105 protein-coding genes and 4 tRNA genes (2 of these 109 running past the window's edge) are annotated in these 114,087 nt (G+C 65.3%); 34 read left to right on the top strand and 75 right to left on the bottom strand.

Translation table 11 applies throughout. The features are described from left to right. The 10 genes from AB4Y63_RS03110 to AB4Y63_RS03065 form a co-directional block, all read right to left on the bottom strand. Positions 1 to 550, bottom strand: partial view of an ABC transporter ATP-binding protein gene (locus tag AB4Y63_RS03110; protein WP_441789569.1) — the 5' portion only. 452 nt of this gene lie to the left of the window's left edge; the window shows 550 of its 1,002 coding nt (coding positions 1–550); the start codon lies at positions 548 to 550; the stop codon falls past the left edge of the window. Next, a complete protein-coding gene (locus AB4Y63_RS03105) occupies positions 547 to 1,566 on the bottom strand; it encodes an ABC transporter ATP-binding protein (protein WP_441789568.1) in 1,020 nt (339 codons plus the stop codon). Before AB4Y63_RS03105 ends, AB4Y63_RS03110 begins: the two co-directional genes overlap by 4 nt. Continuing rightward, a complete protein-coding gene (locus AB4Y63_RS03100) occupies positions 1,559 to 2,545 on the bottom strand; it encodes an ABC transporter permease (protein WP_441789567.1) in 987 nt (328 codons plus the stop codon). The genes AB4Y63_RS03105 and AB4Y63_RS03100 overlap by 8 nt, the downstream gene beginning before the upstream one ends. Further along, a complete protein-coding gene (locus tag AB4Y63_RS03095; RefSeq protein ID WP_441789566.1) occupies positions 2,542 to 3,393 on the bottom strand; it encodes an ABC transporter permease in 852 nt (283 codons plus the stop codon). Before AB4Y63_RS03095 ends, AB4Y63_RS03100 begins: the two co-directional genes overlap by 4 nt. Before the next feature lie 64 nt (positions 3,394 to 3,457). Continuing rightward, on the bottom strand, positions 3,458 to 5,164 hold the full coding sequence (locus AB4Y63_RS03090) for an ABC transporter substrate-binding protein (RefSeq protein ID WP_441789565.1): 1,707 nt from the start codon (positions 5,162 to 5,164) through the stop codon (positions 3,458 to 3,460). A gap of 316 nt (positions 5,165 to 5,480) precedes the next feature. Next, complete coding sequence (locus AB4Y63_RS03085; protein WP_441789564.1) at positions 5,481 to 6,719, bottom strand: peptidoglycan DD-metalloendopeptidase family protein; 1,239 nt, start codon at positions 6,717 to 6,719, stop codon at positions 5,481 to 5,483. A gap of 233 nt (positions 6,720 to 6,952) precedes the next feature. Further along, a complete protein-coding gene (locus AB4Y63_RS03080) occupies positions 6,953 to 7,786 on the bottom strand; it encodes an inositol monophosphatase family protein (protein WP_441789563.1) in 834 nt (277 codons plus the stop codon). Positions 7,787 to 7,993: 207 nt separating this feature from the next. After that, positions 7,994 to 8,611, bottom strand: coding sequence for a TetR family transcriptional regulator (locus tag AB4Y63_RS03075; RefSeq protein WP_441789562.1), 618 nt, complete (start codon positions 8,609 to 8,611; stop codon positions 7,994 to 7,996). 103 nt (positions 8,612 to 8,714) lie between these two features. Continuing rightward, positions 8,715 to 9,767 (bottom strand): threonine synthase, encoded by a 1,053-nt coding sequence (locus AB4Y63_RS03070; protein WP_441789561.1) that lies wholly within the window; start codon positions 9,765 to 9,767, stop codon positions 8,715 to 8,717. Between the two features lie 184 nt (positions 9,768 to 9,951). Further along, a tRNA-Tyr gene (locus AB4Y63_RS03065) sits at positions 9,952 to 10,036 on the bottom strand. A gap of 181 nt (positions 10,037 to 10,217) precedes the next feature. On the opposite strand from AB4Y63_RS03065, the gene AB4Y63_RS03060 reads away from it, so the two are divergent. Next, the gene (locus AB4Y63_RS03060) at positions 10,218 to 11,234 is read left to right on the top strand and encodes a LacI family DNA-binding transcriptional regulator (RefSeq protein WP_441789560.1); all 1,017 of its coding nucleotides are present in this window, start codon (positions 10,218 to 10,220) and stop codon (positions 11,232 to 11,234) included. A gap of 71 nt (positions 11,235 to 11,305) precedes the next feature. Beyond that, entirely contained in the window at positions 11,306 to 11,794 is a 489-nt protein-coding gene (locus AB4Y63_RS03055; protein WP_345067734.1) for a YajQ family cyclic di-GMP-binding protein, read from the top strand. A 210-nt stretch (positions 11,795 to 12,004) separates the two neighbouring features. On the opposite strand, the gene AB4Y63_RS03050 is transcribed toward AB4Y63_RS03055, so the two are convergent. The 16 genes from AB4Y63_RS03050 to AB4Y63_RS02975 all read right to left on the bottom strand — a co-directional run bounded on the left by AB4Y63_RS03050 (position 12,005) and on the right by AB4Y63_RS02975 (position 32,085). Then, the gene (locus AB4Y63_RS03050; RefSeq protein ID WP_441789559.1) at positions 12,005 to 12,937 is read right to left on the bottom strand and encodes a phosphate ABC transporter ATP-binding protein; all 933 of its coding nucleotides are present in this window, start codon (positions 12,935 to 12,937) and stop codon (positions 12,005 to 12,007) included. A 25-nt stretch (positions 12,938 to 12,962) separates the two neighbouring features. Next, positions 12,963 to 14,030: a sortase gene (locus AB4Y63_RS03045; RefSeq protein ID WP_441789558.1), complete on the bottom strand. Its 1,068-nt coding sequence runs from the start codon at positions 14,028 to 14,030 to the stop codon at positions 12,963 to 12,965. 5 nt (positions 14,031 to 14,035) lie between these two features. Next, a complete protein-coding gene (locus tag AB4Y63_RS03040) occupies positions 14,036 to 14,791 on the bottom strand; it encodes a hypothetical protein (protein ID WP_441789557.1) in 756 nt (251 codons plus the stop codon). After that, positions 14,788 to 15,867 (bottom strand): COG1470 family protein, encoded by a 1,080-nt coding sequence (locus tag AB4Y63_RS03035; protein WP_441789556.1) that lies wholly within the window; start codon positions 15,865 to 15,867, stop codon positions 14,788 to 14,790. The genes AB4Y63_RS03040 and AB4Y63_RS03035 overlap by 4 nt, the downstream gene beginning before the upstream one ends. A gap of 195 nt (positions 15,868 to 16,062) precedes the next feature. After that, positions 16,063 to 17,088, bottom strand: a complete 1,026-nt coding sequence (locus AB4Y63_RS03030) for a hypothetical protein (RefSeq protein WP_441789555.1) — start codon at positions 17,086 to 17,088, stop codon at positions 16,063 to 16,065. A gap of 39 nt (positions 17,089 to 17,127) precedes the next feature. Beyond that, positions 17,128 to 18,216 carry a hypothetical protein gene (locus AB4Y63_RS03025; RefSeq protein WP_441789554.1) on the bottom strand — a complete coding sequence of 363 codons (1,089 nt, stop codon included), beginning with the start codon at positions 18,214 to 18,216 and terminating at the stop codon, positions 17,128 to 17,130. A gap of 108 nt (positions 18,217 to 18,324) precedes the next feature. Beyond that, on the bottom strand, positions 18,325 to 20,859 hold the full coding sequence (locus AB4Y63_RS03020) for a hypothetical protein (protein WP_441789553.1): 2,535 nt from the start codon (positions 20,857 to 20,859) through the stop codon (positions 18,325 to 18,327). 139 nt (positions 20,860 to 20,998) lie between these two features. Continuing rightward, on the bottom strand, positions 20,999 to 22,480 hold the full coding sequence (gene pstS / locus AB4Y63_RS03015; protein ID WP_441789552.1) for a phosphate ABC transporter substrate-binding protein PstS: 1,482 nt from the start codon (positions 22,478 to 22,480) through the stop codon (positions 20,999 to 21,001). Further along, the gene (gene pstA / locus AB4Y63_RS03010) at positions 22,477 to 23,823 is read right to left on the bottom strand and encodes a phosphate ABC transporter permease PstA (protein WP_441789551.1); all 1,347 of its coding nucleotides are present in this window, start codon (positions 23,821 to 23,823) and stop codon (positions 22,477 to 22,479) included. The genes pstS and pstA overlap by 4 nt, the downstream gene beginning before the upstream one ends. After that, on the bottom strand, positions 23,823 to 24,869 hold the full coding sequence (gene pstC, locus AB4Y63_RS03005; RefSeq protein ID WP_441789550.1) for a phosphate ABC transporter permease subunit PstC: 1,047 nt from the start codon (positions 24,867 to 24,869) through the stop codon (positions 23,823 to 23,825). Before pstC ends, pstA begins: the two co-directional genes overlap by 1 nt. Positions 24,870 to 25,032: 163 nt before the next feature. Beyond that, positions 25,033 to 26,895 (bottom strand): protein kinase domain-containing protein, encoded by a 1,863-nt coding sequence (locus AB4Y63_RS03000; RefSeq protein WP_441789549.1) that lies wholly within the window; start codon positions 26,893 to 26,895, stop codon positions 25,033 to 25,035. Next, positions 26,876 to 27,508, bottom strand: a complete 633-nt coding sequence (locus AB4Y63_RS02995; protein WP_441789548.1) for a hypothetical protein — start codon at positions 27,506 to 27,508, stop codon at positions 26,876 to 26,878. The genes AB4Y63_RS03000 and AB4Y63_RS02995 overlap by 20 nt, the downstream gene beginning before the upstream one ends. A gap of 183 nt (positions 27,509 to 27,691) precedes the next feature. Continuing rightward, entirely contained in the window at positions 27,692 to 28,684 is a 993-nt protein-coding gene (locus AB4Y63_RS02990; protein ID WP_441789644.1) for an alpha/beta hydrolase, read from the bottom strand. Between the two features lie 136 nt (positions 28,685 to 28,820). Beyond that, positions 28,821 to 30,203: an FAD-dependent oxidoreductase gene (locus AB4Y63_RS02985; RefSeq protein ID WP_441789643.1), complete on the bottom strand. Its 1,383-nt coding sequence runs from the start codon at positions 30,201 to 30,203 to the stop codon at positions 28,821 to 28,823. A 79-nt stretch (positions 30,204 to 30,282) separates the two neighbouring features. Beyond that, entirely contained in the window at positions 30,283 to 31,365 is a 1,083-nt protein-coding gene (locus tag AB4Y63_RS02980; protein WP_441789547.1) for a polyprenyl synthetase family protein, read from the bottom strand. A gap of 30 nt (positions 31,366 to 31,395) precedes the next feature. Further along, positions 31,396 to 32,085: a class I SAM-dependent methyltransferase gene (locus AB4Y63_RS02975; RefSeq protein ID WP_441789642.1), complete on the bottom strand. Its 690-nt coding sequence runs from the start codon at positions 32,083 to 32,085 to the stop codon at positions 31,396 to 31,398. 117 nt (positions 32,086 to 32,202) lie between these two features. Here AB4Y63_RS02975 and AB4Y63_RS02970 point away from each other — a divergent pair, with 117 nt between their 5' ends. Continuing rightward, on the top strand, positions 32,203 to 33,435 hold the full coding sequence (locus AB4Y63_RS02970; protein WP_441789546.1) for an isochorismate synthase: 1,233 nt from the start codon (positions 32,203 to 32,205) through the stop codon (positions 33,433 to 33,435). A 73-nt stretch (positions 33,436 to 33,508) separates the two neighbouring features. Here AB4Y63_RS02970 and AB4Y63_RS02965 read toward each other — a convergent pair whose 3' ends face one another. The 4 genes from AB4Y63_RS02965 to AB4Y63_RS02950 all read right to left on the bottom strand — a co-directional run bounded on the left by AB4Y63_RS02965 (position 33,509) and on the right by AB4Y63_RS02950 (position 36,548). Further along, entirely contained in the window at positions 33,509 to 34,426 is a 918-nt protein-coding gene (locus tag AB4Y63_RS02965) for a hypothetical protein (RefSeq protein WP_441789545.1), read from the bottom strand. A 44-nt stretch (positions 34,427 to 34,470) separates the two neighbouring features. Further along, complete coding sequence (locus tag AB4Y63_RS02960; RefSeq protein WP_441789641.1) at positions 34,471 to 35,292, bottom strand: PPK2 family polyphosphate kinase; 822 nt, start codon at positions 35,290 to 35,292, stop codon at positions 34,471 to 34,473. Positions 35,293 to 35,509: 217 nt separating this feature from the next. Further along, positions 35,510 to 35,971 (bottom strand): pyrimidine dimer DNA glycosylase/endonuclease V, encoded by a 462-nt coding sequence (locus tag AB4Y63_RS02955; RefSeq protein WP_441789544.1) that lies wholly within the window; start codon positions 35,969 to 35,971, stop codon positions 35,510 to 35,512. A 19-nt stretch (positions 35,972 to 35,990) separates the two neighbouring features. Next, positions 35,991 to 36,548, bottom strand: a complete 558-nt coding sequence (locus AB4Y63_RS02950; protein ID WP_441789543.1) for a MarR family winged helix-turn-helix transcriptional regulator — start codon at positions 36,546 to 36,548, stop codon at positions 35,991 to 35,993. A 59-nt stretch (positions 36,549 to 36,607) separates the two neighbouring features. Here AB4Y63_RS02950 and idi point away from each other — a divergent pair, with 59 nt between their 5' ends. Genes idi through AB4Y63_RS02915 form a run of 7 tightly spaced genes read left to right on the top strand, consistent with a single transcriptional unit; the run spans position 36,608 to position 42,216 of the window. Continuing rightward, positions 36,608 to 37,147: an isopentenyl-diphosphate Delta-isomerase gene (gene idi, locus AB4Y63_RS02945; protein WP_441789542.1), complete on the top strand. Its 540-nt coding sequence runs from the start codon at positions 36,608 to 36,610 to the stop codon at positions 37,145 to 37,147. After that, a complete protein-coding gene (locus AB4Y63_RS02940) occupies positions 37,140 to 38,186 on the top strand; it encodes a polyprenyl synthetase family protein (protein WP_441789541.1) in 1,047 nt (348 codons plus the stop codon). The genes idi and AB4Y63_RS02940 overlap by 8 nt, the downstream gene beginning before the upstream one ends. After that, entirely contained in the window at positions 38,183 to 39,100 is a 918-nt protein-coding gene (locus tag AB4Y63_RS02935; RefSeq protein ID WP_441789540.1) for a phytoene/squalene synthase family protein, read from the top strand. Before AB4Y63_RS02940 ends, AB4Y63_RS02935 begins: the two co-directional genes overlap by 4 nt. After that, entirely contained in the window at positions 39,097 to 40,689 is a 1,593-nt protein-coding gene (gene crtI, locus AB4Y63_RS02930; protein ID WP_441789539.1) for a phytoene desaturase family protein, read from the top strand. Before AB4Y63_RS02935 ends, crtI begins: the two co-directional genes overlap by 4 nt. Continuing rightward, positions 40,686 to 41,009 (top strand): lycopene cyclase domain-containing protein, encoded by a 324-nt coding sequence (locus tag AB4Y63_RS02925; RefSeq protein WP_441789538.1) that lies wholly within the window; start codon positions 40,686 to 40,688, stop codon positions 41,007 to 41,009. Before crtI ends, AB4Y63_RS02925 begins: the two co-directional genes overlap by 4 nt. Then, entirely contained in the window at positions 41,006 to 41,320 is a 315-nt protein-coding gene (locus AB4Y63_RS02920) for a lycopene cyclase domain-containing protein (protein WP_441789537.1), read from the top strand. The genes AB4Y63_RS02925 and AB4Y63_RS02920 overlap by 4 nt, the downstream gene beginning before the upstream one ends. Then, positions 41,317 to 42,216: a prenyltransferase gene (locus AB4Y63_RS02915; protein ID WP_441789536.1), complete on the top strand. Its 900-nt coding sequence runs from the start codon at positions 41,317 to 41,319 to the stop codon at positions 42,214 to 42,216. Before AB4Y63_RS02920 ends, AB4Y63_RS02915 begins: the two co-directional genes overlap by 4 nt. 47 nt (positions 42,217 to 42,263) lie before the next feature. On the opposite strand, the gene menD is transcribed toward AB4Y63_RS02915, so the two are convergent. Continuing rightward, positions 42,264 to 44,099, bottom strand: coding sequence for a 2-succinyl-5-enolpyruvyl-6-hydroxy-3-cyclohexene-1-carboxylic-acid synthase (gene menD / locus AB4Y63_RS02910; protein ID WP_441789535.1), 1,836 nt, complete (start codon positions 44,097 to 44,099; stop codon positions 42,264 to 42,266). A gap of 6 nt (positions 44,100 to 44,105) precedes the next feature. After that, on the bottom strand, positions 44,106 to 44,564 hold the full coding sequence (locus AB4Y63_RS02905; RefSeq protein WP_441789534.1) for a PLD nuclease N-terminal domain-containing protein: 459 nt from the start codon (positions 44,562 to 44,564) through the stop codon (positions 44,106 to 44,108). Positions 44,565 to 44,636: 72 nt separating this feature from the next. Here AB4Y63_RS02905 and AB4Y63_RS02900 point away from each other — a divergent pair, with 72 nt between their 5' ends. After that, the gene (locus tag AB4Y63_RS02900; protein WP_441789533.1) at positions 44,637 to 44,960 is read left to right on the top strand and encodes a DUF4229 domain-containing protein; all 324 of its coding nucleotides are present in this window, start codon (positions 44,637 to 44,639) and stop codon (positions 44,958 to 44,960) included. Here the strand turns inward: AB4Y63_RS02900 and AB4Y63_RS02895 are convergent. The 3 genes from AB4Y63_RS02895 to AB4Y63_RS02885 all read right to left on the bottom strand — a co-directional run bounded on the left by AB4Y63_RS02895 (position 44,934) and on the right by AB4Y63_RS02885 (position 48,249). Further along, a complete protein-coding gene (locus AB4Y63_RS02895; RefSeq protein WP_441789532.1) occupies positions 44,934 to 45,938 on the bottom strand; it encodes a 1,4-dihydroxy-2-naphthoate polyprenyltransferase in 1,005 nt (334 codons plus the stop codon). The genes AB4Y63_RS02900 and AB4Y63_RS02895 overlap by 27 nt on opposite strands. 139 nt (positions 45,939 to 46,077) lie before the next feature. Next, on the bottom strand, positions 46,078 to 47,238 hold the full coding sequence (locus AB4Y63_RS02890; RefSeq protein ID WP_441789531.1) for an AMP-binding protein: 1,161 nt from the start codon (positions 47,236 to 47,238) through the stop codon (positions 46,078 to 46,080). A gap of 99 nt (positions 47,239 to 47,337) precedes the next feature. Then, a complete protein-coding gene (locus AB4Y63_RS02885) occupies positions 47,338 to 48,249 on the bottom strand; it encodes a 1,4-dihydroxy-2-naphthoyl-CoA synthase (RefSeq protein ID WP_441789530.1) in 912 nt (303 codons plus the stop codon). A 320-nt stretch (positions 48,250 to 48,569) separates the two neighbouring features. On the opposite strand from AB4Y63_RS02885, the gene AB4Y63_RS02880 reads away from it, so the two are divergent. The 3 genes from AB4Y63_RS02880 (at position 48,570) to AB4Y63_RS02870 (ending at position 51,189) form a co-directional block, all read left to right on the top strand. After that, positions 48,570 to 49,712 (top strand): sigma-70 family RNA polymerase sigma factor, encoded by a 1,143-nt coding sequence (locus AB4Y63_RS02880; RefSeq protein WP_441789529.1) that lies wholly within the window; start codon positions 48,570 to 48,572, stop codon positions 49,710 to 49,712. A 70-nt stretch (positions 49,713 to 49,782) separates the two neighbouring features. After that, positions 49,783 to 50,103 (top strand): DUF7882 family protein, encoded by a 321-nt coding sequence (locus AB4Y63_RS02875; protein ID WP_441789528.1) that lies wholly within the window; start codon positions 49,783 to 49,785, stop codon positions 50,101 to 50,103. A 105-nt stretch (positions 50,104 to 50,208) separates the two neighbouring features. Then, complete coding sequence (locus AB4Y63_RS02870; protein WP_441789527.1) at positions 50,209 to 51,189, top strand: o-succinylbenzoate synthase; 981 nt, start codon at positions 50,209 to 50,211, stop codon at positions 51,187 to 51,189. Between the two features lie 122 nt (positions 51,190 to 51,311). On the opposite strand, the gene ccsB is transcribed toward AB4Y63_RS02870, so the two are convergent. From ccsB to AB4Y63_RS02845, 5 genes are read right to left on the bottom strand one after another with little or no spacing between them, the layout of a single operon-like run. Further along, a complete protein-coding gene (gene ccsB / locus AB4Y63_RS02865) occupies positions 51,312 to 52,268 on the bottom strand; it encodes a c-type cytochrome biogenesis protein CcsB (RefSeq protein WP_441789640.1) in 957 nt (318 codons plus the stop codon). Between the two features lie 51 nt (positions 52,269 to 52,319). Then, the gene (resB, locus tag AB4Y63_RS02860) at positions 52,320 to 53,993 is read right to left on the bottom strand and encodes a cytochrome c biogenesis protein ResB (protein WP_441789526.1); all 1,674 of its coding nucleotides are present in this window, start codon (positions 53,991 to 53,993) and stop codon (positions 52,320 to 52,322) included. Further along, positions 53,977 to 54,738, bottom strand: coding sequence for a cytochrome c biogenesis CcdA family protein (locus AB4Y63_RS02855; protein ID WP_441789525.1), 762 nt, complete (start codon positions 54,736 to 54,738; stop codon positions 53,977 to 53,979). Before AB4Y63_RS02855 ends, resB begins: the two co-directional genes overlap by 17 nt. A 2-nt stretch (positions 54,739 to 54,740) precedes the next feature. Then, positions 54,741 to 55,358 carry a TlpA family protein disulfide reductase gene (locus AB4Y63_RS02850; protein ID WP_441789524.1) on the bottom strand — a complete coding sequence of 206 codons (618 nt, stop codon included), beginning with the start codon at positions 55,356 to 55,358 and terminating at the stop codon, positions 54,741 to 54,743. Next, positions 55,355 to 55,999: a histidine phosphatase family protein gene (locus tag AB4Y63_RS02845; protein ID WP_441789523.1), complete on the bottom strand. Its 645-nt coding sequence runs from the start codon at positions 55,997 to 55,999 to the stop codon at positions 55,355 to 55,357. Before AB4Y63_RS02845 ends, AB4Y63_RS02850 begins: the two co-directional genes overlap by 4 nt. Before the next feature lie 80 nt (positions 56,000 to 56,079). On the opposite strand from AB4Y63_RS02845, the gene aspS reads away from it, so the two are divergent. Then, on the top strand, positions 56,080 to 57,408 hold the full coding sequence (gene aspS / locus AB4Y63_RS02840; protein WP_441789522.1) for an aspartate--tRNA(Asn) ligase: 1,329 nt from the start codon (positions 56,080 to 56,082) through the stop codon (positions 57,406 to 57,408). 228 nt (positions 57,409 to 57,636) lie between these two features. On the opposite strand, the gene AB4Y63_RS02835 is transcribed toward aspS, so the two are convergent. Together AB4Y63_RS02835 and AB4Y63_RS02830 are read right to left on the bottom strand one after the other, a co-directional pair. Beyond that, entirely contained in the window at positions 57,637 to 57,936 is a 300-nt protein-coding gene (locus AB4Y63_RS02835; protein WP_441789521.1) for a Dabb family protein, read from the bottom strand. Further along, complete coding sequence (locus tag AB4Y63_RS02830) at positions 57,933 to 58,202, bottom strand: glutaredoxin family protein (RefSeq protein WP_441789520.1); 270 nt, start codon at positions 58,200 to 58,202, stop codon at positions 57,933 to 57,935. The genes AB4Y63_RS02835 and AB4Y63_RS02830 overlap by 4 nt, the downstream gene beginning before the upstream one ends. A gap of 51 nt (positions 58,203 to 58,253) precedes the next feature. Between AB4Y63_RS02830 and AB4Y63_RS02825 the strand changes: the two genes are divergently transcribed. Beyond that, the gene (locus AB4Y63_RS02825; RefSeq protein WP_441789519.1) at positions 58,254 to 59,060 is read left to right on the top strand and encodes an HAD family hydrolase; all 807 of its coding nucleotides are present in this window, start codon (positions 58,254 to 58,256) and stop codon (positions 59,058 to 59,060) included. A 44-nt stretch (positions 59,061 to 59,104) separates the two neighbouring features. On the opposite strand, the gene AB4Y63_RS02820 is transcribed toward AB4Y63_RS02825, so the two are convergent. The 3 genes from AB4Y63_RS02820 to AB4Y63_RS02810 form a co-directional block, all read right to left on the bottom strand. Next, entirely contained in the window at positions 59,105 to 59,203 is a 99-nt protein-coding gene (locus AB4Y63_RS02820; RefSeq protein ID WP_003792170.1) for a 30S ribosomal protein bS22, read from the bottom strand. 81 nt (positions 59,204 to 59,284) lie between these two features. Further along, on the bottom strand, positions 59,285 to 59,479 hold the full coding sequence (locus AB4Y63_RS02815; RefSeq protein WP_441789639.1) for a helix-turn-helix domain-containing protein: 195 nt from the start codon (positions 59,477 to 59,479) through the stop codon (positions 59,285 to 59,287). 91 nt (positions 59,480 to 59,570) lie between these two features. Continuing rightward, a complete protein-coding gene (locus tag AB4Y63_RS02810; protein WP_441789518.1) occupies positions 59,571 to 60,005 on the bottom strand; it encodes an ArsR/SmtB family transcription factor in 435 nt (144 codons plus the stop codon). Positions 60,006 to 60,113: 108 nt separating this feature from the next. On the opposite strand from AB4Y63_RS02810, the gene AB4Y63_RS02805 reads away from it, so the two are divergent. Next, positions 60,114 to 61,523, top strand: a complete 1,410-nt coding sequence (locus AB4Y63_RS02805; RefSeq protein WP_441789638.1) for a TrkH family potassium uptake protein — start codon at positions 60,114 to 60,116, stop codon at positions 61,521 to 61,523. Next, entirely contained in the window at positions 61,516 to 62,187 is a 672-nt protein-coding gene (locus tag AB4Y63_RS02800) for a potassium channel family protein (protein ID WP_441789517.1), read from the top strand. Before AB4Y63_RS02805 ends, AB4Y63_RS02800 begins: the two co-directional genes overlap by 8 nt. A gap of 27 nt (positions 62,188 to 62,214) precedes the next feature. Here the strand turns inward: AB4Y63_RS02800 and AB4Y63_RS02795 are convergent, their stop codons facing one another. After that, positions 62,215 to 62,757: a hypothetical protein gene (locus tag AB4Y63_RS02795; RefSeq protein WP_441789516.1), complete on the bottom strand. Its 543-nt coding sequence runs from the start codon at positions 62,755 to 62,757 to the stop codon at positions 62,215 to 62,217. 35 nt (positions 62,758 to 62,792) lie between these two features. Continuing rightward, on the bottom strand, positions 62,793 to 63,647 hold the full coding sequence (proC, locus tag AB4Y63_RS02790) for a pyrroline-5-carboxylate reductase (RefSeq protein ID WP_441789515.1): 855 nt from the start codon (positions 63,645 to 63,647) through the stop codon (positions 62,793 to 62,795). A 223-nt stretch (positions 63,648 to 63,870) separates the two neighbouring features. Between proC and AB4Y63_RS02785 the strand changes: the two genes are divergently transcribed. Further along, the gene (locus AB4Y63_RS02785; protein ID WP_441789514.1) at positions 63,871 to 64,833 is read left to right on the top strand and encodes a cation diffusion facilitator family transporter; all 963 of its coding nucleotides are present in this window, start codon (positions 63,871 to 63,873) and stop codon (positions 64,831 to 64,833) included. 46 nt (positions 64,834 to 64,879) lie between these two features. Here the strand turns inward: AB4Y63_RS02785 and tadA are convergent, their stop codons facing one another. Beyond that, positions 64,880 to 65,362, bottom strand: coding sequence for a tRNA adenosine(34) deaminase TadA (gene tadA, locus AB4Y63_RS02780; protein ID WP_441789513.1), 483 nt, complete (start codon positions 65,360 to 65,362; stop codon positions 64,880 to 64,882). 42 nt (positions 65,363 to 65,404) lie between these two features. Here tadA and upp point away from each other — a divergent pair, with 42 nt between their 5' ends. From upp to AB4Y63_RS02765, 3 genes are all read left to right on the top strand, one after another. Beyond that, positions 65,405 to 66,037, top strand: a complete 633-nt coding sequence (upp, locus tag AB4Y63_RS02775; RefSeq protein WP_441789512.1) for a uracil phosphoribosyltransferase — start codon at positions 65,405 to 65,407, stop codon at positions 66,035 to 66,037. 849 nt (positions 66,038 to 66,886) lie between these two features. Then, the gene (locus AB4Y63_RS02770; protein WP_441789511.1) at positions 66,887 to 67,615 is read left to right on the top strand and encodes a winged helix-turn-helix domain-containing protein; all 729 of its coding nucleotides are present in this window, start codon (positions 66,887 to 66,889) and stop codon (positions 67,613 to 67,615) included. A gap of 445 nt (positions 67,616 to 68,060) precedes the next feature. Beyond that, complete coding sequence (locus AB4Y63_RS02765) at positions 68,061 to 68,495, top strand: MarR family winged helix-turn-helix transcriptional regulator (protein WP_441789510.1); 435 nt, start codon at positions 68,061 to 68,063, stop codon at positions 68,493 to 68,495. A 98-nt stretch (positions 68,496 to 68,593) separates the two neighbouring features. Here AB4Y63_RS02765 and AB4Y63_RS02760 read toward each other — a convergent pair whose 3' ends face one another. From AB4Y63_RS02760 to AB4Y63_RS02730, 7 genes are all read right to left on the bottom strand, one after another. Then, positions 68,594 to 69,604, bottom strand: coding sequence for a hypothetical protein (locus tag AB4Y63_RS02760; protein WP_441789509.1), 1,011 nt, complete (start codon positions 69,602 to 69,604; stop codon positions 68,594 to 68,596). 178 nt (positions 69,605 to 69,782) lie between these two features. Next, positions 69,783 to 70,523 (bottom strand): gamma-glutamyl-gamma-aminobutyrate hydrolase family protein, encoded by a 741-nt coding sequence (locus tag AB4Y63_RS02755; RefSeq protein ID WP_441789508.1) that lies wholly within the window; start codon positions 70,521 to 70,523, stop codon positions 69,783 to 69,785. Continuing rightward, positions 70,516 to 71,298 (bottom strand): 3-oxoacyl-ACP reductase, encoded by a 783-nt coding sequence (locus AB4Y63_RS02750; RefSeq protein ID WP_441789507.1) that lies wholly within the window; start codon positions 71,296 to 71,298, stop codon positions 70,516 to 70,518. Before AB4Y63_RS02750 ends, AB4Y63_RS02755 begins: the two co-directional genes overlap by 8 nt. A gap of 67 nt (positions 71,299 to 71,365) precedes the next feature. Beyond that, on the bottom strand, positions 71,366 to 72,775 hold the full coding sequence (locus tag AB4Y63_RS02745) for an aldehyde dehydrogenase family protein (protein WP_441789506.1): 1,410 nt from the start codon (positions 72,773 to 72,775) through the stop codon (positions 71,366 to 71,368). A 5-nt stretch (positions 72,776 to 72,780) separates the two neighbouring features. Continuing rightward, positions 72,781 to 74,160, bottom strand: coding sequence for a glutamine synthetase family protein (locus AB4Y63_RS02740; RefSeq protein WP_441789505.1), 1,380 nt, complete (start codon positions 74,158 to 74,160; stop codon positions 72,781 to 72,783). 13 nt (positions 74,161 to 74,173) lie between these two features. Then, entirely contained in the window at positions 74,174 to 74,905 is a 732-nt protein-coding gene (locus tag AB4Y63_RS02735) for a FadR/GntR family transcriptional regulator (RefSeq protein WP_441789504.1), read from the bottom strand. 4 nt (positions 74,906 to 74,909) lie between these two features. Next, on the bottom strand, positions 74,910 to 76,457 hold the full coding sequence (locus AB4Y63_RS02730) for an amino acid permease (protein WP_441789503.1): 1,548 nt from the start codon (positions 76,455 to 76,457) through the stop codon (positions 74,910 to 74,912). A 255-nt stretch (positions 76,458 to 76,712) separates the two neighbouring features. Here AB4Y63_RS02730 and AB4Y63_RS02725 point away from each other — a divergent pair, with 255 nt between their 5' ends. Further along, positions 76,713 to 77,039 carry a DMT family transporter gene (locus AB4Y63_RS02725; RefSeq protein ID WP_441789502.1) on the top strand — a complete coding sequence of 109 codons (327 nt, stop codon included), beginning with the start codon at positions 76,713 to 76,715 and terminating at the stop codon, positions 77,037 to 77,039. Between the two features lie 153 nt (positions 77,040 to 77,192). On the opposite strand, the gene AB4Y63_RS02720 is transcribed toward AB4Y63_RS02725, so the two are convergent. Next, positions 77,193 to 77,903 (bottom strand): MgtC/SapB family protein, encoded by a 711-nt coding sequence (locus AB4Y63_RS02720; RefSeq protein WP_441789501.1) that lies wholly within the window; start codon positions 77,901 to 77,903, stop codon positions 77,193 to 77,195. A 236-nt stretch (positions 77,904 to 78,139) separates the two neighbouring features. Here AB4Y63_RS02720 and AB4Y63_RS02715 point away from each other — a divergent pair, with 236 nt between their 5' ends. The 6 genes from AB4Y63_RS02715 to AB4Y63_RS02690 all read left to right on the top strand — a co-directional run bounded on the left by AB4Y63_RS02715 (position 78,140) and on the right by AB4Y63_RS02690 (position 83,525). Further along, positions 78,140 to 79,273, top strand: coding sequence for an ABC transporter substrate-binding protein (locus tag AB4Y63_RS02715; RefSeq protein ID WP_441789500.1), 1,134 nt, complete (start codon positions 78,140 to 78,142; stop codon positions 79,271 to 79,273). 6 nt (positions 79,274 to 79,279) lie between these two features. Continuing rightward, entirely contained in the window at positions 79,280 to 80,221 is a 942-nt protein-coding gene (locus AB4Y63_RS02710) for an ABC transporter permease (protein ID WP_441789499.1), read from the top strand. Then, complete coding sequence (locus tag AB4Y63_RS02705; RefSeq protein WP_441789498.1) at positions 80,218 to 81,084, top strand: ABC transporter permease; 867 nt, start codon at positions 80,218 to 80,220, stop codon at positions 81,082 to 81,084. The genes AB4Y63_RS02710 and AB4Y63_RS02705 overlap by 4 nt, the downstream gene beginning before the upstream one ends. Beyond that, a complete protein-coding gene (locus AB4Y63_RS02700) occupies positions 81,081 to 82,148 on the top strand; it encodes an ABC transporter ATP-binding protein (RefSeq protein ID WP_441789497.1) in 1,068 nt (355 codons plus the stop codon). Before AB4Y63_RS02705 ends, AB4Y63_RS02700 begins: the two co-directional genes overlap by 4 nt. A 166-nt stretch (positions 82,149 to 82,314) precedes the next feature. Beyond that, a complete protein-coding gene (locus AB4Y63_RS02695) occupies positions 82,315 to 82,611 on the top strand; it encodes a DUF6412 domain-containing protein (RefSeq protein ID WP_441789496.1) in 297 nt (98 codons plus the stop codon). A gap of 125 nt (positions 82,612 to 82,736) precedes the next feature. Further along, positions 82,737 to 83,525 carry a YidC/Oxa1 family membrane protein insertase gene (locus tag AB4Y63_RS02690; protein ID WP_441789495.1) on the top strand — a complete coding sequence of 263 codons (789 nt, stop codon included), beginning with the start codon at positions 82,737 to 82,739 and terminating at the stop codon, positions 83,523 to 83,525. Between the two features lie 140 nt (positions 83,526 to 83,665). Here AB4Y63_RS02690 and AB4Y63_RS02685 read toward each other — a convergent pair whose 3' ends face one another. Continuing rightward, positions 83,666 to 84,322, bottom strand: a complete 657-nt coding sequence (locus tag AB4Y63_RS02685; RefSeq protein ID WP_441789494.1) for a histidine phosphatase family protein — start codon at positions 84,320 to 84,322, stop codon at positions 83,666 to 83,668. Positions 84,323 to 84,404: 82 nt separating this feature from the next. Between AB4Y63_RS02685 and AB4Y63_RS02680 the strand changes: the two genes are divergently transcribed. Beyond that, positions 84,405 to 84,575, top strand: coding sequence for a hypothetical protein (locus AB4Y63_RS02680; RefSeq protein ID WP_441789493.1), 171 nt, complete (start codon positions 84,405 to 84,407; stop codon positions 84,573 to 84,575). A gap of 38 nt (positions 84,576 to 84,613) precedes the next feature. Here the strand turns inward: AB4Y63_RS02680 and AB4Y63_RS02675 are convergent, their stop codons facing one another. The 6 genes from AB4Y63_RS02675 to AB4Y63_RS02650 all read right to left on the bottom strand — a co-directional run bounded on the left by AB4Y63_RS02675 (position 84,614) and on the right by AB4Y63_RS02650 (position 91,001). After that, positions 84,614 to 86,269: an MFS transporter gene (locus tag AB4Y63_RS02675; protein WP_441789492.1), complete on the bottom strand. Its 1,656-nt coding sequence runs from the start codon at positions 86,267 to 86,269 to the stop codon at positions 84,614 to 84,616. Between the two features lie 50 nt (positions 86,270 to 86,319). Beyond that, positions 86,320 to 86,970, bottom strand: coding sequence for a GNAT family N-acetyltransferase (locus tag AB4Y63_RS02670; protein ID WP_441789491.1), 651 nt, complete (start codon positions 86,968 to 86,970; stop codon positions 86,320 to 86,322). 153 nt (positions 86,971 to 87,123) lie between these two features. Beyond that, the gene (locus tag AB4Y63_RS02665; RefSeq protein WP_441789490.1) at positions 87,124 to 88,806 is read right to left on the bottom strand and encodes an MFS transporter; all 1,683 of its coding nucleotides are present in this window, start codon (positions 88,804 to 88,806) and stop codon (positions 87,124 to 87,126) included. Positions 88,807 to 89,080: 274 nt separating this feature from the next. Beyond that, a tRNA-Arg gene (locus AB4Y63_RS02660) sits at positions 89,081 to 89,153 on the bottom strand. Positions 89,154 to 89,205: 52 nt separating this feature from the next. Beyond that, positions 89,206 to 89,541: an MmcQ/YjbR family DNA-binding protein gene (locus tag AB4Y63_RS02655; RefSeq protein ID WP_441789489.1), complete on the bottom strand. Its 336-nt coding sequence runs from the start codon at positions 89,539 to 89,541 to the stop codon at positions 89,206 to 89,208. After that, positions 89,451 to 91,001: an MFS transporter gene (locus AB4Y63_RS02650; RefSeq protein WP_441789488.1), complete on the bottom strand. Its 1,551-nt coding sequence runs from the start codon at positions 90,999 to 91,001 to the stop codon at positions 89,451 to 89,453. The genes AB4Y63_RS02655 and AB4Y63_RS02650 overlap by 91 nt, the downstream gene beginning before the upstream one ends. 119 nt (positions 91,002 to 91,120) lie before the next feature. Between AB4Y63_RS02650 and AB4Y63_RS02645 the strand changes: the two genes are divergently transcribed. Next, positions 91,121 to 91,885: a flavodoxin family protein gene (locus AB4Y63_RS02645; protein ID WP_441789487.1), complete on the top strand. Its 765-nt coding sequence runs from the start codon at positions 91,121 to 91,123 to the stop codon at positions 91,883 to 91,885. A gap of 153 nt (positions 91,886 to 92,038) precedes the next feature. Next, complete coding sequence (locus tag AB4Y63_RS02640; RefSeq protein WP_441789486.1) at positions 92,039 to 93,622, top strand: carboxylesterase/lipase family protein; 1,584 nt, start codon at positions 92,039 to 92,041, stop codon at positions 93,620 to 93,622. Between the two features lie 239 nt (positions 93,623 to 93,861). Here the strand turns inward: AB4Y63_RS02640 and AB4Y63_RS02635 are convergent, their stop codons facing one another. The 5 genes from AB4Y63_RS02635 to AB4Y63_RS02615 form a co-directional block, all read right to left on the bottom strand. Continuing rightward, on the bottom strand, positions 93,862 to 94,257 hold the full coding sequence (locus AB4Y63_RS02635; RefSeq protein WP_441789485.1) for a RidA family protein: 396 nt from the start codon (positions 94,255 to 94,257) through the stop codon (positions 93,862 to 93,864). Between the two features lie 222 nt (positions 94,258 to 94,479). Beyond that, positions 94,480 to 95,109, bottom strand: coding sequence for a TetR/AcrR family transcriptional regulator C-terminal ligand-binding domain-containing protein (locus tag AB4Y63_RS02630; protein ID WP_441789484.1), 630 nt, complete (start codon positions 95,107 to 95,109; stop codon positions 94,480 to 94,482). Between the two features lie 82 nt (positions 95,110 to 95,191). Beyond that, positions 95,192 to 95,740 (bottom strand): cysteine hydrolase family protein, encoded by a 549-nt coding sequence (locus AB4Y63_RS02625; RefSeq protein WP_441789483.1) that lies wholly within the window; start codon positions 95,738 to 95,740, stop codon positions 95,192 to 95,194. Between the two features lie 51 nt (positions 95,741 to 95,791). Continuing rightward, the gene (locus tag AB4Y63_RS02620) at positions 95,792 to 96,121 is read right to left on the bottom strand and encodes a DUF1801 domain-containing protein (protein ID WP_441789482.1); all 330 of its coding nucleotides are present in this window, start codon (positions 96,119 to 96,121) and stop codon (positions 95,792 to 95,794) included. A gap of 180 nt (positions 96,122 to 96,301) precedes the next feature. Continuing rightward, the gene (locus AB4Y63_RS02615; RefSeq protein ID WP_441789481.1) at positions 96,302 to 103,183 is read right to left on the bottom strand and encodes a DUF7507 domain-containing protein; all 6,882 of its coding nucleotides are present in this window, start codon (positions 103,181 to 103,183) and stop codon (positions 96,302 to 96,304) included. A 264-nt stretch (positions 103,184 to 103,447) separates the two neighbouring features. Between AB4Y63_RS02615 and AB4Y63_RS02610 the strand changes: the two genes are divergently transcribed. Then, a complete protein-coding gene (locus AB4Y63_RS02610) occupies positions 103,448 to 106,066 on the top strand; it encodes a LuxR C-terminal-related transcriptional regulator (protein ID WP_441789480.1) in 2,619 nt (872 codons plus the stop codon). A 36-nt stretch (positions 106,067 to 106,102) separates the two neighbouring features. Here AB4Y63_RS02610 and AB4Y63_RS02605 read toward each other — a convergent pair whose 3' ends face one another. Beyond that, entirely contained in the window at positions 106,103 to 107,617 is a 1,515-nt protein-coding gene (locus tag AB4Y63_RS02605) for an MFS transporter (protein ID WP_441789479.1), read from the bottom strand. A 101-nt stretch (positions 107,618 to 107,718) separates the two neighbouring features. Between AB4Y63_RS02605 and AB4Y63_RS02600 the strand changes: the two genes are divergently transcribed. Beyond that, positions 107,719 to 108,399 (top strand): TetR/AcrR family transcriptional regulator, encoded by a 681-nt coding sequence (locus AB4Y63_RS02600; RefSeq protein ID WP_441789478.1) that lies wholly within the window; start codon positions 107,719 to 107,721, stop codon positions 108,397 to 108,399. A 21-nt stretch (positions 108,400 to 108,420) separates the two neighbouring features. On the opposite strand, the gene AB4Y63_RS02595 is transcribed toward AB4Y63_RS02600, so the two are convergent. The 6 genes from AB4Y63_RS02595 to AB4Y63_RS02570 all read right to left on the bottom strand — a co-directional run. After that, the gene (locus AB4Y63_RS02595; RefSeq protein ID WP_441789477.1) at positions 108,421 to 108,798 is read right to left on the bottom strand and encodes a VOC family protein; all 378 of its coding nucleotides are present in this window, start codon (positions 108,796 to 108,798) and stop codon (positions 108,421 to 108,423) included. Between the two features lie 1,478 nt (positions 108,799 to 110,276). Next, positions 110,277 to 110,367: transfer RNA gene (locus tag AB4Y63_RS02590), tRNA-Ser, on the bottom strand. Between the two features lie 102 nt (positions 110,368 to 110,469). Beyond that, entirely contained in the window at positions 110,470 to 111,759 is a 1,290-nt protein-coding gene (locus AB4Y63_RS02585; protein WP_441789476.1) for an LCP family protein, read from the bottom strand. Positions 111,760 to 111,801: 42 nt separating this feature from the next. Beyond that, positions 111,802 to 111,886 (bottom strand) — tRNA-Ser (locus tag AB4Y63_RS02580). Between the two features lie 104 nt (positions 111,887 to 111,990). Beyond that, positions 111,991 to 113,304: an LCP family protein gene (locus tag AB4Y63_RS02575; protein ID WP_441789475.1), complete on the bottom strand. Its 1,314-nt coding sequence runs from the start codon at positions 113,302 to 113,304 to the stop codon at positions 111,991 to 111,993. 68 nt (positions 113,305 to 113,372) lie between these two features. Further along, positions 113,373 to 114,087 carry the 3' portion of an HAD family hydrolase gene (locus AB4Y63_RS02570; RefSeq protein WP_441789474.1) on the bottom strand. It continues 134 nt past the right edge of the window, so only the last 715 of its 849 coding nucleotides appear in the window; its start codon lies beyond the right edge, outside the window; its stop codon occupies positions 113,373 to 113,375.

Genomic DNA, 114,087 nt, shown 5'->3' with positions numbered 1-114,087 from the left:
CGTCGAGTGCGGAGGTCGGTTCGTCGGCGATGATGAGCTTCGGCTTGAGCGCGATCGCTCGGGCAATGGCGATGCGCTGAAGCTGACCGCCCGAGGCCTCATGCGGGTAACGACGCAGGTAGTCGCGCGTCAAACCGACCGATTCGAGCAGAGCGACCAGCTCGGAGACGGAGACCGGCTCACCATGCGCACGAAAGACGTTCTCGAGAATCTGCCTCACGTTCTGCCGGGGGTTCAACGATGCCAACGGATCTTGGAAGACCATCGCAACCGTGCGACGAAGCGCCCGGAGTTCCCGATTCGACAGCCGGCTCACGTCCTGCCCGGCAGCGACGACCCGGCCGGAGGTCGGCCTCAGCAGTCCGTTCGCCAATCGGGCCAGGGTGGATTTTCCGGACCCCGACTCGCCAACCAGTCCTACTCCCTCGCCCCGCCCAACGTGCAGGCTCACCTCGTTGACGGCGTAGACGGAACTGCGCCGGGCAGTGAGTCCCGCGGCTCCCCCGAATCGCTTGGATACAGCGGTCATCTCCAAAATTGGATCGCTCATCGGGCGCCCTCCTTGACCGGCAAGTCGCTGAGATGGCATGCCGCTCGATGGGCGACGACCGGGTCGCTGCCCTCCCGAGGAACCGCGATCGGTGCCTCGTCGTGACAGCGATCTCCGACGAGTCCTTTAAACGAACAACGCGGCGCGAAAGAGCATCCGTCCGGGGCGTCGGGAAGCGAGGTGGGAACACCGGGGATCGCGACAAGACGCCGCCGGGGCGCACCGCGATCTAGGCGCGGCGTCGCGGCCCGAAGTCCGGCCGTGTACGGATGCGCCGGCTGTTCGAAAATGTCGCGAAGGCTGCCGGTTTCGACTTCTTCCCCTGCGTAAAGCACCAGAACTCGGTCCGCCGCCTTGGCCACGACGCCGAAGTCGTGGGTGATCAGCAACATCGCCATGCCCATCTCCTGCTGGAGCCGCCGCATCAGGTCGAGAATCTGCGCTTGGACTGTCACGTCGAGCGCCGTCGTCGGTTCATCGGCGATGAGCACCGCCGGCTCGTTGACCAGCGCCATCGCAATGACCGCACGCTGCCGCATCCCGCCGGAGAACTCGTGCGGATACTGTTTCGCCCGGTGACGAGGCTCCGGGATGCCGACCCTGTCAAGCATCTCAACGGCGCGCTCGAAAGCGCGGGCCTTGGACACCGTCGCGTCATGGAAGCGCACCGCCTGAATGATCTGCTCGCCGACGGTGAGATAGGGGCTCAGTGCCGAGAGAGAGTCTTGGAAGACCATGGCGATGTCGCTGCCACGAATCCGCCGCAGCGCCTGTTCGTCGGCGGCGAGCACATCTCGCCCGTTGACCAGGATGCGTCCCGTCGCGCGTGCCGTCGCCGGAAGCAATCGCATGGCAGCGCGACCGGTGATCGACTTTCCCGAACCGGACTCCCCGACCAATGCCAACGTCTGCCCGCTCGGAATCTCCAGCGACACGTCCCGCACGGCTTGAACGGTTCTGCCGGCGACGGAGAACGAGATGGAGAGTCGGTCAATGCTCAATGCGATATCAGGCACGTCGGATCCTCGGGTCGAGTAGCGGAAGCAGAAGATCGGCGACGAGGTTGCCGATGATGATCAAGAAGGCTGAGAACAGGGTGATCCCGACGACGAGGCCCAGATCAGACCCCGTCACTGCGGAGAGCAGCAGGTCGCCCAATCCGTGAATGCTGAAGACCTTCTCGGTAATGACCGCACCGCCCAGAAGCGCAGCAAGGTCGAGGGCGAACATGGTGACCACCGGGATGAGGACGGCCCGCATGGCGTGAGAGTGCACGCGTCGACGTGGCGCACCACGCGCCGTCATCGAGACCAGGTGGTCCGCCGATAGTTCGCCGAGCAGCTGATTCCGGGTGATTCGGATGTAGCTCGCGGACAGCATGATCGAGAGAACCATCCACGGCCCGATGAGATGCCAGGCCCAGAGCCCCGGAGACTCGGAGAAGGGAACGTAGCCAGAGTACGGCAGCATGTTGAGGTTGAATCCGAAGAACTGCACGACAAGCAGACCGATGAGGAATGTCGGCACCGAGAGCCCGAACAGCGCGAATCCGGTCGAAAACCTATCGATTGCCCCGCCGCGACGAATCGCCGCGAGTGCGCCCAAGCCGAGTCCCACAATGAGGCAAAGAATCGCTGCCCCGATCGTCATCGACAGGGTGACCGGCAGCCGTTCCCAGATCAGGGTTGTCGCATCCGTCTGATTGGGAAAGGAGTAGCCGAAGCACGGTGCGTTGCAGTTGACCTGTTGGGCGCCCTCGCCGTAAGTGCGACCGAGAACGAGGCCCTTCAGAAATTCGAGATATTGCCACAGGATGCCTTGATCGGTCTGCATGTAGGCGCGCACTTTGGCCAGGGAATCTGCGCTGCACGGTTTTCCGCACATGGCCCTGGCCGGATCCCGCGAGGCTCCGAAGAACAAAGCGATGGTGACGAAAGCGATCGACAGCAGCATGACAACCGCGGTGGCGATTCGGCGTAGAACATAGAGGATCATGAGTGCTCCTCCATCTGCACATCGAGAACATCACGCAGGGCATCGCCGGCCAGGGTCGCCCCCAGAACGATGCAGAAAATGACGGCGCCGGGAAAGAGCATGTACCAGACATCGGCGCCGCTGTAGATCCAGGGAAGGGAATCGGCAAGCAGCTTGCCGAGATCAGGCACGTCGCCGCGCAGTCCGACGCCGAGAAATGAAAGCCCGGCGACGGCGCTGACGTTCGCCGGCAGCGACATGACGAAGAGCACGACGATCAGGCTGAGCAAGTGCGGAAGCATCTCCCGGCGAATGATCTGCCAGGGCGGAGCACCAGACGCTCGGGCGGCCTCAAGGAAATCGCGCGCGTTGATCGCCGCAGCCTGGGCGCCGATGATTCGAGCTCCCACCGGCCAGCCGAAGAAGGCGAGCACCAGCACCAACAGGAGCTCGCGCGGAAATTCCGGCGGCACGAGCACCATGATGGCGATCACGAACATGAGTCCGGGAAAACCGAACATCAGGTCGATGACTCGGCCCATCGCAGACCTGAACCATCCGCCGAAGAAGCCCATCGCGGTTCCCAGCAACGCCGCGATCGCGATCGAGATCAGGCTCGCTCCGAATGCGATGAAGAGGGAGGAACGGATGCCGTAGACGATCTGGGAGAACAGGTCGTTGCCGGTGACCGGCACGACGCCCAGCCAGTGTTCGGGGCTGACACCGCCGAGCGCCCCGAGAGGTCGCCCGCCATCTGGATCAAGCGCGTCGGTATGAAAGGAATAGGGATCTTGGCCTTCAAGCGCCGCCAACAGCGGGGCGAGAAGCCCCGCCGCCAGCGGCACCGCGAGCAGAACCAGCCCGATCATCCCGGAGCGCTTCTCAGCGAATCTCCGCGCGATCGATCGGGACCGGACCTGCTCGCTCGCGGTGTCAGTGAGCGACACCGACAACCATTTCGTTGACGAACGGGGGGTACGCCGGAATGAAATGGTTGAGTATGTTCGACCCGGCAAGAGCTTGCGTGCGCTGCACGAGGATCGGAACGATCGGGGCGTCCTGCATGATCTGCTTGTCGATATCAGCCCACATCTTGTTCGCCTTGTCCAGTTCGGGCTCCGAGATGGCACGCTCCATGGCCGCATCGACCTCCGGGTTCGAGTACTGCGACGCGTTGCCACCGCCATTGCCGATCGCGCTGGTGGCGAAAAGCGGCTGGATATTGCTCATCCCGCTCGGGAAGTCAGCTCCCCAGCCCGACGTCGTCATGTCGTAGTCGCCGCCGACGGTCGAGACGAGTTCGAACCAGCTATCAGAGTCGAGGGCATTCAGCTCAACGGTGATCCCGACCTTGGCCAAAGAGTTCTTGATGCTCTTGGCTTCCTTCTCCTCAATCGCGCTGACGTCGGCTGGGTAAGCGAGCGAAAGGGTCAGCTCCGAGACACCGGCATCGGCGAGCAGTTGGGTGGCCTTCTTGACGTCTCCGCTGGGTCCACCGTCATACAGGTTGAAGGGGGTGTAGCCGGGGAGTCCGGGGGTCATGATCGTCGAGGTCAGTTCACCACCGAATTTCGGGCCGCCGTAGACGCTCTGAAGCTCCGACTTGTTGATGGCGTAGTTGATTGCTTGACGCACCCGAAGGTCTTGAAGTGCGGGTCTCGTGCTATTCAGCGCTATGTAGCGCAGGTAGCCGGACGGGCTGTTGGCGAGTCTCGAGGCGATGCTCGGGTCGGAGGAGATCCGTTGGAATTGCGAGGGCGAGATCAGGGCGTTGCTGATCGCATCTTTGTCGTCTCCCTTGTCGTCGACGAGGCGCTGCACGATCGTGTCGTTGTTGAGTCCCATGTCGATGATGATCTTGTCGGGGCCGCCGAACCGAGCCCGGTCGGTTTTCGGGTCCCAGTAATCGTTCCGCACCAGCACGGCCTGCGAGCCCTTTGCGAAGGATTCGATGCGGTAAGGGCCGCTCGCCACTGGATTCTCGGCATACTTTGCCGGGTTGGTGTCGGCCGATTGCGGTACCGGCGAGAACGCCGGCATGCTCACGATCCATGGCCAATTGCCGAACGGGCGAGTGAGGTGGAAAACGATCGTGTGGTCATCGACGACCTCGATCGAGTCGAGGCTCTGGCCGTCATACGGTCCCTCGTAGCTGTCACCGCCGACGAGCAGTGTCTTGTGGTAGCCGAGACCGCCCTGGAACATCGGGGCGAACGACCGCTCGATCCCGTACTTCAGGTCTTGGGCAGTGATCACCGTGCCATCTGAGTACTTCAGCCCGTCTTGAATCACGTACGTCCACGTCTGTCCTCCGTCCGAGGTCGTCCCTGTGTCGGTGGCCAGGTCGGGCACGAGTTCCGTGTCTTGATCGGGGAACGTCTTCCATGACGTGAGGCCCCGGTGCACCCAGTGGATGCGGCTGGTCGCGACCATCTGCGCACTGGCCGTCTCAAAGCTCTCGTTGGCTCGGCGAGACAGGTAGTGAAGGGTTCCGCCCTCCGGAACAGAGTCCATGGCGGTGTGATTGTTCTGCGGTGCAACCTCGGTTGCATCCGTGGTATTCGCGTTGCACCCGGCGAGAGCGACAATTGTGGCCAAGGCCAGGGCTCCGCACAACAGCTTCCGTGAACGATTCGGCATGTGATCGCACTTTCTGTCAGTTCTGGTCACGACGGAGAAAACCCCGCGAGTTGGTATCAGGACTGCCAGTTTGTTCGGCACAGCTGCTCAGCGTCCATCGAGCCTTTCTGCACATGACTGTGAAGAAAATCTAAACGAACGGGAGGATCGCACTAGCGACTCTATGCCACCAGAGGCCGGAACGAAAACGCAGGCTGAATTGCGCACTGCCCCTCTGCACTGCGATCGAAACGTCAACGATGAGTGCGAGTCAGCCTCAGCGTCGAACACAAAAGGCCCGCACAGGGCGGGCCGGGAGCAGTCAGAGCGGGTGCGGCTAGTTGGTGTTCTCGCGCAGCCAGACCAGCGGGTCTGTCTTGGTTCCGTTGATGCCGCCGAGACGGATTTCGAAGTGCAGGTGGGGACCGGTCGACATACCGGTGTTGCCGGTCTTGCCGATTACCTGACCGACCTTGACGACGTCACCGGTGTTGAACAGCATCGAGCCGTGGATCATGTGCGCGTAGACGCTGGTGACCGTCTTACCGTCGATGACGTGGTCGATCATCATGTGCACGCCGAGGCTGCCTTCGCCGTCTTCGGCAAGGCTCACAACGCCGTCGGCGATGGCCTGGATCGGAGCGCCGATTCCCGGGTTGAAGTCCTGTCCACCGTGATTCGACGAGCAGCCGGCGCAGTCGCGGAAGCCGAAATGGTCGCCGACGTGCACACCGACAGCGAACGGCCACTGAATCGTGCCGTTCGGGTTGTTGGTGAAGGTTGCTTCCAAGCGGATGCCGCTGGCGGCTGCGACCTCGGCGATCGACTTCGACTCGTAGCCGTCACGCTGCACGGTGATCGTGCCGGCGCCAGCGGCGACATTGATCTTCTGGCCCTCGACTGACGTCGGCGCCTTCATTGCGAGGGCCGCGGTCTGCACGTCGGCCGACGATAACAGCGCTTCAGCCGGAAGCGAGGTGGAGACGGTCATTAAGGCGACGACGGCGAGCACAGCCATGCTGGCGCCCTTGGCGGCCAGTCCTTTGACACGCCCAGCGGTTGAGCGCGGCGGCCGGGAGGCCGGGGCGATCGAACGAGTGGGGGTCCAGGCCGGTGCGGCGGGGCGAGCAGACTCGGCCCGTGCGGAGGTGGAGTGGGAGGTGCGGTGCGCTCGTCGTGACGAGCCGGGCGCCGCGGCGGCGGCGCGGGTCGGCTTGCCGGCGGTCTTGCTTGCCGGCTTGCTGGTCGGCTGAGCCGTTGCGGCTCGGCGTGCGGAACGTCGCTCAGAGACGCGCTCTTCCGGCACCGATTCCGACCGGGGGGCCAGTCGTTCGGTCGTCGGGAGCGTCGACGCAACCGGAAGCAGAATCTCGGTCGTGTGAGTGTTTGCCGAACTGTCGATCACGGCGATCACGGCCGTCGACGTCGTCAGCTCGGCGGTCTCGGGCTGAAGCACGGGAAGCATCTGACGTTCGCGCTCGCGAAGCTCGCGGCGAGTCAGGGGAGGATTCTCTGCTGTTTTGAGGTCATCCAGGGCCGACACGAGGGTGTCTGGCTCAGTGGAATGACGTGTCAAAACGGGGAATCTCTCAGAGTTGGTTGACGTATGAAGCGCGTCTTCTGGCCAACGCCAAAAGTAACGAAAAATAACGGAACCTGACGAGGCTATCCCGCGAAACCTGAGAATTCCAACCGAGCGGCACCAAATCACCCCGGAAGAGGGGGTACGGGCCAGTCGGATTCGTCCCGCGTTCGAGGGGCACCCCACGGCTCGCCCCGGAATCCCGGGGCCGACGACGGGTGCAGAAACTAACTCAGGCTCTCATCCATAAATTCTGTGAAAAGTTGCGACAGGCGGGGTTCGAAGCGAGCGTAGAGGTCGGGGGCCGCCGCGATCACGAGATCGTTGCCCTCCCGATCCTCGCCGAAGGCACCGACCCGCGCTCCCGCTTCGCGCGCCACCAACGCTCCAGCGGCGTGGTCCCACGGGCTGAGTCCACGTTCGTAATAAACATCCAGCCGCGAGGCGGCCACCGAGCACAGATCGAGGGCCGCCGCCCCCATCCGACGGATGTCCCGCACCTCGCCGATCAGTCCGGCCACGACCTGCGCCTGCCGCACGCGACGGGGCGCCGAATACCCGAACCCGGTGCCCACCAGGGCCAGCGGCAGCTCGACTCCCGCTCTGACCTGCAACGCACGTTCACCCAGGAACGATCCGCCGCCGGCCGAGGCGGTGAACAGTTCGCCGGTGGCCGGGTTGAGCACGGCGCCGGCGAGCGTGGTCCAGGTCGCCGGGTCGGCGTCTCCCTCGACGACGGCAATGCTCACCGCATAGGAAGGAATGCCGTAGAGGTAATTGACCGTGCCGTCGATCGGGTCGACGACCCAGGTCAGACCGCTCGAGCCCGCCGTGGCATCCGATTCCTCGCCGAAGAAACCATCGTTCGGTCGCGCCTTAGCCAGCAACCGGCGGATGAGCACCTCGCTCTCCCGGTCGGCATTGGTGACGATGTCTTCCGGCGACGATTTCGAGGCGGCGATGTCAACGCCTTCGGCACGCCGGGTGCGCACGAGATCTCCTGCCGCGAGGGCGGTGTCACGGGCGAGGTTCAGAAGCGCTGCTGCTGGAGGTGTCGTCATCCACCCACGCTAGCGCGCAATGATGCGAGCCGGCCAAGCCGGGAGCAGCCGGGATCCGATCGACCCTGGCGCACCATCCGGTGCTCGGGGACGGCGCAAGCGGCCCCCCGGCCGCTGCGCCGAATTCGATGCTTCCCCCACATCGAACCCCTTAGTACGACCGTACTACACGGGGTGGGTAATGCGAGAATCGTGCAGAGTCCGGCGTCACACGCGGCGGTCTAGGTACTTGTCGACGTCGGCAACGCCCACGATCGGCAGCACGCGAGCGAGCATCTCCTCGATGCGTTCCGGGAGGTCGTCCCGGCCGGTCAGCCGTTGCGATGTCTCCTGCACGCCGGTGAACGTTGCGACGAGGTGCCAGCCCTCGCGGTCGAAGTCGAGGCCGGGCGGAATCTCACCCGCTGCGGTCGCTTCGCGCAGCAGCTCAGCCATCTTCGCCATCCATCCGACATACGGGGTGGGGAAGGTGACGGGAATCAGTTCGAACTCCCGCACCAGCCGCACCGCCGCCCGCACCCGCACGTCATCACGGAACGCCGCGGCAACGCTGCGGATCGACGCGACAATCGCGGCGATTCCGCTCACAGGCACCTCGCCCTGCACATTGGCGAACGGCGCTTGCGAGAACGCGCTCTGCACGATTGCCACAGCGAGGTCAGACTTGGCCTTGAAGTAGTACTGAACCAGACCCTTGCCGGTTCCCGATTTCTCGGCGATGTCGCCGATCGAGGTGCCGGCGTAGCCGCGTTCGGCGAATTCGATGGCCGCGGTGGCGAGGATGCGTTCGCGCGTCTCACTGGAGCGGGCGCCCGGTGTCGACACGGTTGCCTCCAGAAACTACGCGAATGGTTGAGAAGAAACATTACGCGCAGCGCGGCAGCAGCCAGTACAAGACAGGCGCTCTCTCAGCGGACGGTCGGCGGATTCATTGCTGACCGATCAACTGCGACATGGCCTGCGCGGCCTTGAGCCCGGATCCGGTGAGCACGACGACCGTCGTCTCCCCCGCGGTGATCAGCCCCGTGTCGAGAGAGTGCAGTGCCGCCGCGAATCCGAGGGCTCCCGTCGGTTCGGTGAAGAGACCTTGTGTCAGCAGGTGGCGCAGCGCAGCGACGATGTCACTCTCCGACACCGCGTGCAGCCCACCGCCGGACGCCCGTATCGCGGCAAGCACCTCCCGGTCGCGCACCGGGGCGCCGATCGAGGCGCCCTCGGCGATCGTCGGCGACCAGCGGTCAAGCCGCCCGCTCTCCACGCCGGCCGCCCCGCGCTCGAACGCCTCGACCAGGGGCGCACAGTTCGCCGGTTGCGCGGCGAAGATCCGCGGTATCCGTTCGATAGAACCGGCGCGGAGCAGTTCCCCAAAGCCGAGCGACAGTCCCAGAACGAGGCTGCCGGCACCCGCAGGAACGACGACATTGTCTGGAGCGACGAAACCGAGGTCCTCCCAGATCTCGTAGCTCATCAACTTGACGCCCTGCAGAAAGGCAGGATGCCAGTTGTGACTCGCGTAGAAGACAGAGAGGGCCCGGCGCTCGGCCTCGGCCGCCGTCTCGGTGCGCGTGCCATCGAATTCCTCGACCGTGGCTCCGTACAGCAGGCTCTGCTGCTGCTTGGCCGCCGAGGTGCCGCGCGGTACGAGAATGTGCGCGTGCATCCCCGCGGCCGCCGCGTACGCCGCCGCGGAGGATCCACCGTTTCCGGAGCTGTCTTCCAGAAAATCGTCGATGCCCAGCGCCGCGAGGGTGGAGATGAGCACTGACATCCCGCGGTCCTTGAAGCTCCCGCTCGGATTGAACCACTCAGTCTTCACCCGCAGCTCACCGAACGTGGTCCCCACAGTGAGGAGAGGGGTGGAACCTTCTCCGAGGGAGATTTCGCGCGAGAAGAGTTCCGGGAGCGCCGCGCGGTAGCGCCACTGCGATCGCTCGGAGCGGTCGATCTGTTCGGGACGGATGCCGGGCAACTCCGACGGCATCAATGGGCTCCCGTCATCACCACGCCATCGTGGTTCGGTGAGGGGATATCGTCGTCCGCTCCGGTCGAACACGAACGGACCCTCGGGCATGCGATCCTCCGGTCTCTGTTTTTCCGTCACGACTGGAGCCTACGACCGACAAACGAAAAACCCCGGAATCGCAGTGATTCCGGGGTTTTTGTCGTGGTGGCGAGTGAGGGATTCGAACCCCCGAATGCTGAGCAGTCTGATTTACAGTCAGATCCCTTTGGCCGCTTGGGTAACTCGCCAATGCGCACCCGACCTCGTGTAATCACGGACCGGAGACGCGTTGACAAGGATACAAGCCACAGGGCATTTGAGGAAATCAGGAATTCACGGCGATTCGCCTCCGCCTGGTCTACGCACGATCTGAAGCCACACCTCGATATGATTCCTACAATCTCCCCTCCTCTTCCGGTAAGGAAAACCATGATCGGCATCGCCGAGGTTGCCCGGTACGCCGGCGTCTCCACCGCCACTGTGTCGCGTGCGCTGAGTGGAAACGGCCACGTCTCACCGAGCACCAAGCTCAAGGTCGAGACTGCTGCGCGCGAACTCGGCTACGTCGTCTCGTCGACGGCGTCGAGCCTCGCATCCGGTCGGATGAAGAACATCGGCGTTGTCGTTCCGTTTCTGAACCGGTGGTACTTCACCAGCGTCGTCGAAGGCGCCCAACGCGCCCTCCTCCGCAACGGCTACGACCTGACCCTCTATAACCTCACTGGCGGCGGCGTTGAGCGACAGAGTGTCTTCGAACATTTTCTGCTGCGCCAAAGAGTGGATGCCGTGATCGCGATCTCCCTCGAGCTCACCGCAGATGAGATCTTCAGGCTGCACGCTCTGAACAAGCCGCTCGTCGGCGTCGGCGGCCCGCTCGAGGGCGTGCGCACCTTGGCGATCGACGATGTCGCCGTGGCCCGCCTCGCAACCGAGCATCTGCTGACCCTCGGGCACACCCGCATCGCCCATATCGGCGGAAACCAGCACTACGACCTCGACTTTCACCTGCCGACGAACCGACGTTTCGGCTACGAGGCGGCACTCACTGCCGCCGGCATCCCGCTTGACGACGAGCTGGTCGAAGACGCCGACTTCACGATTCAAGGCGGATATCACGCCACGAAGCAGCTTCTGGGCCGCCCGCATGGCCGGCCGACGGCGATCTTCGCCGCCTCAGACGAGATGGCGATCGGCAGCATCCTGGCCGCCCGCGATCTCGGGCTCTCAGTGCCCCGTGATGTGTCGATCGTCGGCATCGACGACCACGAACTCGCCGAGTTCTTCGGCCTGAGCACCATCGCCCAATACCCACAGGGGCAAGGTGAGAAGGCCGTCGAGATTCTGCTCGATCGGCTGCACCCCGGGCAGCACGATCAGTCGGAGCTGAACACCCCGCTCCCGGTCAAACTGATTGTGCGTTCCAGCACGGCCCGCCCCGCAGAGTAGATCGCCCGCGCCCGACGCCGCGGTATCCGCGACCGGCCCCGCCTCGGGTGGAACTCGGTAGCATGGCAGGTATGGCAGATTCAACGTTCGACATCGTCAGCAAAGTTGACCAGATGGAGGCCGACAACGCACTCCACCAAGCACAGAAAGAGGTCGCGCAGCGCTACGACTTCAAGAATGTGGGTGCGTCAATCGAGCAGAGCGGCGAGAAGGTGCTCATGAAGGCCTCCAGCGAGGAGCGCGTCAAGGCGATCCTCGAGGTCTACGAAGCCAAGCTGATCAAGCGCGGCATCTCACTGCGCAGCATCGATGCCGGCGACCCCTACCCGTCAGGCAAGGAATACCGCATCGAGTCGACGCTGAAGGCGGGCATCGACCAGGAGAACGCGAAGAAGATCAACAAGATCATCCGCGACGAGGCGCCGAAGAGCGTCAAGAGCCAGATCCAGGGCGACGAGCTGCGGGTCAGCTCGAAGAGCCGTGACGACCTGCAGGAGACGATGGCGCTGCTGAAGGGCAAAGACCTCGATGTCGCCCTGCAGTTTGTGAACTTCCGCTAGATCTCAGTTTTCGATGCCGAGGCATCCGCGCGACAACTCGTGCTGGATGCCTCGGCATCCGTCGTTTAAGCACGCGTCGACCTCGGTCGGGGCGCTCCAAAAGAAGGAGTGGAGGTGTGTCGGCCACTCCGCGGCCCCGGAGCAGTCTGGGCTCCCCCGCCGCGACACGCCTCCACTCCTGATTTCGGTCCCGGGCCGGACGAGTTGCAGCTAGCCGAACCGGCCATTCACATAGTTGAAGGTGCGCTCGTCGATGGGGCTGTTGAACATCGCGTCGGTGTCGCCGTGTTCGACGATGCCGCCCGGCTGCCCCTGCCCGGCGAGAAAGAACGCGCACTGAGTGGACACCCGCTGAGCCTGCTGCATATTGTGCGTGACGATGACGATGGTGACCTCGTGGGCCAGCTCCAGCATCGTCTCCTCGATCACCCGGGTCGAGGTGGGGTCGAGGGCCGAGCAGGGCTCGTCCATCAGCAGCACCTGGGGCTGTACCGCCAGTGAGCGGGCGATGCAGAGCCGTTGCTGCTGACCGCCGGAGAGCCCGCCTCCCGGAGCACGCAGTCGGTCTTTGACCTCTTTCCAGAGGCCCGCCTTGGTCAGGCTCGACTCAACGAGAAAGTCGCGGCGGTCGCGGTCAGTCTTGGTGCCGGTGAGCGTCAGCCCGGCGATCACATTGTCGTAGATCGACATCGCCGGAAACGGGTTGGGCTTCTGAAAGACCATGCCGATGTGCCGGCGCGCGTCGGTGAGCTTGCGGCTGACGTCGTAAATGTCATCGCCGTCGAGCAACACCTCACCGGCCAGACTGGCCGACGGAATCAGCTCGTGCATGCGGTTGAGGATGCGCAGAAACGTTGATTTACCGCAGCCGGACGGCCCGATCAACGCGGTGACCGCGCCGGCGGGCATCGTCAATGAAACCCGGTCAAGCACCTCGTGGTCACCGAACCAGGCCGAGATGTTGCGCGCCTCCAACTGCGCAAGGGGCTCGATCACCGGCTCGGGCAGGACGAGACCAGACGGCGAGAAGGATGCCGAGGCATCCGGTCGCGACGGCGGCCGGGTGAACCGCCGTTTCAGGCCGCCTCTCGGCAGGCGCGGCAGGACATCGGTGACGTCGGTCTGAGTGGTTGTGTCCGTCATGGCTGACTCGTTTCGCGAGATTCGGTTAGAGCAGGTTAGGCAGCAAGCGGGTGATCTGGTCGGCGGCCAGGAGTCCGGCGAGCAGAACGAGGGGAATGCCGAGAAGCCAGGTGCGTTGGGGGCCGAACCGGCCGAATGACCACACGGCAGCCAGCTCGATGACGATCAGAAACTGCAGGGCGAAGGCCAGCGCCCACACCGTCGAGGTGTCAGTTGCCAGCGAGGTGTTGCTCGGCGAAAGCGACACATAGGTGGTTTGGCGTCGGCCCGACGGCTCGGCTGTTCCGATCAGCTGGGCATCAACACGGGCCACACCGGTCGGAATGTAGGCGGCACCGCGAGCCGTCTCGAGAATCAACCGACTCTGCCCGCCGGCAGGAGCCGCGGGCGCCGGGTCCCCCGCGTATCGGAGTCCGATCACCTCGAAAATCTGCTCACCCTGCCCGGTCGTCACCGCGAAAGTCTCGCCGGGAGCCAACTCATCGATGCGAGAGAACGGACCGCCATAGGCCGCCGCCCTCCCCATCACCACGCTGATGCCGGCCTGTCCGGGCAACACCGTGTCACGTCGATGGCCGGGTCCCGCCTGAAGCGTTCCCGACGAGGTGCCCTCGACGATGACCTCGTTCACGCCGATCGACGGGATTGTGATCAGCGCGACGGGCGCGCCGTCGGCGACGAGCACGTCGTCGACGGTGCCTTCGCTGACCGGGGCAACAGCCTCCGCAAGTTCGAGCTTGAAGGTGTCTGTGAGCTGCTGCTGGGCGACGAGGTGCTGCAGGTGACTGAGCACCAGCACGTTGAGCACGAAGCAGAGCAACACTGCAGCGAGCATTGCCGAGATGCTCCGCAGCAGCATCTGCCGCTTCGTCAGCGGAAGCGGTTGCAGCATCGACCGGGGCAGCCGCTTCGGTGGCCGCGGGATTCGTGGCAGCTTCGGAGTTTTCGGTGGTTTCGGAGGACGAGCCGGCCGCTGTGCGCGGGTCGCGCGCCGCGAAGAGCCACCGAACTCGTCGATCTCCTCGAACTCCTCGATCGACTCGATCGCCTCGATCGACTCGATCGCCTCGGTCTCCGGAGATGTCGTCGTCACCGCTGTCATACGGTCACCGGGGCAACATTCACTCGTTCACGGGTGAGGAGAAATCTGGCCGCGACCACGACACTGACGCCGAGGAGCGCCAGCACTGCGACAGCCCACGGAAAGATCAGAAGCGCGGCGGTACGAGTGATCGGCGTCGTGGCGACGCCATCGATCGTCTCAGGTGGAGTAAAGGTGTACCCGGCATTGACGAACACCCACTGTCCGACCCCGGGGAGTTCGGCCGACACGATCCGGCTTTCACCCGGCGCCAGTTTCTCGACCGGCACTGCCTCAACCGAGCCGAGGTCGTTCCCGAAAGGACCGGTCGCCCAGAACCGGGCGGCGGCATCCACCGTTTCATTTGAAACGTTCTTCACGGTGAACTCGATGTTCACCGTGCCATCGAAGGGATTCACGCTCGGCTGGTACGAACTCTGCACTCCGTCGAGAAAGAGTTTGCCGCCCAGGCTGACCTGGTTCGAGGTCGGAACCGTCGCCAAGGGCGTTGTCGTCTTCGCGGTGTCAACGGTTGTGGTGGTGCGTTGCGGGGTGCCTCCCGGGGGCCGGGGTGGCGTGGAACTCGGGGCGGGAGTCGGCGAGGTCACCGTGACGGTGAGCCCGTAGCCGTTCTGCGTCAAGCCGGCTCCGCTGTCGTCAGTCGTCGCCGATGCTGCGCCGGCCGAACAGAGTGCGCCGAAAGCGAGTGCCGCCGCGAGCACAAGCTGAACTGTTCGCAGCGGAGCCCGGCTCGCGCGTCGGATGCTGGTCATTTCGTTGCCTCCTCAAGCCGCGTGGCGGCAACTTCTTCTGCAGCGCGTCGGCGAGCCTCCGCCTCCGTGTACTCCAACCAGAGCCGTGCGTTCTTCTCATCACGTTTGCCGCGCAGCTTGAGCGCCAGCATCACCAGCCCGGCGAGCACCAGCAGCGCCAGAAAAATCCAGGGCACGGCGATGACGACGCTGTCCCGGCTCACTTCGCGCAGCGGTCCGGGGTTCAATGCGTCAGCATCGACGGTGGGCACGAGCTTCACCACGGCGTTCAGGTATCCCCATTGGCCGACGCCGGGCACCGTGACCGTCACCGTGCGGTGGGCGCCGGGGAGCAACTCGGCGATCTCACCCGACACGCTCTCGCCGACCCCGAGGCCAAACAGTGCGTTGGCGCCGACAAGGGTTCGGGCGGCCAACGCGACATTGCCGTTGTTGGCAACGGTGAACGTGACGTCGACGGAACCGGCGAACGGGTTCAGCTCCCCGGCGTAGGCGGCGCTGATGGCGCTGATCGTGAGGTTCGGTTGCAGATCGCCCGGCACGCGCACGTAGAGGCGGGTGGCCACCCGCTTGTCGACGAGAATTTCACCGACAGGAGAGACAGAGGAGATGACGATGCCGGCCGCGTGGTCGCCCGGGCGGGCATCGGCCGGCACGTCGACGGTGAACGGGACGGTCGCGGAGGCTCCCGGCTCCAGCGGAACATTCAGCTGTGTGGCCCCACCTTCGAACGCCACCCAGCTGCCGGCATCCGTCGGCGTCGCGTCGGTGTCGAGCAGGCCGTAGGCTCCGTCGTCGGTGTTGAACGCATCGGTGGCGAACACCGTAAAGCTCTGGCTCGTCGTTCCTGTATTGCGCACGGTGTAGAAGTCGTCGAGGTGCTGCCCTGGCGCTGCCTGGTAGCTCAGCCGCGATCGCCCGTCGGGGCCGTTCGCATCGGCGGGCGTCCCGGAAATTCCGTCGGAGTCGTCGGCAAACGCCGGGGCCGGCGCGAAGACCAAGAAGGCGACCAGCGCAAGAAGGGCGGTGGCGAGGAGGCGCAAGAAACGGCGGGAAACCGCAGAGGTTGTGGGCACAATACATTCGCCCACGGACGAGTGTCCGTGGCCCTTCGATGGGTTGAACAAGAAATGAACGGCGAGCGTGTGCTGCGTGCGCGAGCGGATGCCGCAGCATCCGCTCTGCAAAGCGCCGGCAGACATGACGCAGGGAGAGCGCAGAGAAGAGGGGCCGCGCATGCGGCCCCTCCCTCGTCGAATGTGGTGCGACTACTACTTCGAAGCGAGCGTCAGCGTGAGCTTCGAGGTGTAGGTGCCGACAACCGAATCCTTCGGGGCAACGAAGGTGAGGTCGGCGTTGAGCTTCGTCGTGCCGACCGCTGCCAACGGGGCAAGCTCGGCGAACGGTGCGCTGCCCGTCGCGCTGCCCGCAACCTGCGCGGCTGCGGCGACAGCGGTTCCCGAAACAACGATCGGCTTGATGCCGAGCTGCTTCTTGTCGATGGTGTTCGTCCCGTTGACGAAGTCGGCGACCGACGAGGTCAGCGTCCAGCCCTTCTTCGAGAGTGCACGCTCGTCGGTGACAGTGAACTCGCCCAGTTTTCCGGTCGAGGTCGACAGTCCGTTGACGAGCGCTGCCGCGCCGAGCGTCGCCTTGGCGCCGACCGGAACGTTGAGGCTGAGCGGTCCGTCAACATCGGGAGCCACGGGGACGGTCGTCGCTTCGAGGTCAATGGTCGCCGGCGAGCCGACGACAGGATCGCCGACCGGATCCGCCGTGAACTTTCCTGTACCGGCCTCGACGGTCACGGGGAGCCACCAGACACCCGACGAGGCGTAATTCACGCCGTTGTCTTTCGTGCAGGCGAGCCCGAGGCTCCACTTGCCGCCGTTGACCTTGGCAACGCCCTGGGTGCCGTTGGTCTGCTGGTAGGGCGACAGGGTGAAGGCAAGGAGATCCTTCGAGCCCTCCGCCGTGAATCCGTTGGGAGCATATGCCTGCCACGCGGACCGGGTGAGTTCCTGACCTTGCGGAGCCAGGAAGGTGTAGGAATCGGTGGCATCCGCCGAGCAGTGAAATGGCGCAGCCATGTCAGTGGCGCTCAGCGACGCCGAGATATTGTCATTCCAGTCGAAGACGTGGCCGGCGGTTGGAATCAGAATGCCGTTCCCGTCATAGACGTAGAGCGGGCCTTCGGTCGGAACAGGGGCAGCATTTGCCGCCGTTGCGCCGAGAGAGACCAGAGCAGCGGCCGCCAGACCGACGGCGGCGAAGCGCGCGAAGTTGCTTTTCAACATGTCAGTTTCCTTTTTCTTGTCTGCAAGCTCAGGCTGCCGCTAGGACAGCTTCGCCCGGAGGACAGTGGGGTCGGACGGAGCGAGGAAGCCGAACTTTGTCTTCACAGCACCGGATGTGGTGATGGAGGCGCCGAAGTTTGTCAGGCTTTTCGTGTTTGTGGTGTCGATCAACGCGTGGAGACCCGCGTCGAACTTCGGGTCAACCGGGTTGATGCGGGCGAACTCGACGACCACATAGGTGTCTCGGCCCCAGGTGCCGTTGGAGTAGTAGGCCGAGTTCGGAACGAGGCTGCTGCCCGAACCGGTGAACGGAGCAGTTGCACCTTGCGCGCTGCCGAGCACCGTTCCGGTTCCGGTTCGGTTCTGGGCTGCACCGTTCTTCTGCGCAACCCAGCTGGCGACTGAGAATGGAACGATCTTGCCGGGCGCGTTCAGCACAGTGCCGTCGTTCTCGGCGACGTTCGGAACGACGCAGGAGCCGAGAGTCGGGTTGCCGATGGCGCCGAGGAAGAACTTGGCGGTGCCGGAACCTGATTGGGGAAGAACCGGGGTCACGGCGACGCCGTTGACCGTGGTCAGCGTGCACTCGTAGATGCTCTTGAGCTGGGCGCCAGTGAGCTGGTCGAGACCGGTGCCGTTGTAGGCATAGGAGAGAGCGTCGCGGCCGAACGGCACGTAGGCCAGCTGACCGTTCACGTCGATGGCTGCGGCGGAGGGGCCGCTCGAGGAACGTGCGATGTCAACTTGTCCCGTGATCGAGATCGCCGGCGTGGTGTTGCCGGCGACGCTAAAGGGAGCGCCGTCGATGGAGCGGCTGAGTGCTTTCACTCCATCACCGGAGCCAGCTGGGCGAGCAAAATAGACCCCGGTTGACTTGGCCTGGATAGCGGCGGATCCGAATGCGTCGAACGACCCGATGCTCGATCCATCGGTGGCGACCGAGCGCACTCGCGTTCCAGTCACCCGCGTGCCGTTGGCGAGGGCGTTGCCAGCGTCCTGGAGCGTGTCAGAGCCGACCAGCACGTAGCTGTTCGACACCGGGTCGGCGTTGGCGGGGGCGGAGAGAGCAAGACCGGCAATGGTGACACCGACGACGGCGCACAGCGCCAGCGCTTTTCTTGACTTCACTTCTGTTCCTTTCGAGGAGTTGATCCGTGCGACCGCGGACGCGTTCGCATCGACTTGACCGGATGTGTGTCGATGATCGACGCCCCGGTGGTGCCAAGAATGTGCGCATCAGAGACCTCGTCGTCTCATGCGGGAGAGCAGCGGAACTGCTGCCGCAGCGGCCAGCCCCGACATGCCGCCAACGGGGATCGCTGCAGCGAGTCCGCCGGTGTCTGGGTCCGCGGGGGTCTCCTTGCCCAGCACCGCGGTACCGGCTCCCGTGGCGTTGGGGTCGGCGGGTGACGCAGCAGGAACCACAGCGGGCGGCGGGACGCTTGCGGTGCGTGAGACCGGCTGCCCCGATGTCGGCGCCGCCGCAGGCTTCTGCGGTGTCGTGGCTGTCGCCGCACCGGTCTGGATGACGTTGGCCGCTGCGAGCGCCTGGTCACGCCATCCGTGCGGGATGGGCGCATAGCCCTCCGGAAGGGTTCCGGCGTCGGTGCCTGGCTCCTGACCGTCAGTGACGGCGTAGCGGATGAAGGCGGCATAGTCGGCGCGCTCGGCCGTGTCGGTCGAGCGCGGATTGGCCGCGGCGTACACCGGCATGGCCAGCGGATACGCCGTCGGCGCAGCGGCGGCCGCCGCACTCCCTGGGTTGTATTCGTACACCTGACCCTGCCCGGCCACCGTGGTCATCGCCGCAGCGGCCGCGGTGAGCGAATCGGTCGTCGGTGCCACGAACGAGCCACTCGCGTTCCGCAGCGACGCCGAGATGACCTGGTACCGGGCCGCCGAGGCAGTGTCGGTGAGCGACAAAACACGCTGCTGGCCGGGTAGATTGCGCGGCGACTTCGAATACTTGGCCGGATTCGACGTGGGGTCCCAGAGCCCGAGCACCTGGCCGTCACCGCGCAGCGTGAGATAGGCGGCCTGGTCCAGGTCGTTCGTGTACGGGCGCCAGCTGACGACGTTGATCGGCAGGCTGTTGTCAGTCCCTCCGGCCTGCTCACCGGGATCGGCCTTCGGAAAATCCTCCCGCGGCAGGGCGAACGCGGCGCCGCTCAGGTTGGTCGCGGCATCCGTTGTCGTCCACGGGTTCACCACCATGCCCCAGGGGTCCTTCTTGCCCGCAAGAAAGTCGACGGCTTCCGGGTCAGACAGCACGTAGCGCCACAGTTGCCATGCTGTGTCGGACCTGCCCTGCGGAACGAGAAGGTCGGCCAGCGACGGGCTGATCAGACTCTCGTAGTTCCACTCCGGATCGTTGATGTCCCGAAAATCAGGGTCCAGCACGAGGTTGCGCGCGTTCTTGCCCGGTTTCGCTGAGCTCTCAAAGCCAAGGTGTTTCTTGTCGGCGAATGTCGGCAGCGAGTCGAGGTAGGAGTTTGTCAGGAGCTTCGCAACCAGACGCGGCGTCAGCTTGATCTCCGAGAATGGTGTTCCGGTGAGGTCAGTGATCGTGCCCGGCGTTCCCTCGCCCGGGTCGGGCTGCCGGTCGATAGCGAAGCCGATCGAGAGCCCGGTGAGAGCGACGGGCGCGTAAGTTAGAGAATCGGTGAGTTCCGACGAGGATGCCCGAGTGGTCAGGGCGAGCGGTGCCGACGGCTGTGTCAGCGATGCACGCAACGCGTCCGACTCGGCAGCGGTACTGATCGTGTAAACGGCCCCGCCGGTCGAACCGCACAGTGTCGGTTGCCACGATGCGACGGCACCTGCGATCAACTCGCTGCCGGTGACTTGACGCTCGGCCGCGCCGATCGGGCAGGTGAGACCAATTGGTTTGAAGTCGAGTTTGACGGCGAGGCGGTGCTTCCAGCTGCTCCAGAACAAGCCGGATTTCGTAATGGTACTGACACCCGGGTCGGCGGTGCCACGGGGAATCACAACGAGCCAGCACGAACGCGGCGCGGTCGTGCCATCTGCCTTCTGCTCGGGCGCACCGCAACCGAGGCCCTGCGACTGAAGCGCAGTCTGCACTTCGAATCGGGTGGCGCCCGTGCCGCCCGTGCCTGACCCGGCCCACTTCACCTCGTTGGAGGTGTACTGAGTGAAAAACTCATTGGTGTTGACGTCGACCGGGAGCTTCTCGTGATTCTCGCCGATCGAGGAGATTGTCTTTCCGGTTGCCGAGCGGAACGGAATCGAGGTGTAGGTCGGATTGGCTATCCCGTTCCCCGGCGACGTATATTGCTCATCCTCCGGCGCGACGACTGCAGCGCTCGTGACGAAGTTGTCACGCGCGGAGCCTGCTGACTTGAAGGCGCCGTATTGGCAGGTGGTGCGGTCGGGCTGTCCGGGGTTGTGCGGGTCATCCCCCCAGCACTGGGCAATCTGAAGAAAGTTCGCTCCGCCGTTTGAATCTCCACTCGGTGCTGTCGACTGGATACCACCGGTCCAGCTCACCTTGATTCCCTGTGACATCAGGTTCTCGGTTTGCGAGACTGTCACCTCAAGGGCGGGGAACGGCGAGTTTGACGCATCCGGATCTTGGCCCTTCGCGGTGACAGTGACCGCCGAGCTGGTTGTGTCAGCGGCCTGCGCCGACGAGAAACTGAGATCTCCGAGACCGAGCAGTCCCGTTGTCGCCAAGCCGACGACGAGTCCTGTCGCGACGGCACGCACAAGGGTGCGTTCCTGAGCGCGGGCGATTCGGGTTGAACTCACTGGGCTTCTCCTCGACGACGGTGCCGACTAGTGGCCGGCAGCATTCACGGTAAGCAGCCTTGGTGTCAACCGGATGACGCCAGGTGAACGAGGTGCGAACGAGGTGTCACCACAACCTTGCGTAGCGCGCTTTCTTCGATCAGACCGACGGAGGCGTCTTACGCAGTGAGCGTTTCAGCCGACGCGACAGGAACGGGGGCAGCATGACTACGGCAAGCAGCAGCACGACAGCGAATAGCATCACCGAGTTCTCGGCTTGCCACCCGGTGCTGGCCAGGGCGAACGGTTTGGCGACCGCTCCGCCGATGCCGGAACCACCGGAGACCAGTGCGCCGTTCTCGTCGTACACGGCGGCGGCTCCGCCTGCCGCGGCACCGTCTGCTGCTGCCGGTGCCGGCGAATCTGCCGGAGTGGTGCCCGGATCACCGCCGGCGGGAAGAGCGCTGGCCCCTCCCGTGCCCGCGGCGCATTCAGTCGCGCCGGCGGCTCCGGGAATCCGCTTGATCTGATCGAACCCAGCGGTGACGAGATTGAGGGGCAGCGGCGAGTATCCGAGCGATTCGGCCTGCTTCTGTCCTTCGCACAGGAGATACCGCGTGAACGCGCCCAGTGTCGCTCCCTTCTCGGTGGTGAAGATGCCGTCGACCGCGGTGGGCACGATCAGGTACGAATAACTGGACAACGGGTACGAGCGCGAATCCGCATTGTTGTAAACCGCGTCGAGAATCTGCGTGAGGTAGTCGGGCGAGGCTGGGTCCTCGTTGATCTGCGCCTGTTGCAGGGCGATGGCCACGGCGGATGCGATGGGCTCGACGTAGGCGCCGGACGCGTTCTTCACCTTGGCGACCGGGAAGCCGGCCTTCAACGGGTAGGAATACTCCACGTAGGTGATGGCTCCCTCTGCGTAATCCTGTTTGACGTACCCAGAGACTCCGAGCGAACCGCTCTGCGCCTTGGAGTTGGGCAGATTGCTGGTGGGAAACTGCGACGTCATCCCGCAGTCGCAGAACGCCTTCCAGAGGTCGGAGTGTTGCTTGGACATCCAGAGGGTGAACTGGGCCGTCGAGCCGGACCCGTCTGAACGCACGACGGGCACGATCGCCTTGTCGGGGAGAAGCAGCGTGGGGTTGTCGGCCTTGATCGACGGATCGTTCCAATTCGTGATCACGCCGGTGAAGATCTTGGTGACGACATCCCCACTCAGTTGGAGGTTCGTAACGAGCTGGCCGCCGATCTTGAGGTTGTACATCAGCGACGTGCCACCGGCGACGATCGGCATGTACGCATAGCCGACGGGCGGGACCTCTGGGGCCGAGAGGTCTTCAGGGCGGGTCTGAAACGGGATCTCGCTCACGGCGAAGTCGACGGTTCTGGCGATGAACGCGCGTCGCCCGGCGGAGGATCCCTCACCGTTGTAGTTGATGGTCATGCCGTAGTTCGCGGCAACATTCTTGCGCCACTGGTCAAGCGCGTTCTGCGACCAGGTCGAACCGGTACCGCTGATCGGGGTGTAGACGGCCGCCTGCGCGGATTGGCTCGACGCCGCCGCGCCGCTGAGGCCCAGCAGGAGCATGGCGAAGGCGGCTGTCGCGGTGCGGAGAATACGGGTTCGCGACGTCACAACGACGACTCCTCTGGATTCGGGGTGGATGCCGGTGCGCTCAGCACGGGCGACGGTGTGGGTGTCGGTGAGGTGCGTGCTGCGATACGGGCTTCGTCGCGCTGGGAGGCTGCGGCGAGCCGCGCGCCCTGCCTGCGCGAGAGTTGGCCCGGCCCGCGCCCGCCGAACGCCCGCGCGAGCGTGAAGAGGATGAGCACCAGGCTGATCAGGATCGCGGCGGTTCCGAAGCCGCGCGCGATCATGGTGGGTTCAGGCGACTTCACGAATTCGAACACCTGAAGCGGCAGGGAGATCATCGGTCCTGAAAACGGGTTCACGTTGAGTACGGCCGTCATGCCGGAGGTGAGCAGCACCGGCGATGTTTCGCCGATGCCGCGCGCCGTTCCGAGAATGACCGCATTGACGAGCCCTGACTTCGCAGTCGGCAAGACAACATGCCAGACGGTGCGCCACCGCGGGGCACCGAGCGCGTACGACGCTTCACGCAGGTTGCCGGCCACCAGCCGCAGCACGACATCCGACGCCCGGATCATGATCGGCAGCATCATCACGCTGATCGCGAGGGCGGCGGCGAACCCCGACCGCTGGTGGGTGAAGATCAGGATGACCGCGGCATAAATGAACAGGCCGGCCACGATCGAGGGCAGTGCGGTCATCGCGTCGGAGACGGTGCGCACAAAACGTGCGAACCGGCCCGGGAACTCGTTGAGGAACACCGCGGTGACGATACCGAGCGGCACCGTGATCGCCAGCGCGATCGAGATCTGGATGAGTGTTCCGACGATGGCGTGCAGAATACCGCCGACGTCGAGCGGGTCGAGCGGCCCGGCCAGTTCCATCGTCTCAGTGAAGAAATTCGGGTGGAAGAACAGCGCTTCCCGCCCGCGCACGAGCGTGTAGATGACGACGAAGCTCAGCGCCGCGACGAGTGCCAGCCCGGCGCTGTAGAGCAGCACGGTGATGAGTTTGTCGGTGACCGTCTCGCGGCTGCCGGTGAGGCTGACCACTACTGTGTAGAGCACGAGAAAGGCCAGGTAAGTCACGACCACCCAGCCGATTGCTCCGCTCAGGGGCGCGAACCAGCCGAAAAGCAGCGTGCTGAGCGCGGCCGCCGCGGCCAACGACCCGACGATGGCGAACGTGTCGTCGAGGGTGACCCGGCGCAGCACTCGACGTTGCGCCGGAACGATGCCCGCGACATCCGGAATCACCGTGCGGGTGGTGGTGCTTCGCTCGGCGGGCCGGTGCGTGTGCTGTTCTGCGGCGTGCGGCTCGGCGAGATCAGGCGCGGTGAGATCAGAAGCATGCTCGGTGCGTGGTTCGACCAGGAGATCGCGGGACATCAGCCGTCGCTCTCTGCGCCGGAACGCGATCGGGCGACGATGGAGGAGGCCGTGAAGTTCACGATGAGCGTCATCAGAAACAGAACGAGTCCGGCCGCCATCAGCGCCGAGAGACCGAACTCGCTGGCCTCGCCGTAACGCAGGGCGATCAGGGAAGACACCGAGTTGGTGCCCGTCTTCAGAAGATGCCAGTTGATGGTGAAGATCGGCGAAATGATCATGTACACGGCGATCGTCTCGCCGAGTGCCCGGCCGAGGCCGAGCATGGTGCCGCCGATGATGCCGCCGCGACCGAACGGCAGCACAACTGAACGGATCATCCCCCACCGCGTCGAGCCGAGGGCGTACGCACCCTCGCGTTCACCCTGCGGCGCCTGCGAGAAGGCCTCGCGCATGACGGATGTCTGCGTCGGCACCACCATCAGCGCCACGACGACACCGGCGATGAACGCCGACGAGGTGAATGCGCTCGCATCGGGCAGGCTGCCGGGTTCCGTGCCGTCGACACGCAGAATCGGGATCCACCCGAAGTAGGTCGAGATCCATTGCGCGACCGGGATGATGTTTCCCTGCAAGAAGAAGACGCCCCAGAGGCCGAAGACCACGCTCGGCACCGCAGCCATCAAGTCGACCATCGTGGTCAGCGCGGACTTCAGCTTGGGCGGCACGATCTCGGAGATCAGCAGCGCGGTGCCAAGTGCCAACGGAAACGAGACGCAGAGCGCGACGCCGGCGATCGCGACGGTGCCAAACAGCACGGCAGCGATGCCAAAGACTCCCGACTCCGGTGACCACGACTGCTCGGTGAGAAACGAGAAGCCCGCGACGCCGAGAGCATCGGCCGCACGCAGAGTGAGAAAGAGCCCGACGGCCAGCATGATCGCAACGGTCGTGATGCCGGCCGAGAACGCGAACGTTCGAAAAAGCGCATCAGAACCCGTCGGCCGGGAACGCAGCGAACGGCGGATACGCGCTTCTGCCTCAGGCGCTGTGACCGGCGGGGTCGCCGACGCGGTGACGCTCATCTCGACACCACCAACATCCACCAGTGACCCTTCTGTCGGATCGGAACTCGGCGCTGAATTTTCGGCGCCGAGCGGCATGGCCACAACCCGACATCACACGATCGATGGCCCAGGTGAACCGTTGGGTTCGGGGCGATGAAGAAGACGTGGACGATACCTGTTGAAACGAAGATATTTCTGCTGCTCACGGGCTGGGCCTCGCAGCGGGTGGCGATTCGGGCGGCGCCGACGTCGGCGCCGCTGTCGGCGTTGGAGTGGGCGTCGCGCTGGGTTCGGGCGCGGAGGTGGCGATGGCCGCGTCCGCGACGGCGATCAGGATGCGTCTGCCCAGCTGAACCCGCGTTCCTCCGGCAGGCTCTGCCGAGAGCACCTTTTCTGAACCGGTTCTCCCGTTGCCGGGATTCCCCGCCGTGCTTCCCGCTGCGGCGAGGGCCACTGTGAATCCTGCAGCGCTCAGCGCCGCTGACGCGTCAGACTCGGTGAGGCCAACCACCGCCGGCACCATGTTCCACCCCGACGCCACGACGAGGTCGACGCTCCACCCTGCCTCGGCCCACTCCCCCGCCGCCCGGCTTGATCCGATGACCGTTCCCTCTGGCTCGGCGGAATCCTGGACGCCGACCGTGCCGACGCTGAGGCCGGCCCCGGCGAGGGCCGATCGTGCGTCAGCGAGTGCAAGCCGCATCACCGCCGGCACCGCCACCTCGTCGACGGTCGCCGGCTCGGGAGCCGTGCTGGGAACGGCGGCCGCCTCGCTCGGCTGGCTCGACGGCGTCGCAATCGCTGCGGGGGCACGAGTGCTTCCCGACGCGGCGATGAATCCTCCGACGACAACGACGAGGAGGGCGCCGCTGATTCCCACCAGCCAGCCCGCACGCGGGCGCACCCGCGGGCGGCCTCCCGAGCCGCCGGGGGTTCTCGTGTGGCCTCGCGCGGAGTTCTGAGCGCGCAGAACCTGGGTCGCTGCTGTTGACGGGTTCGGCAGGATCCGCGTCGGTGCAACGGTCCGGGCGCGCGGCGGGGTGTCATCCGTTCTCGCCGGCCCGGGCGCGGGCTGCGGGGAGCGGAACGGCGCGGACGCCGGCGGCAGCTGCGCCGGCACGCTCAGCACCGCCGTCAGCATCTCCTCCGCTGAAGCGAATCGGCTCTGCTGCGCCTTGAGCATGCCCTTGACCACGAGGCGGTCCAGCTCCCGGGGCACGCCAGAACGCAGCGAGGAGGGCACGGGCGGTGGGGCGTTCAGATGAGCGTTGATCGTCTCTTCGGCCGAGCCCCGCGGATAGGGGGGCTGCCCGGTCAGGGCGAAAAAGAGAACCGCGGAGAGCTGATAGAGGTCGGCCCGCTCATCGACGGCCTCGCCCCGCGCCTGCTCCGGCGAGAGAAAGTGAACGGTGCCGAGCACCCCGGGCTCGGCCGGGATGGGCGATCCGGCGCCAGGCAGATCGGTGCCGGGCGGCGCGACCGTCCGCACGACATCCACGCCGACCACCGGTCGACCCGCGGCATCCGCCAGACCGAAGTCGATCACTCGCACCGCCTCCGGTGCGATCGACGACTCCCGCGGAACCATGACGTTTCCCGGCGACAGATCGCGGTGGATGACACCGACGGCGTGTGCGGCGGCGATTCCGCGCAGCATCCCCTCCGCCACCGCCACGACGTTTGCGATCTCGAGCGGCCCCCGTTCGTCAACGAACTCCGCCAGGCTCACTCCCGCCGCACGTTCAAACGCGATCCAGGCGACCGGCGGCGACTGGGTCCGGTCGGTGCCGAGGGCCACGACGCCGGCAACATTCGAGTGCCGGATCGCCGAGGCAGCCCGCGCCTGCCGGAAGAATGACTCGCGCGTCGCCTCGCTCTCTGACAGTCGCGGGTGCAGAACTTTGAGGGCGATACCGGCTCCCGTCGTCACATCCGTCGCTTCAAAGACCGACGCCGATCCGCCGCTGCCGAGCAGTTCACCAAGTACGAAGCGGGAGGAGATCAGCGAGTTTCCCTCCCCGTTGGCGTTCCCGTCGTCGCCCGCGCTACCAGGGCGCTGTGTCACTGTTCTCCCTGGCCGGGTCTCCCTGACATCGACGCGCCGGCCGAGATCGCGGCAGCTCATCGACCGCCGCGAGCGCAATGGCCAGCACTGCCCCCGTCGCGGTTTTCGCTGCCTCGGCTGCGGAACCGAAGAATCGTGCCGAGGTGATCACGGGTTCGTCTCCGTACTCTGCGATCCAAAACCAGGTACCCAGATGTTGATGCCGATCGACGCGGAGGGCCAGCTGGGCGGCCGCCTCGCGTATCTCGGCAACGTGACTGAGCGCCTCCCGAAAGCTGGGGTAGGCACGCGCGCTTCGACCGAGTTCTCGGTTGTTTGCCGCGAGCAATTGCCAGACACCACGCGGAGCAGCACCCGGCAGCCGGTCGCTCAGCACCGGTTTGGGCAGCACCGGTTTGGCCAGCACCGGTTTGGGCAGCACCGGTTTGGCCAGCACCGCTGTGGCGAGCGCAGGGGCGGTCAACGCGTGGTGGGTCACACCGGTCGAGCTCGACGCCACCCGTTTGGTCGATGAATCGCCGAGGATGCGAGAATTCACGCGCTCCCAGACGCCATATTGCAGATCGCTCGATGAGGGAAACGACGAGAATGCGATGCGGGGCTGGGCAGGCATGGCGGCTCCAAAGGCTGACGACGGCAGAGTCGCGCTCCCCCCTATTCCAGGGTGATTCCCAGCTCGTTCATAGCCGAGGTTCAGCGCTTCTGGTCCCACCATCGAGCGCTGAGGTGAAGAAAGGGAGCTCGCAATCTGAACAGGGTGTGGATTCCCCGTGGCTGTCGCGTGAAGCAGATAGCGCTAGGCGTCGTTGCGCAGGTAACTGCGCAGCCAGCGCGTCAGCTGCCGATAGGCCTCTTCGCGCACCACCGGTGTCGAGAGAAACACGTCGTGCAGTGCGCCCTCGATCCGGGCAATGGTGACGAGGGAGCCGAGCCGCGTCGACCGCACCGCGATGTCGTCGACCCGCAGCACGACATCCGTCCTCATCATCTCGGGCGTCCACTTGGGAATGAGCATCGAGCGAGCTGAGATCATCGTGCACACCGGAGCGTCGATCGAGAGACCGGATGCGACACGCGCATGTCCCGCAAGGATCGCGCGCAGCCAGCCGGGATGGGCGGTGAACCCGCGCGGGGGCCGCCAGTCGAAGTTGTAGTCCCAGGCGCCATCCATCGTGGCCGACACCGAGCGCGTGTAGAAGCCGAGATCCACTTGGGGCAGCGGTGCCCTCGGGTCGACCTTGGCCTGAATCTCGACGATCGGCTGGATGGCCGCTCGGCCGATGCCTGTTGCTTGAAACTCCAGCCACGGGCTGTTGAGCACCAGAGCGGCGACACGACCGGGATTGCGCGCAACCCAGAGGCTGAAGACCAGGCCGCCGGTTGAATGACCCATCATGATCAGCGGCCGTTTCGGCTCGTGGTGCCGGCCGTGCCCGATCGCGCTGAGCGCCGCCTCGATGTCTTCGTCGTAGTCATTCAGATCGGTGATGTAACCGGGGGTCTGGCCCGGGCGCAGGCTGCGTCCGTACTTACGCAGGTCGAGCGCATGAAACCGCGCCCCGGCATCCTGCCAGTACTCGGCCAGCTCGGTCTGGAAGAAGTAATCGGACCAGCCGTGCACGTAGAGCACGTCGACGCCGGCCGCGACCGGGCGCACGAGTTCGAGGCGAAAGCGTGACACCGGGCGCACCAGGGTGGCGACGACCTCGCCCTCGGCATCCGGTCGCAGCGGGAGAGTGAGCTGTTCGAATCGATCGCCCAGAACATCGGGAACCCATTCAGCGGCCAGAGTGTGCATGCTCGTGAGGCTATCGCATCCGTCTAGCCGAACGTCTTGCGTGCCCGTCATGGTCGCCGAACCGTGTTGAATGACGATTTTTCGCGAACGAAAATGGTGATTCGCCACGGTTCGGCGCCTGCAAAAACTACTCCTTGCGGGAGACACTCACCATTTCGTCACGCGGCACGACCTTGATGCGCGTGCGGCCCTCTGCCTCGCCCAGCGCCAGCTCGTGCTGGTCGAGATTGTGCCAGCCGTCGAGGTTCGTGTACGCGATGCCGCGCTCGTCGAGCATCGCCGTCACGCTCTCTTCAGACGGAGATTCCGGGGTCCACCAATTGCCGAGATCGTTGATCAGGTGACGCACGGTCTCCATCGCGTCAGACTTCGTGTGCCCGATCAGACCGACCGGTCCGCGCTTGATCCAGCCGGTCGCGTAGACGCCGTACATCTGCTCGTTGGCTCCGACCGAGCCAGAGCTCGGGTCGCCCTTGTGCAGCACCTGGCCCTCGCGGTTCGGGATGACGCCCCGCTTTTTGTCGAAGGGGATGTCCGGCAGCGGCGAACCGAAGTAGCCGACGGCCCGGTAGACGGCCTGGATCGGCAGCTCACGAATCTCGCCGGTTCCGACGACTCCCCCTTCGCCGTCGGGCGCGGTGCGCTCGAACCGGATCGCGCCCACGTGGCCGTTGCCGTCATCGACGATCTCGAGGGGCTTGGAGAAGAAGTGCAGGTGAAGTCGACGGCTGGCCTCGCCGGTCTCGCGCTGGCGCCACTGGTTCAGCACCTTGTCCATCACGAAGACCTGCTTGTTGCTCGATACCGCGGCACGGGCCGCGTCGTCGTACTCGAAATCCTCGTCATAGACGATCATGTCGACATCGCGCAGCTCGCCGAGCTCGCGCAATTCGAGTGGGGTGAACTTCACCGACGTCGGGCCGCGGCGACCGAAAATGTGCACATCGGTCACCGGGGATGCCTTGAGGCCCTCGTAAACATTGGCCGGGATCTCGGTGACCAGCAGGTCCTCGGCGTGCTTGGCCAGGATCCGCGCGACATCCAGTGCCACGTTGCCGTTGCCGATGACCGCCACCTCTTTCGCCTCCAGCGGCCAGGTGCGCGGAAAGTCGGGGTGCCCGTCGAACCAGCTGACGAACTCGGCGGCGCCGTAGGAGCCCTCCAGTTCGATGCCGGGGATGTTCAGGTCGGCGTCGCGCACGGCGCCGGTGGCGAAGATCACCGCGTTGTAGTGCCGCTTGAGGTCGTCGAGCGTGATGTCGGTGCCGTAGTGCACATTGCCGAAGAGACGGATGTCGCCACGGTCGAGCACGTCGCGCAGCGCGTTGATGATGCCCTTGATGCGGGGGTGATCCGGCGCAACGCCGTAACGCACCAGGCCGTACGGGGCCGGCAGGTGGTCGAACAGGTCGATCGAGACGTCGAAGTTTCGTTCCGCCTTGAGCAGGATGTCGGCGGCGTAGATGCCGGCCGGGCCTGCTCCGACAATGGCCAATCGCAACTTGGTCATGGGAACCTTCCTTGCAGGGTCGACCACCGGGTCGAGCTCCTGGTCGATTTCTAGAATAGTCATCGTGTTCCTGCCGGGATCAGCTTGAACGCTCGACGATTGTCTCGGCGAACTTGGTGAGTGCCTTCTTGACCGAACCGCGGGGCAGCGGCTCGAGAGCCTCGACGGCTTCGCGCGCCCACTGGTGCGCTTCCGCCAGGGTCTGGTGGGTGACATCGTGGTCGCGCAGCGCCGCGATGGCGGCGTCGGCGACCGGGGTCGGCTCGCCGGGTGCGGTGGTCGACGGGGCCATCACGTCGCGTTCGAGACGTTCGAGCAACTCGGCGGCCGAAGCATCCGTGGCCTGTCGTTCCCGGAGGCGCAGCAGAGGCAGCGTCGAGACGCCGGCCCGCAAATCGGTGCCGGGCACCTTGCCGGTCTCTTCCGGCTGCGGCGACAGGTCGATCACATCGTCGATGAGCTGGAAGGCGACGCCGATCTTCTCGCCGAACTCGACAACGGGCCCCTCGAATTCGTCGGGCGCATCCGAAAACACGATGCCGGCCTGCGCCGCCGCGGCGATGAGCGAGCCGGTCTTGTCGGAGAGCACCTGAATGTAGTGCTGCACCGGGTCTTCGCCCGCGCGGGGGCCGACGGTCTCGTGCAGCTGACCCATCACGAGACGCTCGAACGTGTCGGCCTGCAGACGGATGGCGCGCTCACCGAGACGGGCCATCAGCTGACTCGCCCGTGCGAACAGCAGGTCGCCGGTGAGAATCGCGACCGAGTTGCCCCACACGGTCTGTGCGCTCGGCACGCCGCGGCGCTTGTCGGCGTCGTCCATCACGTCATCGTGGTAGAGCGAGGCCAGGTGGGTGACCTCGATCGCGGCGGCGGCGGTCACGACCTCGGGCACCGACCCACTGCCGAGGTGAGCGGTGAGCAGGGCGAGCATCGGGCGCACGCGCTTGCCACCCGCATTCAGCAGGTAGCGGCCGGTGACGTTCGCAATCTCGTCGGCGAAAACGACCTCGGCGAGAAGGCTCGCCTCGACCTGGTCGAGCCCGGTGTCGATGGCCGCGGCGAGGCCGCGGTCGGCCGCGGTCGAGAAGATGCGGTCGCTCAGACCCAACTGCGAAGCCACCGAGGAGCTGCGACGGACGACGGGGGCGCTCGGTTTCACTGTCTGCCTAACGGTTGGAACTGAAAAGGTTCAGGATGCCTGGTCGGGTGTGCTCGGGGCGGCGACCGGCTTGACACCGCGATGCAGTGCCACGATGCCGAGCGTCAGATTGCGGTAGGCCACATTGCTGTAGCCCGCTTCCCGCAACCATGCACTCAGCGTGGGCTGGTTCGGCCAAGCCTCAATGGACTCGCCGAGGTAGTCGTAGGCGACAGCATTCGACGAGGCAAGCTTCACGATCTTCGGCATCACGTGCTCGAGGTAGGCGAAGTAGGCCAGGCGGATCGGTTTCAGCGGCGGTGTCGAGAACTCGCAAATGACTACGCGTCCGCCGGGCTTGGTCACCCGGTAGAACTCGGCGAGCGCCTTTTTCGGTTCGACCACGTTGCGTAGGCCGAATGAAATCGTGACGGCGTCGAACTCGCCATCCTCGAACGGCAGCGCCGTCGCATCCGCCTGCACGAACTCGATGTTCGGGTTGTCTGCGTGACGCGCGCGGCCAACCGCAATCATGCCTTCGGAAAAGTCGGCGGCCACGATGTGCGCACCCGACTTCGCCAGCGCCGCACTCGCGGTACCGGTTCCGGCTGCGATATCGAGGATTCGCTGACCCGCGCGGGGCGCAACAGCCTTCGTCGTCGAGATGCGCCAGAGCGCCGCGTTGCCCATCGAGAGCACTGTGTTCGTGCGGTCGTAGTTCGTGGAGACCTCATCGAACATGGCGGCGACTTCTGCCGGTTGCTTGCCCAGGTCTGCTCTGTTCACTCCCCCAGTCTAATTGGGCGGGGCGCGACTGGCAGAACGAGGGTAAAGCGGCCCGAGGCGTAGGCTGAACGGGTGAATGTGCAGGCCCTGACGGTTGAAACCACCCCCATCTCCGACATCAGCCAACTCATTCTTCTCTTAGACCGGCACGAGCCGCTGCTCTGGATGCGCCGCGGCCAGGGGTTGGCCGGCATCGGCACCGCACTCCGGCTCGAGTTCTCCGGGGCCACGCGCATGACCGACGCAGCCGTCGCCTGGCGCGACGTCGTCGCCGCGGCGACCGTGACCGACCCGTTGGCGCGCACCGGAACCGGCCTGCTCGCCTTCGGTGCGTTCGCCTTCGACGCGTCGTCCGCCGAGAAGAGTGTGCTGATCGTGCCATCGGTGATCGTCGGTCGGGAAGACGGCCAGTGCTGGGTCACCCGCATCTGGGCGACCGGCGAGACGCCGCCGGAGATCCCGTTGGAGCTGCATCCGCTCGGCCCGGAATACCGGCTGTCGCTGTTGCCGGGCGCGCTCACCCCCGCCGGCTACCGCGAGGCCGTGTCAGAGGGCATCCGTCGCATTGCCGCCCATGACCTCAGCAAGGTGGTCGTCGCACGTGATCTGGTCGGGCGTTTGCCTGCCGAATCCGATGTGCGCCGCTCGATCTCGGAGCTGGCCCTCGGCTACCCCGACTGCTGGACCTACGCCGTCGACGGACTCGTCGGCTCAAGTCCCGAAACCCTGATTCGCGCCGACCACGGCGAGGTCAACGCCCGCGTGCTGGCCGGAACGATGTCTCGCGGAACCGATGCCGCCGCCGACACCGCCGCCGCCCTCGCGCTGGCCACTTCCCCCAAAGACGGCGACGAGCACGAGTTCGCCGTGCAGAGTGTGCTGGCCTCGCTGCGCCCGCACACCTCGCACATCACCACGAGCGAGATTCCGTTCACCCTCAAGCTGCCGAACCTGTGGCATCTGGCGACGGATGTCGAGGGCACGCTGAGCGACGGGTCGAACTCGCTCGACCTGATCGCGGCGCTGCACCCGACCGCCGCCGTCGCGGGAACGCCGACCGACAAGGCACTTGCCCTGATTCGCGAGGTCGAGCCGTTCGACCGCGGCCGCTACGCCGGACCGGTCGGCTGGGTCGGCGCCGATGGCGACGGTGAGTGGGCCATCGCACTGCGCTGCGCCCAGGTGAGCCCTACCGGCGATGTCACCGCCTATGCCGGTTGCGGCATCGTGCTCGACTCCGACCCGGAGCGTGAGCTCGCCGAGACCCGCATGAAATTCCGTCCGATCGTCGAGGCGTTCGGCTAACGGGCACCTCGGCCTCTCGCCTCTCGGCCTCACGGGATGGCCGGGATGGCCGGGATGCACGGGATGCTGCGGGTTAGTTCCAGGTCCAGCTCGAGATCAGCTGAGCGAGGATCAGGTCGTCGTCGACGGTCTCGCCGGCTTCATCGGGGAGCACCACCGTGACCACGAAGTACTGCACCGGGCCATTGGCGCTTTGGTAGACATCCGGCGCCCGCGCAGTGATCACCGCTTCGAGATCGGTGAACTCGGTGTCGCTGTCGATCCGGGTGAGGTTCGCGGGAACCCCGTCGAGCATGATCGGCTCAAGCAACGACTCAACGACGCCCATCGAGGGCAGGTAGTCGAGACTCAGCTCCTGAACCATCCCCTCGACGGTGTCGTCGGGTGCCATCGCGTCCGACGTTTCGATGCGGAGGGGCTCGACCTCGATGGTGCCGAAAATTGCGCCGGTGCCGGTGCTCAGCACCTCGCCGTCGGGGGTGAGTTCACCCCAGACCTCGAGGCGGCTGGCGCAGGCGGCAACATCCGTTTCGGGCAGGTTGTTGAGGTAGCTGGCCGGGACCTCGAAGCTATAGCAGGGCGTTTCCACAGTCTGTGTCCCGAGAGCAACGGCCCCACGGTCGAGCCCCGCGTTCAGTCCTGCGGCGATTTGCGACGCGGAACCACTGACAAAGAAGCCGAAAACAAGGATCGCCACGATGTTCGTCATGGTGGCGATCGCCGAGAGGACCAAGCCGATCACCCCGAATGTGCGACCCGTTTTCGTGCGGATCGCCAGGATGCCGAGCACGATTCCGGCCAAGCCCAGCAGCAGGCCAAGACCGACGAGCCAGCCCAGCAGAAATGCGGTGCCACCGACGACGAGCGCGGCAATGGCCAGACCGCCGACCGGCGGTTTCGCCGCGGGATGCGGCGGCTGGGATCCGAACTGAGCCGGTGGCTGAGCGGGGTACGGCGGCTGGGGGAACTCGGACTGACCTGTCTGCGACATGCTTGCAGCCTATCGGTGGGGCTCGGCCGGGCCCCAGGTGAGGCTCAGGATGCCGCGAGTCGCGCCTTCTCGACCTCCACGTCGTAGGTCGCGGCCGGCCAGTCCAGGTTCATGCGAGTCAGAGTGTCAATGAGCAGGTGCTGCACGGCGAGGCGCGCGTACCACTTCTTGTCGGCCGGGATCACAAACCAGGGCGCGGCGTCGGTGTGCGTGCGCTCGAATACGACCTGGTAGGCCTCCTGGTAGTCCGGCCAGAGCATCCGTTCGTCGACATCGCCGGGGTTGTACTTCCAGTGTTTGTCGGCCCGATCCAGCCGCTTGGCAAGGCGCACCTTCTGCTCATCGAAACCGAGGTGGAGCATCACCTTGATCACCGTCGTGTCGTCGTCGACGAGCTCCTGCTCGAACTCGTTGATCTGTTCGTACCGCTTGTCGATCTCAGCAGGCGGGGCGAGCTGACGAACGCGGCCGATGAGAACATCCTCGTAGTGCGACCGGTCGAAGACGCCAATCAGACCGGCCCCCGGCACGCGCTTGCGGATGCGCCAGAGAAAATCGTGAGTGAGTTCGGCGCGCGTCGGCGCCTTGAACGCGACGAGGTCGATGCCCTGAGGGTCAACGGCACCGACGACGTGCCGCACGATGCCGCCCTTGCCGGCCGTGTCCATGGCTTGCAGCACGAGCAAGAGTTTGCGAGTGTCACCCGATCGGCTGTTGGCGAAGAATTTCTCCTGTAGCTCGGAGAGCACCGTCGCCCCCTCGGCGAGCGCCGCCGCTGCAGCCCTCTTGTCGCCGGCGAAGCCGGGCGTTGCGTCGGTCCGCTGGCTCGCGAGCACGAATCCCGGCCCGATGCGGAGTGCATTCAGCGGGTCCTCGCCCCAGAACGTCTCGCCCGGCTTCGTCGGCTGCTCCGGCTTCGCCGACTTCTCGTGCTTCGCCGGTTTCTTGTTCAGCGACTGCTTCGACGACGGCGACTTCTTACTCTGCTTCGACTTACTCTGCTTCGACACAGCGCCTCTTTTCGTTGCAGGTCATTCTGCCGGTTGGTGTCGCCCCGCACCAGGGGTCACCGGCGCCGTAGGCCTATGGGGCGACGCGTTCCCACGACGCGATCGGTCCGTCAACGACTCGGAAGAGCGGATGCGGTTGCGGGGTGGTGAGGCCGACCCACCGTTTCGCCACCTCGGGACTGCGCCTCTCGAGCTTGGCCAGGAGGTGCGCCCATTCGTAGGCCAGCTGGCCGGTGGTGACGACGAGCGCCCCGGCACCGCCCGGGCCGCTGTGCGAGCCCTCGGTCGCCGTTCCGGTGATCTTTTCGCGAGCGAAATGATAGCCGCGTGAATCGGCTTCATCCACGATCCCGGTCAAGAAGCCGGCGATCGCATCGATCGGCACCGGCTGCTCGCGAAAGCGCTCGAGCTGCGGATGATTGCTGTAGCCGCGGCCCGGAGCTCCCAGCACGGCCTGCGCCAGCAGTGCCTCCCGCCACGCGGCGGTCAGGGCTTGCCGGTCGAAGTACCGCGGGTGCACCGACCAGAGCCTCATCGCAACGCGCCCTCCGACATCACTGCACGATCCGATGGCGGCGGAGCACCGGGCGCCGGGTCGCTTTCGGCCCATCGTCCGGCACCTGCACTGACGAACACATGGCATCGAGAAACCTGATGATGGCGTGCTGCTCGCCGGGCGAAAAATCCTGGGCAACGCTGAGCATCCGTTCGTGCATGGCTCCGAGGGTCTTGCGCACTTCGTGTTGGGCATCGGGGGTGGCAAAGAGAAGTTGGGCCCGGCGGTCAGTCGGATGCGATTCACGACGGATGTGCCCGGATTTCACCAGCCGGGCAAGCAGTTTTGCCGTTGCCGCGGTTGAGATTTCGAGCGCAACCGCGAGCTCTTTCGGTCCGACGGTGTCCCCGCGGCCTTCGGCTGAGATCAGGTAGCGCAGAGCCAGCAGATCGGTCTCGTTCATGTCCATCTCCGACTGCGTGCGGTGCCGCATCGCGGTGTCGGCTGCTTTGAATCGGCGCAGTGACTGCAAAACAAGAATGGCCCGCGACACGTCGTCGGTGTCGTCCTCAAACCAATACGACCCCGATGTGTGTGGAGTCTCCCGTTGCGTCATGCCACCATGCTAACGTTTAGTTAGCTAACTTGGTTAGATAGTTTTGGAAGGAGGAAGACATGAGCCTCGCGACCCTGCAGCACGACCTCGTGATCCTCGTCGACAACGGGGGCCGCCCGGTCGGTGTTACAGAGAAGAACACCGTCCACACCGTCGACACCCCGCTGCATCTCGCCTTCTCCTGCTATGTCTTCAATCCGCGTGGAGAAGTGCTGATCACCCGCCGCGCCTTGTCGAAGGCAACCTGGCCGGGCGTCTGGACCAACTCGCTCTGCGGGCATCCGCGCCCCGAAGAAGATCCCGAGGAGGCGGTCAGGCGCCGGGCACAGCTCGAACTCGGGCTCGACATTGACCAACTGGAAGTGGTGCTGCCGCGGTTCCGATACCGGGCCACCGACGCCAGCGGCATCGTCGAGAACGAGCTGTGCCCGGTCTACCGCGCCACGACGACCGCTTCACCCCTGCCGAACCCGAATGAGGTGATGGAGTTCGCCTGGGTGGACTCGAACGCACTGCACCGGGCCGTGCAGGATGCCCCCTGGGCATTCAGCCCGTGGATGGTCCTGCAGCTGCGCGAGATGGAGGCCCAGAATGACTGAGCTCATCACGGCCGGCGTCGAAACTGAAATCCAGCGCTACCTCGCCACCGCTCGCCTGCGGGCAAGCGACTACGGCGAGCACTACGTTGCCCTCTGGGATGCCCTCGCCCGGGCGTCGAGCGGAGGCAAACGCGGACGCCCGGCACTCGTGCTCGCCGCCTATTCCGGCTTCGGCGGGAGCGATCTCCAATTGGCCCTGCCGGTTGCCGTCAGCTTCGAACTGCTGCACACGGCATTCATCATCCACGACGACGTGATCGACCGGGACCTCACCCGACGGGGATCGCCGAACGTCGCCGGCGAATTCACCCTGCGCGCCCTCCACCACGGCGCCACGGCCGATCAGGCCGGGGTGTGGGCGACCACCGCCGCAATTCTCGCCGGCGACCTGGCGCTCAGCGAGGCTCATCGGGCTGTTGCCACCTTGCCGGTCGCCCCGCGCATCCGTGGTCGACTGCTCGACCTGCTCGATCGGGCCGTCTTCGTCACCGCCGCCGGAGAACTGGCGGATGTCACGAACACCGCCCAGCGGGCTCCGGTCACGCTGACCGACGTGCTCACCACCCTCGAACGCAAGACGGCGTTGTATTCGTTCGAGGCGCCGCTTCAGGCGGGAGCTCTTCTCGCAGGGGCCCCGCCCAGCGCACTCGACGTGCTCGGCCAATTCGGTCGCCTCATCGGTGTCGCCTTCCAGCTCGCCGACGACGTTCTCGGAGTGTTCGGCGACCCCGCCGTCACCGGAAAAAGCGCGCTCTCCGACCTGCGCGAGGGCAAACTCACGGCCTTGATCGCCTACGCCCAGACGACCGCTGCCTGGCCGGCGATCTCCCCCTTCATCGGCACCGGCACGACGACCGACGAGGAAGCCGAGCTGGTGCGCGCCCACCTGCGTGCCTGCGGAGCGGTGCAGGCCGTCGATGAGCTCGCCTACGACCACCTTCGACGGGCCATCGATGTGCTCGACTCCCCCGACATACCGTCGGCACTGCGCGAGACCTTGATCGGCCTGACTGAGAGCGCAACGGATCGACAACGATGACCAAGCAACGCACCATCGGGCAGACAGATGCCCGCCAGCAGCAGACGACGAATCTCTCGACCTATAACGCCGCGGCGCAGGCCAGCTCCGCTGTGATCATCAGCGAATACTCGACGTCGTTCGGACTTGCCGCCCGACTGCTCGAACCGAGGATGCGCGGCCAGGTGCGCGCCATCTATGCGCTCGTCCGGATCGCCGACGAGCTCGTCGACGGCGCCGCCGCCGGTGCCGGCCTCGACGTCGACGCCCAACGGGAGTTGCTCGACGACCTGGAGACGGAAACGCTCGCTGCCATCGGACGCGGCTTCAGCACGAACCTGGTCGTTCATTCCTTTGCCGTGACCGCACGGGAGACCGGCATCGACGCGAGTCTGGTTCAGCCGTTCTTCGCCTCGATGCGCCGCGACCTCGACATCATCCCCTTCACGAGCGAGACGCTCGCGAGCTACATCTACGGCTCCGCCGAGGTCGTCGGGCTGATGTGTCTGCGCTCGTTTCTGCAGGAGACCAGTCTGAGCACAGCCGAGATGGCGTGCCTCGAGACGGGAGCACGCCGCCTCGGTGCAGCGTTCCAGAAGATCAATTTTCTGCGCGATCTCGCCGAGGACTACGAGACACTCGGGCGCAGCTATTTTCCGGGCATCGACCCGTCAGCGATGAGCGAGGCCGACAAGACTCGGATCCTCGACGACATCGATGCCGATCTGGCCGCGGCCTCGCTCGCGTTGCCGCTGCTTCCCCCCGGATGCCGCGGCGCGGTGCGCGCCGCCCACGATCTGTTCGCACGCCTGGCCCGGAAACTGCGCAACACGCCCTGCACCGAGCTCTGCACGACGCGGGTGCGGGTTCCAGACGGCGAGAAGCTGCTGCTCGCCGCCGGCGTGCTCCTCGGCCGCGGGACGAGAATCAAATGACCAGGATGCCGGCAGCGACACCCCCGCGTCAGCGCACCATCGTGATCGGCGGCGGCATCGCCGGGCTTGCCAGCGCCGCTCTGCTCGCCAGGGAAGGACATGACGTCACCCTCCTCGAAGCGCAGAACACGCTCGGCGGCCGCGCGGGAGTCTGGGAGTCGGACGGCTTTCGGTTCGACACCGGGCCATCCTGGTATCTCATGCCCGAGGTCTTCGACCATTTCTACAAGCTGCTGGGCACCAATGCCGCGGCCCAACTGCACCTGACCAGACTGGACCCCGGCTACCGGGTCTATTTCGAGTCGGACGTGGCTCCGGTCGACATCGCAGCGGACCGGGCACGCAACATCGCTCTGTTCGAACAGATCGAGCCCGGCGCGGGAGCGGCACTCGACCGCTACCTCGACTCCGCGGCGGACACCTACCGCACCGCGGTCGACCGCTTTCTCTATTCAAGCTTCGAATCGATGAGTCAATTCGCCTCGCGCGCGATTCTGCGTCAGGCGGGCCGACTCAGTCGCCTGCTGGTGCAGCCGCTCGACCGGTTCATCGCCGGGCACGTCAACGATCCGCGGTTGCGTCAGATTCTGGGCTATCCGGCCGTCTTTCTGGGCTCGTCGCCCGACCGGACTCCGGCTCTGTACCATCTGATGAGCCACCTCGACCTGGCCGACGGGGTTCTCTATCCGCAGGGCGGATTCGGAAAAGTCATCGACAGCATCGCCGGGCTCGCCCGGGCCGAGGGCGTCACGATTGTCACCGGCGCCCGGGTCACGGCGGTTCTGACGCGTACCTCCGCGCATCAGGCCGCGGTAGCCACCGGGGTCAGTTATCTCGATGAAGCCGGGAGCGTCGTGCGACTCGCTGCCGACAATGTCATCTCCTGCGCAGATCTGCATCACACCGAAACCGAGCTTGTCCCGGCCGCACAGCGCACGTATCCGGAGCGATGGTGGCGGCGACGCGTCTCCGGCCCCGGAGCGGTGCTGGTGATGCTCGGCGTGCGGGGCGAGCTGCCGCAACTGCTGCACCACACCCTGTTCTTCACCTCGGATTGGAAGAAGAACTTCACACGCATCTTCGGCCGCCATCCGTCCGTGCCGAATCCCGCATCCTTCTACGCCTGCATGCCGAGCACGACCGACCCGACCCTGGCACCGCCCGGTGATTCCAACCTGTTTCTTCTTGTTCCCGTCCCGGCCGATCCCGAGCTCGGCCATGGCGGCATCGATGGCGGGGGCGCCCCGACGATCGAAGCGATCGCCGATCGGGCCATCGCGCAGCTGTCCGAGTGGGCCGGAATTCCCGACCTTGTCGATCGCATTGTCGTGCGGCGCACGATCGGACCCGCCGATTTCGCCGGCACCCTGAACTCGTGGAAGGGCGGAGCACTCGGCCCGGCGCACACGCTGCGCCAAAGCGCCTTCCTGCGCGGGTCGAACAAGTCGGCGAAAGTCGACGGGCTCTACTACGCCGGCGGCAGCACGATTCCAGGAATCGGACTGCCGATGTGCCTGATCAGCGCCGAGATCCTCCTCAAACGCCTGCGGTCAGACACCAGTTCCTATCCGCTCCCGGAGCCACAATGAGCATCCTCTACCTGCTCGCCCTCCTCCTCTCGCTCCGTGGAATGATTGTGCTCGACTGGCGGTTTCGGCTGTTCTTCTGGAGAAGCCCCGGCCGTGCAGCCGCTGTGCTCGGCATCGGACTCGCGTTCTTTCTTGCCTGGGATCTCGTGGGTATCGGCCTCGGAATCTTTCACCGAGGTGAGACGGCCGTGATGACCGGCGTGCTTCTCGCCCCGGAACTGCCGCTTGAGGAACTGCTCTTTCTGAGCTTCCTCTGCTACCTCACAATGAATCTGATCGGCGGGCTCTCCCAGCTACACAACGTCAGGGGGCGATCATGACGTACCTGCTTCTGAACTCGGTCTTTCTCGCCGTTGCCCTCGCCGTCGCCGTTGTCGCCTTCGCCTCCGGTCGGTTGACGCGGTCATCGCTGCCCACGATGGGCGCGACCCTGGTCATCGTCGTGGTGCTCACCGCGGTGTTCGACAATGTCATGATCGCCGTCGGCCTGTTCGGCTACGCGTCGGCGCACACCACCGGCCTCCTGATCGGCCTCGCTCCCGTCGAAGACTTCGGGTACCCGCTCGCCGCAGTGCTTCTGCTCCCGTCACTCTGGGCACTTTTCGCACCCCGCGACGAGGTGCTGCAATGACCGAGCTGAAGCGGAGCACACTCGCAACCGCCGGATGGTCGGCCCGGCAAGTGCTGCTGTCGTCACGACCGGTGAGTTGGATCAACACCGCCTTCCCCTTCGCTGCTGCCTATCTGCTGACCATCGGGCACGTCGACGCGCTCCTTCTCGTCGGAACAGTCTTCTTTCTGATCCCCTACAACCTGCTGATGTACGGCATCAACGACGTGTTCGACTACGAGTCAGACCTGCGCAACCCGCGCAAGGGCGGCGCGGAAGGAGCGTTGCTCGACCCGCGGCTGCACCGCCTGGTGTTGCGTTCCGGCGTGATCAGCGCCATTCCGTTCCTGGTGGCCATGGTGGTACTGGCCGGCTGGCAGCATCCGTTCGCCTGGTTGGTGCTTGGAGTGAGCCTGTTCGCGGTCGTCGCCTACTCGGTTCCGGGTTTGCGGTTCAAGGAGGTGCCGTTTCTTGACTCGGTCACGTCGAGCACGCATTTTGTGAGCCCGGCGGTGTTCGGCCTGGCGTTGGCGGGCGCCGCGGTCACGCCCTCACTTGTCGCCGTGCTGGTGGCCTTCTTCCTCTGGGGAATGGCCAGCCACGCCTTCGGTGCGGTGCAGGATGTCTGCCCCGATCGGGAGGCCGGGATCGGTTCGATCGCAACGGCTCTCGGAGCAGCGCGCACCGTGCAATTCGCGATGCTGCTCTGGACGCTAGCCGGCCTGCTGATGCTGCTCACTGCCTGGCCAGGGCCACTCGCCGCGCTCCTCGCGGTGCCCTACATCGTGACGGCGTTCCCGTGGCGCAGGGTGAGCGATGAGCGCTCCGCCGACGCGAACCGCGGCTGGAAGCGGTTTCTCTGGCTCAACTATTTCAGTGGGTTCGTGGTGACGCTGCTCATGATCGCAATCTCCTGACCAGTTTCATCGTGCACTCCCGATCGTCTGCCTCGGATCGAAAAGGGCTAGCGGGCGAGCGGCACTTCGAGGATGCTTGGCCCGGCCGGYGGCGTCGTCAGCTCGCGCTCCAGATCGCTGCGCGTTGCCGCCTTGCTGTAGGCCCAGCCGTACGCGGCCGCGAGCGCGGCGATATCAACCTGCTGCGGGGTGAACAGCACCCGGTCGATGCTCGCCGGATCGGCGCTCTCGGCGACCTCGAGGCCGTCGAAGATGGTGCCACCGCCGTCGTTGCCGACCACGACCTGGACCCTCGGGCGCAACTCCCCCGGCACGAGAAGCAGCGAACCGACGTCGTGAAGAAAGGCGAGGTCGCCAAGCAGCAACCGAGTGGTTCCGCTCGAACGCGGCTCCAGCCCACCCTGACTCGCCAGCGCGATGCCGAGCGCGGTCGCGATAGTGCCGTCGATGCCGGCGAGCCCCCGGTTGGCGTGCACGGAAATCTTCTTGCCCAACACCCGCTTGTCGGCTTCCCGGATCAAGCGGGAAGCGCCGAGCACCAGGCGGTCGTGCGGCCAGGAGGCACGCCAGATCGCGTCGGCCAGCATCGCCCGCGTCACCGGGGCACGCATCGCGGCCAGCTCAGCCTTGGTGATTCCGCGTTCGCCGATCGGGGTGGCATCCTGCTCGGCCTCGGCGACCAGCACGTGCCGGCTGGTCATCACCCAGCGGCCGAGCCACTCGCGGGCGGCGCGAGTGGCGGTGTCTGCGACGGATGCCTCGTCAGCGACGACGGAACTCACCCGCCGGGAGACGCGGTGCCCGGGGTTGTACCACTCGTCTTCGGCTGCCGAGACGACGATGGTTTCGACGCCATCGCGCTGAATCAGCGTCGGAATCTCCCGGCTCAGGGTGGGGTGCCCGAACACGATCGCACGTTCGACGAGCCCACCGAAATCCGGACTCTGCAGCAGTTCGCGGTAGGCGACGATGAGGTTCGGACCGAATCGGGCGCCACTCGAGACCTCGGCCAGCAACGGCCAGCCGCCCGAGCGGGCGAACTGCTCGGCTTCCTCGCCCGCGCCATGACCGGCGATGACGACGGTGCGGAGGCCCGGAGAGATCTGCAGCGGGGGCTCGGTCGCCAGTGCGGCGAGTTGCTCATCCACCACATCGGCCAGGAGAGCGGTCAGCGGGTCGAACGTTGACTCCGGCAGTGCACCCGCCGGGGCAGTCCCGTCGGTCCCGCCAGCGACATCGGCCGCATCARCGACATCAGTCGGATCAGTCGCATCAGTCGCCTCGAGCGTGAACGCCGACGACAGCGGCTCCCGAAAGGCGAGGTTGAGCTGCACCGGGCCGGGGCCGGCGCCGCGAACGCCGGTCGCGGCATCCATGGCCCGCTGCACGAGCGCCGCAACCTCGACAGCCCGTGCCGCTGGATCCGCATCGCCGGCGCCGGCCTCCGGCGCGGCAACATCTTCGGCCAGCCGCGTCGCCACGCCGAAGATGCCGGGTTGGTGCGTCGTCTGGTTCGAGCGGATGCCGCGGAGCTCGGCCGGTCGATCGGCAGTCAGCACGATGAGCGGCACGCCGGAATGGTGTGCCTCGAGCACGGCCGGATGCAGATTCGCCACCGCGGTGCCCGACGTCGTGACCACCAGCACCGGTCGCCTGCTCTCGACCGCGAGGCCCAGCCCGAGAAAGCCGGCGCCGCGTTCGTCGACGCGCACGTGCAGCCGCACCTGCCCGACGCGCTCGAATTCGGCAGCCGCGAGCGCCAGCGCCTGCGACCGGGATCCGGGACTGAGCACGACATCCTGCACGCCGAGGCGCACGAATTCGCGAAGCAGAGCCACGCTGAAGATCGTGGCCGGGCTCACACCCGGCGTTGTCTGATTCACCGGCGCTTAGGCGTCGCGGCGACCCGGCTGTTCGCCGTCGCCCGGGTCGGTGGTCTTCGGAGGAATTCCGGCGGCACCGGCGGATCCGGCCGATCCGTTCGAAGCGGCCCCACCTTTCGGCGTGCCGTCGTCGGTCGCATCGGGCTTGTCGAGATCGGCAAGCTCCTGCTCCATCTGACGGATGCGCTGTTCTTGCGTCGCCTGCGCGGCGAGACCCTTCAGAAAGTCGGGGTCGTCATCCGGCGCCATCGACCGCGTCGGCCGGCTGCCGGCGGCGGACCGTCGGCCGCGGCCGACAATGAGCCAGAGCAGCGGACCGATCACCGGGATGAAGAGGATGACGAAGATCCACACCCAACGCGGCAATCCGCGCACGCGGGAGCGATCGAACATGGCGCAATCCACAACCGTGTAGACGGTCAGGATCACAACCATCAAACCTAGGATGAACCAGACGCGAGCCATACTCTGAGTCTAGGCCGGGTCGGGCCCGAGCGCGGTGATCGTCTGCACAGCTGGGCAACCTAAGCTGGATGCATGAAGTCTGTTCCCGTCTGGGTGTACTACTCCGTTTTGCGCGTGCTGATGTTCGCCGTACCGCTTGGTGTTCTGCTGTCGATGCAGATCAAGTGGTGGATTGCCGCGCTCGTCGCCGCCCTGATCGGGTTCTGCCTGTCGTACATCTTCCTGCGCAAGTCACGCGAGAACATGTCCCGCGAACTCTATGAGGCGCGCCACCGGGACAAGGCCACGGTGGCGACGGATGATGCGTCGGAAGACGCCGCTGTCGACCGCGCGTCGGCCAACACCGCGTCAGCCGACACCGAGCACTCGTCAGAGCGCGAAAGCCGCTCCGAGTAGCAGCCCATACCCCAACGCGGTGAAACTGGTCAGCTTGAGGGCCAGGATCAGCTCCTGGGATGTCTTCGCCATCACGGTGATCAGGCAAGCCGGAAGCGCCAGCAGCAGCGTGAAGAACGTGAAGAACGCGAGCGGGTAGAACAGCGAGAAGAACGCGACGCCCACGTACGGCAGCAACAGCAGCACGCAGAAGCTGATGCGTGAGGCACGGTCGCCGATCAGTACGGCGAGCGTGCGCTTGCCCGCTGCCTTGTCGGGAGTCAGATCGCGCAGGTTGTTCACCATCAACACGGCACAGGCGATCAGGCCGATGCCGATGCCGCCGATCAAGCTCTCGATGTTGACGCTGCCGACCTGTACGAGAGTCGTGCCGAGCGTGGCGACGAGGCCGAAGAAGACGAAGACGAACAACTCGCCGAGACCATAGTAGCCATAGGGCTTCTTTCCGCCGGTGTAGAACCAGGCGGCGGCGATGGCAACAGCGCCGACGGCGAGCAGCCACCACAGCTGGCTGAGAATGACGAGAGTCAGACCGGCAATGGCCGCCAGCCCGAAGAAGGCGAGTGCCACTTTCAAGACGGTCTTCGGATCGGCCGCGCCCGAACCGGTCAGCCGGGCCGGACCGATGCGATACGCGTCAGTGCCGCGGATGCCGTCGGAATAGTCGTTGGCGTAGTTGACGCCGATCTGCAAGAACAGGGCGACGAGCAGCGCGAGCACCGCGCGCACCGGGTGATAGACACCGGGTTCGCTGGCCACGATGGCTGCGCCGGTTCCGATCGCAACGGGGGCGATGGCCAGGGGCAGGGTGCGCAGACGGGCCCCAGAGACCCAGTCGCCGAACGTGGCAGGGGCGACCTTGGCCGGGTTGCCGCCGGGAGCGCCGTTCCGGCGCCCGGGATGACCCGACCTGCCGTTTCGCTTGGCGGAGTTCGAGTGCTGAGTGTGGGGCCGTGCAGACCCTGATCGATGTGCCACGCACTCATGTTAGTGGCCGCACCTGCTCAGAACCGGCTGCCGAGCGCGCAACTGCGCCGAGCGCATCCTCTCGCCGAGCTTGACTGTTCCGGTCGAGTTTCCCTGGCACAACAGGGAGTCTCGACCGCAAGTGTCAAACTCAGCGGATGAGCTCGGCGAGCGCCTGCCGGTCGGGCTTGCCGGAGGACAGCAGGGGAATCTGAGGCACCGTGAGCAGGCGGGAGGGGCGTGCTGCTTTGCCGAGCTCCTCACCGACGAGTTCCCGGATGCGTTCGAGGGGTACCGCAGCATTCAGCGCTGCCGCGACAACGACCACCGGCACCTGACCCCACTCGGCATCGTCGGCACCCAGCACAACGGCATCCTCGAAGCCGGGAACTCTGCGCACCAGGCGTTCAACGGCATCGAGCGACACTTTCTCGCCGCCGGAAATGATCACATTGTCGGCGCGGCCGAGCACCCGCACGAGGCCCGTCTCCGGGTCGATCTCGCCGAGATCGCCCGTGCGATACCAGCGCACGCCGCGCTCCTCCACGAACCGCTCGGCCGTGCGCGACGCATCACCCAGGTAGCCGAGCGCGAGCACCGCGCCGCTGATCTCCAGTTCGCCACCCACTACCCGCACCGTCGTATTGCCGATCGGATACCCGTTGTACACGCATCCGCCCGCCGTCTCCGACGATCCGTAGGTGCGCACCAAGCGCAGGTCGAGAAGATCGGCCAGCTCGATCAGTTCGGGCCGGATCGCCTGACCGCCGACCAGGATGCCGGTAAACCGACGCAGCACGGTGAGTAGGCGGTAGTTCGTCTGGGCGGCGCTGAGCAGCCGGGCGAATTGCACCGGAACGAGAGAGGTGAACCGAAGCGGCGCGGTCAACTGCTCGGCGAAGTCGGCGAAGACCTCGGGGTCGAAGTGTCCACTCGGCAGAACGACCGGGGTCGTGCCGGCCGCGATCGACCGCACGAGCACCTGCACACCGGCCACGTAGTGAGCGGGAATGGCCAGCAGCCACTGCCCATCGCCGCCGAGCGCCACGCTGGTCGCCGCGGCGCTGGCCAGCAAAGCGTCGGTCGTGAGCATCACCCGCTTGGGCGCGGCCGTTGACCCCGACGTTTCGATCACCACGGCGACGGCGCGGGGCACCTCGCCGAGCCGGCTCGTGCCCGCCTCATCGGTTAGCGCTTCAGCGCCCTTCACCAGGGGCAACACGGCGGGCCCGGTGCCGGAGAGCGCAGCCAACACTGCGGCAAGAACCTCGTCCGGCGACTCCGCCGACACCGCAACGAGCGCCCGTGTCATCGCATCCCCGCGGCAGTGTCTCGCGCGAAACTGCAATTGTTGGAGCTTCCCGCGCTCCGAGGCTCCGACAACTGCAGTTTCGCGGGCAAGAATCTCACCTCAGTACTGCCAGGGGTACGGCGCCCAGTCGGGGTCACGCTTCTCGAGAAAAGCGTCACGCCCCTCGACGGCCTCATCGGTGCCATAGGCCAGGCGCGTCGCCTCTCCGGCGAACACCTGCTGACCGACCATCCCGTCGTCGACGGCGTTGAACGCGAATTTGAGCATGCGGATGGCGGTGGGCGACTTGGTCAGGATCTCCCTGGCCCAGTCCAGCGCGGTGGCCTCCAGCTCGGCGTGCGGAACGACGGCGTTGACCGCCCCCATCTCGTACGCGCGCTGCGCGGAGTATTCCCGGGCGAGGAAGAAGATCTCACGGGCGAACTTCTGCCCGATCTGGCGAGCGAAGTAGGCGCTGCCGTAACCGGCGTCGAAGGAGCCGACGTCGGCATCCGTCTGCTTGAATTTGCCGTGCTCCGCGCTGGCGATGCTGAGGTCGCAGACCACGTGCAGGGAGTGCCCGCCGCCGGCCGCCCAACCGGGGATGACGGCCATGACGACCTTGGGCATGAACCGGATGAGGCGCTGCACCTCAAGAATGTGCAGGCGCCCGCCGCGACCGGCGTCGATGCCCGTCGCCTCTGCGCCCTCCGCGTATTTGTAGCCGTCGCGGCCACGGATGCGCTGATCGCCACCCGAGCAGAACGCCCAGCCGCCGTCTTTCTGGCTCGGCCCGTTTCCGGTCAGCAGCACCACGCCGATGCGCGGGTTGGTGCGGGCGTTCTCGAGCGCGGCATACAGCTCGTCGACGGTGTGCGGGCGAAACGCGTTGCGCACCTCCGGACGGTTGAACGCGACGCGGGCGATGCGCCCCGACAGGTCGTGGTGATAGGTCACATCGGTGAGGTTTTCGAACCCCGCGACGTCATTCCATTGCTCTGGATCGAAGATGTCAGAAACCCGCTCAGTCATGCTGCAAGCCTACGCGGGCGCAGGGGCGTGGCCGGCGGCCACCGCCGGGAAGGCGAACACCCCATCGGCACAGCGACCGGCCAGCGGAGCGACGCAGGGGCGGCTCAGAATTTGTCATTCTAAAACCACCCGAACGGGGGTCAAGTCAACCCCCTTGTCGGGAAAATCAGTCGCGGCTGTACTTGAATCTCCGGTTTATTTGGGGAGGTCGCCGTGCATCACATCACTCAGTCGGGTCTTCATTTCGAACGTCATAAATCGTTCACACTGAACACTTTCGGCACCATGACGGGGAGCTTCCCCAGCGAGGCGATGAACGGATGACCACCGTCACTCAGACTCCGAACCGCATGCTGCCCTCAACGGCGACAGCAACGGCGGTCAAGCAGCCAGCGGCCCCGCACCGCTCAGCACAGGCAACTCAGGCCGCATCCGCCACTGCCACCGCAACTCAGGTCGCTCCACCCGCACCGGCACGAGCGGCATCCCCGACAACTCGAGCACCCGCTGCGACGACCTCGACCCGTCAGACATCCACGTCGTCTGGCCCCCACTACACGCGCGCGTCAACCGATGCATTCGGCGACTACCTGCGCCGGATCGGCAAGGGGCATCTGCTCTCAGCCGAAGAAGAGGTCGAACTCGCCCGACGCATCGAGGTCGGTTTGTTTGCCGCCGAGCGCCTGGCCAAGGCCCCCGACGTGATCGCCCCGGAGCAGGCACGCGAGCTGGCCTGGCTCGCGCACGACGGCGAGCGGGCGAAGAACGACTTCATCGAGTCGAACCTGCGCCTTGTCGTGAGCATTGCCAAGCACTACTCCGGTCGCGGGGTGCCCATCATGGATCTCGTGCAAGACGGCAACATCGGTCTCGTTCGCGCTGTCGAGAAGTATGACTTCATGACCGGGTTCAAGTTCTCGACGTACGCCACCTGGTGGATCCGCCAGGCCATTCATCGCGGCATGGCCGACAAGTCGCGCATGATTCGCATCCCCGTGCACACGGCGGAGAAACTCAACAAGATCAAGCGCATCCGCCGCGACCTGACCAGCGCACTCGACCGGGAGCCCACCGAGAAGGAGATCGCCGAAGCGGCGCAGATACCGCCGCGCGAAGTCGCCCGGCTCCTGCTCTACGACAATGAACCCATCTCGCTGCATGCCCCCGTGGGCGACGGGGTCGGCGACATCGCCGAACTGATCATCGACGATGACCTGCCTCAGCCCGATGAGTACGCGACGATCACGCTGCGAGCGGCAGACATCGCCTTCTATCTCGAGGCGCTCCCCGCTCGGGAACGGTCCATCCTGCGAGCCCGGTTCGGTCTCGACGGCGACGAGCCGCATACCCTCGACCAGATCGCCCTCGTCGAAGGCGTCACCCGCGAGCGCGTGCGGCAGATCGAAAAGCGGGCGCTCGCCCTCCTCCACGTACCAAGGCTCGAGCGTTACTTGAGGGATTAACACTTTTTGCTCGCGTATTGGCTTCGATACGGCGTAGGGTCTCAGCTACCCGTATCGATGGAGTGATTCAATGGGAAAACTCACCTATGATTCCACGCTGACCGCTGACTTCGACGACCGAGTGCTGGCCCATATCCAGGTCGTCATCGGAGCAAAATTACGTCGGGGCGAGTCGTTCTACTTCAGTTGGCGCGACGAGCCCCAGTCCGGTGAAGGCCGCAGCACCGTCTGGCTGAACCCGGGCATTCCGCTCGCCTTCAAGTACTTCGGCGGGCGGGCACCGTCGCTCAACCGCACCTGGATCGAGGCGCTGATGGTGACAGCGAACTCTTCGGGTGGGTTGCAGATTGTGCCGGAGCCGCCGAACCACAACGGCGACAGCAAGGGCTGAGAACGGCCGGTGGGCCATAGCTGGCGACCTGCCTCCAGGCACTGAGCTGGCGAACTGCAGAATATTGCCCGCCTGCCCGGTCACCTGCGGTGCCAGACTGAAAGCATGCTGCCCTCTCTGAACGATCTGCTCGGCACCGCACGCGTCGTGTCTCTGCCGCTGGTGACCCGCTTCCGCGGGATCGATACCCGGGAGGCGCTGCTGCTCGAAGGACCAGAGGGCTGGACCGAGTTCTCGCCCTTCGTCGAATACGACGACGCCGAGTCCGCCGCCTGGCTGTGGGCGGCGATCGAATTCGGCTGGCAGCCGACCCCGGCCGCCCGGCGCGACCGCATTCTGGTCAACGCCACGGTGCCGGCCGTCGAACCGGCGGCGGTTGCCGGCGTGCTCGCCCGCTTTCCGGGATGCCGCACCGCGAAGGTGAAGGTCGCCAGCCCCGGGCAGACCCTGGCGGAGGACGTGGCGCGGGTGCGGGAGGTACGCACGGTACTCGGCCCGGAAGGGCGCATCCGGATCGACGCCAACGGGCTCTGGAACCTCGACGAGGCCGAACATGCGATCCATGCGCTGGCCGAGTTCGACCTCGAGTATGTCGAGCAGCCGTGCGCAAGCATCGACGAACTCGCCGAAATTCGCCGTCGCACCCACTACCTGACCGTGCCGATCGCCGCCGACGAGAGCGTGCGTCGAAGCGACGACCCGTTGGCTGTTGCTCGGGCGGGCGCTGCCGACATCCTGGTGCTGAAGGCTCAACCGCAGGGAGGCATCCGCGCCGCGTTGTCGGTCAGCCAGCAGACCGGGCTTCCCATTGTTGTGTCCAGTGCGCTCGACACCTCAGTCGGCATCGCGATGGGCGCCTACCTGGCCGCCGCGTTGCCCGAACTTGAGTTCGACTGCGGGCTCGGCACCGCCTCGCTGCTGGCCGCCGACGTCACCGCATCACCGTTGGTGCCGGTGGACGGCGGCATTCCGGTGCAGCGCGTGGTGCCGGATGCGGCGCTGCTCGACCGCCATGCGGCATCCGCTGACCGTCGTGAGTGGTGGCTCGAACGGCTGTCCCGGGTCTACGAGGTCGTCGCCGACTAGTGCCGTCGCCCCTACCCATCCCGGGTAGTCGAGCGCGTTCCGGTGGTCGAGCTTGTCGAGACCCAGTGAGCCGATCTCGAGACCAGGTCGCCCGATCTCGACAGGCTCGATCAACGGGCTTTCTACAGCCCCGAGTACGCGTGCAGGCCCTTGAAGAAGACGTTCACGATACCGAAGTTGAACATCACCGCGGAGAAACCGATGATGGCCAGCCATGCCGACCGCGAGCCGCGCCAGCCGCGGGTGGCCCGGGCGTGGATGTAACCGGCATAGATGACCCAGATGATGAAGGTCCAGACTTCCTTGGTGTCCCAACCCCAGTACCGGCCCCAGGCCGCTTCGGCCCAGATCGAGCCGGCCATCAGGGTGAAGGTCCAGAGGATGAAGCCGACGATGTTCGTGCGGTAGGAGAGATTCTCCAGCGTCGTCGCCGACGGCAGCGTCGAGAGGAACTTCAGGCCGGCCGGCTTGGCCTCGGCAAGGCGGGCCTCACGACGGGACTGCAGCAGCTGTACGACCGACAGCGCAAAGCCGAGCGCGAAGAATCCGGTGCCGAGTGTGGCGACGAACACGTGGATCACGAGCCACGCCGACTGCAGTGCCGGCGGCAGTGGCGCGATCTCAACGTAGTAATTCAGCGACGCGATCCCGAGGAGCACGAGCACCAGACCGGTGACGAAGGTGCCGAGAAAGCGCAGGTCGACCCGGGTCAAGACGAGCAGAAAAACGCCCATGATGATGAGCGTGCCGGTCATCGCGAACTCGTACATGTTGGCCCACGGAACGCGCTCGGCCGCGATTCCGCGCATCACGGTGGCGGCGAGGTGCAGCAACCAGGCGAGCACGGTGAGCGAGACACCGATCCGCAGGCTCTTCGAACGGGCGTACGGCGTCGACGCGTCGTTCTCCATGCGTGCGCTCAGTCGGGTCAGAGTCGCGACGCCGCCTGCTGCGGAGGCCTGCGCCGACGCTGTGCCTGAGGCGGTTGACGCTGCCGCGGCCTCGGCCGCATCCACCGCCGACCCGCGCCGGGCGAGGTCGATCGCAAATGCGATGAAGGCCATCGCGTACACGGCCATGGCCGAGTAGAGGCAGAACACAGAGAGATCGTTGAGATTCACGAAGTAAGCCTAAGTCTGATCGGATGCGGTGGCGAGCGGAGTTGTGGCAGAAAGCTGGGCGCTGTGCTTGTCGGCGAGCGAGGCGACGGCCCCCTCGAGGGTCGGATCCTCCCCGCGAGCCAGGCCCGCGTACTCGAGGCGCAGCGTGCCGTCCTCGTTCGGGATCGCCTTCACCCAGACACGCCGACGCGGCACGAAGAGGGAGGTGAGCAGCCCGGCGAGCACGAGGATGGCGAAGAGCAACACCCAGCCCTGGGTCGGGTCGCGGTGAATGTCGAACGAGGCGAAGCGCAGCACCGTGCCGGAGAAGTCGCCGGCCTTGGCGTTCGGGCTCTCGTTTTCGAGGGTGACCGAGCCGAGTCCGTTCGGCAGTTGCTGCGACTCGCCGGGCTTGAGCTCGATCGAGTCGACCCCAGTCTTGCCGCCGGTCAGCTGGGTGAGCTTGTCGGTGTCGAGCGTGTAGACGGATGTCGGGACACCGCCGTCGAGGCCGAGGTCACCGGAGTAGACGTTGAGGGTGAGCATCGGGTACTCGAGCCCGGGGAACGATGAGTAGTACGCGCCGGTCGATGACTTGTCCTGGGTCGGGTAGAAAAAGCCGATCATGCCGAGCTGCTTCGCCAGGCCGTCGGGAACCTTGACCACACCGACCGAGGTCAGGTTCGCGTCTTGCGGCAGGAACGGGATCGAGTCGGTGAACACGACCTTTCCGGCCGGGTCCTTCACCGTGATCGTCGGGGCGTAGCCATTGCCGAGCAGGTAGATGTCGCTTCCACCGGTGCGCAGCGGGTGGTTGACCTTGACCGAGCCCTGCTCCGTCTCCTGGCCCTTGTGCGTCACTGAGACCTGGGCTTCGAAGTCGATCGGCTGGCCATACGCGCGCAGATTCTGCATCTCGTAGTCGACCGAGAAGTCATCGAGCTTCAGCTTGAACGGTTCGAGGGTGCCCTCGTCGAAGAACCGACCGGGGTTGAACGAATCGAAGGCGCTGACAGTGTTCACGAAGGACTGGCCCTCGACCAGCACCCGCTGACCGGCGAAACCGAAGCCGCTGCCGAAGCCGACGGTGATCAGAATTCCGACAAGAGCCGAATGAAAGACCAGGTTGCCGGTCTCGCGCAGGTAGCCGCGCTCGGCCGAGACCGAGGCCTCGGCGCCGGTGTCGAATCGGGCGACGCGATAGCCGCTGGATTTCAAGAGTGCCTGTGCCGAGTCGATCGCCGCCGAGGCATCCGTGCTGGCCGGGGCCTCACGTGTGGTGAAACCGGCCAGGCGCGACAGGCGCACCGGGGTCTTCGGCGGCTTGGCCCGCAGCGCCTGCAGGTGGTGCTTGGTGCGCGGGATGACGCAACCGATCAGCGAGATGAACAGCAACAGGTAGATGGCCGAGAACCAGGCCGAAGAGTAGACGTCGAACGCCTGAATCTTGTCGAGCGCCGGCGCGAGGTCGGGATTGTCAGCGAAGTACTGGGTGACCCCGTTCGGGTCGGAACTGCGCTGCGGCACGAGCGAACCGGGAACCGCGGCAATCGCGAGCAGCAGCAGCAGGAACAGCGCGGTGCGCATGCTCGTCAGCTGACGCCAGAACCAGCGCAGCCAGCCGACGAAACCGAGTTTCGGCTGGTTGATCGGGTCGCTAGCCGACGCCGGCTTCGAGTCGTAGTGGTCAGATGGCCGGGACATAGCTGCCAATCACTCCTTGCAAGTCGAGGAGCCAGGCATTCCAGACGCCGCTCACCATGAGCACACCGATAACGATGAGAAAGAGGCCACCGATAAGGTTGACCGCACGTATATGCCGCTTGAGGAATGCGACGGCGCCGGTCATCCAGTTGAGGCCGAGGGCGATCAGCAGAAACGGGATGCCGAGGCCGAGTGCGTAGAACAGGGCCAGCAGCCCACCCTGCCAGGGCGAACCCGTGGTCAGGCTGAGGGAGTTGATCGCGGTCAGCGTCGGCCCGGTGCAGGGCGTCCAGCCAACGGCGAAGACAGCCCCGAGAATCGGAGCACCGGCCAGTCCCATCCGGGGGCGCCAGGTCGATTTCACGTTGCGCTGCGCGAAGCCGAACTGGCCGACGAAGACCAGGCCCATCAGAATCACGATGACCCCCGCGATGCGGGTGATCAGGTCGCGGTATTGGTTCAGCCAGAATCCGGCGAAGCCGAAGACGACACCGGTCAGCACGAAGACGAGGGTGAAGCCGAGGATGAAGAGGGCTACGCCGAGCAAGAGCCGGTTCTTGCCCGCCCGGTCGCCGAGCCGGGCGCTTGAGCGTCCATCGGTGAAGCCGCCGATGTAGGCGAGGTAGCCGGGGACGAGCGGCAGGATGCACGGTGACGCGAACGAGACGAGACCGGCGAGAAGCGCAACGGGGATCGCCAGGTAGAGCTGTCCGCTGAAAACGATCTCGCCGAAGGGGTTGCCCACGCCTAGTTTCCTTCTGCGATCGTGTCGCTGATGAGGGTGGACAGAATCGAGGGCGAGGTGACCGCCCCGAGGATGCGTGCGGCGACGCGGCCTTCCTTGTCGAGCACGAGTGTCGTCGGCACGGCGTTCGGCGGGATCCGGTCGCTGAAGGCGAGCTGCATGCTGCCGTCGTCCACGTCGATCACCGAGGGGTAGGTGATCTTGTAGGTGTCGTTGAAGGCGATCGCGTTGGCGGCCTGGTCGCGCACGTTCACGCCGAGGAAGCTCGCACCTTTGTCTTCGAACTCGGAGTTCAGCTTCTGCAGGTCCGGGGCTTCCGCGCGGCACGGTGCGCAGCCGGCGTACCAGAAGTTCACGACGACGACCTGGCCGGCGTAGTCGGCGCTCGACACCTCTTCGCTGTGCTCGGTCGTGCCGGAGAAGGTGATGGGCTCGCCCCGGTCGGATTTCGCGATTTCGGTGACGCTGCCGTCGCCGGCGACATAGCCCTTGTTGCTTCCCTCGCGGTACTGCTCGGCCAGCGGGTCGGTCGCGCAGCCGGTCAGCAGCAGGCCGAGAGCGAGCAAGCCGATGGCAGCCCGGGCAATGGTGCCGCGCGTGCGCGGTCGGGCGGCGCTCACACTGCCCCCACGTCGGTGGCGTTCAGCTGCAGCGGCGCGGCCGGGTTGGCGTAGCCGGTCTCAACGAAGCGATCGCCCCGGCGCTCCAGGGTGGTGATGCTCGACAGGTCGCAGCGGCGCTTGCGCGGGTCGTGGGCGAGCCGTTCCCCGGCCAGCGCGCGGTGCACCATCCAGATCGGAAGCTGGTGGCTGACCAGCACGACGTCGCCGTCGTCGACCGACGCCCAGGCGCCGTCGATGGCCGCGAGCATCCGGTCGGCCACCTGCTGAAAGGGTTCGCCCCAGCTCGGCCGCATCGGGTTGACAAGGTACGGCCAGTTGCGGGGCTTGCGGAGTGCCCCGCCAGGGCCGCGCATCCGTGTGCCCTCGAAGTGGTTGGTCGGCTCGATAATGCGTTCATCGGTGTCGATCGGCAGGTTGAACACGGCGGCGAACGGCTGCGCCGATTCCTGGGCACGCTGCAATGGCGAGGCAATCAGGCGGCGTACGGGGCGACCGCGCATCTGCAGGTCGAGAGCCGCAGCCTCAGCCATTTTCAAGCCGAGTTCAGAGAGTCGGTAGTTCGGCAAGCGTCCATAAAGAACGCGTTCTGGGTTGAACACCTCACCATGACGGACAAGATGTACCTGGCTAGCTACCACGGCATCCAGTCTACGTAGCGTAGAGCTTTGAATTTGCCGATAGGAACGCGGGTTCCAAGCAGACAGCTAAACTTGCCCGTGTGACTGAGCGCGTATTGATCAAGAACCTGGCCGCCCTAGAAGATGGACCCGTTTCGGTGTCCGGCTGGGTCGACACCGTGCGTGACCAGAAGAAGGTGCAGTTCGTCGTTCTCCGCGATGAGTCGGGCGCCGTGCAGCTGGTGAACCCGCGCACGACGGATGCCGAGGGCGTCGTCGTCGCCGACGAGCCGGCCACCACGATTTCCGGACTGTCTCAGGGCAGCTTCATCACCGTCACCGGTGAGTTGAAGCACGACGAGCGCGTCAAGCTCGGCGGCATCGAGGTCAAGCTCGCCAGCGTCGAGGTGCTCTCGCACGCCATCCCCGAGACCCCGATCGCCGCGGACTCGAGCCTCGACAAGCGCATGGACTGGCGCTTCCTCGACCTGCGCCACCCGAAGCAGAACCTGATCTTCCGCATTCAGACCACCTTTGAGCACGCGCTGCGCACCTACTGGGTGAACAACGACTTCATCGAGATCCACACCCCCAAGCTCATGGCCTCGGCCAGCGAGTCGCGTGCCGAGCTGTTCGAGGTCGATTACTTCGACACGAAGGCGTACCTCGCGCAGAGCCCGCAGTTCTTCAAGCAGATGTCTCAGGCTGCCGGCTTCGGCAAGGTCTTCGAGATCGGCCCGGCCTTCCGTGCCGACCCCTCGTTCACGAGCCGCCACTCCACCGAGTTCACCAGCATCGACGCCGAGATCAGCTGGATCGACAGCCACGAAGACGTCATGCAGCTGCACGAAGACCTGATGGTCGCCGGGTTCACCGCGGTGAAAGAGAAGCACGGCGACGAGATCAAGGCGCTGTTCGACGTCGAGATCACCGTTCCGACCCAGCCGTTCCCGCGCATCCCGCTGGCCGAGGCCAAAGAGATCGTCAAGTCGCGCGGCTACGAAGTGCCGCGCGAAGACGATGACATGGACCCGGAAGGCGAACGCCAGATCGCGGCCTACGTCAAGGAGACCTTCGACCACGAGTTCGTCTTCTTGACCGACTACGCCTCGAGCATCCGCCCGTTCTACCACATGCGTCACGAGGGTGACGCGAGCCTCACCAACAGCTACGACCTGATCTTCAACGGCGTCGAGATCTCGACCGGCGCCCAGCGCGAGCACCGCATCGACGTGCTGACCGAGCAGGCCCTCGACAAGGGCATGGAGCCGGACGAACTCGAGTTCTACCTCGACTTCTTCCGTTACGGCGTGCCCTCGCACGGTGGATTCGGCATGGGCCTGGCCCGCGTGCTGATGCTGATGCTGCACCAGACGTCGATCCGCGAGGTCACCTACCTCTTCCGCGGCCCGACCCGCCTGCTGCCGTAAGGTCTCACACCTCGCACTACACAAACCGCCCGCTCCGTCACTGACGGGGCGGGCGGTTCTGCGTTGGTCGAGGAGCGCGCGAGCTTGCGAGCACGCGTCTCGAGCTACTGAGCTTGTCGAAGTGACCTCGTGAGCCAATTCTCAGACTCAACCCAGGTTCAGAGGTCGGCTCGCGGGATTTCGAGACGCGGCCGACTCCGTCGGGCGCTCCTCAATCACCGGGACCTGCTAGAGCGCGAAGTCCACGCAGGAACGCTGCGCCACCACCGAGCGGATGTACCCCGCCGCGGTCACATGCTCGGGGTGCACCTGGTAGCGGTCGATCGACTCCACGTCGTCGAAGTCGGCAACCAAGACGACGTCCCAGTTGCCGCCACCGACGACATCCGCGCCGACCCGGAGCGACTGAAGCCCCTCGATCCGACCGACGAGCGCCTCGAGGCTCTCGGCGATGCGAGCGGACTGCTCAACCTTCTCGGCAGGGTCGGTGCTGGCGAGCTGCCAGGAAACAACGTGGCGGATGGTCATCGAACCTCCAAAAGTGCCGCACGCAACCGCAGGGGGTCGATGCGCCAGTAGTTGTGGACCTTGCCGTTGATCAGCAAGACCGGGATGTCTTCAACGTACTGCTCCATCAGCGCCGCGTCGTCGAGAATCGAGAGTTCGTCGAGTTGCACGTCAGGAGCGTTCGGGGTGTCAGCCAATTTCGCGACCACGCTCGTGATCACGTCACGCGCGTCGTCGCAGAGGTGGCAGCCGGGCTTGCCGATCAGGGTGAGATTCGCGGTAGGCATCCTTCAAGCCTAGGTGCGTCGCCGCTGAGCGCCCAATAGAATCGTTCGCACATGCCCGCTCCAGCCTCCTCCCCCGCCATCGCGTTCTTCGACGTCGATAACACGCTGATGCGTGGCGCCAGCCTGTACTACGTGGGAATCGGCGCCTGGCGATGGCGCTTCATCACCGTGCGCGACATCCTGTCGTTCGGCTGGAAGCAGGCCAGGTTCATGGCGGTCGGCGAGAACCGGGCGCACCTCGACAGCGTGCGCGAACGAGCTCTCGAGGTCGTCGTCGGGCATCGTCGTGATGAGCTGATCCGGCTCAGCCAAGAGATTTTCGACACGCGCCTGGTGCAGCGCCTCTGGCCGGAGACCGTTGCCGTTGCCCACGAACACCTGGCCGCTGGACGCGAGGTCTGGCTGATCTCTGCGACGGCTCAGGAAGTGGCCGACGTCATCGCGGCTCGGCTCGGTTTCACCGGAGCGCTCGGCACCGTGCTCGAATCGGTGGAGGGCGTCTTCACCGGCTCATTCTCCGGCCCGGTGATGCACGGCGAGCGCAAGGCGGAGGCGGCGAAGGAGCAGGCGGCACGCAGTGGCGCCGATCTGGCCGATTGCTGGGCCTACTCCGATTCGCACAATGATATTCCGTTGCTGAACCTGGTCGGCCATCCGGTGGTTGTGAATCCGGATGCGACGCTCGGCCGGTATGCCGAGGCACGCGGCTGGCCGGCAATGCGTCTGAAGCCGGCGAGCATCAAGGCTGCGGCCCGCGCGGCCCGCACCGTTCCGTCGCCGACCCCGTCGCCGGCTGCTTCGCCGACATCTTCCCCGGTTTCTTCACCGGTTTCACCCGGAGAAAGCAAAAAGCGCTAGACCCAAGGGCCTAGCGCTCACGCCAGAAGACGGTCGAGACCGATCTACTTCTTGTTGCGACGCTGGTGACGAGTCTTCCGAAGCAGCTTGCGGTGCTTCTTCTTCGCCATGCGCTTGCGTCGCTTCTTAATTACAGAACCCACAAGACCTCACAAGATTTGGTTGAATCGCTAAACTCACGACTGGCACGAAAACCCCATTCTAACCGAAGAATGAGGTGCCTCCTACGCACTCTCCCCGATGGGCCGCTCGATAACCGCTGTGACGGCCGACTCCGGCACCCGAAATGACCGGCCGAACCTGATCGCCGGCAGCTCGCCTGAGTGAACCATCCGGTAGACGGTCATCTTCGAAACCCGCATCATCTCAGCGACTTCGGCCACAGTGAGGAAGCGCACATCGTGCAGGTCACTTTCCATCACTGAGTGCCCCTCGGGTAGTTGGACAACACAGCTCGACCGCTCTGGCCGGGTGTTAGTTCGCTACTCTAAACGCAACTCCGCAGGTCGTCTAGTCGTTCTTGCGCCACTTCTTTGAAGTTGCATCCTTGACGACATGCGTCGTGTCGGCGAATGCCTTGCCGATCGCGGCGGCGAAGGCACGCTGCTCGTCTTTCAGGCCCGCTTCGCTCTCATCGGTGACCAGGTCGGCGTTCTGATCGAAATCAACGCTGAGGAACGGGATCAACCAGTCCTCAATCACTTCAAGCGGGGAGTAGTCGAGGTGGTAGTACCGGTGCTGGCCCTCTTCACGCACGGCGACCAGTCCGGCTTCGCGCAACACTTTGAGGTGCTTCGACACCGTGGGCTGGCTGAGGCCGAGCGCGCCGACGATGTCAGACACGCTGAGCTCCCCTGCATCAGTTGACTGGTTGTAGCGTTCGAGGAGAATACGCAGGATGTCCCGCCGGGTCGAGTCCGCTACCACGTCAAAGATGTCTGCCATTGCACCAGGCTACTCATTCCCGAACGGTAGTACCATGACAAGTCGTCGACGATCGCAGGGAAAACGAGGGTTTCAGTGCAGAGGAAAGCCTCTGGGGCGCTCGCCCCGGTGCACCAGACTCCCTGGTACCTGCGCATCCGCGACATCATCGACGGGCTGGTCAGATCGTCGCCGTCACGGTTTGCGATCCTGGTGTTCGCGTCGTTGATCCTTCTCTTCACCCTGCTGTTCTCCCTGCCGATCGCCTCGGCCACCGGCACGATGACCGCCCTGCACGACGCGGTCTTCACCGCCGTGTCGGTCATTTGCGTCACCGGCCTGTCGACCGTCGACATGGCGACGCATTGGTCGCCATTTGGAAACGCCCTCGTCTACATCGGCGTGAACATCGGTGGCGTCGGCGTGCTCACCCTGGCCTCGATCATGGGCATGGTGATCTCCCGCCGGCTAGGCCTCCGCGCCAAGCTGCTGGCGGCGAGTGACACGAACCCCTCGCGCATCCACGTCGGCCCGGTCAACGAGGGCCAGGCGGTGCGCCTCGGCGAGGTCGGCAACCTGCTGCTCACCGTCGCCATCAGCGCCCTCGTCATCGAGGGCGTCATCGCGGCATTGCTCTTTCCACGGATGCTGATCGACGGCGTCGCCTTCGGTGAGGCGCTCTGGCAGAGCCTCTATTACTCAGCGATGGCGTTCACGAACACCGGTTTCAGCCCGAACCCGGCTGGCTTGGCCCCGTTCGCCAACGACTACTGGTTTCTCGGCGCCCTCATGCTCGGGGTGTTTCTCGGCAGCCTCGGATTCCCGGTGATCTACGCGTTCGCCCGCGGCTGGCGCAAACCTCGCCGCTGGTCGGTGCACGTGAAGATGACCCTGATGACCACGATCATCCTGATGTTCGCCGGGATGCTGCTTTACATCATTCTCGAATTCGATAACCCCGAGACGTTCGGCGGGCTCGGCGCCGGCGACACGATGTTCCAATCGCTGTTCATGTCGGTGATGACACGCTCGGGCGGTTTCGCGACGATCGACATCAACGAATTGCATGGCTCGAGTCTGCTTGTCAGCGGCATGCTCATGTTCATCGGCGGCGGTTCGGCTTCCACCGCCGGCGGCATCAAGGTCACCACTCTGGCCGTGCTCTTCCTCGCCGCATTTGCGGAGGCCAGAGGACGCGAGAGCATGGAGGCGTTCGGACGTCGCATCCCGCGCGACATGCTGCGCCTGGCCGTGGCGGTCGTGCTCTGGGGAGCGACGACCGTCGCGGTCTCCAGCATCCTCATCCTGCAGATCACGAAGGCACCGCTCGACATGGTGCTCTTCGATGTGATCTCGGCGTTCGCCACCTGCGGCCTGTCGACCGGCCTCACCCAGGAGCTACCGCCGGAGGGCGTCTACGTGCTCGCTGCCACCATGTTCATGGGGCGGGTTGGTACAGTGACACTCGCCGCAGCGCTGGCCGCCAACCAGAGCAGGCAACTTTTCAAACGCCCCGAAGAAAGGCCAATCGTTGGTTGATCGGATCAAGCACGACGCACCTGTACTTGTGATCGGCCTCGGCCGATTCGGTGCGGCAACGGCGGGCAAACTCGACCGGCTCGGGCGCGAGGTGCTGGTCGTCGACTCCAGCGAAGCGCTCGTGCAGAAGTGGTCGGAGCGCGTCACACACGCGGTGCAGGCCGATGCCAAGTCGATCGACGCGCTGCGTCAGATCGGCGCCCAAGACTTTCAGATCGCCGTTTGCGCCGTCGGGTCCTCGGTCGAAGCCAGCGTGCTGATTGTGGCGAACCTGGTCGACCTCAAGGTTCCCCAGATCTGGGCCAAAGCCATCTCGCAGTCGCACGGCAAGATTCTCGAGCGCATCGGCGCCAACCACGTGATCTATCCGGAGGCTGAGGCCGGCGAACGCGTCGCCCACCTGGTGTCGGGGCGGATGCTGGACTTCATCGAGTTCGACGATGACTTCGCGCTCGTCAAGATGTACCCGCCGAAGGTGATCCGCGGCCTCCCGCTCGCCGAATCGGGCGTGCGCACCAAACACCGGATCACGGTCGTCGGTGTCAAGAGCCCCGGCAAGCCGTTCACGTATGCCACGGCCGAGACGGTCGTCTCGAACCACGACCTGATCATTGTGTCGGGCACCGAGGGCGACATCGAGAAGTTCGCGGCGCTCGGCCCGTAGTTTTCACCTCACCGATCCCACCGGTCTTCAACCGGTCGGCAACGGCGCTTCAGGGCCGACCAGGAGGTAGACGGCGAACGTCGCTCCACCGCGGTCGAAGTTCAACTCCCAGCATCCGGCTGCGTTCAGAATGATCCCGGTCCCCCACTCGTCTCCCGGCCGGTCGTAGGTGCTGTCCTCATGGTCGTCCGGACCCCAGGCGAGCTGCCCGCTCGAACCGTCCGGCTTCTTCACTGTCACCGCGAGATCGCCGCTTCCGGTGATCCGCCAGACGAATTTCGAGGTGGTGTTGCTCGCGGCCAGTGGAAACGGCGCCATGATGAGGCCGTAGATGCTGTTGGCGTCCGGCGCGGTTCCTTGCACCTCGGTCAAGCCCGAAACGGGTTCGATCGCCGTGGGCGAGGCGGGCGCACACCCGGCAGCACCCGGCGGGCCGAGCACCGGCGCCGGAGCCGGGGTGCCCACTGAAGCGGATGCCGGCGACGACGGCGTGGGTGACGGGGTCACCGGCGACGGCCCGGGGGCACCGGTCCCGCAGCCGACCAGCAGCAGGGAAGCAGCGATCCCCACGATCGCTGCTACTGACACCGCCCGGCCGCGCATCGTTACACCGCCGGGGCTGCCAACTCGCGAGCGCGGGCGAGCGCGGCATCCGTTGCCGTGTCGAAGAGGCCCTTGAGGTCGACCTTCTCGAGCTCCCAGACGGCACGCTCGGTGGTGCCGTTGGGGCTGGTGACCTGTTTGCGAAGTGCAGCGGGGCCGAGGTCAGATGAGGCGAGCAGCAGGCTCGCGCCGAGGAAGGTGCCCTCCACCAGCAGCGCGGCTTCGTCGGGGGTGAATCCCTTGTCGATTGCCGTCTGAGTGAACTGCTCGATCAGGTAGAAGACGTAGGCGGGCCCCGAGCCCGAGATGGTGCTCAGCGCGTCGAGTTTGCCTTCCGGAACGACGAGCGTCGTGCCGACCGTCTCGAACAGCGCGGTGGCGAGATCGAGGTCGGCCTCGCTCGAGCGGGTGCCGGCGCTGATTCCGGTGACGGCTTTGCCGACGATGGCCGGGGTGTTCGGCATCGAACGAATCACCGCAACCGAATCGGGCAACAGCGCCTCAAATGTGGCGATCGTGACCCCGGCGGCGACGCTGATGACGAGTGTTCCCGGTTCGAGGGCGTCGGCGATCTCGCGGAGCAAGTCGGGAACCATCGCCGGCTTGACCGCGACCACGACGACACGCGCACCGGCGACGGCGGCACGGTTGGCGTTCGGATCGACCTCGGTCGCCGCAGCGCTCACCCCGGTGACACCGTCGAAGTCTGCGGCTTTGGCGCTCGAACGATTGGTGACGCGGATGCCGCCCTCGACGCTGACACTCGGCGCCAGCAGGCCGGCCAGAATGGCCCGTGCCATCGATCCGCCGCCGAGAAATGCAATCGTGGGCAGCGTGACGGCGGCAGTTGGTGTCATGCATCAAGTCTACGTATGGCCGCAAGTGCCGAACCAGGTCGAGCGGATGGCTGGTGCGTTGTCGCCGACCTGGCGCGCTGCATCCGTCTGCAAGAACCGCAAGCGGCACCGCATGCCGCACATTTTGTGCGGCATTTCGTGACAGATGCGCAAACCAGACGGTTTCTACGACCAGCCCCGTCACGCGCGGCGAGCGGCCGGGTCGGCAATCTAGGATTGCTGCATGAGCGCATCCGGTGGAACAAAGGCAATCCTGGCCGCATTCGGGGCAAACCTCGGAATTGCAGTCACGAAGTTCATTGCTGCGGCGATTTCGGGTTCGTCTTCGATGCTCGCGGAAGGCGTGCACTCCACCGCTGACGCCGGCAACCAGTTGCTGCTGCTGCTCGGCGGACGCAAGGCCAGGAAGGCTGCCGACACCGAGCATCCGTTCGGCTACGGCCGTGAGCGCTACGTTTACGCGTTCGTCGTGTCGATCATTCTCTTCTCCGTCGGTGGCGTTTTCTCGCTCTACGAAGGCATCGACAAGCTGCAGCACCCGCACGAGCTCACCGATGCCTGGCTGCCGATTCTGGTGCTGCTGATTGCGATCGGTCTGGAATCGTTCTCGCTGCGCACGGCAGTGAAAGAGTCAAACCATTTGCGTGGCGGCCAGTCCTGGGTGAAGTTCGTGCGCCACGCGAAGGCGCCGGAGCTCCCGGTCGTGCTGCTCGAGGATGTCGCGGCATTGATCGGTCTGGTCTTCGCCCTGTTCGGCGTCGGCCTGACGGTGATCACCGGCGACCCCATGTGGGACGCCATCGGCACCATCCTGATCGGTCTGTTGCTCGTGCTCGTCGCCGTCGTGCTCGGCATCGAGACGAAGAGTCTGCTCGTCGGCGAAGGCGCCACAGCGGCGGATGTCGCGGCGATCGAAGCGGCCATCATGGACGGCCCGGAGACCAAGCGCATCATCCACCTGAAGACGCTTTACCTCGGCCCCGACGAGATCATGGTCGGCGCCAAGCTCGCGTTCGACTCCTCCAGCCGGTTCGCCGACGTCGCATCCGGAATCAACCAGGTGGAGAGCCGCATCCGCAAGGCAGTGCCGCTGGCCCGGGTGATCTACATCGAGCCCGACATCTATGTCGACCCCACACTGGCTGCGCCGCCGACCGACGCGATTGTGATCAAGGGGCTCGAGTAGCGGGCTCCGGCTGGGGTCCGGCGTTTCGTTTGGGCGGCGCCGGTGTTCAGCGAATGGCGCGACGGGCCGGGTCTTCGAAGAAGTCTCTGAGCAGTGCCCCGCACTCGTCTTCATCGACTCCGGCGTAGACCTCGACCCGGTGGTTCAACCGTCGGTCGCGCAGCACGTCGTAGACAGAGCCTGAGGCGCCGGCCTTGTCATCCCAGGCGCCGAAGACGACCACAGGTAGTCGCGCGGCGAGAATCGCGCCGGCACACATCACGCACGGTTCCAGGGTGACGACGAGGGTGCAATCGGTGAGGTGCCAGTCCTGGGTGGCCGCAGCGGCCTCGCGGATCGCCACGATCTCCGCATGCGCGGTCGGATCCTGATTCAGTTCGCGTTCGTTGCGGCCGCGTCCGATCACCGTGCCGGCAGCATCCAGGATGACGGCCCCGACCGGCACATCGTCGGTGACGAGGGCGGCGCGGGCCTCATTCAGCGCCAGGCGCATCCACTCGCGGTGCCGACCGCCTCGCGGATTGTCCATGTTCCTCACGCCACGACCCTCCCAGCTCGTAGTATTGAGCCTATGCGAGTTCACGTAGCCGACCACCCGCTCATCACACACAAGCTCACGGTGCTCCGCGACAAGAACACGTCGTCGCCGATGTTTCGCGCACTCGTTGAGGAGCTGATGACGCTTCTCGCCTATGAGGGCACTCGCGGCGTGCGTGTCGAAGAGGTCACCGTTGAAACCCCCGTCGCCGTCGCGCACGGGGTGAAGATCAGCGACCCGAAGCCGCTGATCGTGCCGATCCTGCGCGCCGGACTCGGCATGCTCGAGGGAATGGTCAAGCTCCTCCCGTCGGCCGAAGTCGGTTTTCTCGGCATGGCCCGCAATGAAGAGACGCTTGAGCCCACCACATACGCCGAGCGCCTGCCCGACGACCTGTCCGACCGTCAGTGCTTCGTACTCGACCCGATGCTGGCCACCGGCGGCTCGTTGATCGCTGCGATCGAGTTTCTCTTCGACCGCGGCGCAGTGGATGTCACTGCCATCTGTATCCTCGCCGCTCCCGAAGGTCTCGCCGCAGTTGAAAAGGCTCTCGCGGGGCGCGAGGTCAACATCGTGCTCGGTGCCGTTGACGACCACCTGAACGAGCACGGCTACATCATCCCCGGTCTCGGCGACGCCGGCGACCGTCTCTACGGCCTGGTCTAGTAGCTTCACGCGCGTATCGCGTGCGCGCGCTGTTTCTCGCGCGCGCTCGTTTCTCGCGCGTGCCGTTTCGCGCGGGTGCGCTCAAAACGTCGCGTGCCTGCGCCTCAAGGCGACGGCTTGAGCGCACGCGTGAAGTCCACCCGTGCGCATCCGCTCTCGTAATCTCGCGGGTGCGCTCAAAACGTCGTGTGCCGGCGCCTTGAGGCGACAGTTTGAGCGCACGCGTGAGAAGGACACTCGCGAGTGCGTGTATCGGGCGGATGCATTGAGCGGGTGCGTCGGGCGTATGTGTGGGCGTCAGAACCGGGCGTCGCCGTGGGACATCCGTCGGGCGCTGGCCTGCCGCGCTCCGCGGGCACTCCGGCCGCGAAGAAGATTCGACCCACGACACGCTTGTCGCGCAATAATTCACAAAACTTTGATGAATTAGATATTCGTCACAGATTCTTTGATCAAATCGCGATTGTCGCTTGATCCTCCGTTTCTCCGACACTCCCGCGAACCTGATTCGCGTCACACAGCGTCATTCGCTGTCATTGAATTGACACATCTCGTCATAGTGGGATTTACTCGCTCCTATGACGACGAACGCACGCCCCCTGACCTCCTTCGAGGCCCCCAGGGATGCCGGGATGATGATGCCCGGCATCAGCGCCGTCATGTGTTGTCGAATGTGCCGCTAGCAGCGCACCATTCGCCGAGTCTCCCACCGCCTCTTGCGGCAGGTTGAGACTCCCCGACTGAGACAACTCAGCCGCACACAGGCCCTTCGGGCCGCCGCTTGCCGAACCCAATCGAGGCGCTTCTGACGCCGGGTTCACCTCCTCATCACGCTAAAGGACTCCGCCCATGTCACTCGCACACATCGACACCGCCCGCTCCGCTCACTTCTCGCGCCCGGGACTTTCTCTCGCTCCGGCGCCTGTCGCCGCCCCGGCCCCCGTCGCAGCGGCACCGCGCATCCGCGCCGTTCCCGAAGGAACCGAAGCTCGCGGCTTCGTGCTCTATGTCGGCATCGACGAGGCCAAGGCCGCCGCAGCAGGGACGAGCCTGCACCGCATCGTAGAAGCCCTCAAGCTGCTCGCCTCCGACATCGCCCCGTCGGCCGAAACCTACGCCGCAGTAGCCCTGGCCCCCGAGGGCGCCGGCGGCCGTGACGTCGACGTCGTGCGCCTCGCCCTGCAGGACCCGGCCGCCCTCGCCAAGCGCCGCACCGAGCCGGAAGACCCCGACCGCGCGCCGGGCGGAGTGGTCATCGACATCTCTCGCAAGCGCGTCATCCTCGACCACGAGACCGCTGCCCTCACCTACAAGGAGTTCGAGTTGCTGCAGTACCTCGTACTGCGCGAGGGCCGCACCATCGAGCGCACCGAGCTCATCGCGTCGCTCTGGGATGCCACCAGCGAAGAAGAGGCACCGAACGAACGCACGATCGACGTGCACGTTCGCCGCCTGCGCTCCAAGCTCGGCCGCTACGAGGACATCGTGCGCACCGTTCGTGGAGTCGGCTACCGCTTCGACCGTCACGCTGACGTGTCGATTCGCCAGGCATCCACCCCGAGCCCCGACTTCTTCTAGGCCGGCCTCGCTTCTTGGCAGTGCCGAGCTTGAGCACTGCGGTCGAGTTGCCCTGATACGCCAGGCAAAGGCGACCGCACGTGGCAAACTCGGCGGACAGTCGGCGGATGCGCCGCGCATAGTCGGCGACGGACGACACGGCGACTGCGATCAGGATCCAGCACGCCCGGCCCAACCGGCCGGCTCAAGTGGCCGGTTAACGTGATTGAGGGCCGGTCGTAGAGGCTAACGACCGACCCTCTTCCCTTTGCACCAAGAGTGTCCTGCAATCACATTTACGTCTCCCGCCACAGCAAACGGTTGACGCTCTATGAATATATAACGAACCGATAACGGAAGCTAGTTATCTGATCGTTATTTTTCAGAAAAGATTCTGCGGCGGATTCTGCGAGGTGGTCGCCCCAGTCCGACGAGTCTCCTAGTCTGGTGGGATGAAGGAGCACGAGTGACGAGGCAGGCGGTCGCGGTAGCCGCCTGGGAGTCGCTTTTTCGCGCGCAGGTTTCGGTGATGAGAACCTTGGCGGCCGAGTTTCCGTCGAAGGAGATCTCGCTCAACGAGTACGACGTGCTCTTCACCGTGTCTCGCGAACCCGGCCGGCGCATCCGTCTGCGCGACCTCAACCGCCACGTGCTGCTCACCCAGCCGAGCGTGAGCCGCATGGTCGACCGTCTCGTCTCACGCGGCTTTCTCACAAAAGACACGGACCCCACCGATGGTCGCGGCACGATTGTCGAGTTGACGCCCGTCGGTTTCGAGCTTTTTCGTCGCGTGGCCCTGTTGCACATGGACTCGATCACCAAGCGTGTCGGCGACGTTCTGAACGAAGAGGAACTCGCACAGCTGACGGCTCTCTGCGACCGTCTGCGCGGCGACAACTAACCCACCCGACAGCTCACCCACCAACGCCGTCGAAAGCAGCGACCACGGCGACGGCAGCACCCAGCCCGAAGCTCCCCCTCGCAGCAGCCGACCGAGGTCTACGCCGCAGGAATGTCAGCAGCCGCCCATCCGCTGCCGCGGGGGTCAGCGGGGGTCGCATCCTGCAGGCGCGACTTGGCCGTCACGACGATGCGCATCGAACGCAGAACCGTCAGCGGGCCGGGAAAACGGTCGAGGTGGTGAAGTGACGCTCTCGCGACAGTGCGACGCAGCCCTTTCGGCGCCTCAACGATCCCGAGCAGCGCCCGGGTCACCCGGTCGGCGCTGTCGACTTTGAGCCGCCAGACTGCGTAGCGCTCGGGGAGCAGCGGCACATACTCGAAGGTGCGATCCCAGGCGGACAGCAGCCCGTGCAACGCCGTGGTTCCGTGGAGTGTCCAGGCCGTCGTGACGACCTCGTCGACCTCCACCGGTGTGAAGATCCCCTTGAGCTGAACGAGAGCGGCATCCGCCCCGACCACGGCACGGGACGACCCGGGAAGCTGGCCAGACAACGCCAGCGCCATCAGGAGCACCACCAGAGTGCGGTCGAGGCTGGGTATCATCGCCTCGCCGACGGGGACCGCAACGCGGCGCTCCCACAACATGTCGAACGCCTCCTCCGGGTCAGCCCGGGAGCCGGGCATCAGGTAGTACACGTTGAGCAGGCAAGTCTTACTGGGATGCCGCAACGTCACGCTCGTGCGTGGCAAAAGGCGTGCACCAGCCGCTTCATCGACCACCCAGCCGTTGAGGGCGAGTTCCTCGACCAGGTGGGTTGTCGAAGAGGGATCGACGAGAACTGACGCGGTGGCAATCACCGTCGGCGATGCGAACCCGAAGTGCCGCATGACCGGCCCGCAGGCTGCCAAGAGACGGATCCGGCGCGCGGCGCAGAGGCCGGCCACTTCGACGTGGGTCTGAGCGCGATCGTCCCAGAGACGTTCGATCGCTTCGGGGCTCAGCTCTCTCGGCTGATCCCTCCCCCATCGCCGGCGCTTGGCGATGCGCGCCGGCGCAGCCGCCTCAGCCTCGCGAGTTGAATCGGTCTGGTGGAGTTGGGACTCCATACCGTCAGTGCCTTTCGGTGATGACCATCGCAACGCCCTCTGGCGCCCCTTGGGCTCCCGCACGTGCTGGTCCATCGATCTGCGCACACCCCGCGCACAGCATTGACAGCCCACAGTATCGGCCCTCCGCACGCACCAACAGCCCCGCAAACGGGGCAGGATGCCGGTGGCCGGCCAGTCACGGTCGCGTCGCCGCGCTCACCAACCCGTCAAAGAGCCCCGTGTCGGCGTCGGTTTCCGGATGCCACTGCACGGCCACCTCGAACCGGGCGCCGCCGGATTCCATCGCCTCGATGATCCCGTCACCCGCGTAGGCGGTGGCGACGAAACCCGGGTGGCTGCCGACCGACTGATGATGATGGCACGAAACCGCGAGCGAGGAACCAGCGAGCAGTCTCGATATCCGATGACCGGGGAGAATGCTCACCTCGATCTCGGTATACCCGCTCGGGCTGCCCGAGTGCAGATCGTGCCCGACCGTGTCGGGAACGTGCTGAATCAGCGCGCCACCGGCCCGAACCGCCATCAGCTGCATCCCGCGACAGATGCCGAGAAGGGGCAGCTTCCGTTCGGCGGCGGCATCGAGCAGCCACATTTCCGAGGCGTCGCGGTCGTCGTACCAGGCGGTCACGCTCGCATCCGCTGGTTGCCCATAGAGCGCCGGGTTGAGATCGGCGCCCCCCGCGATGATCAACCCGTCGAGCCGGGCGATCACCGCACGCGCGGCATCCGCCGACTCCAGCGGCGGAATCAGCACGGGCACGCCACCGGCCGCGGCGACCGACTGCGCGTACGACGCCGGCAGCAGGTCGGCACTCACCCGTTGCCACATGCTCCAATCGGCGGGCTGCCGGTAGGTGCTGATCCCGATCAGCGGCCGGTTCGATGATGAGCGCGCAGCGAGCGGATGCTCAGTCAAAGTCGGAATCCAGCGGAGTCACGTAGGCGTTCGAGAGACCTCCGTCGACCAAGAAATCGGTCGCGGTGATGAAGCTCGATTCGTCGCTGGCGAGGAAAGCGACCGCGTTGGCGATCTCCTCCGGCTCGGCGAACCGGCCCATCGGCACGTGGACCAGGCGGCGGGCGGCCCGATCCGGGTCGCTCGCGAACAGCTCCTGCAGCAGCGGGGTGTTGACCGGGCCGGGGCAGAGCGAGTTCACCCGGATGCCCTTGCGCGCGAACTGCACGCCGAGCTCGCGGGTCATCGCCAGCACGCCGCCCTTCGAGGCGGTGTAGGAGATCTGCGACGTCGCGGCCCCCATAATCGCCACGAACGAGGCCGTGTTGATGATCGAGCCCTTGCCCTGCTCGAGCATGTACGGCAGCGCCGCCTTGCAGCAGAGGTAGACGCTCGTCAGGTTGACCTCCTGCACTTTGCGCCAGGCGTCGATGCCGGTCTTCAAAATGGAGTCGTCGTCGGGCGGTGAGATCCCGGCGTTGTTGAACGCAATGTCGACGCTGCCGTACGTGGCCTTGGCGTGGGCGAAGAGCGCCTCGACCTCCGCCTCGTCGGTGACGTTGGTCTTGATGAAGGAGCCGCCGAGCTCGGCCGCGATGCGCGGACCGTTCACCTCATCGAGGTCACCGATGACGACCTTCGCGCCCTCAGCCACAAACTTGCGCGCGGTGGCCAACCCGATTCCGGAGCAGCCTCCGGTGATGACGCCGACTTTTCCTTCGAGTTTTCCGCTCATGGGTGGTGTGTCCGTTCTCTTCTGATCCGTGCGCTGACGGTGCTGCAATGAATTGGTAAGTGGATGTTTAGGGTTCAGTGGAGATGAACACGTTCTTCACCTCCGAGAACGAGTCGGGAGCATCGGGGCCGAGCTCCCGGCCGAGGCCGGACTGCTTGAAGCCGCCAAACGGCGTCCAGTAGCGCACCGACGAGTGCGAGTTGATCGACAGGTTTCCGCTGTCGACCCCGCGGGCCACGCGGAGCGCCCGGCCCACGTCGGCGGTGAAAATCGAGCCGGACAGGCCGTATTCGGTGTCGTTGGCCTTGGCAATCGCATCCGCCTCATCGCGAAACGGCATCACCGCGACGACCGGGCCGAAGAGCTCCTCGCGCCAGACCGGGTCGGCGGCGCTGCGCGGCAGCACGACCGTCGGCGGCAGCCAGAAGCCCTCGCTTCCGGTCACGGTTTCGCCTGTATAGGCCACGTCGGCCGCGTCGATGTACGCCGAGACCGCATCCCGCTGCCGGGCCGACACCATCGGCCCCATCTGTGCGGTCTCCAGCGACGGGTCGCTCACCGAGAAGCGTTTCACCGCCGGTTCGAGCAGGGCGAGAAACTTCTCGTAGACGCTCTCCTGCACCAGGATGCGGGAGCGCGCGCAGCAGTCCTGGCCCGCGTTATCGAAGGCGCCGCCCGGTGCCGCGGCTGCGGCCTTCTCCAAGTCGGCGTCGGCGAAGATGATGTTCGCGCTCTTGCCGCCGAGTTCGAGGGTGAGCCGCTTGACCTGGTCGGCGCAGCCGCGCATGATGCCCTTGCCCACCTCGGTGGAGCCGGTGAAGGCCACCTTGCGCACGAGCGGATGCGTGACGAACCGCGCGCCGACGACCGACCCCTTGCCGGGAATCACGGTGAACACGCCCTCAGGCAGCCCGGCTTCGAGTGCGAGTTCGGCCAGCCGCAGCGCGGTCAGCGGGGTGATCTCGGCGGGCTTCAGCACGACCGTGTTGCCCGCGGCGAGCGCCGGCGCGAACCCCCAGCCGGCGATCGGCATCGGAAAGTTCCACGGCACGATGATGCCGACGACGCCGAGCGGTTCGTGGAATGTCACGTCGAGGCCGCCGTATACCGGAATCTGCCGGCCGAAGTGGCGCTCGGGCGCGGCCGAGTAGTAGTTGAGCACGTCGCGCACGTTTCCGGCTTCCCACCGGGCGTTGCCGATCGTGTGCCCGGAGTTCGCCACTTCGAGCCAGGCAAGCTCCTCGATGTGGGCTTCAACGACGTTCGCGAATGAACGCAGCAACCGGGCACGTTCCCCCGGTGCCACGGCCCGCCAGCCGGTGAAGGCGCGATGCGCACGCTCGATGGCGGCATCTGTCTCACGTAGATCGGCTTGATGCACCGAGGTGAGTACCCGGGCCGTGGCCGGGTTGATCACGTCGAAGGTGCCTCCGGCCGAGAAGGCCGAAGAAGGAAAAGTCAGGTCGAGCGCAGCCATGAGAGTTAGAGCCTTTCGAACCCGCGGCGGAGTTCCCAGTCGGTGATGGCGGAATCGAATGCAGCGATCTCGACATCCGCGTAATTGACGTAGTGCTTGACGACATCCGCGCCGAACACCTCCTTGGCGATCGCCGAGTTCGCGAAGAGGTCGCGTGCTTCGTGCATCGTTGTCGGCACGGTCGGGGCACCGGAGGTGTAGCCGCTGCCCGTGGTGACGGGTTCGAGCTCGAGCTCGTGTTCAATGCCGTAGAGACCGCCGGCGAGCATGGCCGTGAGCGCCAGGTACGGGTTGACGTCGCCGCCCGGCAGCCGGTTCTCCATCCGGGCGCTCTGGCCGTGCCCGACCAGGCGTACAGAGCAGGTGCGGTTGTCGAGCCCCCAGGCGACGGCGGTCGGTGCGAACGACCCCTTCACGAACCGTTTGTACGAGTTGATGTTGGGCGCATAGAAGAGGGTGAACTCGCGCATGGTGTGCAGCACGCCGGCGATGAAGTGGTCGTAGAGCGCGGTGCGCTCCCCCTTTTCCTCATCCCAGAAGACCAGTTCGCCATCCAGACCGCGCAGCGACATGTGAACGTGGCAGGAGCTTCCGTCGCGCGCATTCGGCTTGGCCATGAACGTCATCGACTTGCCCTGCAGGTGGGCGATGTCTTTGGCCGCCGTCTTGTAGACAGCGTGGTTGTCGGCGGTGGTGATCACCTCGTCGTACTTGAAAGCGATCTCGTGCTGGCCGAAGTTGCATTCCCCCTTGGCCGACTCCACGGTCATCCCGGCCTCGTACATCGTGTTGCGGATGGTGCGGAGCAACGGTTCGACCCGGCTGGAGCCGAGGATCGAGTAGTCGACGTTGTACTGGTTCGCGGGGGTGAGTTCGAAGTAGCGCTTGTTCCAGGCATCCTCGAACGTGTTCTCGTAGATCATGAACTCGAGTTCGGTGCCCGACAAGGCCTTCCAGCCGTGCGAGGCCGCCTTCTCGACCTGCTTCCGCAACATGGTGCGCGGCGACATCGGCACCGGGCTGCCGTCGATCAGGCTGAGGTCGCACTGGATCATCACGGTTCCTGCACGGTGCGGCAGGCGACGGATGGTGTCGAAGTCCATCACGAAGAGCATGTCGCCATAGCCCTTCTCCCACGACGTGCTGTCGTAGCCATCGACGGTGTTCATCTCCACATCGACGGCAAGCAGATAGTTGCAGCCCTCCGTGCCGTGTTCCAGAGTCGATTCCAGAAAGAATGCCGCGTGCAGGAATTTGCCCTGCAATCGCCCCTGCATATCGGTGAAGGCCAGCACCACAGTGTCGATTTCGCCGCTGCCGATCACGCTTTTCAACGTCTCAACAGTGAGCATGCGGTCATTGCGGGGGTGAGAGTTCTTCGTCATTGCTTCCAACCGCTCATTTCAGTAGTCCCTTCAGAAGTGCGGCAGTTCCGTCACAGTGTTCCTCCATGACGAAACGTGCGATGTCGGCATCCCCGTCGAGAATGGCGCGCACGATCTTTCGGTGTTGGTGATTCGAATTTGTGATGTTCTTCTGCAAGAACGGGATCTCGCCGAGAAATTGATGCACTTTGGCCTGGATGTGGCTGCTTGATTTGGTGAGTTCGCGCGAACCGCAGACCGCGGCGATCGCCAGGTGCAGACGCGCATCCGCCTGCCGGTAGTCGGCCGGAGTCGGTGCTCCCTCCACCGCCTGAAGGCTGTCGGCCAGCAGCTTTCGGTCGGTCGCGGTCAGGGCGGTGGATGCGGCGCTGAAGCAGGCGCCCGGTTCGATCACCCGGCGAAAGATCAGGATGTCGTCGATCTCTTCTTGCCGGTCGCTGTTCGGAGTTTGATCGGGAAGCCGGGCGTTTTCAACCAGCCCGACGATCGTGCCGCCGGTTCGGCCTCGCGTGGTGGAGACCAAACCGGCGGCGCGCAGGGCGCTGATCGCCTCCCGCAGCGTCGCCCTCGACACGTCGAGCTTCTCCGCCAGGATTCGCTCAGGGGGCAGCTTCGAGCCTGACTCGAAGATGCCGAGCTGAATCGCCGATCCGAGCTGTTCGACACACGACTCGAAAGCCATGTGCCCACGCACGGGACGGAGGATTGCATCGATCAGTGGCGAGGTGGCGCCGGGGAGGTCCATGCGACTACTCGAGCAGCTTGTCGGCGTCGATGGTGAGGTGTTCGGCCTCATCCTGAGTCATGAAGTGCTTCTTGCCCTTCGCGAACCAGAGGATGGTTGCGAAGATCACCACGACCGCGACGGCGATCGGCGCGTAGTTGAAGGTGTCGATGTTGATCGGGAACACCGGCGGCAGCACGAACAGGATGCAAATGAAGACCACCCAGACCACGGCGACCCAGCCGATGAACGGGCTCCACTTGCCCAGGTGCCACGGGCCGGGCGTGAATTCCTTGTTCCGACGACGCAGGAAGACCGGTGTCACATAGGCGATGTACAGACCGATCACCGCGACACTGGTCACGGCCAGGTAGGCCGTGGTGTTGAACAGCGCGGGAACAACGAGCACGATCGCGGCGGCGACACAGAGCCAGATCGAGTTGGTCGGGGTTTTGGTGCGCGGGTTGACCTTGGCCCAGATCTTCGAGCCGGGGATGGCGTTGTCGCGGGAGAACGCGTAGCTCATCCGCGAGTTGGCCGTGACGGATGCCATGCCACAGAAGAACTGCGCCCCACAGACGATGAACAGCAAGAACTTCGCCATCGTCGGGTTGTTCAGCGCGTCGAGGAAGATCTGCGCGGGCGGCAGACCGGTCTCTGAGCCGAGCAGTTTGTTCAACCCGTCAGACGAGCCATCCTGAATCGCCGCGGTGATCGAGAACAGCAGGATCCACCCACCGATGATCGAGATGAGCACGCTCATCACGATGCCCTTCGGGGCGGCGATCGCGGCGTTCTTGGTCTCTTCTGCCACGTGAGCGGATGCGTCGTAGCCGGTGTACGTGTACTGGGCCATCAAGAGACCCATCAGGAACACGTAGGGCGCGAACGACCAACCGGTCTCGTTGTGCCAGGCCGTCATCGTCCAGCTGAACGACTGGTGGCTGGTCGGCATGACCCAGAGCACACCGACGATGAAGAGCACACCGACGATGTGCCACCACGCCGAAACATTCGAGAGCAGGCCGACCAGATTCACGCCGAAGGTGTTCAGCAGACCGTGGATGACGATGAGTACGATGAACAGCCCGAAAGTGTTCGCGGCGGTCGGCTCGACCCCGAAGGTGAGCGACGCGAACGCCATCATCGTGGTGGCGGCCCCGAAGTCGATGGCCGCGGTGACGGCAACCTCACCGAGGAAGTTGAACCAGCCGACGTACCAGGCCMAGGCCCGCTTGTTGCGTTTGGCGAGGCGCCCGGCCCAGAAATACAGGCCGCCGGCGGTGGGATAGCGCGAACACACTTCGGCCATGGCCAGGGCGACGCACAGCACGAAGAGTCCGACGATCGGCCAGCCGAGGTTGATGGCGGCCGGACCGCCCGATTTCAGTGCGATCGCATACGAGGTGATGCAGCCGGCGAGGATCGAGATGATCGAGAATGAGACCGCGAAGTTGGAGAAGCCCGACATCCCGCGGTGAAGTTCTTGTTTGTAGCCAAGTTTGGCGAGTTCAGCCGCATCCGCATCTGCGAGATTTTGGGCATCCGACGCCGTTGTCGTTTTTTCACTCATTAATGTTCACTGCCTATCTGTTAGAGATGACACAGTTGACGATGTTGACTGATTGTGGCGCGGGCTCCATGATGATGTCAATGGCCTGACGTTAGACATTAGACGCCCCCAATCGGGGGATCTGCCCGACCGAGCGCCCGCAATTTTCCTGCCGACACATCGCCGCGAGCCCGGGATTTACCTGCCGAGACCCCGCCGAAACTGTGTCGAAACCCCTGTCGAACGCTGACGCCGAACCGTAAGGACCACTGCATCTTGGGCTATCTTTTTCTGGCCTTGGCCATCGTCGCCGAGGTCATTGCGACGACATTCCTCAAGTACACCGCCGGCGAAAACCCGAAGTGGTGGGCGTATGTCGTCGTGGTCGTCGGGTATGTGGCCTCGTTCACCGCGCTCTCGCAGTCGCTCAGCCGTGGCGTGCCGCTCGGCATCGCCTACGCCATCTGGTCGGCCATCGGCGTGGTCTGCATCGTGCTGGTGAGCTGGGTCTTCTTCAAGGAGTCGCTGACCTGGATGCAGATCGTCGGCCTCGTGCTCGTGATCGGCGGCGTCGGCCTTCTCGAGCTCGGCGGCAAGCACTGATCGGTGGTCGAGCCCTGATCGGTGGTCGAGCCCTAATCGGTGGTCGAGCCCTGATCGGTGGTCGAGCTTGTCGAGACCCGGCGGGCCAGTCTCGAGACCCGCTTGCGTGATTTCGACAGGCTCAATCACCGAATCGGCGGATGAGGAACGAAACTACTCGTTCTCGTCCTTGTTGACCTGCACCGAGATCACCCCGCGAATCTCGGAGAGACCCTCGACCAGGTCTTCGAGAGGACCCTTGCCGTGCATAAACCGCATCTCGGCTTCGACGCGCGGCACCTTTCCGGCCACTTCGATGCGGCGGGTCTTGGTCAGCGAGGCGCCGTAACCGAGCTCGGTCGCGCGGGCGAGAATGTCGCGGAGCACTCCCCTGCCCTCCTTATACGAGACCACGAACACCTGGTCTTTGTCGATCGACGGGATGCGTCGGCCAATGTATGGCAGCAAGAGCACGGCCATCAGATGCAGGCCGGTCGCGAAGATCGCGAGCACGGGCATCCCGGCCCCGCAGGCCATGCCGATGGCAGCCGCCATCCAGACGGTCGCTGCCGTGGTGAGGCCGTTGACGATGTTCTGGCGCACAAAAATGACCCCGGCGCCGAGAAAGCCGATTCCGGAGACGACCTGCGCCGCGATGCGCGACGGGTCGAGCACGACTTCTGGCCCGACTACTGCGCTGAATCCATAGGCGGAGACCAGAGTGAAGACCGCTGCGCCCAGCCCGACCAGCGTGTGCGTGCGGAGTCCGGCGCTCTTCAGCTTGCGCTGCCGCTCAATCCCCACCACAGCAGAGAGAACGAACGCCAAAAGCAACAGCACCATCTCGGTCAGCGTGGAGCTGTTGAAGAAATCGATTTGAAGCATGTAACCCCTTGTCGGCCAGAGAACTGCAGAGAATGGCGCCTTGACCGACCGAAACTCGACGCGATCTTCTACCCTAGGCCATACCGCATCCGTCTATACCAAACAACCGGACGTTAACCAAATCGTAACCCCCATTCCACCTCGTTGCTGCGCTAGCATGACGAGCGGTAGCCAGCAGCCGGCACCCAACTGTCCGTCACAGCACGGACGGCCTGAAGTTGGTCCACGGAGGAACAATGTTCAAGACTCGAACGGCCACCGCCTTCTTCGCGGTTGCCACAGTTGCAGCTCTCACACTCAGCGGATGCAGTACCGGCGGAACCAGCGAAAGCACCTCCAGCGGTTCGGCCGTCGACGCGGCAACCGCGACAAGCGCCGCCGACTTCGGTGGTCTTGACCAGCTGGTCGACGCGGCCAAGAAGGAGGGCACGCTCAACGTCATCGCCCTTCCCGACACCTGGGCCAACTACGGCAAGATCATCRCGGCCTTCAAAGAGAAGTACGGCCTCACCGTCAACTCGGCCAACCCCGAGGGATCGAGCGCCGACGAGATCAAGGCCGCCCAAGACAACAAGGGTCAGGACACCGCGCCCGACGTCTTCGACCTCGGCGCCGCCGTCGCCCTGGCCAACACCGACATGTTCGCGCCGTACCAGGTGGCGAACTGGGACGAGATCCCGGCCGACAACAAGGAAACCACCGGACTCTGGGTCAACGACTACACCGGCGCCATGTCGGTCGGCTACAACTCGAACAAGTACCCGAAGCCGGCCAGCCTCGACGATCTGCTGAAGGCCGACTACAAGGGTGCCGTCGCCATCAACGGCGACCCGACCCAGTCGGGTGCGGCCTTTGCCGCTGTCGGCCTGGCCACCGTGCAGAGYGGTGGAACACTCGACAATTTCCAGCCGGGAATCGACTTCTTCGGCAAGCTCAACACCGCCGGCAACTTCCTCACCGTGAACCCGACTCCCGCGACCATCGCCTCGGGTGAGACCGGCGTGGTCTTCGACTGGAGCTACACCAACCTTGCTGCCGCAGCAACGGTCGACGGCTGGAAGGTGACGACCCTCCCGGGCACCGCCTACATCAGCTACTACAACCAGGCGATCAACAAGGATGCCCCGCACCCGGCGGCCGCCCGTCTCTGGCAGGAGTTCATCTTCAGCCCCGAGGCACAGAACCTGTTCCTCGCCGCCGGCGCCTACCCAGTCACCCTCGACGCGATGACCGCCGCCGGAACCGTGGACCAGGCCGCCCTCGACACGATCGGCGAGCTGCCGGCCGACCGGGTCACGCCCACCACGGAGCAGACGGATGCAGCCAACGCGTTGCTGGCGACGAATTGGGCTGCGGCCATCGGCCAGTAGCAGACCATGACTGTCGCTGCTGCGCCAGCCAGCGAGAGTAGTGACGCCGGGGCCCCGCCCCGGCGTCACGATCTCACCGGGCCCGCGCCCATCCGCCGTGCGAAGCGCGGCCTCTCCATTCTCGGGCTGACCCCGTTCGCCTTCTACGTGCTGATCTTTCTCGCCGTGCCGACGATCATCGCCCTCGGAACCGCGCTCTTCGACAACGACGGCAACTTCACGTTCGGAAACATCGCCGCGCTGTTCGATCCAGTCATCCTGAACACCTTTTTCGCCTCGTTCTGGGTGTCGGCGCTGACGGCGGTCGTCGGAGCGATTGTCGGTGCGCTCATTTGCTACGCCCTGCTCGGCACCCGTGCCGACGGGCGGCTGCGGCTGATGATCGAGTCGGCGTCGAGCGTTCTCGCCCAGTTCGGTGGCGTCATGCTCGCCTTCGCGTTCATCGCGACCATCGGAGTACAGGGCCTGGTCACGGTGTGGCTGGAGTCGACGTTCCACTTCAGCATCTACGCCGACGGAGTCTGGCTGTACACGGTTCCCGGGCTGATCCTGCCGTACATCTACTTTCAGGTACCACTCATGGTGATCACCTTCCTTCCCGCACTGGACGGGCTGAAACCGCAGTGGGCGGAGGCCAACGCCACGCTCGGCGGCAGCCGGCTCACCTACTGGCTGCGCATCGCCGCCCCGATCCTCGCCCCGGCCTTCTTCGGCAGCCTGCTGCTGCTCTTCGCCAACGCTTTCTCGGCCTATGCCACCGCCGCCGCGCTGATCAGTCAGGGCTCGCAGATCGTGCCGTTGCAAATTCGAGCGGCCCTCGTGAGCGAGACGATTCTCGGGCGCGAGAACATGGCCGGCGCACTTGCGCTCGGCATGATCATCGTCATGGTCGTCGTGATGACCGCGTACTCCTTCCTGCAGGCGCGTACGACGAGGTGGCAGAAGTGAGCCGCCGCCCAGCGCAGCGGGTCGGAATCGCGCCAAGCCCCCTGGTGCGGCGTCTGATCCTCGGCATCATCGGGGCGATCTTCGCGATCCCGATTCTCTCGATGATCGAGTTCACCCTGCGCAAAGGCCTGGCCGGTGGCTACACCCTCAGCCATTGGACGGGCCTGTTCGACCCCGCCAATGCCGCGCAGTACCAGGTGCTCTACGTCGGCCTGGTCAATTCGCTCATATTGGCCGTTGTCACTGTCGCCATCGTTTTGCTCGTTCTGCTGCCGACCATGGTGTTGGTGCAGCTGAAGTTTCCGGCGCTGCGCCGGGTGCTCGAGTTCATCTGCATCATCCCGATCACGGTTCCGGCGATTGTTCTCGTCGTCGGGCTCGCACCGGTGTATTCGGTCGTGGCGTCGATCTTTGGCAGTTCGGTCTGGACACTGTCATTCGCCTACGGCATCACGGTGCTGCCGTATGCCTACCGCACGATCCAGTCGAACCTGGGCGCCATCGACGTGAACACCCTCAGTGAAGCCGCCCGGTCGCTGGGTGCCGGCTGGGGAAGCGTTTTCTGGCGGGTGCTGATCCCCAACCTGCGCCGCGGCATCCTGGCTGCCTCGTTCATCTCGGTGGCCGTAGTGCTCGGCGAGTTCACCATCGCGTCGCTGCTCAGCCGACAGAACCTGCAGACCGCGATTCTGCTGATGTCGCAGAGCGACCCGTACGTCGCGGTCATCATTGCGCTGCTGGCGCTCTTGTTTGTCTTCCTGCTGTTGCTGATCATCGGCCGCTTCGGCGCCGTGACCGGTTCGACGAGCGGGTCGAAGCACACCAAGCGCTCTGAGCGCGCCAAGAAGGAGACCCCATCGTGACGTCACTACCACCGAGCACCTCGCTGCTGAGTTCAGTGCAGGGCGTCGCCGTCGAACTCTCCCGCATCACGAAAACGTACGGCGGTCAGCACGCGCTGAACGACCTGTCGCTGTCGGTGAAACCCGGCGAGTTCGTGGCGCTGCTCGGGCCGAGCGGATGCGGCAAGACCACGGCGTTGCGCGCCCTCGCGGGTCTGGAGACCATCGATTCCGGCACCATCCTGATCAACGGCGAAGACGTGACCGAGCAGCCGACGAACAAGCGCGACATGGGAATGGTCTTTCAGTCCTACTCGCTGTTTCCGCATATGACAGCGGGCGAGAACGTTGAATTCGGGTTGCGGATGCGCAAGGTGAACGCGTCAGACCGGCGCGCCCGCGCGGCCGCAGCACTGTCGATGGTCGGCCTCGACAGCCACCTCAATCGGTATGCGCATGAGCTCAGCGGCGGGCAGCAGCAACGCGTGGCGCTTGCCCGCGCGCTGGTGACCGAACCGCGCGTTCTTCTGCTCGATGAGCCTCTGTCGGCACTCGACGCGAAGGTGCGGGTGCAACTGCGGGAGGAGATCCGCCGGATCCAGACCGAACTCGGCATCACCACGTTGTTCGTGACGCATGACCAGGAGGAAGCACTTGCCGTCGCCGACCGCGTCGCCGTGATGCAGGCCGGAAACATCGAGCAGATCGGCACGCCAGAGGAACTGTATCGCAGCCCGACAACGCCGTTCGTGGCCGAGTTCATCGGGTTGAGCAACCGGATTCCGGGCATCGTCTCCGCTGGCGGCGTCGAGGTGCTTGGCCAGCGGCTGCCGCTTCTGCATCCTGAAACCGCGAACGGGCCGGTGCTGGTGCTGTTGCGTCCGGAAGACATCAACCTGGCCGCGGCGGGGATCGCCGCGACGGTGGTGTCGTCAAGTTTTCTGGGTTCGCTGCGTCGCACCCGGGTGCGCCTGACCGACGACACGCTGATCAATGTGCAGCACGGGGTGCGCGAGAATCCCGAGCCGGGCGCGGTCGTGTACCTCACGCTGCACGGCACGCCGGTCGCGGTCGGGCCTGCATAGGTTCCCTCGTCGAGCTTGACCGTTCCGGTCGAGAATCCCTGTTCCGCCGGTCAAACTCGACCGCAACGCTCAAACTCGGTAGAGAGACACTCAGATCGTGCCCTGGTAGCGTCGGTGCTACAACTCAGAGTGCGCCACCAGCCCGACGATACGACGAAGGAGGATCATGCTCGATTTCATCGCACTCCTCCTGCGCTATTTCGTCGCAAGCCTTGGGCTGGTCTGGGCCGGGTACGGCCCGATCACTGCTCTTGCCGTCGTCGGTGCCGTCGGCGTGACCGCCGCCGCAATCGCGCTCTGTGTCGTGCTTCTGGCCGTGTCGCTCGGCGACCGGGCGTCATCCGTCATCGTGCGCGGCTACTTGCAAACCGTCGACCGGTCGCGCCTCTTCTCGCAGAGCGACCCGAACGCGGCGGGCCGACCGCGCCCTCGAGCCCCGGGATGCGACCCCTCGGTCGCGTAACCCAGCTCACTTCGCTTCGCTCTCTCGACGCCCATGCGGCGCCCGCTTGGGGTGCGTTTCGTACGCGCTGTGATTCTGCGCGGCCATCCGGTTCCCATTCCGTATGACCCCAGAAGGACACTTCAATGAACCTCTATACCTTCGGGCCCGTCGCGACAGTTCTCGACGCCGCCTACTCGCTCATCACCGGCCTCGCGGCCGCGCTTCACCCGTTGCTCGGCGCCTCCAGTTCGGCACTGACGATCGTGCTCATCACGCTTCTCGTTCGCGCAATTCTGATTCCCGTCGGCTTGTCTCAGGCGCGTGCCGCCCAGCAGCGCACCCGCCTCGCCCCGCACCTGGCCGAGCTGCAGCGTCGGCATCGAAAAGACCGGGAGGCGCTACAACGCGCCACGATGAAGCTATACGCCGACGAGAAGGCGTCGCCGTTGGCCGGATGCCTGCCACTGCTTCTGCAGATTCCGGTCGTGTCGACGATCTACGCGTTGTTCATTCTGCCCACGATCAACGGGCATCCGAACAGCCTGCTGAGCGACACGTTGTTCGGCATTCCGCTCGGCTCGAACTTCGCTCATCTGATCTCGACGGGATCCCTGACCTGGCCCGCCTTCGCGGTGTTCGCCGCTTTGATCGCGCTGATCGCCTGCGTCGCTCAGGTGTCCCGCAGGCTACTCCCCCAGCCAATTGCAACTCCCGCTGCCGCACCGGCGACGCCCGGGATGCCGGACCTGTCCGGGCTCACCCGCATCCTGGGTTTTCTCCCGTTCATGACCGCGGTGATTGCCGCGTTCGTGCCGCTGGCGGCCGGCCTCTACCTGCTCGTCACGGTGAGCTGGAGTCTCGGCGAGCGCCTGATCCTGCGCCGGATCGTGGGTGCGGGTGGCGAAGCCCATCCGGTGCCGCTGCCCAGCTGACCTGCACCCGTGCAGCTCTCCCCCATTCGACGGAGATTCTTCCGAAAACCGCTCATTTTGGCCCGAATCCGTGCCGAATCGAGTGAATCTCCGTCGAATGGGAACAGCGTGGGAGATCAGTGCGAGTGGATGCCGCCTGCTCAGTCGGGCAACCCGCCGGGGCCGGTCGCCATCCCCTCGTCGAGGCGCGGTCCGCCGAGGGCGGTGCCGGTCCAGGAGAGCACGGTCCAGCCGTCGGCCGGCGAGCCCTCGAGGGTGACCACTCCGGTGTTGTGCAGCACGTGCCGGGAGGCGGTGTCGGCATCCAGATTGAGTGCCTGGCCCGCCGTCCACGCCCGGATGATCTGCCCGTGCGCGACACAGGCGACCGTGCCGTGCCCGCTCGCCGCCGCCTCGTCGATCACTCGGTCGAATCGTCCGAACGTTTCGACGCCGGTGTCCCCGCCCGGCATGCGGCGTTCGAGATCGCCGGCGGCCCAGCCGAACGCGACCTCGTGATAGATCCGAATTGAGGCGGCATCCGTTGCCATCTCGAGGTCGCCGGCGGCGATCTCGCGCAGCCCCTCCCGCACCTGCACCGGCAGTCCGAGGGATGCCGCGAGCGGCGCCGCGGTGAGTTGCGCCCGGGTCTGCACCGACGCAAACAGCGCCCCGATGCTCTCGTCGGCGAGGGCGGCCGGGATCGCGGCGGCTTGTTCGAGCCCCAGTTCGGTGAGCCCGGGGCCCGGCACCAGCGTGTCGAGCGCGCCGAGAACGTTCGAGGGGGTCTGCCCGTGTCGGATCAGAAGCAACCGCATGATGTTTTCCTTCGCCATTCTCGTTGTATGTGTTCCACCGTGGCACACCGAGGTGAACCCTGGGTGAGACTAGGCTGCGGCCATGTCCAGCCCATCGATTCTGCTCATTGCCCTGTTTTGGCTCATCGTGGCAGCCCTCGGCTTCTGGGTTTCCTGGCTCGTGATCAGGTCGGCAGTTCTGTCGGCCTTGCGCACGTTCGCGCGCAGCTCCCAAGCCGACCGACCGGCGGATGCCGAGCGCGGCAAGACCTAAGAACCCGAGGAGCACCGGCTCCGAGCTCCGAGACCGTGTCAGTTCTCGGCGTTGGCCGGCGCGGTCTCGCGGGCAACGGCCCAGACCCGCCAGGCGCCGAGGAGCCCGAGCGCCAGGAACACCACGGCGACGAGCATCGCGGCCCGGGTCCCATCGCTGAATCCGTCGGCGAGCGCCTGCACGACGTGGTCGGTGTCAGCGCCGAACGGGCTTGCCGAACCCTGCTGACGCAGAATCTCGATCGTGGTGCCTGCACTCTGCCGGGTCTCCGCGGCGACCTTGTCGGCCGCCGCCCCGGTCAAGCCGCTCTGTGCAAGCGCATTCGGCAGCGTCACGGCCAACGCAACAGAGAGTGCTGCCCCCGAAAAGGCGGTGCCGAGGGCGCTTCCGAGCTGGCGCACCGTGCTCTGCGTGGCCGACCCCTGGCCCGACTGCTTCGGCGGGACATCCCGCAGCACCGTACTGGTCAGTTGCGCCGACGCGAGGCCCAGCCCGAGGCCGTAAATCACGAGGATCGCCGCGAGCAGCCACGGCGAACTCGAGGCCGAGATGACGAACACCAGGATGATGATTCCGGCCATCTCGAGGAAGAGCCCGAGCAGCACGACGCCCGGCGCGCCGAAGCGTGCCGCGAGGTGGCGAGCGGATGCGCCGGAGAGGAAGGCGCCGATGGCCATCGCCGCCAGGATGAGGCCGGCAGCCATCACGTCGAGGCCGAGCACGTTCATCAGATAGAGCGGCAGCACGAAGATGATCGCGAACTCACCGACGGCCACCGTGCCGGCGGTCAGGTTGCCCCAGGAGAAGGTCGGCAGGCGGAACAGGGTCAGGTCGAGGATGGCCGAGCGGCCGTTCCGACCCCGGTGGCGCTCCCACAGGATGAAGAGGGTCAGCAAGACGATACCGAGCAGCAGCGAGACCGGCACGATGGAGATCGGCGCGCTCTGCGGCCAGGTCACGCCGAAGACGGTGAAGTCCATCGTGGGCGTCCACCAGCCCAGGTTCGGCCCCTCGATGATGCCGAAGACCAACGCGCCGAATCCGAGGCCGCTGAGCAGTGCTCCGTCGACGTCGAGCCCTGGTCGATTGTCGCCGCCGCGCGTTTCCTCGACCCACATCAGCGTCGCGACGATGACGACGATGCCGATCGGGATGTTGACGAGGAAGATCCACTGCCACGATGCGTATTGAGTCAGCGCGCCACCGGCGAGTGGGCCGACCGCGGCCGCCCCCGAGATCACGGCGCCCCACACGCCGAACGCCGCGGCCCGATACCGTCCGCGGAAGGTGGCGTTCACGGTGGACAGGGTTGCCGGCATGATCAGCGCGGCCCCGACTGCTTGCACGACGCGCGCCCAGATCAGCGGTGCGGCTGCCACCGAGAGTGCCGCCAGAATGCTTCCAACCAGGAAGATGGCGAGGCCGAGCAGCAGCATCCGTCGCCGCCCCAGGCGATCGGAGAGGCGGCCGGACGAGAGCAGCAAGGCGGCCAGAACCACCGCGTAGATGCTGTTGACCCACTGTGCATCGGTGAGGTCGAGGTTGAGGTCACGGATGATTGTCGGCAGCGCGACACCGACGATTGTGCCATCGAGCACGATCATGCCGAGTGCGGTGGACAGTGCGGCGAGGCCGAGCCATGCGCGCCGGGTGGGTGGTGCTGTTTCGTCCGATTCGGTCTCGGCGCTCGTCATGTGGTTGCCCCTCTGTCTCAACCAAGTCTGGCCTCGGGCACAGGCCCGCGTCACCCCCCGAAAGTTTGACTGTCGCGTTGCGTCGTGGGGGCTGGGGCCGCAGTTGAGCCACGCGGCACGCGCGACATCACCGTCAGTCCGGCGGCGATTCCCTCGTGAATCTCGTGGCCGGCTTCGAAGCCATAGCGCTCATACAACCGGCGGCTCCCCGGTGATGTTGCGGAGAGCGAGGCAAGATCGCCCCGTTCGTCGATCGTCACCAGGCGGTGGTCCAATAGCGCGCTTCCGACGCCGCGGCCCTGCGCAGCGGGATCGATGCCGATATCGACCAGGTGCCAGTGCGGTGCTGTCGGATGATGTGGGTCCACCGCTGCCTCGTAGCCGTGAACCGCGCGCAATCCCCGCCGCCCCATCCGCAGCCACACCTGCGGCAGTTCGATGGAGGCCCTGACCGGATGCGCCCGGTGCATCGGCGGTTCCCAGATCGCGACCCCGAGCACTGACCCGTCGTCGTCTGAAAGCGCGATATCGACGTTCTCGAGGCCCGTGTACCGGAGGCTCCACCGAAAAAATCCAGCGATTCGCGCAGCGCGATTGCGCGCATCGAGCGGGATCATCTGCGCCACGATCGAATCGCCCGCAAAAGCCGCCGCGAGCACCGTCGCTGCCTCGTGGAAGCGGGAGGGGGTGAGAGCGGTCACGCGCACTGGAACTCCTTCGTCGCAGTTTGTGAAAGGCCGTTGGGAAGTGCAGTGCCGCCAGCACCGACTTCTACCTCACGATGAAGAAACGTACCGTATGCGCATCCCGACCGGGTTGCAGCTCGCACGACGGTTTTGYGCACGTAAGCACCGTCAGCCGCGAGCGCCTACCGCTTGCGCCGGCACCGCGACGGGGACCGGCGTTCCGGCCCGCGCCACTGCCCAGACCCGCCAGGCGCCGAGCAGACCGAGCGCCAGGAACACGACCGCAACGAGCATGGCGGCCCGGGTGCCATCGCTGAAACCCTCGGCCAACGCCTGCACCGCCCGACCGGTGTCGGCGCCGAACGGGCTTGCGGAACCCTGCTGACGCAGAATCTCGATCATCGACCCCGCGCTCTGCCGTGTCTCCGATGCGAGGCGGTCGACGGCCTCGCCACTCAGGCCGTTTCGAGCGAGCGCGTTCGGCAGCGTCACCGCCAGCGCGATGGAGAGGGCGGCGCCCGAAAAGGCGGTTCCCAGCGCGGTTCCCACCTGTCGTACCGTGCTCTGCGTCGCCGACCCCTGACCCGATTGTTCTCGCGGGACATCCCGCAACACCGTACTGGTCAGTTGCGCCGATGCCAGCCCCAGCCCGAGGCCGTACAGCGCGAGAATCGCCGCGAGTACCCATCCCGAGCTCGTCGATGAGACGAACAAGACCAGCACGATCGCGCCGGCCAGCTCGACGGACAACCCGAGGAGCACAACGCCCGGCGCACCAAGTCGCGCGGCAAGGTGCCGAGCGGATGCGCCGGAAACGAACGCACCGATCGCCATCGCCGCCAAGATCAGGCCGGCGCTCATTACATCGAGCCCAAGCACATTGACCAGGTAGAGCGGCAGCGCGAAGATGATCGCGAACTCTCCCACTGCTACCGTCGCAGCGGTCAGATTGCCCCAGGAGAACGTCGGCAGACGGAAGAGCCTGAGGTCGAGGAGCGCCGAAYGGCCGTTGCGCCCCCGGTGCCGCTCCCACAGGATGAAAAGCGTCAACGCCACGATTGAGATCAGCAGTAGCACCGGAATGATGGAGATCGGCGCGCTCTCCGGCCAGGTCAGTCCGAAGAGCTCAAAGTCTTTCTTCGGCACCCACCAGCCGAGATCCGGCCCTTCGATGACGGCAAAGACGAGCGCGCCGAAACCGATTCCGCTGAGCAGCGCACCGTCGACGTCGGCACCCGGTCGGTGGTCGCCGCCTTTCGTCTCTCGCACCCACAGGAGTGTTGCGACGACGACGGTGATGCCGAGCGGCACGTTGACGAGAAAGATCCATTGCCACGATGCGTACTGCGTGAGTGCGCCGCCGGCGAGCGGCCCGATCGCTGCCGCCCCCGAGATCACCGCGCCCCACACGCCAAACGCGGCGGCCCGATACTTTCCACGGAACGTCGCGTTCACGCTCGACAGAGTTCCAGGCAGGATCAGCGCAGCACCGACCGCCTGCACGACGCGCGCCGCGATGAGCGGTGCGGCAGTCACCGCCATCGCCGCGAAGATGCTTCCACCGATGAAGATGACTAGGCCGGCCAGCAGCATCCGTCGCCGCCCCCAGCGATCGGCCAGGTGCCCCGCGGAGAGCAGCAGCGCAGCGAGCACGACCGCATACAGACTGTTGACCCACTGCGCGTCGGTCAAGCTGAGCTTCAGGTCACGGATGATGGCCGGCAGCGCGACACTGACGATCGTGCCGTCGAGAACAATCATTCCGAGCGCCGTGGACAGCGCTGCCAGACCGAGCCAGTCGCCGCGGGTTGGTCGTGCGGATTCCTGCACATCGATTGTGCCAGTGCTCATCAGGGCCGCCTCTCTATCAGGGAGAGTCTGGCCGACGGCGGTGGAGACTACATCGCCCGAAAGTTTGAGGCGGGAGTGTGGTCGATCCTCGACACCACAACATCACAGATTGCGAGCTTGACACCAAAACATCACGATTGGCGCTGCGCAGCCATCAACCTGATGTTTTCGCGCGTCTGGACACCACGCGTCGGCCCAGGCCCCTGGACAATGAACAGGCCACAAGCTCGTGGTTAAAACAGAAAAGCCTCGTCATGACGAGGCTTTTCTACTGTGCGCCCGGAGGGATTCGAACCCCCAACCTTCTGATCCGTAGTCAGATGCTCTATCCGTTGAGCTACGGGCGCAGTATTGCTTCTCCGTTCGGAACGCTCGGAGGCAACTCGAAAACTATACCAGTTATCTGAAGGGCCTCGTGCCAATGAGGGCCACCTGACGCTTCAGAGCGACCTGTCGATACGACGTTTCGACCAATTCGGCGAGCTCAACCCAGTCCGTTTTCGGCGGATCTATGCCGATTGCGAGCCATCCACTGGCTCCGGCATAGGGCGGGATGAAAAATCGTGCATCTTCGATCAGGGCGCGTCGCTCCTCCGGATCAGACTTGAAAACGAGGGAGTGCCACCGCTCCGGGCTCGTGCCGATCACAGCGAAAATCTTTCCGACCCGGAAGGAGGGGCGACCCCAGGACGGCAGTTCGACGGCCTCCGGAAAACGCAGACAGATCTCGCGCACCCGCTGCACGATCGGGTCGCCGGGTTCGAAGACCTCGGGATGCTCCATGTCGGGATACTAACTCGACACCGGATCGACGGGTGGCGTGAGCGCGTCGGGCGCCGCGGCATCCGTCTTGGCGCGCGGTGTGCGGATGCCGGCCACGACACGACGCCGCCGGCAAACATGAGAAGGGCGACGACACCCATCGCCCGTTGGAAACCGGCGACGTCGAGCGTCTCGCCGATGATGGTTCCGGTCATGGCGATGGCAATCAAACCGGCGACACGCGCGACGGCGTTGTTGATGGCCGATCCGATGCCGGCCTGGCTCGAACTGATCGCGCTCAGCACGGCGGCGGTCAGCGGAGCGACGGTGATGGCCAGCCCCATCCCGAGCAACACATTTCCGGGCACGACCTGCAGCCAGAAATCGATCGGCGGCACGGCGGTGGTCAGGAGGAGAAACCCAGCGCCGGCGACGAACGGCCCGATGGTCATGAACAGGCGCGGGCCATGTTTGGCGGCCAACGACCCGAACACTGTGGCGAAGATCAGCATCATGATGGTGGCCGGAATACTCGCGAGCCCCGCAGCGGTGGCGGAGTATCCGCCGACCTCCTGCAGGTAGAGCACGAGCACGAACGGGCCGAGGCTGAGCGCCGCATAGATGCCGACGGTCGCCAGGTTTCCCACCCAGAAGTTGCGCACCCGAAAGAGCCCGAGCGGCATCATCGGATGCGCCGCGCGGGCCTCCCACCAGAGGAACGCCGCGAACGAAATCAGCCCGATCACCAGGGGCAGATACACCTGCGGGCTGTCCCAGCCGTACCGGCCCTGCTCGATCAACGCGTAGACCGGGCCGCCCAGTCCGACCACCGCCAGACACGCGCCCAACACGTCGATCGGTGGGGCCGGCGTCGTGCGCACTGGATCAGTGATTTTGGCCAGGAGGATCAGGGTCACAGCGATCGGCAGGACGTTGATCGCGAAAATCCAACGCCAACTGAGGGTGTCGACGAGCACGCCGCCGAGCAGTGGCCCGGCGATTCCCGCGATGCCGGTCAGGGCCGTCCAAGCCCCGATCGCCTTGCCGCGGGCGACCCCGGTGAAGTTCGACGTGATCAGGGCGAGCGAACTCGGCACAAGCAGCGCCGCCGCTACTCCCTGCAGGATGCGGGCGATCACGAGCACCACGCCCGTCGGCGCCAGCGCACAGGCCAGCGACATGATGCCGAACCAGATCAGTCCGGCTCGCATCACCCGCACCCGCCCGAAGGTGTCGGAGAGCGAACCCGCGATCAGGATGAGCGCACTCAAGCTGAGCAAATAGCCGTCGACCACCCACTGCTGCAACGGCAGGCCGCCGCCCAATTCATCTTCGATCGCCGGCAGGGCGACGTTGATGATCGATGCGTCGAGGAAGGCAACAAACGAGGCGAGGATGGCGACGGTCAGTATCCGACGCTGGAGAGGAGTCACCCGCCTAGTTAACTCTCCCGCCCGACTGAGCAGAAGAGCCACCGAGGGGAGCCTTCCCCAGAAATGCCCGGTCGATCAAGCCTCTAGCCAGTGTTCGGCGCCGGTGCTTAGCTTGCGTCATGAGCACCGCCGGCCCCACCCCGAACGAATTCAACCCGCACAGCTTCGACCCGGGCAATTTCGACTATTCGGGACTGCGCGCCGTCTTCATCAATTGCACGCTCAAACGCACTCCCGAGATCAGCAACACCCAGGGCATCATCAATCTGAGTGCCGCCCTGATGCGAACTCAGGGCGTGCAGGTCGACGTGATCCGTGCCATCGATCACGACATCGCGACCGGCGTCTACCCGGATATGACCGAACACGGTTGGGCGACGGATGAGTGGCCGACACTGTTCGAAACGGTGCAAGCAGCCGACATCCTGGTGCTGGCCGGACCGATCTGGCTCGGCGACAACAGCTCGGTGACCAAACGAATTGTCGAGCGCCTGTACGCGATGTCGGGCATGTTCAACGACGCCGGTCAGTACATCTACTACGGCAAGGTCGGCGGGGCGATCATCACCGGCAACGAAGACGGGGTCAAGCACTGCGCCTCGAATCTGCTCTACAGCCTGCAGCACATCGGCTACACGATTCCGCCCGCCGCCGACGCCGGCTGGATCGGTGCGATCGGACCTGGACCGAGCTACCTCGACCCCGGTTCCGGCGGCCCCGAGAGCGACTTCACCAACCGCAACACCACTTTCATGACCTGGAACCTCATGCACCTGGCCTCGCTCCTGAAGACCAACGGGGGCGTTCCTGCCTACGGAAACCTCCGGCGGGAGTGGGACACCGGCGAGCGCTTCGGCTTCGAACCGAACCCGGAGTACCGGTAGCGCAGGCACACCGTGACACTCGACCCGACTGCACCCCCGACCACGCATTCGCCTGCGCCTTCGACAGCGCCCTCAACAGTGCTCACGCACGAGCTTCCGACACCGCCGACGACATCCGCCGGCCCCTCGGCAAAACATCCACTCGATGTACGGGTGCGCGAAGGAATCGTGCACGGCGTGCGCGAGGGCGGAGTGCTCGCCTGGCGCGGAATTCCCTATGCGGCGCCTCCGGTCGGCCCGCTGCGCTTTCGCGCCCCCCAGCCGGCGATTCCGTGGGAGGGAGTTCGCAACGCCTCCCGCTACGGCAACGTCGCAGCCCAGTTGCACCGCGGCCAGTTCAAGGGTGCCGACCCCAGGGTGCCTTCCGGGGAGGACTGCCTGACCATCAACGTGTTGTCGGCTGTGGTCACCGGTCGGCGCAAACGCCTCGGGTTGCCGGTGATGGTCAACATTCACGGCGGCGGCTACAGCACCGGCTCGTCCCAGGATTTCTCGGGCCAGGGCGTCAGTTTCGTTTCAAGCGGGCGGGTCGTCTATGTCAGTTTCAACTACCGGCTCGGCCCGCTCGGCTATCTGCACTTCGACCGCTACTCGACCCCGGAACACCCCATTGAGAGCAACCTTGGCCTCCGCGACCAGGTTGCCGCGTTGCAGTGGGTACGTGACAACATCCGTGCGTTCGGCGGAGACCCGAACAATGTGACGATCTTCGGTGAGTCGGCGGGCGGAAACGCCGTCACGACGCTGATGGCGACCCCGGCCGCCGCCGGCCTGTTCGCACGCGCCATCGCGCAGAGCCCCCCGTCGAATGCTGTCTACTCACGCGAACTGACCGACTCCTGGGCGGCGGAATTTCTCACCCTGTTGCGGGCGAAGATCGCAGCGCCGGCGCCGGTCCCGACCACGTTTCCGGGCCGGCTGATTGCCGGCCGGCTGGCGGCCAGCGCACCGGCCACCACGTCGAGCACCGAGCTCTCTGACGGCGAGCTGTTGCTGGCGGCGAATGTCGAGGATCTGCTGGCCGCGTCGCTCGCCCTGCAAATGCGGGTTCCCGATGACTACCCCGGCACGTTTTGTCTTGCCCCCGTTGTGGATGGGGTCTTTCTACCCGAGCGCCCACTCGCCGCCTTTCGGGCCGGCCGGGCACACCGGGTGCCGCTGATCATCGGCACCAACGCGCGTGAGGGGTCGGCATTTCGCGGTCGTGTCGAGATTCTTCCGAGCAAGCCGGAGCGCATCCGCCCACTACTTCAGCAGGGTCCTCCCACGTCGCGCCCGGCGCTCCGCGACGCGTACCCCGGGCTGCCCGCCCCTCGGACGTCGGCGGACTTCGCCGGAGATTCGGCGTTCTGGTTTCCGAGCGTCACCGTCTGCGACTACCACTCACGCTTCGCGCCGGTGCATGCCTATCGGTTCGACGTCGCCCCGCGCCTGATGCGGCTGCTCGGATTCGACGCCACCCACGGAATTGAAATGTTCGCACTGTTCGACCGGGCGGCCTCGGCGGCCTCGCGCACCATGACGGTGCTCGGCGGGCGCGAGCCGTTTCTGCAGGCCGGGGCACGGATGCGGCGGTATTGGCTGCGCTTCGCGTGCACGGGCATCGTCGATGCGAGTTGGCCGGTCTACACCGAGGACGCCCGGCTGACCCTGATCATCGACGCCGTCGACCGGGTGGAGTCGGATCCGCGCGGAGAGCGGCGGCGGGCCTGGAAGGCGTTCCTGCCCGATATCTAGGCCGTCGGAGTGGTTGAACGAACATCACCATCTCGTTGGTCGAGGAGTGAGCGAGCTTGCGAGCACACGTCTCGAGACCCGGCGAACCGACGTTCAAACGCAACCAACGTTCAAGGATCGGCTCGCGTGGTTTCGAGACGCGGCCGTCGGTTGTTGAGGAGCAGCCGACGCAGGAGGCCGCGTCTCGAAACACGTCGGCTGCTCCTCAACCAACGAAATGGCCGGCAGCACCGGACCCGCTAGGCGCCGAGGATCGCGTCGAGTTCGATCTCGACCAGCAGATCGTCGGCGGCGAGCGCGGCCACCGCAAGGATGACGATCGATGGGCGGATCTCACCGAAGATCTCGCCGTGCACGGCGCCGACGGCGTCGAAGTCGGCGATGTCGGTCAGGTAGACACGGGTGCGCACCACATCGGCGAACGTCGCGCCGGCGGCGGAGAGTGCCGTCTCGATCCGTGCGAAGACCTCGCGGGCCTGCGCTGCGGCATCCGCCCCGCCGACCGGGCCGTCGGGAGAGCCGGCCGTCGTTCCGGAGACGAAGACCTGGTTGCCCACGCGCACGGCGCGCGAGTAGCCGAGGAGTGGCTCGTAGGCGGATCCAGATGAAATGTTCTGACGGGTAGACGAGGTCACGGTGCTCCTTGCAAATGGTCGGTCGAGTGCGTCAATTCTGACGGATGTGGGATGCTCCCGGCGCCGAGCACCGCGAGCGGCTGCCCAAAGTGCACCGGGAGCGGCTGCCCAAAGTCAGGAGTGGAGGCGTGTCGCGGCGATCGCGGGCTGAGTGCTCCGCGGATGCGTCGTGGCCGACACACCTCCGCTCCTAATTTTGGCAACCCGGGCCGGGTGGGTGATCTACGTGGCGTCGGCAGCGGGCGCGGCGGGAGGATCGGGCAGGCGCGGCGGAGCGGCGATCAAGGCCGCGAGAACCTGCCGCAGCGTGCTCTCGCTGAGCGCCGAGCCGGCCAAATAGCGTTCGTAGAGACCGAGGCCGAGCGCCGTGTGCAGAATGGTGCGCGTGTCGGTGTCGGCCGGCAACTCACCGCGTTCGATCGCGCGCGCAAAAAGCAGATCAGCTGCCGCGTCACGCCCGTTCAGCACTTCTTCGCGCAAGAACTCCGCAACCTCAGGCTCAAGCATCGCCGTCCAGGCGACCGGGGCGAGCCGTCCGAATTTCAAAAATGAGGGGCCGACGCGCACATGTTCGACCAGATCGTCGAGCAGGTTTCCGTTGTCGATGTTGACAGACCCCGGATATTCGGAGGCGATCGCGACGGCCACCAAATGCGGTTTTGTCCCCCACCGCCGGTAGACCGTGGTCTTCGAGCAGCCGGCCTCCGCGGCAATCGTCTCGATCTCGAGACGCGGATATCCGACTGCACTCAGCTGCTCAAGTACGGCTCGGAACACACGCTCACCGAGAGCGACGTCGATCGGGCGGCCGCGGCGAGAAGTGGCGTTCGGCGCAAGGGGTGGAGTCGACATTGGTGGCAATAATAGCGCCCCCCTTATGGGTCCCCATGCGAATGTTTCGGCGAGTGTCGCCTCTCGCGCACAGTTGACAAGGTCAGCCGCGCTCGATGAGTTCGCTGCTGCCAACGACCCGGGCGTAGCCGTCGGCCAATGCCGCCATGAACGAGGCATGTACGAGTTCGCCGGGAAGCGCGGTTCCCTCGAATTCGAGGTTGGGGGCCGCGCAGGCGTCGTGGGCGACCGTGACACTGAAACCGAGGTCAGCGGCGGCGCGGACAGTGGCGTCGACACACATGCTGCTCATCATGCCGACGATCACGAGGTCGTCCCAGCCGGCATCCCGCAGCTGCTTCTCGAGATCTGTGCCGAGGAACGCGTTGGGCGCCTCTTTCTGAACGAGAGGCTCGCCCGGCAGCGGCGCGACCAGGGGGTGGATCTCGAAGCCGGGGGTGCCGGGTCGCATAAAGGTCGCGTCGGGTGCATCCCAGATGTGCTGGATGTGGACAACCGGCTCCCCGGCGGCGCGAAAATGCCCGAGCAGCGTGGCCGCCGCCTCTGCCGCCGCCTCCGGATCGACCAGCGGGTTGGCACCGCCCGGAAAGTAGTCCTGCTGAATGTCGATGATGACCAGAGCTCGCGTCATTGTGAGTTTCCGTTCGGATGAGGTGGCGCCGGAGGGTTGGGGAGAAAGCCGCTAGGCCGTCGCCTGGGCGAGCCAGCCGGCGACCTGGGCCGGGTCAACCTGATCGGCTGATTCGTACTTGACCGTCGACATCCGGGGGCCGGGAACCAGCACGCCGGAGCTGTCGTCGATCGGCGCAGCGTTCCAGATCATGAAGGTGACGTAGCGCGGATACGGCTTGAATCCAGCGACCGGGTCTTTACCAGACAACCAGACCGGATGCCCGTGCCAGACCTGCCCCGTGGCACCCGGGGCTGCAGTGTCGATGAGCGCGCGGAGCTTCTCGGCCGTCTCGCGATGCGGAGCATCAAGGTCGGCAATGAACTCGTCGAGGGTCGGCATGGTGGTCCTTCCAGTCGCTGCGGTGCGGCTCAAACAATGCGGATCGGTTCGGAGAGGTGGTGCCAGAAACGAGAGTCAGCGTAGCGCATGGATGCCGCAAACACGCCGCGCTGCGCGACTGATCAGGTGCCAGTCGCGCAGCGTTCCCCCCTCAACCTGCAGAGCGTGGGCCTCCCTCTGTCACCGAGTGGACATGGACCGGCGACGACGCACGACCAGGGCCAGAATTCCCAGCGCCGCGAGCAGCAGCCCGATCAGCGCGATCGGAAGGACTTCGGCGCCTGTCTCGCTCAATGTGCCAAGACCCCCCGGGTTCGCAGGGCCCGGCTGTGCACCGGGGTCGACGGGCTTAACCGGGTCGATGGGCTGAGCCCCCGTGCGCGTCACGACGGTCGACTTCGCCGAGACCTGCGTCTGGTCAGGACTTGTTGCCGAGGCGGTGGCGGTGTTGGTTACCTTTCCATTCGCCACATCGTTTGCAGTCACGATGTAGTCCTCTGCCGTGAACGCGGCCTTCTCGCCCGGCAGCAATCTGGCAGCCGATTCCGGCGCGATGCCGGTCACCTTCTTGTCGTTCACGACGGTATCGGTCACCGTCACGTTCCCGGTGTTCGTCACGACGAAGGAGTAGCCGATCGTCTCGCCGGCATCGGCCAGGCCATTGCCATTCGTGTCGTTCAGGGTGCCGGTTTTCACGATGGACACCGCGGGTTTCGGATCGGCAAGCGGCAGGGTGACGGTTGACGGGGCGGTCGGCGGCAGTGCCACGTTGCGCGGATCCATCCCGTCAACCGTGGCCGTGTTCGTCACCTTTCCGCCGTTGTCGACGTCGGCCTGCGTGCCGACATAGCTATCGGCGGTGAAGAGCTGCTGCTCCCCCGGTGCCAGCGTCACATCGCTCGGCGTGAGGCCCGTGACCTTCACGTCGATCACGCCGATCCCGTGCACCGTCACGTTGCCGGTGTTCTCCACGATGAACGAGTAGGCGATGGTCTCGCCCACGTCAACCTTTCCGTCGCCGTTCGGGTCGGTGAGCAGGCCTGACTTCACGATCGAGAGTCCCGGTCGGGCCGGGCTGACCGGAGTGGTCGCCGTCGAGGGATCGCTCGACAGGGTGCCGCCGGACGGGTCGACCCCGGATGCTGTCGCCGTGTTGACAAGGTCAGCACCGGAATCGAGGTCGCTCTGGGCGACAGCGTAGGAATCAGCGGTGAAGGTCTGTGATTCACCGGGGGCCAGTGTCACCGGCGCGGGGCTGATGTTCACCACCTTCGGGTCGATGACGGTTGCCCCGCTCAGCGTCACGTTTCCGGTGTTGGTCACGACGAAGCTGTAGGAGACCCGCTCCCCCGCATCGGCGGTGCCGTTCCCGTTCGTGTCGCCCAGTTTTGCCGTCTTCACCAGGGACAAGGCTGTGACTGCAGCGACGACCGGGGTCGCCGTTGCGGACGGGACACTGACGGTGGGCTGACCCTGCGGGTCGGTTCCGGTCGCCGTTGCCGTGTTCACAACATCTGCCCCGGCATCGATGTCGGCCTGGGTGACCGTGTAGTCATCGGACGTGAAAGTCTTCCATTCTCCGGGAACCAGGGTCGCCGTCGCCGGGCGGATGCCGGTGATCTTGGCGTCATCGATCGATACCGACCGTTGGGAGACGTTGCCCGTGTTGGTGACGACGAATCCGTAGGAGATCTTCTCGCCGACATCCGCCAGGCCGTTGCCGTTGGTGTCGCCAAGTGACGCTGTCTTCACAATCGATAGCGCCGGGAGAGGATCGACCAACGGAGTCGTGGTCGTCGACGGCACACCGATGACCGGGTTGTCGTTCGGGTCAAGCCCGGCGATCGTCGCCGTGTTGGTGACGGTGCCTCCGTTGTCGACATCGAGCTGGGTTCCGACATAGTCATCGGCGGTGAACACCTTCTGCTCGCCCGGGGCGAGTTCCACGTTCGTCGGGCGCAGATTCGTGACCCTGGCGTCGGTGATGCTCAGACCGTGCAGCGTCACGTTTCCGGTGTTCGTGACGACGAAGTGGTAGGTGATCTTCTCGTCGACATCGACCGCGCCGTTGCCGTTGGTGTCGTCCAGTTCTCCCGACTTCTGAATGGTCAGCGACGGTGCGGCGGTCGTGATCGGTACGGATGCCGTCGACGGAGCGGAGTCAGGAATCGGATCACCAGCGAGCGTCTTGCCGGCTGCCTTCGCGGTGTTCGACACGGCGCCTCCCGTGTTCACGTCGGCGAGCGTGACCAGATAGGCATCGGCCGTGAACGTCTGCGAGGCACCGGCCGGGATCATGACGCTGGCCGGGGTGAGGTTGGCGACCTTCGGGTCGACCACCCTGACATCCTTGGCGTCAGTTCCACCGCTGTTCGTCACGACGAACGAGTAGGAGATCGATTCTCCGACATCGGCGGTTCCATTGGTGTTCGAATCATTCAACTGCGCGGTCTTCACGATCGACAGCACGGGCGCGAACGGGATCGTCAGGGCTGCGCAAGCAAGCCCGCTCACATCCGCCCCGTTGACGCAGGAGGACGGAGTCGTCGTGTACGCCGTGTTGACGAGTGGGGTCACACCCGAGGTGATCGTCACCTGGTAGGTCACGGTGGCGGTGGTGTCCACGGCCAATGCCCCGGACCAGGCCAGGATTCCCGCTGACGGATCGCTGAGCGCGACGGCAGCTGCGCCTCCGATCTTCACTTTCGCGGATCCGGGCACAAAGGCGGCCTCGCTCAGAACGCTGGAGAGGTCGTCGACGATTCGGGCGGGATCAGTCGTCGTGTAATCCGTCGATCCCGTGTTCTTCGTGGTGACCGTATAGGTGACGGTGTCGCCGATGGTCACGCCGATGGCTGGAGCGTTCGAGGTCTTCGTGACCGATTGAGCCCGCACACCATCCGTGTCGGTGGCCGTCGCGCTGAGAAGCCCGAGCGGTGCGTGCGGATCCGGTGCCGTCACGGTCGCCGAGTTCGTGATGTCGGCGGTTCCCGTCAGGCTCGATTTCACGGTCACGGTGACCGTCGCGCCACTGCCGGCGCCACCCGTCACGCCGTCACCATCGCCGCTCGCGACGCCGGCGGCACCGAGTGCGCCGAGTTGCCAGGTCACGGTGTTGCCGGACTGGGTTCCGCCGTTGCTGGCGCTCACGAAACTCACCCCCGAGGGGAGCGTGTCGGCAAGCGTGGCGCCCGAGAGCGCCTCACCGACGAGCATGTTCTGCACGGTCAGGGTGTAGGTGAACTCCTGGCCGGGACCGACCGCCGTCAGCCCGTCAGTTTTCGTCAGGGTGATACCCGGCGTTCCTTCCTTGACGCTGAAGCATCCGGAGGCCTCGTTATTGGCCGGAACCGGGTCGGTAATCAGCGCCGACACGACGGCCGGAACACACAGTCCTTGTGCAACAAGCGGCACGACCGGGATGGCGATCGTCTCCGGCGTCTCCAGTTGAAGGGCCCGTCTCGTTCCGTCCGGTGCGACCGACGAGCAGGTCAGGGTGACGGGGCCGACGATTGAGCCGTTCGGCAGGGTCGTCGACGCGACACAATTCCACCCGCTGGGGGTGAGATCGGTCACGCGTACGTTGACGGGAATGGAGACCTTCACCGTCGCCGGGACGCTCTGCGACCCACCATGATTCACAACGGTGAACGGCACGACGCCCGGGCGGTCCACCTGGAGGGGCAGACGATCGGGAACGGTGAGTTCGAGGTCGGCTTCCTGCGCCGTCGCGCAGACCGCGCGCGGTTCGATCGGGGTACCGATCTGGGTTGCCTTGACGGCAACCGAGTTGCAGGCAACGGCGTCGGCCGCTGCACCCCCGACAATCGCCGCGCGGTACTCGAAGGAGACGCTGGCGCCCGGGGCGATGCTCGCCGGTGCGCTGATCTTGATGGCCGTGGCCCCGGCAACGGACGCGGTCCAGCTCGAGCTGCATCCTGCCGGCTGGCCAGGGTAGACCTCGGCACGGCAGGGGTTCGTCGACGTGGAATAGCTCAGCGTGACCCCGTTGAGCTTGCGCACGCTGCTCAGCGTTTCGTTGAACGTGCTCCCGCGGGGTACCGAGGCGGTGTCGCCGCTGGTCCCGGTGTCGCCGATGTGAGGCAACACGTCGTAGGCGACCAGGTTGCTGAGCGAGGTGTTTCCGGTGTTCACCAGGCGGATGCGGTAGTCGATGTCGGTCGCGGCGGTGTCGACGCTCACGAGGACGTCCGGCTTCGACACCCAGTTGCAGCCGTCTGCTGCCGCCGCGTCGGGCTGACAGATCTCCTTGATCACCGAGATCTGGCTCGCTGAACCGACCTTGATTCCCGCCGCATTCGCTCGGGAGAATCCCTCAGTGGTATTTCCATCACCGTCGATGTCGGGGGCGTCGGCAACCGGAGACGCGAATTTCGCATCTGCGATGGTCCAGTTCTTGCTGGCCTCACCCATCCAGGCGGCAGCAATCCCGGTCGTCCCGGCTGCAGCAGCGAATCCGGGTTGAGCCTCGACGGTCATGCTCGGCCACGTCGCGTTTGCCCCGAAGGTCACGCCCGCCGGCCAGGTCACGACGACGACGGATCGGTTGACGCCATCGACCGAAACCGTGCGATAGCTGAAACTGGCGCCGTCCGGAACGCTTCCGGGCGCGAAGGCGGCTGAACCGTCAACGGCGGTCCAGTCCTGCGGAGCAAGAAAGACGTACTGCGGTGAGAAGGTTTCACCGGCAGGAATGTCGGAGCTGACCGCTCGCACGGTGTAGGTCACGTTGCGGCCGGGAACCGCCGAACCGCCGCCCTCGACGACGGGGGCGCCGACGAATTGTGCGGTGATCGCGGGGAGGGCGGCAGCTGCCGCTTCAAAACGAATGGTGTGCGCTGGGTTCCCCAGGTCGACGTCGGCGACGCCCATGTTCGGGTAGGTCATCGCGACGGATGCGGTGTTGGTCCAGTTGACACCGACTGGCGTGGTTGACGGGACGGCGAAGTTGAGGAGCAGCTGGTACGCCGACGTTGCGTTGGCCTGGCTCTGGAGCGCGACGATCGGCTGAAGCACCGGCGACGTCGCCGAGACCGCAGTGATCCAGGTGCCCGCCGGTGCAGTGAACGGGATCGTCGTGGTTCCCGTCGCTCCCGTGTTGAGCGTGTAGCGCAGGCTCGCACCGACCGCCGAGTTGCCGCTGCTCACCCAATGGTTGACCGAGGTCACCTTCGCCGGACCCGAGCCGAGGCCGGAGTCGGTAATAACAGCTACGCCGGGCACGTTGCCGGTGTTGTAGGCGTCGATGTTCCACGCATGATTCACCGAATTTGTCGCCGGAACCGTGATGTGGTCCACTCCGCCGACGACACGAGTCTGGGTGGAGTCTTTGCTCGACTTCCCGCGTCCGAACGGCGCTTCGAACTCGAGCGTGTGACTCACCGAGCCGAGGTCCAAATCAGCCAGCGCCGTGTTCGGATACTGCATCCGTGCGGACGCCGTGTTCGCGCGACGTTCGCCGACAGGTGCGTTCCCCAACACGGTGTAATCGAACCGGGCATGAAACAAGGTCTTCCCGGTCTGGGAAGCGAGGAGATTCGGCCCGGCCAGGGGGGCGGACCGCACCACCGTCGCTACAAACCATTTTCCTGTCGGGGCGGTCGCGACCGGCCCGTTGGTGGTCCCCTGCACGCCATCATTCAGCGTCCAGTCAATGCTCGCGCCGGCCTGAGCCGTTTGGTTTGCGGCGAGTGCTGAAATGATGGTGACCTTGGTACCCTGCACGTCGAGGTGATCATCGGAAATGATGGCGATTCCCGGAACGTTCGACTGGTTGCTCACCGAGAGGAGCCAGGAATGCTTGCTCGGCGCGGCATCGGGCTGAACGACGACCGGCGACACCGTGTTGCCGTCAAACCTGGTCGGGCCGGTGAAGGTCGACTGTTTCGTGTCGAATGATCCCTTCGCGAACGGTCGGACGCAAGTGACGTCGTGGGTTACCGGCGCCGAGGCTGTTTTCACGTTGCTGTTATCGCCCGGGGTCGTGCCGAGGTAGGTCATCGACAGGTCGACGGTATTTGTCACCGATGCCGTGAAGTCGCAATGATCGGCATCTGTGCCGCTTGGCGAGAATGCGGCAGCCGAGTATTTGACCGTGACCGTGCGGTCGATCCAGAGTGACGACGAGCCGGAACGGTGCCAACCGATGGCGGGAACGGCGCCGCTTTTCGGCGTTTGCGTCCAGATGACACTGTGCGTTGCCGAATCGTAGGCTCCATCCGGGCTCGCACTGACGAATTCCGCCCCCGCCGGAAGGCGGTCGGTGACGGTGAAACCCTTGGCACAGGTGAATCGTGCATCGCCCTTGGGAGCGCTTTCCTGCACGGTGAGACAGTTGCTGGCCATGCGAATCGTGTAGCTGTAGTTATCGCCGGTTCGTGCTGTGCCGCCGGCAGCTGTCGGCTTGATAAGCGCGAGTGCGGGTGTCGGAACCGTGGACGTCCAGACGACCGGCGCCGCCGTGGCGACAATCGGAGCCAACGCACTCGTCGCGTTGCCCGTCGCCGTCATCACGATCTGGAAACCGGAGGGGAGGAACGAGGCGGCGGCCGGGGTGTTCGCCGAGACGAATCCGCGGGGCGACCAGTCGTAGTTGACGACGAAGCTGCCGCCGTCACCGACGGCGACAGCACCCAACGCCACAGTCTGTGGCCCAGAACCCGCTGCCGGTGAAATCGTCGCGCCCACGAAGGGTGCCGTCCAGTTCGAGTAGAAAATCGGCTGGTAGAAGTTGTAGTTCGGGTCGAACGGGGTCCCTGACAGCACGATCGTTGCGCCGGTGCAGTCCGAAATGTTGCAGGAGTAGGACACTCGGTAGCCGAGGCCCGAACTCACGCTGCCGACCATCCCGGCGGTGGTCTGCGGATTGCCGCTCGAATCGACCGGCTCGATGTTCACCGAGAGCTGGGCGGTACCTGCGGCCTGCGCAACCGTCACCGGGACGACGACCCCGATGGAGACGAGTACGGAGAGGAGGAGGGCGAGGCCGGTGCGACCCCGTCGACGGGCGGCCGAAGAGTGACGAGAGTGCCGAGCAGCCATGTGTGAGATTTCCCCCAGTTTGTGAGGCACCCGCAGCCGATCGCTGTTCGGGCACACTACTCGCCAGAGTATGGGCGCATTCTCCTGGCTCCGGCCAAAAAGCGCGCAGGAGGACGGGTTTCACCCGGAAAGGTCACCCCCTTTCTAATCCCCCTGCAACGGGGGTGGATAACAGATAGGTTTGGACTCGTTTCGTCGTCGAATTCTGCCGGAACAAGATCACCTCAGAGAAAGCAGGGTCGTGTCGCACAGGTCAGCCCGCACATGACGCTTGAACTGGATGTCCCGACCCTGAGCGACATCGGGCTTCGGGGAATCCCGCGGACTCTTCACCACTTTCTCTCCCGCGAGCGACTGCTGGAAACCCTCGACAGCGGGGCGTCTGGGCGGCTCATCGTGCTGCGAGCACCGGGCGGAACAGGGAAAACCACCCTCCTCGTCGATTGGCTACGACAGCGACCGGACGACAGCCACCGTGTGGTCTGGATCGCCCTTGACCGGAGTGCCTCATCACGAGCGGGATTCTGGCGCCGCTTTGTCGGCGCCCTGGTCGCTGCACAGGCGGCGACGGCGGATGGGCCGCTGGGCGACATCCTGTCGGGTTATGTCGACCTCGACAGCGTTCCCTCTCTCGTTCTCGAGGAGCTGTCGAAGGCGGATACGCCCCTCCGCGTGATTCTCGACGACTTTCACGTCGTCGATGCCAGCAGCGTGGAAGACGTGATTTGGCTTCTTGAGAAATCTCAGTTCCTCCAGGTTCTCGTGACGACACGTCGACGGGGTCTTCTCGAAGAGCCCCGCGTGGCCGTGCGGCTGGAGCCGACGATCGTCACCGGCGCACAGTTGAACTTTGACCTTGCTGAGACCGAGGCGTTGATCGAAAGCTCCGAGGGCTTTCTTGCCGCCCAGGATGCGGTCACTATTTTTGGTGCGACGCACGGGCATCCGCTCGCCACGCGCGTCGCCATCGCGACACTTCTCTCCGAGCCCGGTGAACCTGACGCGCTCAGCCGCGACATGGTTGTCGCGCGGATCGCCACGCATGCAGCGCACGATCTGTTGCCGACCTTCACTGATGCCGCGCGGCGCGACGTGGCGCTTCGTGTCGCTCTCGCCCCTTCGGCCGAACTGACCCTTGCCCGTGAGCTGAGCGGCAGACCCGATGTCGAACAGGTGCTCCGCGAGTTCGAGCGCGACGGCTACGGAGAGTTCAGCGGGAAGGACGACACTGTAGTTTTCTCGTTCCATTCGCTTGTCAGCGCGGCGCTCGAATGGGAGGCCGAGCAGACTTTTGATCAGCACGAACTCGATCGATTACGGCGAACTGCCGCGCGATACTTCGCGGCGAACCGCAACCCGCTCGGGGCGCTCCGGCTTTTTGCGAAGGTTGGCGACACTCGCGCGATATGGCCGGTTGTCGCACAGTATTTCTCTGAGCTGATCACGCATCATCAGGCCGACCTCAAGGAGATAATCGGGACCCTTCCTCCTGGCGCGCTTCGCGAGGAGGGAACACTGGCAATTTCCCTGGCGATCGTGCTCGGTGAGGAAGAATCGCTTCCCTCCGCGTACCTGCGCCAGTTGGTCGACACGGCGCTCGAACAACTGGAGCCCCGCCGCAACGAGGTCGATCCGGTCGAGCTGTTCTGGACGCTCCTCGCGCGTTTCGCCGGGCTGAGAGCGGCCCGGCGCTATTGGGAAGCGGCGAGCGCCGGGGAGGATCTGCTCGACCACGTCGCCCGATTGTCTCCCGCTGAGCGCTCCCGCATCGGAAGTGCACGTGCAGCCGGATCCATTCAGATCATCATCACCGACATCCTCGTCGGTCGGCTCGACGAGGCGATCGTGCTTGCGCATCAGCTTGCCCACGACCCGCACCCCGGCCGTGGCCAACACCGACTCAGCCTGTTGGCCTATATCCAGTCGATGCGCGGCGACATGGTCGAAGCCGAACAATTCAGCCGGGCCATCACGCAGACGCGCGCGGCGCACTGGCGCGCGACGATTCCTGCGACCGGCTGGTACATCGCCGAGACGATCCTCCGAATCGAGGGAAACGACCCGCACGGTGCCATTGAGGTCATCTCAACGCTCGACTCACGCGTGTCCCATTTGGAGCACTGGCCATTCATCCTGTGGGCCAAGGGTCTTGCCCGACTGTCCGCCAGCACTCCCGAAATTGGCGCCGATGAACTTGCCGTGGCTGTGCGCGCAAATCGCTCACGATCCGCGAGCCCTTTCGCCCTCGATCTGCTCGGGGCGCTCCAGAGCGATCTGCATCTCGCGGCCGGTGAGCCGAAGAAGGCCCTCCACATCCTTGATCAGCGATCGCCGACTGCCATTCCCGTGGCGCTCGCGCGCGCGCGCCTCCAACTCGCCGCCAACGACGTGGAGGCGGCAAAGGTCGGGGTGAGCGCACTTCTCCGGGCCGAGCGCACGACCCCTCGGCAGCAGGCCGAAGCCCTCCTGCTCCTGGCGATCACCGAACTCCGGCTCGGACTGCCGAATGAGGCAGAGCACTTCGCTCGCCGTGCACTCGTGCTCATGGAGAAACTCGGGCTGCGTCTCCCCCTGAGCCTGGTTCCCCGCGCTGAACTTCACAGTCTCGTCAGCGCCCGTCTGCCCGATTTCCTCTCCTTGTTCGATGGCCGACCCGATCCGTTTCGATCGGTTCTGGCGCCGGCGGCGGCGCTGACAAAACGAGAGCGGTTGGTGCTCTCTGAACTCGCGTCAGCCGGCAGTCTCGACAAGGTCGCCCAACGGCTCTTTGTCTCGACGAATACCGTCAAGACGCAGCTCAAGAGCATCTACCGCAAGCTCGGAGTGACAACGCGCGAGGCCGCGGTACGCGCCGGGCGACAGAGCGGGCTCCTCGAGGACTGACCGGTCGACACGGCGGGTTCAGTCCCCGCCGCTTTGCTACTGAACCGGAGCGGACTCGTGGTGCCGATCAGGCGTGGGGTTGCGAAGCGAGATGCCGTGGCCGATCCGACGGAACAGCAACGCCGCCATCACCGCGCCGGCAGCGAAGAACCCGGCGCCCCACCAGTAGGCGGTGGCGTAGCTGTGAATCGCTGCCTGCTCGGCGACTGCGGCGGTGGGCGGAAGGTGCGACGCGATGTAGTCGGCGGCCGCAGTCGCGGCGAGTGTGTTCAGCAGAGCCGTGCCGATCGAGCCACCGACCTGCTGACTGGTGTTGACCATCGCGGAGGCGACCCCGGCGAAGTGGCGGTCGACCCCGAGGGTGGCCGTCTGCATCGACGCGGGCATGATCGACCCCATGCCGAAGCCGAGAATCAGCAGCGGCGGCAGGATGTCGGCGACGTAGGTGCTGTCGAGCCCGAGGTGGGTCAGGTAGACCATTCCGGTCGCACCGAGCGCCATCCCGAACGGCACCATCACCTTCGGGCCGAACCGCGGCACGAAGATATTCGTCGACAGCTGCGCGGCGAGCACCAGCATCGCGATCATCGGCAAGAAGGCGAGACCGGTCTGCATCGGCGTGTAGTGCAGTGAGGTCTGCAGGTAGTAGGTGACGAAGAGGAAGATCCCGAACATGCCGGCACCGGCGATCAGCACCGAGAGGTACGCGGCGCCGCGGTTGCGGTCGAGAACAATGGCGAGCGGCAGCAACGGATGCTTCGCCCGACGCTGCCAGAGCACGAACGCGACGAGCAGCACGACGGCGCCTGCCAGCATCCCCCAGCACCACGGGGAGTCCCAGCCCTCGGTCTCGGCGTTCGAGAATCCGAAGACCAGCCCGAAGAGAGCGCCGGAGACGAGCAGAGTGCCTGGCACGTCGAGCTTCGGGCGCGGGCCGACCCGCTTCGCGTTGCTCACGAAGATCAGGGCGCCGATGATGCCGAAGATCGCGATGAAGACGTTGATGTAGAGGTTCCAGCGCCAGTCGTAGTACTCGGTCAGGAAGCCGCCGAGCAGGAGGCCGACGGCGCCGCCGGCACCGGCGATCGCACCGAAGACGCCGAACGCGCGGGCGCGCTCCTTCGGAATGGTGAACGTCGTCGTCAGCACCGCCAGCGCCGTCGGCGCGAGCATCGCCCCGAACGCACCCTGCAGGGCCCGCGCTCCGACCAGAACACCGAAACTTCCCGCCGCGCCGCCCAGTGCCGAGGCCGCGGCAAATCCGATCAGACCGATGATGAACATCCGTTTGCGGCCGACAAGGTCGGAGAGACGTCCGCCGAACAGCAGCAGGCTGCCGAACGCGAGCGAATAGGCGGTCACGATCCACTGTCGTTCGCCGTTCGTGAAGCCGAGTTCGGCCTGCGCTGAGGGCAATGCGATGTTAACGACCGTCGAGTCGAGAACGACCATCAACTGGGCGAGAGCGACGACGGAGAGCGTCCACCAGCGCCGGGTTGACGCGGCCACGGCGGCGGGCGCGTCTAAAGAAACTGTTGAAGTCTGAGGCATAAACCCGAGACTATACGATACTGTGGAGTTCCGGATCTTAATAGTTCCTGAATATTCGTACAGACTCAATGGCACAATTCACAGAGATGGAGGTGGGAGCAATGACGCAACCGAACCTCACTGACGACAGCCTCACTGACGAGGCTGTCGAGACAGCGGAAACAGCAGAGCTGCCCGCGAAACTTGGTCGAAAACGTGACCACACCCGCGATCCTGAAATCCTGGATGCCGCCCTCGACGTGCTGGCGGAGGTCGGATACGACGGCATGACCGTCGACATGGTGGCCGCCCGGGCGAAGGCAGGCAAGGCCACCGTGTATCGCCGGTGGGCTTCCAAAGCCGAGCTCGTCATCGACGCCGTGGCCTGCATGAAGAAGATCGACCTCGACCCGGCGCACCTTCCCGACACCGGGACCCTGCGCGGCGACCTTCTCGCGATGATCAAGCCGCACTCGATCGAAGATGGCGAGAAGAAGCTGCAGATCATGGGCGGGCTGGTCTCGATGCTGTCCCGCGCACCCGAACTCGCTGAGGCGGCGAACGCAGCGATCGTCGAGCCTCGCGCGGCGGTCAACCGCGTGTTCATGCAGCGGGCGATCGACCGCGGCGAGATATCGGCCGGATGCGACGTCGAGGCGATCTCATTGATCGCTCCGTCGATGGCCGCGTACCGCGTGCTGATCTTGCGCAAGCCCGTCGACCGCGAGTTTCTCGTCTCGCTCATCGACGGCGTCGTGCTGCCGGCGGTCGGTTTGGGCAACCAGTCGAAGGATGCCGGGTAGCCGGGTAGCTGAGTAGCTGACCTACCGGTCGCTCAGGGCGATGCGATTTCCTTCGCTGTCGGCGATCTCTGCAACAGTCAGCCCGTCGCCGACCAATGTCGGCGGATAGAGCTCGACACCGCCGTTGGCGAGCGCCCGGTGCAGGGCATCGGGAACACTGTCGACCGTGATGTAGATCCTTGTGCCGTCGAGCGAGGGAACATAGCTGTCCCCTGCCATCAGGGCGATTCCCGAGCCTTCCGAGTCGGGATCAGCGGCCTCGTCAAGCAGACAGGCGGGATGGCCGTCGACAACGGTGCGGCGGGTCGTGCAGCCGAAGACCGCAACGTAGAAGGCCTGGGCGCGGTCCATGTTCCGCACCGGAATCTCCACATATGTCGCGCGCAGCGTCGGGGCCACCTGTACATCTCCTTCGGGCGGGGATTGGTGTCTCCAGCATGACAGACGCGCTGGGCGCCGGGCAGGAGTGAAGTCCGCCACCGGTCGGGGTGGGGAATCCCGCCAGCCCGTCTGGCAACGATGAAACCATCGCTGCCAACTCATGCCCCTGCCAAAATTAGGAATGGAGTGCGTGTCGCGGATGTGGGGTCCCGCGATTCCGCGGGCACGCCCCGGCCGACACACCTCCACTCCTGATTTTGGTCACAGACCAGGAACGTGGGGCAGGGAGAAATGCGGCGGACCCGAGATCTCGTGGCTCGACGCAGGCAGACGAATAGCCCCGAAACCACTGGGCCATTTCTTCTGCGGGAAATTCACGACATTCCGATTGCCCAGCAGTGACACGGGACTCCGAGCTCGTACCAGATCACTTTTCCACCACAACGCCGAATTAATTCCACGGCATGACTCGGACAGTGTGCCGCCTCTGATGATCTGCCCAATACCTCTATGAGCGGGGCGGACAGTGGAGCTTCGGTTGCGAGTCAAACAACGCTGTAGTGGTCTTGCTGACGCCTTCATCCGTCGTGCTCTCGCGTCAGAGCTGCCAAGAGCACGGACCGTGAGTTACCAGCGCAACAATCAGCCCGTAGAAAAGCCCCAAGACGATCGTCAAACCAACCCGAGTCGGCACGTTCTTGACCCACGGAACGATCAACAACGGCAACATCATCAGGACTGCTGCACCAACACAGCTTCCAAGCGCGAGGGCCAAGTACCGCGATTGCACACCCAGGGGGTCTTGGCTGCAACCGCCGATTGCGCCCCAAGCTAATCCGGCTAGGCCTGCCAGTGGAATGCTAAGGAAGGCCGTGACGGGTATCGCCCAGAACAAGTGCAGCGCCGGTCGGTGCAGCCCACCCCATTTGTGCGCATCATTTGTCATCTTCACTTCCCCGTAAGTGCGACTGATCCGTTGGCGGCGAAACGGCCTGCATCAGCACCGCAACCGCGACAAAGGCGTTTCGAGCAATAGTTTTCGAGCAATACGACGTCGTTTCACAGCTCCCCCGCCCCCTAGCCACCCTGTCGAGGCTGCTCGGAGGCTAGCTACCCTTCACGCCCGACCGCGACCCCGCTTTCTAGGGCCGTGAAGATTCATCGTCCACACAGCACAAACGCACCAATCACGAACACTCGGTCGCAACCAGCTGCGGTCCGAAGTCAGGAACGGAGTGCGTGTCGCGGCAACGAAGGCCCGGAATTCCGCGAGCACGTCACGGACGACACACCTCCACTCCTGATTTCGGTCCCCTCCGTGGATGGGGTGGAGGCTCGTTGCGGCCGAAGCCGGCCGTCAAAGCGCGTCGCTTGGGAGCAGCAGCGTTCGCCGATGGTCGAGGTTGTCGAGGCCACGCGAGCCGACCCCCGAGCATTGTGACGCAGACAGACGAATAGCCCCGGAATCACTGGGATTCACGAGGCTATTTCTTCTGCGGAACCGGTGGGATTTGAACCCACGGTACCCTGTAAAGGGTACTCCACCTTAGCAGGGTGGTGCACTAGGCCGAACTATGCGACGGTTCCTGGGTGCTCGCCGGAGCGAACACACGCTTGTAATCATAACCGAATCCGAGGCACCCTTTCGACCATCGCCGAGGCGCGGGTCTGATCGGATGCCCCGACTCGTTACTGGTCGTCGAGCGTGCGCCCGACCGAACATGTGAGTTCGCCTGCAGTCTGACCGGTGGCCCGATCTGACAGAACCACGCCGCCGGCGGGGTCAGCGGCCGGGTCAACCGGCGCACCGTCGGTTGGTGCCGCAGGATCGACAGCCGGGGCATCCGCAGCCGGCGCGTCGGCGGCAGGAGCCGGGGCGTTCGGATCGAGGGTTGCTCCACGACCCATCGCCCCGCTGAGCTTCAGGGGCTGGTCGGCGGCGATGGCCGCGAACATGTCGTCGAAGTCGGGCTGCGAAGGAACAACGCCACCCTCGGTGCCGCCGGTGGGCACCTGCACGAAGACGATGTCCTCGAGCGGGATGTCCTTCATCGCCATCGCGATGGAGGCGATGGTTCCGACGTCGTTCAGGCTTGCCGAGAGCGTCATGTTGCCGGTGGCGGCCTTGGCCAGCGAATAGACCTTGAGCGGGTCGGACAGGGTGTCGGCGCTCTTCACCGTGCGCACGAGCGACGACAGGAACACCTGCTGGTTGTTGATGCGCGTCAGGTCGCTGCCATCGCCGATGCCGTGCCGGGTGCGCAAGAACTGGAGCGCGTCGACGCCCTGCAGCTCGTGCATGCCGGGGTCGAGGAAGACGCCGGTGTATTCGTCTTCGATGCGCTCGGCCACACAGACCGGAACGCCGCCGACGGCGGTGGACAGCGCCATCACACCACTGAACTGCACCTCGGCCGCGAACGGGATGCTCAGCCCGGTGAGCGCCTCAACCGTGAGCACGGTGCAGGCCATGCCGCCGTAGCTGAGCGTGGTGTTGATCTTCTGTCGGCTCATCGCATCCGAGGTGTCGCCGTCGGGCAACGGGCACTCCGGAATGGGAACGAACATGTCGCGCGGAAAGCTGATGACCGAGGCGTTCTTGTGATCCTGCGAGATGTGCAGCAGCATCGTCACGTCGTTGAGGTCGCCGGTCTCATCTTCGCCGCCGAATGCCGGGTCTTGGCCGGCCCGGCTGTCGCTGCCGATGAGCAGCAGATTGACGCCGCCCTCAATGGAGGCGATCTGCGGAATGGTGCCGAGTTCTTTTTCGTTGGCCAGGTGAACGCTGGGCTTGACGCTGTTGGCAACGTCGAGCGCGGCGATTGCCGCAACGGATGCCCCACTCACGAGCAGCACGGCGAGCGCTGCAGAGGTGAACTTGGCCAGGGTGCCGAAGGGGTTGGACTTCTTCAGTCGGCCGTGCCGAATGGCGGTGAGCGGCTGCGCTCGATTGGATCGCGGGCGCAGTTGGTCGCTCACTCAGGTCCTTTCATCGGATGTGGGCCCTGACACGTCATAGTGCGGAGGGCGTGGGATTCGAACCCACGAGACATTTCTGCCCACCAGTTTTCAAGACTGGCTCCATCGGCCGCTCGGACAGCCCTCCAGTTCGCGAACGAACAAGCAACGATCCTATCCGATGACAGCCTCATCAGACTGACAGGACATCCTGTAAACATGCTGGACGAGCCCGCTCGGCCCCCGCGGCGCCTACTGATCACTGAGCGAGCGCCCCACCGTACAGGTGCGATCCGCCGCAGTTTGCCCGGTGATGCTCGGCGGGAGAACCACGGCCGGAGCCGTCGGCGGAGCGGCCGGAGCCGCTGACGTCGGCGTGCCGGTGGGCGCGATCGTGTCCGGCGATGACGGTGCCGGGGATGCGATGGGCGCCGGCGACGCTGGCGGCACCTGCTCGCTGGCCGGCCCCAGCTGGCCGCCCAACTGGATGGGTTGGTCGGCGGCGAGCGCCGCGAACAGGGCTGCCGCGTCATCGGTGCGCCCCATGAGCCCATCGGGCATTTCATCGACCGGGTATTGCACGAACACCATCTGCTCGAGGGTGACGTCTTGCAGCGCCTTCGCGATGGACACCATCGAGTCAAGGCTTTGCAGACTGGTGGAGAGACGCATATTGCTGGCCGCCGCCTTGGCCAGGCTGTAGAGCGTCAGCGGGTTATTCAGGGTCCCCTCGCTGGTGATGGTGCGCATCAGCGAGGCCAGGAACGCCTGCTGGTTGCCGATTCGAGCCAGGTCGCTGCCGGTCGAGAGACCGTGGCGGGTGCGCAGAAACTGTAGGGCGTCCCAGCCCGAGAGCACGTGTTCTCCTGCCGTCAGGAACGTGCCCGTGTACTCATCCTGGATCGGCTCGGCCACACAGACCGGCACTCCCCCGACAGCGTTCGACATCTCGATCACGCCGTTGAATTCGATCTCCGCCGCAAACGGGATCGTGAGCCCGCTGAGCTGCTGCACCACCGCGACCGTGCAGCCCAACCCGCCGTAGGAAAGCGCAGCGTTCAATTTGTCGGTGAAGCCGCCGTCGGTACCCGGCGCGCTTTCGTCGGGCGATGCCGAGCAGGCCGGTATGTCGACCTGCAGGTCACGCGGAAAGCTGATGACGGTGGCCGCGGTGTGATCCTGTGAAATGTGCAGCAACACCGTCACGTCGCCCAGGTGCTCACCACGCGGGCCGAACCGTGGGTCACCCTGGCCGCTGTCGCTGCCGACGAGCAGCAGGTTGACCCCGCCCTCGATCGCCCCGATCTCCGGAACGGGGCCGTTGGAGTCGGCCGGCAGCGCGACGGGTGCCTTGAGGCTGGATGTCACGTCGCCGATGGCAATTCCGGTCACCGTCGCCGCACTCACCAGCACGACGGCGACCGCCACGGCAAAACCCTTGAGCAGGGTGATCGACACCGGTTGCACGGGCAATCGGCCGTGCCGGGCGATCGGCGCGGGAGCCGGCGGCGCGAGGCGGGCGTCGCCGCGCGGTCCAGGCGGATCTGCCGCTGATCTGGTGATCATGCGGAGACCCTACACCGCGGTGCTGCTGTCGCTCTGAGGCTTTGAGAACGCTCAGAGTGGTGGTGTGCCTAGAGCGTGGCGAGCACGTGCGCCAGGCCGTCGCCCTGCACCGAAGCCGTGGTTTCGGTGGCAACGGCGATCACGTCGTCGGGTGATTGACCCATGGCCACGCCGCGGCCTTCGTGGCCGGCCCAGAGCAGCATGTCAATGTCATTGCGGCCGTCACCGACGGCGAGAATGCGGCTGCGCGGGATGTCGAGCTCGGTGCGCACGCGCTCCAACGCTGTGGATTTGTTCACGCCGTCTGGGGCGATGTCGAGCCACGCGGTCCAGCCGATGGCATAGCTGACACGGTGCAGACCCATCCGATCGACGACGGCGAGAAACTCTTCCATCTGGTGGTCGGGCGAGATCACGACGACGCGGGTTGCCGGGTACGCCAGCAGCTCGTCGAAGTCGACGCGTTCGCTGTCGTCACCGATGGTGTCGTCGGGAAAGACCTCGGTGAAGCGGTAGTGACCCTGCTCGTCTTCGACGGCGAAGCGGGCGTTGTCGAGGTGGGAGCGCATGGTGGTGAGCACGTCGGACGGGTCGAAGGATTCGATCCATTCGCGGCGGTATCCCGACGGCTCGGATGGATCGTGCGCCAGCGTGACAGCCCCATTCGAGCAGACGAGGAAGCGCGGCGTGATGCCGAGGCGGGTGAGCACCGGCAGGGTCGCGGCGGCCGAGCGGCCGGTGGCCAGCATGACCTCGTGCCCGGCCCGGTCGAGGCGGTCGACC

The organism is Leifsonia sp. YAF41 (genome assembly GCF_052113185.1).
Classification (GTDB): domain Bacteria; phylum Actinomycetota; class Actinomycetes; order Actinomycetales; family Microbacteriaceae; genus Cryobacterium.
The sequence above is the reverse complement of the archived record's forward strand: the minus strand, read 5'-3'. Positions and strand labels throughout refer to the sequence as shown.

Excerpts from the sequence above, each read along its gene's own strand:
- AB4Y63_RS03100 (WP_441789567.1), bottom strand. The coding sequence starts at position 2,545 with ATGATCCTCTATGTTCTACGCCGAATCGCCACCGCGGTTGTCATGCTG.
- AB4Y63_RS03095 (WP_441789566.1), bottom strand. The coding sequence starts at position 3,393 with ATGATCGGGCTGGTTCTGCTCGCGGTGCCGCTGGCGGCGGGGCTTCTC.
- AB4Y63_RS03090 (WP_441789565.1), bottom strand. The coding sequence starts at position 5,164 with ATGCCGAATCGTTCACGGAAGCTGTTGTGCGGAGCCCTGGCCTTGGCC.
- AB4Y63_RS03080 (WP_441789563.1), bottom strand. The coding sequence starts at position 7,786 with ATGACGACACCTCCAGCAGCAGCGCTTCTGAACCTCGCCCGTGACACC.
- AB4Y63_RS03070 (WP_441789561.1), bottom strand. The coding sequence starts at position 9,767 with ATGCCGTCGGAGTTGCCCGGCATCCGTCCCGAACAGATCGACCGCTCC.
- AB4Y63_RS03060 (WP_441789560.1), top strand. The coding sequence starts at position 10,218 with ATGATCGGCATCGCCGAGGTTGCCCGGTACGCCGGCGTCTCCACCGCC.
- AB4Y63_RS03055 (WP_345067734.1), top strand. The coding sequence starts at position 11,306 with ATGGCAGATTCAACGTTCGACATCGTCAGCAAAGTTGACCAGATGGAG.
- AB4Y63_RS03050 (WP_441789559.1), bottom strand. The coding sequence starts at position 12,937 with ATGACGGACACAACCACTCAGACCGACGTCACCGATGTCCTGCCGCGC.
- AB4Y63_RS03040 (WP_441789557.1), bottom strand. The coding sequence starts at position 14,791 with ATGACCAGCATCCGACGCGCGAGCCGGGCTCCGCTGCGAACAGTTCAG.
- AB4Y63_RS03030 (WP_441789555.1), bottom strand. The coding sequence starts at position 17,088 with ATGTTGAAAAGCAACTTCGCGCGCTTCGCCGCCGTCGGTCTGGCGGCC.
- pstA (WP_441789551.1), bottom strand. The coding sequence starts at position 23,823 with ATGTCCCGCGATCTCCTGGTCGAACCACGCACCGAGCATGCTTCTGAT.
- AB4Y63_RS02995 (WP_441789548.1), bottom strand. The coding sequence starts at position 27,508 with ATGCCTGCCCAGCCCCGCATCGCATTCTCGTCGTTTCCCTCATCGAGC.
- AB4Y63_RS02985 (WP_441789643.1), bottom strand. The coding sequence starts at position 30,203 with ATGACCAAGTTGCGATTGGCCATTGTCGGAGCAGGCCCGGCCGGCATC.
- AB4Y63_RS02975 (WP_441789642.1), bottom strand. The coding sequence starts at position 32,085 with ATGTTCGATGAGGTCTCCACGAACTACGACCGCACGAACACAGTGCTC.
- AB4Y63_RS02965 (WP_441789545.1), bottom strand. The coding sequence starts at position 34,426 with ATGTCGCAGACAGGTCAGTCCGAGTTCCCCCAGCCGCCGTACCCCGCT.
- AB4Y63_RS02955 (WP_441789544.1), bottom strand. The coding sequence starts at position 35,971 with ATGAGGCTCTGGTCGGTGCACCCGCGGTACTTCGACCGGCAAGCCCTG.
- AB4Y63_RS02950 (WP_441789543.1), bottom strand. The coding sequence starts at position 36,548 with ATGACGCAACGGGAGACTCCACACACATCGGGGTCGTATTGGTTTGAG.
- idi (WP_441789542.1), top strand. The coding sequence starts at position 36,608 with ATGAGCCTCGCGACCCTGCAGCACGACCTCGTGATCCTCGTCGACAAC.
- AB4Y63_RS02940 (WP_441789541.1), top strand. The coding sequence starts at position 37,140 with ATGACTGAGCTCATCACGGCCGGCGTCGAAACTGAAATCCAGCGCTAC.
- AB4Y63_RS02935 (WP_441789540.1), top strand. The coding sequence starts at position 38,183 with ATGACCAAGCAACGCACCATCGGGCAGACAGATGCCCGCCAGCAGCAG.
- crtI (WP_441789539.1), top strand. The coding sequence starts at position 39,097 with ATGACCAGGATGCCGGCAGCGACACCCCCGCGTCAGCGCACCATCGTG.
- AB4Y63_RS02925 (WP_441789538.1), top strand. The coding sequence starts at position 40,686 with ATGAGCATCCTCTACCTGCTCGCCCTCCTCCTCTCGCTCCGTGGAATG.
- AB4Y63_RS02920 (WP_441789537.1), top strand. The coding sequence starts at position 41,006 with ATGACGTACCTGCTTCTGAACTCGGTCTTTCTCGCCGTTGCCCTCGCC.
- AB4Y63_RS02915 (WP_441789536.1), top strand. The coding sequence starts at position 41,317 with ATGACCGAGCTGAAGCGGAGCACACTCGCAACCGCCGGATGGTCGGCC.
- AB4Y63_RS02905 (WP_441789534.1), bottom strand. The coding sequence starts at position 44,564 with ATGGCTCGCGTCTGGTTCATCCTAGGTTTGATGGTTGTGATCCTGACC.
- AB4Y63_RS02900 (WP_441789533.1), top strand. The coding sequence starts at position 44,637 with ATGAAGTCTGTTCCCGTCTGGGTGTACTACTCCGTTTTGCGCGTGCTG.
- AB4Y63_RS02890 (WP_441789531.1), bottom strand. The coding sequence starts at position 47,238 with ATGACACGGGCGCTCGTTGCGGTGTCGGCGGAGTCGCCGGACGAGGTT.
- AB4Y63_RS02885 (WP_441789530.1), bottom strand. The coding sequence starts at position 48,249 with ATGACTGAGCGGGTTTCTGACATCTTCGATCCAGAGCAATGGAATGAC.
- AB4Y63_RS02880 (WP_441789529.1), top strand. The coding sequence starts at position 48,570 with ATGACCACCGTCACTCAGACTCCGAACCGCATGCTGCCCTCAACGGCG.
- AB4Y63_RS02875 (WP_441789528.1), top strand. The coding sequence starts at position 49,783 with ATGGGAAAACTCACCTATGATTCCACGCTGACCGCTGACTTCGACGAC.
- AB4Y63_RS02870 (WP_441789527.1), top strand. The coding sequence starts at position 50,209 with ATGCTGCCCTCTCTGAACGATCTGCTCGGCACCGCACGCGTCGTGTCT.
- ccsB (WP_441789640.1), bottom strand. The coding sequence starts at position 52,268 with ATGGCCGTGTACGCGATGGCCTTCATCGCATTTGCGATCGACCTCGCC.
- resB (WP_441789526.1), bottom strand. The coding sequence starts at position 53,993 with ATGTCCCGGCCATCTGACCACTACGACTCGAAGCCGGCGTCGGCTAGC.
- AB4Y63_RS02835 (WP_441789521.1), bottom strand. The coding sequence starts at position 57,936 with ATGACCATCCGCCACGTTGTTTCCTGGCAGCTCGCCAGCACCGACCCT.
- AB4Y63_RS02830 (WP_441789520.1), bottom strand. The coding sequence starts at position 58,202 with ATGCCTACCGCGAATCTCACCCTGATCGGCAAGCCCGGCTGCCACCTC.
- AB4Y63_RS02825 (WP_441789519.1), top strand. The coding sequence starts at position 58,254 with ATGCCCGCTCCAGCCTCCTCCCCCGCCATCGCGTTCTTCGACGTCGAT.
- AB4Y63_RS02815 (WP_441789639.1), bottom strand. The coding sequence starts at position 59,479 with ATGGAAAGTGACCTGCACGATGTGCGCTTCCTCACTGTGGCCGAAGTC.
- AB4Y63_RS02810 (WP_441789518.1), bottom strand. The coding sequence starts at position 60,005 with ATGGCAGACATCTTTGACGTGGTAGCGGACTCGACCCGGCGGGACATC.
- proC (WP_441789515.1), bottom strand. The coding sequence starts at position 63,647 with ATGACACCAACTGCCGCCGTCACGCTGCCCACGATTGCATTTCTCGGC.
- AB4Y63_RS02785 (WP_441789514.1), top strand. The coding sequence starts at position 63,871 with ATGAGCGCATCCGGTGGAACAAAGGCAATCCTGGCCGCATTCGGGGCA.
- tadA (WP_441789513.1), bottom strand. The coding sequence starts at position 65,362 with ATGGACAATCCGCGAGGCGGTCGGCACCGCGAGTGGATGCGCCTGGCG.
- upp (WP_441789512.1), top strand. The coding sequence starts at position 65,405 with ATGCGAGTTCACGTAGCCGACCACCCGCTCATCACACACAAGCTCACG.
- AB4Y63_RS02770 (WP_441789511.1), top strand. The coding sequence starts at position 66,887 with ATGTCACTCGCACACATCGACACCGCCCGCTCCGCTCACTTCTCGCGC.
- AB4Y63_RS02760 (WP_441789509.1), bottom strand. The coding sequence starts at position 69,604 with ATGGAGTCCCAACTCCACCAGACCGATTCAACTCGCGAGGCTGAGGCG.
- AB4Y63_RS02750 (WP_441789507.1), bottom strand. The coding sequence starts at position 71,298 with ATGAGCGGAAAACTCGAAGGAAAAGTCGGCGTCATCACCGGAGGCTGC.
- AB4Y63_RS02745 (WP_441789506.1), bottom strand. The coding sequence starts at position 72,775 with ATGGCTGCGCTCGACCTGACTTTTCCTTCTTCGGCCTTCTCGGCCGGA.
- AB4Y63_RS02740 (WP_441789505.1), bottom strand. The coding sequence starts at position 74,160 with ATGACGAAGAACTCTCACCCCCGCAATGACCGCATGCTCACTGTTGAG.
- AB4Y63_RS02735 (WP_441789504.1), bottom strand. The coding sequence starts at position 74,905 with ATGGACCTCCCCGGCGCCACCTCGCCACTGATCGATGCAATCCTCCGT.
- AB4Y63_RS02720 (WP_441789501.1), bottom strand. The coding sequence starts at position 77,903 with ATGCTTCAAATCGATTTCTTCAACAGCTCCACGCTGACCGAGATGGTG.
- AB4Y63_RS02710 (WP_441789499.1), top strand. The coding sequence starts at position 79,280 with ATGACTGTCGCTGCTGCGCCAGCCAGCGAGAGTAGTGACGCCGGGGCC.
- AB4Y63_RS02695 (WP_441789496.1), top strand. The coding sequence starts at position 82,315 with ATGCTCGATTTCATCGCACTCCTCCTGCGCTATTTCGTCGCAAGCCTT.
- AB4Y63_RS02690 (WP_441789495.1), top strand. The coding sequence starts at position 82,737 with ATGAACCTCTATACCTTCGGGCCCGTCGCGACAGTTCTCGACGCCGCC.
- AB4Y63_RS02685 (WP_441789494.1), bottom strand. The coding sequence starts at position 84,322 with ATGCGGTTGCTTCTGATCCGACACGGGCAGACCCCCTCGAACGTTCTC.
- AB4Y63_RS02680 (WP_441789493.1), top strand. The coding sequence starts at position 84,405 with ATGTCCAGCCCATCGATTCTGCTCATTGCCCTGTTTTGGCTCATCGTG.
- AB4Y63_RS02675 (WP_441789492.1), bottom strand. The coding sequence starts at position 86,269 with ATGACGAGCGCCGAGACCGAATCGGACGAAACAGCACCACCCACCCGG.
- AB4Y63_RS02645 (WP_441789487.1), top strand. The coding sequence starts at position 91,121 with ATGAGCACCGCCGGCCCCACCCCGAACGAATTCAACCCGCACAGCTTC.
- AB4Y63_RS02630 (WP_441789484.1), bottom strand. The coding sequence starts at position 95,109 with ATGTCGACTCCACCCCTTGCGCCGAACGCCACTTCTCGCCGCGGCCGC.
- AB4Y63_RS02625 (WP_441789483.1), bottom strand. The coding sequence starts at position 95,740 with ATGACGCGAGCTCTGGTCATCATCGACATTCAGCAGGACTACTTTCCG.
- AB4Y63_RS02620 (WP_441789482.1), bottom strand. The coding sequence starts at position 96,121 with ATGCCGACCCTCGACGAGTTCATTGCCGACCTTGATGCTCCGCATCGC.
- AB4Y63_RS02615 (WP_441789481.1), bottom strand. The coding sequence starts at position 103,183 with ATGGCTGCTCGGCACTCTCGTCACTCTTCGGCCGCCCGTCGACGGGGT.
- AB4Y63_RS02610 (WP_441789480.1), top strand. The coding sequence starts at position 103,448 with ATGACGCTTGAACTGGATGTCCCGACCCTGAGCGACATCGGGCTTCGG.
- AB4Y63_RS02605 (WP_441789479.1), bottom strand. The coding sequence starts at position 107,617 with ATGCCTCAGACTTCAACAGTTTCTTTAGACGCGCCCGCCGCCGTGGCC.
- AB4Y63_RS02600 (WP_441789478.1), top strand. The coding sequence starts at position 107,719 with ATGACGCAACCGAACCTCACTGACGACAGCCTCACTGACGAGGCTGTC.
- AB4Y63_RS02575 (WP_441789475.1), bottom strand. The coding sequence starts at position 113,304 with ATGATCACCAGATCAGCGGCAGATCCGCCTGGACCGCGCGGCGACGCC.